Here is a 115,343-nt window from a genome sequence, read left to right on the forward strand (position 1 = left end):
CTTACAACTCAATCAACATCAAAACAAATAAGTCGTTATAATCCAGCCCAAAATCTGCTAAACATTATCTTCTGATGCTTAACCACTCATCCTTCTGGCGTAGTCTTTTCCGTTTAATTCATATTTATGCTGGTATTTTTATTGCACCATTAATATTGGTTGCTGCAATCACCGGCTTACTCTATGCAATTACGCCACAACTTGAACAAGCAATTTATAAAGATGTTCTATATGTTGAACCACTGAACCAAGCACAATATAAGCTCAGTCAACAAATTGAAATCGCAAAACAAGTGATGCCCAAGTCTGCTCAGGTCATTGAAGTTAGACCAGCCCCAAGCTCTGACCAGACAACACGTGTAATTTTTTCAGATCCTCTACATCATTTTACCAGCGAAGCCGTTTTTATTGATCCTTTTACGCTTCAAACCAAAGGCCACCTTGCTGTCTATGGTACTAGTGGGGTTCTGCCGTTTCGAACTATGCTCGATCAGTTACATAGCAATTTGTTACTCGGAAAATGGGGTCGCTTTTATAGTGAATTGGCAGCAAGTTGGTTAGCCATTTTGACGTTAACTGGACTGTATAATTGGTGGAAACGTCGTCAAAATATTAAAATTAGGCAAACACAAAAAAATAGATTATTGAAATGGCATAGCACGCTTGGTTTAACCTTATTTCCTATTTTACTGTTAATCGCCATTACGGGTCTTACATGGTCTGAGTGGGCTGGAGATAATATTCGGGTTGCTCGTCAATGGCTCAGTTGGCAAACTCCAACATTAGCCACTTCACTTCAAGAAGATAATTTACCTACAGTGATGCACCATGAACATCATGATATGCCGCACAGTGAAAATCTTAATTTAAATATTTTTCCAAGTGAATTTGATAGCGTTCTTTCAATAGCCAGAGCACATGGTATTGACGCAGCACAAATACAAATCAAACCACCTACCAGTGGTAATCAAGCTTGGGAAGTCGCAGAAATTCAGCGTAAATGGCCAACTCAAGCAGACAGTATCGCAATTGATATGGAACACCACAAAGTCATCGATCAACTTGCATTTAAAGACTACTCGCTGGTGGCAAAGCTAACTCGTTGGGGAGTAGATGCCCATATTGGGATTTTATTTGGCTGGATTAATCAATTAGTTCTCGTACTTTATGCGCTTGCGCTTTGTATGATGATTATTTATGCATATAAAGCTGCGTTTAAAAACTCGAACTTAAAGCTCATGACAACTCACTTTGTTGGTCAAAGCTTATTAGTTTGGAGTCGTGCAACTGGCCCACAAAAATTATCGTTAATATTGGTGAGCCTCGTGTTAGGGCTAAGCCTACCTGTTTTTGGATTTAGTATTTTATTTACGCTATTTATCTTTGCTATGCGTAAATACATACCTTCTAAATCGTAAATCCATAAACCTTAAAAAAGGGAGCTAGGCTCAAAATTTGCCAAACTCCTTTTTCATCAAAAGTTCCAATAGAAAAATTATCCGGTCTGCGCTAAAAAATAATCCAGCAGCCTTTCCCTGTCATCCACGCTATTTGAATCTAAAAGCTGAACCATCGCCCCATCAATCACAAACAAAAACATGTGGGCATCTCGTTGTGAAGCATTTACATGAGTTATTAAAAGTAAAGTGTAGATTTCTTTAAGTAAAAGTAGTTATAGAATATAGTTTTAGGTACTTTTGCAGATTCAATAATTTGATCAATATCAGCACTGTGAAAAACCATATTTATCAATTCAATTATTTAGATTACGCATGCGTTTTATATCTCTGAGCGGTGGTTCCCCAAACATTCGAGCATACTCTCTATTAAACTGAGTAACACTTTCATAACCAACACGTATAGCAGCATTACCCGCATCTATACCTTCATAAAGCATCCAATGCCGCGCATCTTGCAAACGCAAATTTTTTAAATATTGCAAAGGGCTTAACCCTGTAATGGTTCGGAAATGTTGCCGAAAAGTAGATGAACTCATGTGTGCTTTTTCTGCTAATTCATTAACTGAAATATTATTTGTATAGTTTAATTTAATCCAAGCAATGACTTTGGAAATTTGTTGGCTAGGTGATCCTTCAGCAGCAAGACTCTGGAGCATTGGTCCATGCTCTCCGTCCAGTAACCTGATAATAATTTCCCGTTGAATTAATGGTGCAATAAACGGAATTTTTGTTGGTTCATTTAATAATCTAACTAACCGTGTTAAAGCATCAAGTAATCCCTCATCTAATTCTATAATCGACATCGCTCTTGAAGGAGTGTATTTCCAAATCATTGAAGGATTCATTTCGGTAGCAATTTGCACGATTAAATTTGCATCCAGATCTAAACGTAACCCTAAATATGGCTCTGTTATTGTGGCCTGAGTTACGTAAGATACAACTGGTAAGTCAATTGTATTAATGAGTGCTTGCCCAGAGCCATACTCGAAAGCCTTTTCTCCAAGTGTTACGCACTTTCCGCCTTGGATTACTACTCCTAAACCTAGGCCAAAGATACAAGGCATTGGATCAGTCGGTATACTACGACGATAAATAGATAATACTGGAAGTTCTGTAGTGTAATCTCCATCGTTTTGAGCAATATCTTGAATTGAAGATAAGAGATGACTATATACAATGGACTTATTCATTTTTACTCCATGACCAAAAAATCAGGATTTCAATATACAATTTAAGATTAACAGATTAAAAATGAATTATTTATGTTTTTGCCACCTCTCATCATATTAGGCAAGAATTAAAGCAGATTTGGCAACCTAAATTAACGTTCTTCCGTGCAAACTAATACCTTAATTTATGCAGATAAAATTAGGCTAAGTCTGATGAAAAAAGTATTGATTATTAATACACATCAATTCTATGAAGGGATGTCTACTGGCACCTTAAATAATTCAGTAGTTGAAATCATGAAAGAAACGATGACCAATCTGGGTTGTGAAGTTCAGCTTACTCATATTGAAAAAGGCTATGATATCAACGAAGAAGTGAATAAACACTTATGGGCTGATTTGATTATTACTCAGTCTCCCGTGTATTGGTTTGGTTCTCCGTGGATCTATAAGAAATATGTTGATGAAGTCTTTACTGAAGGTTTAAAACAGGGAACCTTCTTAGCCGACGACGGACGTACTCGAAATGATCCATCTAAGCAATATGGTACAGGTGGAAAGCTTTTTGGTAAAAAGTACATGTTATCGCTAACTTGGAATGCTCCACGAGAGGCATTTAATAACTCTGAGCAAAAGTTATTTGACGGTAGATCTGTTGATGATGTCTTTATCCACAATACATCAAATTATAAATTTTGTGGTGTTGAAGTATTACCGACATTTTCTTTCTTTGATGTATTTAAAGAACCTCAAATTAGCAAAGATATCGAGAATCTAAAACAGAAACTCATCCAAATTTTTGATTGATTTTCCTCTGAGACTAATAACATGAAAACTAGCAAATCTAATGTCTTTAACAAAAGACGGGTAACAGATAAATTAAAGTTGAACAATTTAGTTAGAAAAGGATTTTTAATTTCAGCCCTAGCTTTTGGCACCGTTATTTTTACGGCTCAAGCCACTTTTGCAGTAGAAGTAAAAACCAAGATAAGCTCAGAAATGAATCAAAAAAGTATCCGTCACGTAACTTTCAAAAATGGCCAAATCATAATGGCTGGTGATTTGTATTTACCGGATAACTTTAATGAGAAAAAACAATATCCAACAATTATTGTGGCTCATCCCGGAGGCGGTGTAAAAGAGCAAACAGCTAGTTTATATGCACAAAAGCTGTCAAAAAAAGGGTTTATCACCCTAGCATTTGATGCCTCGCATCAAGGTGAAAGTGGCGGTGAACCCAGATTTTTAGAAAACCCAGCTGAACGTGTAGAAGATTTTCGAAGTAGTGTAGATTATCTCACCACATTAAATTTCGTTGATAAAGATCGTATTGCTGTACTTGGAATATGTGCAGGTGGTGGATATGGCATTAATGCAGCAATGACAGAACATCGCATTAAAGCTGTAGGTACTGTAAGTGCTTTTGATATTGGTTTAGGGTTCCGTAAAGGTTGGTATGGTGATGGGACTTTATCAGATCAATTAAAACTACTTGATGAAGTTGCTAAGCAACGTACTCTTGAAGCAAATGGTGCTAAGCCTTTATATATCAATTACGTTCCAGAAAAAATAGATGCAAATACACCTCGTGATTTAAGGCAAGCCTATGAATATTATAGAACCCCACGTGGACAACATAAAAATTCTGGAAATCAGTTATTATTTTCAAGTGTAGATAAAATTATTGCATTTGATGCTACAGATAATATTCAAGAATTACTTACACAGCCTCTACTGTTGATAGCAGGTAGTGATGCCGAATCATTATGGCACAGTAAACATTTCTACGATTTAGCCAAATCTAAAAAAGAGCTATTTCTAGTTGACCATGCAACCCATATGACAATGTATGATCAACCTGATCATGTTAATAAAGCAGTTGAGAAACTTGCTTCTTTTTACAATGTAAATCTTTAATTTTTACCTTAGTACGTTGAACTATGTAAAAGCTCTTTTACATAGTTTTATATATTTACCATCTTCTTATCAGTAAGTGAGCTGGCTTAAAACCGATACTTCACTTTACCCAACCCCCACCAAAAAATAATCTAGCAACCTTTCCCTGTCATCTACACTATTTGAATCTAAAAGCTGAACCATTGCGCCATCAATCACAAATAAAAACATGTGCGCATCTTGTTTTGAAGCATTCGTGTTGGTTGTTAAAAGCAGTTTATAAATTTCATTGATCAACCAGTTTCGATAATCAATTACGAGCTGATAAGCCTTTGGATGTGTTTTCGCAATTTCAAATATGGCTTTGAACGGCAAGTGGTAAAGCCCGTCTAAGTTTGCATGCAGAAAGTAAATCTTACGAAGCTTTTCAACGAGCGATAAGTCTTTCTGAACATAGATAATCGAGATGACTTCTTGTTTAAGGCCATCTTTCTGAAAAGCTAGACACATTTTAATAAGGCGTTCTTTTGAGTGAAAGTAGTTATAAAAAGTCGCTTTTGGGATTTTTGCCGACTCTATAATTCGGTCTACACCAACATTGTGGAAGCCGTATTTATTAAAAAGATAGCGGGAAGTGTGCAATACACTTAAAGCACGTAGTGAAAGATCTGAATATGGCATAGTTTTACCGTTATAAAATAAATTATTGTTGTATATAAATGAGATATAAAAGCCTTCCACTTTTTTTAAAGGTGAAAAAAGGCATAGCAAAGCCGTAAAGACTGTGCTTGGCACATCTCAAGTTTTATTGTTGATGCAAGTTTTTGAGCCATAATGACTTAAAGCCTGAAAACCCTAAAGGTAATCAAGCTGATAATATGATTTAAGTTGTATCGATATAGACTTTGGCAATGACTGCCAAGAAATAATGAATATGCATAGCCAACTCCTTCTATTGGGAGTTCTGCCAAAACATTAGAAATTATGGTGGCAGAACGGAAGTGGGTTGACAGACTGGTAGGACTCCAGCACACCCGAGGGTGTCCCACTCCCGTCCTACCGCTACGGGAGGGAACGAGGTGTGCACATGAGACTATCCCTCAGAAAGGAATAAGTCTGATGCGGTCCTATGTGGTCTGTCAAAACCACCTGGCAATGTAGGCCAGTCCGCAAATGGTAATCTTCAATATTTAAGGTGTCAATGTGATATTGGCTAGAAAATATTTAAATAATTATTGTTTTTCATTTAATTACATAATTAAGAAAAACCTTAAATATTGGCTTAATAATATTGTCTTGTTTAGAGAATTTTTTAAGCTGCGCACCCTAATGTTAGAATGCACAGCCCAGATAAAACCAGATTAATGATCAGATAAAGTTTGATGTAATATAAGGTTTCAATGTTGTTTACTAAGAAAATAAAGTTTGGTCTTAAGCAAAGCCCATTCTCCAGATACATCGTCTAGATAGACTTTTTACCTTAGAAATATAAAGACTATATAACCTTAATTTTTGGTACGATAGTCTGCTTTATTTTCACCCAATTGCTTGTGAATAAAAGCTTCGAGCGTTGCTTGTCCGTATCTTTCGATAACATTGCGAATAAGTGGTAACTGAGTTGCTTTTGAAGATATTTTTAAACTTCCAATAATTGGTTGAGCTAAGATTTTTGCCCACACGGATGAATTAACTTGGAGATCGTGAGCTAAATTTTTACCTGCAGGCAATGTATATTGAGGTGACAATAAGTATTTAACGATCGCTGCGTGTAAATCTCTGGACAGTAAGAAATGAGGAATTTCTGTAAGTCCATTAATCATAGCCTGTGTGAGTTCAACTGAGCTAGTATTAACAGTATATGAATATTCATGAATCAGTTTATCTAATGCTTGCTGCTCTTCATTAGTTTGGCCGAGTAATTCTGGAACTACACCCAGAACTCGCGTGATCCATCTCCACATTAAGTTATAACTATCGGCCTCGGCATCACTAACCCTGCCACCAAGCGCTTTAACAATATTGACCCGATATTGACCAAATACATAGACACCACCTGCGGTAGTGAGCTGATCAATCGGAGTTGTACAATCAGATTTCCACCTTCCACTCTTAAGAATCCCCATTCTCACCATCGTATGCATCAAACGAATACGCACCCAGACTTGCCAGCTTTTACCTAGAGGCTTCATTCCATCTACATCAAATGCACCTATAAATCCTGTTGCGGTTTCCCAAAAGCGTCTAGGAAAATCACCCTTTTTATCAAGTCGCCCAGTAGATGCCATGACCTTTGCAACATTTGGATAGGTATAGGTATATGGTAGTGCCCCATGTAATCCAAAAAACAACCCTATTGGATTCCGCAACCCCATTTTTGCACCCAAACGCATCTGTTCAAAATCAGCCCATTCAGGTACAAATTCAACGTCAGCGAAAAAGTTGTTAGCTGCTAGATTACCCTTTTCTTGTAATAATCGTGCAGCACCATAAATATCGCGACTCATCATATTATGAGCACGGAGTTCAAAAATTAAGGCCTCAGCTAAGGGGTCACCAATGTATTGCCATGCTTCCAAGTCAATGTCTTTTAGTGATGATTGAGCAACATGATTAGGCGCTGGTTTTGATGCTATCTCAAAAGCTTTTAAAACGCGCTGTTGTAGTAGCTCATTGTCTGGCATCACATATCCAAACTTATTATATTCGTCAAATTGCATCATTAGATCTCATACACACTTTTATTCACTTTCTTAAATTTAAGACAGTTTGTATGGTTGATTGCAGCCAAAGACCTATCATTTTCAGCCATTTTACAGCTATCATGATTGCTGTTTTCTGCCGCTTAAATCTGCCCCAGCATGATTAAAAGCCATAAAAACATCGATAATATAGGTTGATTTATGGAACCCGCGTCATTAAAGCCCTTAAAAGACTTACTTTTTCCAATGCAGTATTTGGAAATTTGTCAATCATTGGTCAACGCTGCTGATGGTGATTTTGAACCAATTATGGAAGCATGCGGATTAAAAGTTGAAAATCTAATGTCTCCCATGATGATGATAGATGGAGAGAAATTACTTCATGTTTATAAATCAACACTTAATTTTTGTCATGAAAAAAAACCTTATTGCTTACAAGTTCTAGATTACTTTCCAATAACTGCACATGGTTTAATGGGTATTTTAGCGATGACATCTCCAAAACTTGAGGATGCTTTGAATGCAGCTCTTGATTTTTTTCCATTGTTAATGCCTAGTTTTCATGTAGAACGAAAAGACATAAAAGATGAAGTTTATTTACTTTTTAGCCCAACATGTAGCTTTGGCGAATATGATAATTTTTTTGCTGAGTTAATCCCTTTAGCAATCTTTCAGATAGCACCTTTTTTATCAAAACGTCCGAAAAATATTCAATGTTTTTTTTCTCATGTCTCAGATTTTAATCCTAATATTTATAAAGAGCAGTTAGGAATAGATGTGCATTTCAATGCCAAGGGAAACTATCTAGTGTTCCCTAAATCAATTCTCAATACTTCATTAATTACTTCTAGTGCAGGTGTTTATAATCAATCTAAATCTTCACTACAAGCCATTAATGACTCATCAAAAAACAAAAATCCTGTTACGGTAAAAGTAAGAGAGGTGTTAACAAAACATCTAAAGCAGAATAAATTCATGAGTAATGATTCTGTAGCAAGATCAATAAATATGCCTGAACGGACTTTAGCCCGACAACTTGCTAGTGAGGGTTACACAATTTTGAAACTAAAGAATGAAATTAGAATTGAGCTGGCTAAAACTTTACTTATAAAAAATGATATAAATATCAATGAAATATCTAAAAAATTAGGTTATAGCAACGCAGATAATTTTTCCAAATTTTTTAAAAATGTTACAGGAGAGACACCGAAACAATTCAGAGATAAACACAAATATTAACTGTGCATCCTAATGGAAGAATGCACAGCAAAGATCCAAACAGATTAATGATCAGATAAAGTTTTCATATCAATCACAAAACGATATTTCACGTCGCTCTTTAGCATACGTTCAAAAGCTTCATTAATGTTTTGCATATCAATCATCTCGACCTCAGAAACGATATTATGCTCACCACAGAAATCGAGTAACTCTTGTGTTTCCTTAATTCCACCAATCACCGACCCTGCAATTGATTTTCTACCCAAAATCATAGGTACTGAATTTGCGCTAATTTCACCTAAATATCCGACCAGCACAATTGTTCCATTTAAAGCTAAAGTTGGAATATAGGGCTTCAAGTCATGGTTATAAGGCACAGTATCAATAATTAAATCAAATTGATTTGTGACTGACTGCATTTGAGCTTCATTGGTTGATAGCACAACATGATGCGCACCGAGTTGTTTTGCATCCTGTTCTTTGTTTGCTGAGCGGGTAAATAATGTCACTTCTGCGCCTAGAGCATTGGCAAGTTTAATAGCCATGTGTCCCAGACCACCTAAACCGACGACCGCGACTTTACTGCCCTTCCCAATATTCCAATGGCGAAGCGGCGACCATGTGGTAATGCCAGCACAAAGTAACGGCGGTACAGCTTGAGCATCCAGATTTTCAGGCACTTTTAATACAAAATCTTGGCTACAAGTAATTGTTTCAGAATATCCACCATACGTTGGTCGTTGATCATGGCGATCTACACTGCCATAAGTTTGAATGTTACCTTCTTCACAATATTGCTCGAGTCCTGAATGGCAGGCAGAACAAATACGACACGAATCGACCATACAGCCGATGCCGACTAAATCACCAACTTTATATTTTGTGACTTTGGGGCCAATGGACGTTACACGACCTACAATTTCATGACCCGGCACTATCGGATAAGCACTAAATCCCCAGTCGTTTTTGGCTTGATGTAGATCGGAATGGCAAACACCACAATATTCAATTTGAATGACAACATCATCTTCACGTGGGGTTCTACGTTCAAACTTAAACGGAACTAAAGGAGTTTCTGATGACAGCGCGGCATAACCTAAAACTTCAATTGTCATATTTTTTCTCTCATGTTTAATGTTTAAATAAAGACGATTTCTTCGCTGGATATTCATTGATGGCGATTAGTTTTGAAAGCACATGAATACGTTTTTGAAAACGATGACCCAGCAGACTTTAAGCAATCGACTTTTTGCCATGTTCATCAGTATAAAAATGAAAGTTGTAAGCTGTTGTTCTATTCCTCTCACAGATTTGCCCAATCCTCCGAATTGTTGCAATTCTCTCTATTTTTCTTATTTGAAATGCCTACAATAAAAACACAGATGGCAATAGGTGAAATCTGAATGGCGAATATGTCTCTAGGCAATAACGAAACACTGGCTCAACTTGTCGATCAATGGACCCGAGCAAAAGGTACATTTGAAACACCTATTACGGGACTGACTTTATTTCGTGCGGAAACATTGACCCAACCCAATAGCAGTATGATGGACGCCAGTCTATGTATGATTGCTCAAGGCAAAAAACAGGTTATTCTGAGCGAAGAAACTTATACTTACGACTCTAACCATTTCCTTTTTACGGCAATTGACCTACCTGTAATTGCTCAAATTCTTGAGGCTTCAGTTGAACAACCTTATCTTTCAATAGTGCTACGACTAGATCCCTATGTACTTGCCCAAATCATGCTTGAAGCCCATATTCCTTTTAAAGACGTAAATACTGAAAAAAAAGGAATGGCTGTCGGAGTAGTCAATTCAGAACTGAATGATGCTTTTATACGGTTAATAAAACTACTGGATACACCACAAGACATCCCCGTATTATCTCCTCTTATTATTAAGGAAATTTTTTATCGTTTATTGATGAGTCCACAAGGTGATCGACTTAAACGCATTGTGGCGGCAGGAACTACAGGTCATCGAATTGTTAAGGCGATTGAATGGTTGAAAACAAATTTTGCAAAATCCTTTAGCGTTGAAGAGCTGGCAAGCACAATGGGTATGAGTGCTTCTAGTTTTCATCAACATTTTAGGGATATAACCTCGATGAGCCCCTTACAATATCAAAAAAGAATGAGGCTGACTGAAGCACGCCGTTTATTAATGACCGAAGAATATGATATTTCAACGACTAGTATTCAGGTCGGTTACGAAAGTTTGTCGCAATTTTCCAGAGAATATAAACGCTTTTTTGGAGCGCCACCCTCAGTAGATATAAAAAGTATATAAATAAAAAAGCCCTGAATATTCAGGGCTTTTTTATTTATCACTTATTACTGTGGAATAATATTCACAGCACTTGGACCTTTTTGTCCTTGAGTGATATTAAACGTTACTTTTTGGCCTTCATGTAGAGTTTTGAAGCCAGAAGAAGCGATTTCTTTAAAATGAGCAAACACATCTGGACCAGATTCTTGTTGAATAAAACCGAAACCTTTAGTTTCGTTAAACCATTTTACTGTACCGGTATTTGTATTAGACATAATATATCCTTTAATCTTAATCATTTGAGTCATTTAAAAATGACAAATATAACTTGAAAAAATAGTAACGAATTGAGCTTAATATCTGAAAAAACGAAGGATTATGACTAAAACTACGATACTTAAAGAAGATTTACTACAAGTCTTTTTTCTAGTTAAGTTAAGCATACACGAAACCAATATTTTTATATACATTTTTTTATATTAAAGAGAAATATCATCGACTTAGCAAAGGTAAATGCCTATTTTTCTTAGAAATTTACCTTTTATAACTTATGAGACTCTTCAACTATATTTATATAAGCCCATGTAAGAAAACTACATGGGGCTCGCTCCAGCAGGTTGAGCATTCGGATGTAAGACATGAAATTTATAGGCTTCAACAACATTTTTTATTTGGTTCTGTATGGCTGCATTTTTATCTTTATAAAAATGATTATTACGATTGTCACGGGGTTCTATATTACTAAACGTAAGCTTAGCTTGATGATCTTTAACTTCTATTTTCAACATATAATTAAAGGAATCATCCGCGATCTTAATCATATTTCTGCTTAGACAATCCATACAATTATCAAATTTTAGCCCTGCATGTCCTTTAATCGTCAGTACTTTATTCTCGTCATCTGCTTGGATAATCTTTCGACTTGAAACATAATCCACAACATTATTTCGCCAGTTTTTAGAAGCATCATAAATTTGCGTTTGGTTCAAACCTTTGAACTTAACAATTTCTGAAAAATATTCATTTTTCTTTTTAGCAGGTTTTTCATCAACTTCATTAGGCAAAGAAAGACAACCTTGCATCCCTAGCACGGCAAAACTTAATGTAACACCTAAAATTACTCTTCTCACGTAAGGCTCACTTTTTAAAAAGACTAGAAGTACAACCTCTAAATTTACACCACCCCATCTAATAATTTGGTTTATATAAAGTTAAATTTAATTCTTAAAATGGTTAACTATATTTTCAAAGCGAATTTAAAAATCAACTCTGGCGATAATTTATATTTTTTAAAAATAATTCAACTGCATATTCCACCAAGAAGAGTATGTTTTGAACTTTTTTCTGAATGAGAATTTTAGAAAAAAATTGTCATCAAATAATATCATCCCGATATTTCTTTGGTGATTTACCAGTCCTAGATTTAAACCAAGTAATAAAAGCATTGCTGGTATAAAAACCCAAAGATTTCGAAATTAGAGATATTTTGAAATTATTATTTTCCAAATAACGTTTTGCGAGATCAAATCTAACTTCATCTAAAATATCACTATATTTACTATTTTCTTCAAGTAACTTTCTACTTAATGTACGTACACTTATTTCTAATTTCTCTGCAATATATTCACGTGAAAAATTACCACTTATATGCAACTGCTCATATAAAATAGAACGTACACTATTCGTAAAATCACTATTACCAACTGATTCTTTAATAATTAATTTCGCATAATTTTCAACATTTTCATACAACCTGCGATTTGCAGTTTTTAAAGGTAGTTTTAATGCATTTTTTGATAAAATAATTGCCGATTCTGGCTGATTAAAATACACAGGACATTTAAAAAAATTTCTATAGAAAATAACATCTTCATCTTTCAAAATATTATATTTAAAATGTATTGAATGTAAAACACTTTGTTCATTACTTTTTACAAGTTGAACAATACTAGCCCACCAAGCAATTTTATATTCCGTTGCATATTGTATAAATTTAGGACTACCTAATAAGCACACCCATTCTAAGAAAACATAATTATCTTTTTCAATCAAAAAAACCTTACCAATTCTACCATTCAGCTCCCAATATTTTTCAAAAGTTTCTATAGCTTCCTCTAAGGATGAGCTAATTTCAATTAAATAACCTAGCACCCCATTTGCTACAGAATTATTTTTCTCAATAAATTTTAATATACTTAATGGATCATCTGAATTAGAAAATAAAAAAAGTATTATTTTCTCTAAATATTCAAATAAAACAAAAGAATTGGGATCTATTAATAGATTTTCATTTAAATTAATTTTATCTATTAACTCTTCTCGGGTAATATTAAAAAAATCACAATTATCTAATATATGATTAATTACTCCAACTCGAACCTTCCCATTTGTATTAAACTTATCCTTCACTTTTACACCAGTAAAACCTATTCATATAAATAAATTTCTTAAGAAACTGTGAGAAATATTTTAAAAGTCTTAATCACAAACTCACTCATTAAAATATAGACGAATCCCTTTCCAAGCCTAAATTTATCATACACTAAACAATAACTTACATACAGGTTAGCTTTTTCAATGCTATTACAGCAACTCCCAATAACCTCATATTTGAATAATATCTCTTTAATAAACATCTATTTCTAATTTATGCCATTTCATTTCTCCTTTAGGTCTACTTTTTAAAAATAATATTTAATATCAAAAAGATATGTATTTCATAGAAATTTCTATCAATTGAAAGTTACTTATAAAAAATATAATTTACGTTAAATATTTTCCAAATCAGACTAAATTTTTACATTTGGGGAATTTCGAATAGATTAATTAAAGGAATAAATTATGTTCAATTTTGGATTGCCATCTATTTTTTTTAAAGTTGTTTACTTCTTAAAAAGTCATTTGAAGAAGAAAAATTATTGGTCAGGGCTCTGTGTTCTCTAAGAGAGTAATTCGTCAATTAATTTAGGCCATCTATTTTAATACAACGCTTTTCTATTACTCATTTTCTAATGATTAAGCTCAACATTACTGTAGCTAAAAATTAGATATATCACTTAATTATCAGGAACATATCATGCCCTTGACTACAAAACTACGCATGAGTACAGCTCTAATTTCTGCATTCGCCTTAACGGCATTAGCACAAAATATTAATGCTCAAACTACAGCGATGATGGATGATACTTTTTTAGCCCAAACTAAAGCCGAACACCCAAATCAAGAACCCTCCATTACTCGCGCTAAACAAGAGTCATCCGCCCAACAACGATTAAATGGACTTAAACAACGTTTTGGCCACGCCCCTAATATTATCGTTATTTTATTAGATGATGTTGGTTGGGGCGATCTTGGGGTATACGGTGGTGGGGTTGCTACCGGTGCTGCTACACCAAACATGGATCGTATGGCTAAAGATGGCCTACAGTTAATGAATACTTATTCACAACCCTCCTGCACCCCAACCAGAGCTTCAATATTAACTGGACAGTTACCTATCAGAACGGGACTATTACGTCCAATGTTACCGGGCGAAGGTGCCCATGAAAGAGGGATTAACCCCAACACAACCCTTCCCCAAAAACTCAAAGATGCGGGTTATGTAACGCAAGCAATTGGTAAATGGCACCTAGGCTCAGCCAAAGAAGCTCAACCCCAAAACGTTGGCTTCGATCATTATTATGGAATACTTACCTCATCTGATGATTATACAGCATGGCGAGAGCCTTGGCGTAATCCGGAGCTGATGTTAGATCCGGCCCGAAAAAAATGGGCTTCCGAAGGTGAAATCATGGCTATTGTTGAAGCGTCTAAAGGAGAAGATGCTAAAGCTGTTTTTCCCATTGATAATGATTCAATCCGTCTCGTAGATGAAAAATTAACAGATAAAGCAATTAGCTTTATTCATGATTCAAAAAATAGTAATAAGCCATTTTTCCTCTATATGGGCACACGTTGCTGTCACAATGATAACTACCCCCATCCTGATTTTGTAGGCAAATCACTTGCTAAATATCCTTATAAAGATGCTTTAGTGGAAATTGACTATCGAATAGGTCAGATTCGAAAAGCATTAGAAAAGTCAGGACAATCAGAGAATACGCTGATTATTTTAGCCAGCGATAATGGACCATTCTCAGAAGCATTCCCAGATATAGGGGTTACCCCATTTCGTGGAGCAAAAGCGACCAGCTTTGAAGGAGGCGTCCGCGTTCCCGGTATTGCCTTCTGGCCAGGAGTAATAAAACCCGGACGTATATCAGAAGGGTTATTTGATTTGACAGATATTTATGCAACTGCTCTAGGCTTAGCTGGGGCAACGAATAGTATGCCAAGTGATCGCTATATGGATACCATCGATCAGTCATCATTTCTCATCGCTGATGATGGGAAATCACGCCGTCGAGTCCAATATTATTGGGCAAATGATAGTTTCATGGGTGTTCGCATTGCCGAATATAAATTATTAGTTAAAGAACAAAGCTTTAATATCCCTGATACATGGCCACAAGCAAGTCCTTTCCAAGGTACAGCTCAACCTTTGCTTTACGGCGGTAAAATTTTCAATTTACTTATTGATCCGAAGGAAGAGCACGCAATGGCTCCTCTAAAGCAGCCTCAAATTCCAGTTTTAAAAGAAGCTGTTATGAGGCACTTAGAAACCATGAAGAGATATAAGACTCCTTTGCCATTTAAATAAATGACTATGACAGACCAACAACGAGCTATTAATAGATATTGATATGAATGATATGGTTTACCTAAATGGTGGTACTTTCTTAATGGGTTCAAATACCCATTACCCAGAAGAAGCTCCTGCGCATCATGTTCATGTTTCTCCTTTCTGGATTGATAAAACTCCTGTTACAAACTCGCAATTTAAACAGTTTGTTGAAGCTACGGGTTACATAACTTTTGCAGAACTCCCTCCTAACCCAAATGATTATCCGGGAGCTCCCGCTTATATGTTACAACCTGGTTCCTTACTATTTGTGTCCCCTTCAAATTCAACTGATTTAACAGATTGGTCTTGGTGGAAATTTGAATTTGGAACTACATGGCGTAATCCACAAGGCCCTAAATCAACTATTGATGGTTTAGACAATCATCCTGTAGTTCATATTGCTTACTGTGATGCTTTGGCTTATGCCTCATGGTGTGGGAAATCTCTGCCATCGGAAGCGGAATGGGAATATGCAGCTAGAGGAACTCTTGAAGGTCGTGAATTCGCTTGGGGCGATGAACTCACGCCTCTGGGCAAACATATGGCGAATACATGGCAAGGAGACTTCCCATATGAAAATACAATGGAAGATGGTTATTCACGAACGTCACCTGTAAAAGCATTTCCTTCAAATGATTATGGGCTATATGACATGATTGGAAATGTTTGGGAATGGACAGCAGATTATTGGTCGCCAACACACCAATTTAAATCGGTTTCACCTTGTTGTATACGACACAATCCACGTGGCGGCGCGAAAAATCACAGTTATGACCCCGCCATGCCTAATATCTCTATCCCTCGGCAAGTACTTAAAGGTGGTTCCCATCTGTGCGCCCCTAATTATTGTCGACGATACAGACCGGCAGCCCGACATCCTGAAGCTGTTGACACATCAAGTAGTCATATAGGTTTCCGATGTGTCATTCGTACATAATTGAAAGATAAAAGTAAAAATGAATAGCCCATCAGGAGAATATTAAAAAAACTAAATTATCCCATACGCTACCTAGCAGACTTACCCTGCTCGAAATCACTCTATAAATGACATTCATACAACGTTCTAATAAAAAAAAGAAATTAGAATGTTGTATGCCCCAAAAGGAATTTGAGGCTGCCATGTATTCAAACAATACTTATTACTCTTTACTTATTATCGTAACATTATCATTGCCAAATATAGCAACTGCTGCTGCTTTGGATAGATCAGGACAGTTAATTACTGATTTTTTTCAAGATGGAACATATGCTTCCGTTTCATATAACTATGTCATTCCGCAAATAAGTGGGCAAGATATGGGTCTAAGCTCTCATGGGAATCCACAAAACATTCCGAATATTACCAACAACTATTCATCCTTCAGAGGTGGATTAAAAACTGATTTAAATGAAAATATAAGTGTTGGCCTTCTTTATGACCAACCCTTTAGTATTGATCTTCAACATCATGGTAAAACTGATTTTGTCTCTCAGTCTGTAAATCACCTAGAACAAGGCACTAACGCTACGTTGAGTAGTCATAATTTGACAGGTTTAGTTGGCCTGAATATCAATGAATATTTAGGTATTTATGCAGGGCCTGCTGTTGAAGAAATACAGGGTAAAGTACAATTACGTGGGCACATATATAAAGGCATGGCAAATTACAATGCTAATCTAGAATCAGATTATGCTACTGGTTGGGTCATGGGATTTATGATAAAGAAACCTGAAATTGGTCTAAAAACAGCTTTAACTTATCGTTCTGAAATTAAGCATAAAACAGAAGCAACCGAACAATTCACTGCCCTCAGCGATAAAATTTATAAATCACCAGTGACTTTTACTTCTCCAGAATCGGTGAATTTTGATTTTCAAACGGGTTTAGATAAAAAAACATTATTAACTGCAAATGTCCGCTGGGTGCCATGGAAAGATTTTGAGTTAAAACCTGCCAAATTAGCAGAGCGAACTGCACCAACGAGTCCCGATCATTCAGGATTTCCATTAATTAGTTATGAAAAGAACCAATGGTCTGCCCAAATTGGATTGGCTCGAAAAATGACTGAAAAATTTATCCTATCCACCTCAATTAATTGGGATTCAGGCCTCGGAGACCCTGCAAATGCATTAGGTCCAATTAACGGTTACTGGGGAGTTGGACTTGGATTCCAATATCATTTTTTACCTGAATGGGCAGTTTCATTTGGCGGTAAATATTTATGGCTCGGAGATGCTGAAGCTAAACGTCAAAATGGCGACATAGTCGGAAGATTTACAGATAACGATAGTATTACTTTTGGATTAAAACTATCTTATCAAAATAAATCTCATTATTAAAAATTACGGAAAGGACGGTATTTACCCGTCCTTTCATATGTAAAGATGTTTTAAATTAGTCTAGATTTATGGCAACCGATCTGGTTGCTTTACGCTTTCGTGTGACAAACAACCCGCAACCAACTACCAATAAAGTTACACCTAAAGATAAAGTAGTTTCATAACTATAGGCTGGCGATAAGAACATATAACCTAAAACAGTCATAAGCACTAAAATCACAAACCACGTTAACCATGGGAATAACCACATTTTAAAAGATACGGCTGTACCCTCTTTTTCCCATTTATGTCTTAAACGCAATTGTGAAAATGCAATTACAAGGTAGACCAGTAAAGCAATTGAGCCTGTGGTGGATAACAAGAACCCAAACACTTGCCCTGGAAACATATAGTTCACCGCACAGCAAATAACACCAACCAAAGTTGATAAAAACACAGCCGAAGTCGGCACACCTGCTCTATTAATTTTTGTCACAACGCTCGGCGCTTCGTGACGCGTACCTAAGGCAAATAACATTCGAGACGAGGTATAAACTGCGGCATTCATACAGCTTGCAACTGCAATAAAAACGACGGCGTCCATAATCAGTTTAGTTTCAGGAACATTTAAACTCATTAATACAAACTGAAAAGTGCCAAATTTTTGTAAATCTGGTGAACGCCAATCGACCAAAGCAACTGCAAGAAAAATCGAAACAACAAAGAATAAAATAATTCGATAAAGCACTAAATTCGTTGCACGTTTAATTTTTTCTTCTGGATTTTTAGATTCTGCCGCAGCAATAGAAAGAATTTCTATTCCAAAAAATGAAAATGCCGAGATTAAAATTGCTGATAAAACACCACCCATTCCATGTGGCATAAAACCACCATTTGAAAATAGATTGCCAACACCACTGACATTTGTTGCTAAAGGCCACACTCCAAATACAGCCATTGCTCCAATGATAATAAACACTACAATCGCAATGACTTTAATGAGTGCAAACCAAAACTCAAATTCACCAAAGCTTTTGGTACTAAAGAAGTTAGCTAGACTGAGTAAAATAATAAAGGCAAATGCATAAACGGCACTAGAAATTTGCGGGAACCATGCGTGTAAAATTTCAGCTCCAGCAATGGCTTCAATGGGAATCACCAGTACCCAAAACCACCAATATAACCACCCAATGGTAAACCCTGCCCAAGGGCCAATTGCTTTACGGGCATATGTAGAAAATGAACCTGTGTCAGGTTGCGCGACCGCCATTTCACCCAGCATGCGCATGACCAGAAAAACTAAAATACTTGTAATTATATAAGCGAGTACGGCAGCAGGCCCTGCTTTTGCAATTGCCGCAGAAGAACCTACAAATAAACCTGCACCAATAACGCCACCGATACTAATCATGGTGACATGTCGATTAGAAAGTCCTTCACTTAATTTTATTGTTTTATCATTGTTCATATTCGATTCCTTCAAATTGACAAACTGATTTTAAAACCGTCTTAAAAATGTACTTCTCCAACTTGTACGAAACAAAAAAGGGAAAATCAGAGTTTTCCCTTTTTATTGATTAATTTAATGTAGGCATAGCAAATTGTTTGGCTTCACGAAGCTGAGTTGAAGGCCAACGTTGGGTAATAGTTTTACGGCGTGTATAAAAACGCACACCATCTGGACCATACGCATATAAATCACCGAACAATGAACGCTTCCAACCACCAAAGCTATGATATGCAACTGGTACAGGTAATGGCACATTGACCCCAACCATACCGACTTGAATATTGCTGGTAAAATAACGTGCAGCCTCACCATCACGAGTGTAAATACATGTTCCATTACCATATTCATGATCATTAATCAGTTGCATTGCATCTTGCATGGTTTGTACACGAATGACCTGTAAAACAGGGCCAAATATTTCTTGCTGATAACTTGTCATGTCTGGTGAAACTTGGTCAATTAAAGTCGGCCCAACAAAAAAACCGTTTTCATAACCTGCCGGTTTTGCATCACGACCATCTACAACAATTTTAGCACCTTGTTGCTCTGCACTTTGAATAAAAGCTTGTACTTTGTCTTTATGTGCTTGCGTAATGAGCGGTCCGAAGTCATTACGCTCATTTGCATAGTGCCCAAACTTCAATTGTTTCATTTCTTGTTTTAATTTTTCGATCACAATATCAGCAACTTCATCACCAATTGCAACTACGACTGATAACGCCATACAACGTTCGCCAGATGAGCCAAATGCAGCCCCTAATAAAGAAGTCACGACATTATCAATATCGGCATCAGGCATAATAATCGCATGATTTTTTGCTCCACCTAAAGCTTGGCAGCGCTTACCACTCGCCGTTGCCGTACGATATATGTACTCTGCAACAGGTGTTGACCCAACAAAACTAACCGCTTGAATTTTAGGATGATGTAGCAACGTATCAACTGTTTCTTTATCGCCATTTAAAACACTAAAAACACCATCAGGCAAGCCAGCTTGTTTTAAAAGCTCCGCTAAAAATAAAGCGGCAGAAGGCGCCTTTTCCGAAGGTTTTAAAATAAAACAGTTACCGCAAACAATTGCCATCGGGAACATCCACAAGGGAACCATTGCAGGAAAGTTAAAAGGCGTAATACCTGCAACCACACCTAGCGGTTGAAATTCACTCCATGAATCAATATCTGGCCCCACATTTTTTGAATATTCGCCTTTTAAAAACTCAGGCGCACCACATGCATACTCAACGTTTTCAATGCCACGTTGTAATTCACCTTTAGCATCATGGCAAATTTTTCCGTGTTCTTCACCAATTAGCTGGCAAAGCTTGTCAGCATTTTCTTCGAGTAATTGCTTAAATTTAAACATCACACGTGCGCGTTTAATCACTGGTGTATCACGCCATGCTGGAAAAGCCTGCTCTGCAATTTGAACCACTTTGTTGACCAACTCGGCATCTGCAAGTGCAACTTCTTTCGTACTTTCGCCAGTCGCTGGGTTATAAACAGATTGTTTATTGGCGGTTTTAGTGATGAGCCCACCATCAATAAAATGCCCTACCACTTTAACGGTTTGCTGACTTGAATCGGTGTCTGTGTTGCTATCAAAATTTTCTAAAGTGTTCATCTTTATTCCTTGTGTCTATTCATCTTTTCCAATTAAGTTCTAAGCCGATCAGTGTTATTTCACTTGATAAATTGCCTCACCGACGGCATTCATGAGTCGTTGCAGCTCTGCCTCTGTGCTATTAAACATTGGACCAAACTGAAGCGTATCTCCGCCAAAACGGACATAGAAACCCGCTTTCCAAAGTTGCATTCCAATTTCAAAACCACGAATCGTCGCATCGCCATCACGCGGTGCTAATTGCACAGCACCAATCAGCCCACAGTTGCGTATATCAAGAATGTTTGGGGCGCCTTTTAATTCATGTAAAAGTTTTTCAAAGCTTGGAGCCAAATCAGCCGATTGATGAATTAAATTTTTCTTCTCTAAAACATCGAGCGTCGCTAAAGCCGCAGCACAGGCAACCGGATGCGCCGAATAGGTATAGCCATGGGTAAACTCAACCGCATGTTCAGGTAAATCTTGCTGCATAAAGGCATCATAAATTTCATGGCTTGCCACTACGCCACCAAGGGGAATAGCACCGTTGGTAACTTGTTTGGCAAAATTTAAAATATCTGGTGTGACATCAAAATATTCTGAAGCGGTCCAAGCCCCCATTCGCCCAAAACCAGTAATGACTTCATCAAAAATAAGTAAGATATCGTGTTGATCGCAGATTTCTCTTAAGCGTTTTAAGTAACCCGTTGGTGGCACAATACATCCTGCCGAACCTGAAACTGGCTCTACAATGACCGCAGCAATATTAGATGCATCATGTAGCTCAATTAACTTAAGCATTTCATTGGCAAGCTCTACGCCACCTGTTTCAGCACAGCCTTTGGTAAAACTTAAATCGGGCTGCAAGGTATGCGGTAAGTGGTCTACATCCATAAGCTGACCAAACATTTTACGGTTACCACCGATACCACCAAGACTTGTCCCCGCAACATTTACACCATGGTAGCCACGTGCGCGTCCGATCAACTTAGTTTTACTTGGTTTGCCTTTAATTCGCCAATAGGCACGCGCCATTTTAATTGCGGTGTCGGCAGACTCTGAACCTGAGTCGGTAAAGAACACATGCTGCAATTTTTCAGGCATAAGCTGAATAATTCGTTCAGCCAATTGAAACGACAATGGATGACCAAACTGAAATGCCGGTGAGTAATCTAGCTTTGCCAACTGAGTACTTACGGCTTGCTGAATTTCAGGAAGCGTATGCCCAGCTCCACAAGTCCACAGACCTGATAATGAGTCATAGACTTCACGGCCTGCGCTATCAATTAAATATGATCCTTTAGCACCGACAATCATGCGCGGATCTTTATGGAAATTACGATTTGCAGAAAATGGCATCCAATGCGCTTGATAATTTAAGCTCATCTGAGCATTTGATTGAACGGTTTCCGATGCAGAATCACCATCAGTTAATTTGTCGATATCAAACATAATCACTCTTCTTGTTTTGAGGCTATTTTTTGAGTGTACATAGCGATATAGTTTTGATAAATTCAAATTATCTTGAGTTTAGATTTAAAAAAACAAAACTAAATGAAACCTAAAAAATTAAATCAAGTCACTGATTTTGATATTAAATTACTTAAAATATTTAAAACGGTTTGTGACTGTCACAGCTTTACGTCTGCCGAGAGTATTCTTGGTATTAGCCGCTCTGCGATTAGTTTGCATATGAGCGATTTAGAGAATCGTTTAGGCATTCGGCTATGCCAACGTGGCCGCGCAGGGTTTGCATTAACTGATGAAGGACGGGAAATTTTAGAATATATAGAAGTGCTCACTGCTTCTATCGAAGACTTTCGCTCCAAAGTCAATCAAATGCATAACCGTCTAAAAGGCGAATTTAATATAGGTATTATTAATAACCTCGTGACCATGCCAAGTGGCTACATTACCAATACGCTGGCTCAACTCGCCGAAGAACATTCTGAAGTGATCATTAACATTAGTATGAGCACACTTTCAGATATTGAATGCCGTGTACTCGACAACCGTTTACATGCGGGAGCAATTCCACTTGTGACTCCGCTGTCTGGCCTAGACTATTTTGATTTATATAGCGAAAGTTCATTTTTGTACTGTGGTAAAAACCACCCACTGTTCAACCAATGTAGCAACCTCAATTTAGATGAATTAAAAACCTGGCAAGCCGTACTTCCTAATTATGCAATTACACCTGAAGCAGCAAAGTTGCACCAACTTTTAGACTGTAAAGCGACAGCAAGTGACCGTGAAGGAATTGCATTTCTGATTTTAACTGGAAAATTCTTAGGTTTTTTACCCGATCACTACGCAAAGAAATGGGTTGAAGATGGTTTTATGCAAGCTATTTCAAAGGAAAAAATGCATTACAGCACGCCCATTTGCTTAATTACTCACAAAGGCAAAAACCACAACATTATCTTAAAAACCTTTATGGAAATGCTTGAGAAACGGATAGTTGGGCAATTAAAACTTTGAATAATTTACTGTAAATTGTTACTAAAATCCTTACTTGGGACTTCATCTTGTCTACAAATATTTTGGATAATAATAAAAGCCCATCTTTTTTCGGGCTTTCAAACATATTGATAGTAAAAGTTTTATCCTTAAAAACCTATTAGTTAGTATTCCTATCGATTCTATTACGATGAACATTTTCAGAATATCGATCTACATAACATAGTTTTTTCTGGTACTACAGCACACCATTTGAAAGTGTAAATGCTGAACTATCCCGATCATATTCAAATAATATTATCTAATAATGAAAATGGTTATTAAGAGCCTCTTCTACATGGGTAGAGTCAACGCCCAAGCCTATTAGAAAATGGCGGAGTAAAGGCGTTAATACCGATGGAACACTTCTTTCTTTAGAAAAAATGTCTCCAAATTCAAATAAGGAGTAACCATGGACAATTACCCACCATTCATTCGCAATATGAAATGCATTTTCTACTTGAATCATTTTCTCATCTATTAACCTTTGCATTGTCTCCACCACCAGATCAAGAGTGTATATACCTGATTTTAAATTCTCTTTCTCTGAAGAATTCAATTGACCCAAGCTCATTACCCCAAACATGCATTTGTATAAGACTGGCTGCTTCTTTGCAAAATTGAGATAGCCAGTTGTTATATGAAGGAAATCAATTAGCGGATCATTGGAAAAATGAACTAATTTAAATTCGTTCCAAAGTAAACTAAACCCATATGCTATCAATTCATTAGCTAAATTATTGATTGAACCAAAATGCGTATATACCGCCATCGTGCTTGTATTTGCAGCAGTTGCAATTTTGCGGGTTGTAAGACCATTTACGCCTTCTTTCATTAGTAGCAAAGCGGCTGCGTCTAAAAGTTTAGTCTTCATTTGTGATTCGGAAAGAGAAGTATTCATATATTTCCATTCTTGTATAACAATCGAAATAACGATTGTTATAACACGTGTTATATTAAAGCCATCATAAATCGGTTAAGGGTAAGTTAATGAGTCTAACATCTAAACAAACCATTTCAAAAATAGCATGGATATTGATAGCGACTTCTTGTGTAATTTATGCCCCAATGGCAATTGAATATTTTTTTCATTTCTTTAGTAGTGATACATTATATCTCTGGTTAAATTTTTTTACCAAAGTGGCGGGGATTCAACATACTTTTGGAGCAGGTTCAGTAGAGGGGGTACAGCATAAAATTTATGCACAAAATAGAGTTTCTATGCTCTTCCATACAATGATGGGGGGAACTGCTATTTTACTCGCCTCCATTCAGTTTTATGCACCATTTCGTAGAAAGCATCCAACCACGCATCAAAATATTGGTAAGTTATTTTCTATGATTGTCATTGTTTCGATGATTGGTAGTATTTTATTTTTAATAAATGCAGGGCCAAAGCATACATTCAATGGCCTACCTTTCTATTTGCAATTATGGTTACTCGCAATTGGTACATTAAGCTCCCTTATTTTAGGAATAATTGCGATTGTTAAAAAGCAAAGGAAAATGCATCAAGTCTTAATGATTTATTGCTTTGCACTACTTCTTTCTGCCCCAGTTTTAAGGGCAGAATGGTTAATTATTGGTGGGATGTTTGACGGAATAACTCAAAAAACTTCTAATTTCTTTAGTGCTACGATATTTGGGTATCTAGTTGTGCCCTGCGCTATTCTTGCTACACGTCTTACAGATCAAAGACAAACAATATTACAAAAAAAATTTAATCCACTAAGACTTCCAGACATAATAATTGTTTTATCAGGTGCAATAACTTTTATTCTGATTATTTTGAAGTACCAGTCAACTATTGAATCAATCACTAATTATGCTATTTGTGTACTTATTTTATTCTGTACCACCTTGTTTTTCTATTTGCAATTCTATAAGTCATCTCTTCGATCGAAAAATGAAATTGCAATAAAAGAATGGCGAATTCATTTCTTAGCTTATTGCATTTCTCCAATAGTATTTCTGATTTTTTGGGAAATTATTTGTAACTTTACAAATAGTTATGAGGCATTTATTGTGGTTAGTTTTACTGCCCCAGCTATTGTATTCTCATTTGGATATTTGCTAATGGCGATAACCCGAAAAAATAAAAAGTTAGAACATATTCTCTGATTTAATTTGATTTTTTCAAGTGATAGTACCAAAGTTATTTGATGATTTTAAAAATATACTTATCGATTAATTATTTTAATATTTACTCAAATTTAAACTAAAAAAGACTATTTAAAGTAGTCTTTTTTAGTTTAAATTCAAAAACTATTAAATATATTTCAAATTATTACCCTCCTTCTTAGCTCAGATCGGCCTATAAGTTTTAATAATTTGTTATACGAACTTGACCAGGCGCCGGCGCGTTGTAAGTTTGTATGCGGGCACAGTGGATTTTGCTATAAAAATATAGCTATGTTAATATAGATAATTCCATTTTAAGCTGCCAATTCATGTTATCAACCAGAGGCCATACATCGTGAATACTGCTCTGATCGCACTTGACTACATTTTAGATATTTCTCATGTCGAAGGAAAAATTGCACGCTCAGCACAGCAAGTGCTGGAACGTAATGTCATCGGTCACGCCAATCGGATATTGGCACTGGCGCAACAAAAAGACTGGTTACGCATTCTGGTCAAGGTGGGCTTTGCCACTGGCTACGTTGACCAACCCAAATCCTCCCGTATGTTTGGCCAAGTTGATAAATTCGGTGCCCTAGCACTAGATCAGCCTGGCACAGCTTTTCATCCCGATCTGGCGTCCGAGTTGGGAGAACTAGTAATCGTCAAACCACGTATTAGTGCCTTTTATGGTACCAACCTTGATGCGGTGCTACGGGCACGAGGTATCGAGCGGTTGATTATCTGTGGTGTCAGCAGTACTTGGGCCGTACAAAGCACGGTACGCGACGCGCATGATCGAGATTATCAGGTATTGGTGCTCGAAGAAGCTTGCGCCGCAGCTACACTGGAAGAGCATCAGATATCGATGGAGACACTTGCTCACATCGCCGAAATTGTCACTCTAGAAGATCTAAAGGGTCGTTGATGCCTCAGATGCTATCAGCATTAACATCAGAAATTGATTTGCAGTCGTTAAAACGTGCTGCTTGGTTGTTAGCACCTTTGCTAGCACTTACATTACTGACTGGTGACACCAACTGGCTGAAAGCTTCTATCCTAACCATTTCACTGTTCATCACTTATGAAAGAGCCGAGTTAGCGCCGCTCGGTGTAGCATGCCAAGCTCTAACCTTTTTGCTAATCTTTCTAGCGTTATTGTTCGCCATGGGCCAACCCGTCATTTTTGTACTGGTCTGTGCACTGGCCGCGGCTACGGCGGTGGGAGTATCTGCTTATGGTGGCAAACTGAGGTCTCTTGGAAACTTCACCTTTATTCCTGCGCTCTATCTGGCATGTGAGACTGCGGAAGGAATCACCCCAGCGCAATATTCCCAGCATGCTCTGGTGCTATTGCCCTTTCTAATGGTTGCTGTGCTGCCGGTGTCAGTGATCTCACTTGTTGAACATATACAAGCCAGCCACCGTTTGCGTCATATATTTAGGTTGCATCGTACTGGTGATATCGGCACGCGAGTTGTATGTGGCGAAGCTGTAGTGGCTGTGTGCCTCGCAGTAGCGTTGGCCGCAGCGCTAGTCGAGTGGCGCCAACTGGATTATGGTCAATGGGTGATCTGGTCAGCCGCCAGCGTAGTGACCGGTGACATGGCAACAGCACGCAAAAAGTTGTATCAGCGCGGAGCGGGAGCCCTAATTGGCTTACCGCTTGGCATGCTGCTGGGCTGGGCTATGCCACACAGCCTGCTGATGTATGAGCTTTTAACCGTTACCGCCATGCTCACATTGGTGTCTTTCTCACACTATATACTGGGCTTCGGTACTCGCTGTGCCTGCATCGCCAGTGCGATGATAGTAGTTGGCCAAACTCCGGATATCGCCGCAGAACGAGTGTTCAATGTGTTACTAGGAGGAGGCATCGGTCTGCTGTTCGTTTTTTTGCTGCATGTCGTCATTACTATCAGAACCCGCGCTCATATATAACGCTAAACTCTCTGTTTTACCAATTTAAGTTGACCGCATAATCCTGTGGTGCAAAAATATGAATAGATATAGCTATTTATAAATAAAGATGAAGCAGAATCCTGAAGAAATAACACAATTACGTACGCAGTTGATGTCTTTGGTCCGACGTATGCGGCGCGAGGCACGCAGTGACGAAAAATCTTGGGCCCAGCTGCTTCTGCTTGGTGCCATCGATCGTCATGGCGGGATGGCAACCCCTTCGGTGCTGGCTGAATCTGAAGGTATGCGTTCTTCAAATCTAGCCGCTGCGCTGCGTGCTCTAGAAAGCGATGGTCTGCTGAAACGTATACCTGATGCTGAGGATCGACGCAAGATCAGGGTAATACTAACTCAGGAAGGGTTGAGTCTGCTGCATGAAAGCCGTGCGCGGCGTGAAACATGGCTCTCTAATGCCATGGAACAATGTCTCACCTCCGAAGAGCAGACATTGTTAATCGCAGCAGGTAATTTGATGGCACGCATTGCCAACTCGCCTCACTGAAAGAGAATTGTTATTAATCCTATAAAATGTGCATTCTTTTAGCAGAATGCACATTAAAATCTCTTTTTAAATATCTACCCAATTTGCATGAAAACCTAAAGGCACTCGTACAGGTAAATCAATAGTAGCTTGGGGTTCTTTGCCAATTTTTTTGGAATCGAGTATTACTACTTTACTTGGCTTTATTCCGTCTAAAGCATGGATATACGAAATTAACCAACCATCGCCCTCTTCACTCTCAGATTGTTTTGGTAAAAAAATTACTTCACCAGTGAAATAGTCATCACCATATGAATGCTTATAGGATTCACCTTTGAGTAAATCATGGACCAATAAATTATTTGCTTTTAAATTAATATTATCTACTGGCTCACCTTCATCTCCAACAGAAATTGAATAAGCAAAGCGATAAGGTTTACCGACAAAACGTTCATCTAGACGAGGAAACTCTTGAGGAATTTTTGAAATTACTTCCCGTTTTAAAGTTTGAGTACCGAATTGCAAAGTCCATCTTTCAAATTGAATAAACTGTTTATCTACCGGCCCCTGAATAGAATCAGTAAAGGTCTTGGTGTGAACACATGCATCAAAAATAATATCCCCATTTTCAAGATCATATGCATTAAATGAGTGAAAAATAATACAAGGATCTACATCAAACCATTTGATATCCTGTGCATCACCAGTTTTTGGTAAGACACCTATTCGCGCAGGGTGCTTTTCATTCCATGCATAGGGTAATTGAACGCCTTTTAACATTCTCTCAAATGAAAAAGTTACAGGAAAATCCAGAACCAACATTTTAGTTTTTGTCATACCACAATCATGCATCATTGGCCCATGCTTAACAGGGATACTAACCCGCTTCTTAACTTGGCCTGATTGATCAATCACCTGATAATAAACTTGCATGGGTAGTAAAACATCATAGCAAATCGCATGTAATTCTTTTGTATCTGGGTCTACATGAGGATGAGCTGTAAAAGGATAATTATCTTTACTGTTGAATAATCCATATTTAAGGCTATTCAATTCATGATCTAAAGCGACTGGAAACGGCCCTGATTCTGTTATTGTCCAGATTTTTCCTGCATGACCAATAATATTCGTATTTGCGAAATCCACTAGTCCTCGAGGCTCACCTTTTATTTTCTCTCGGCCTAATTTTTTATGTACTTGATGAGTCCCCACATATCTATTTTTGTACCATAATGCTTGACCATCTTTTAACCTGAGACCATGTACCATCCCATCGCCCATAAACCAATTATAGTTTGCAGGGTTTTCAACTTCTAATGGATTTGGGCCCATTCTTAAAAAAATGCCATTTAATGAAGATGGTATTTCCCCATGTACAACCAAATCACTTGAAAAAACTTCTTCAGTAACGGGCGCAAAGGGACCTACAAGAAAGGGGTTATCTGGACTATAGGGAACTCGGCTTTGATTGAAATTCAGAAACTTCCCTACTAGGGAAGAAACCAGCTTATTGTTAACAATTTCATTACGGATATTTGTCCTGTTCATTCGATTACATCCTACCTGCTGATTAATTTTTTGTATAATTCCAGTATGTATCAACCAATGTATACATTGTATACTTAATTAAAATTACACGAGGATGTATATAGTGTCAACATCAAACATAGATCCAACTTCTAAATATCATCATGGTAATTTAAGAGAAGCTTTACTTATTAATGGCTTACAATTATTAGAATCTAGTCAGGGTATTGATTTTAGTATGCGAGAACTGACCCGCATGATTGGAGTCTCACCCAATGCGGTTTACAGACATTTTGCAAATAAGGAAGAACTACTGACCGCTTTAGCCATCTATGGATTTGAAGAATTGATAGAAGCTCAGGCGCATGCTATTCATAATGCAACCAACCCCAAAGCCGGTTTTTTAAATTCAGGAAAAGAATACATATATTTTGCTATTAAAAATCCATCTTTATTTAGACTCATGTATAGCCAGTTTGCTGTTGCTCAAGATGATGAAAAATTAAAATCTATGACAAATTTATTCTATACAGGAATGTTATATGCAGCGGCAACAGCATTTCAAACTTCTGTCGATACTGAACAAAGCCAAACGATGGCAAGATTAGCTTGGGGAATGGTTCATGGTCTAAGCTATTTAATTATTGATGGACAATTTAGTCATTTGAGTAAAGATGAACTCAATATCATGATCGATAATGCGCTAAAAACAGCAATAGCTGTATTAGGAAACTAGATGCCTTTAAGTTAAAAACTGTTGATATATGATGATAAAAGCCCTCGTTAAAGAGTTTTATAGTTATCAATTCATGGTCGATTTTACATTTAATAAATTAAAAATCTTTGTTTTTTAATTTATTAAGCTCAAACATGGCATTTTTATATTCAAGATATGCCTTTTCACTGATGAGAACCACAGAGTCTTTCTCTTTTCGCGTAATTTTTACGGCGTAACCTAACAGCACTCTTTCCATGACTTTTGAAAATTGTGATCTTGCATTTGCATAATTAATTTGTTCCACAATATTAGTCCTAATCAGATAAAAGAAAGCCACTTTGGATATTAAAGTGGCTGTGATTACATTAAAAATTGTATCGACCTAATAAGTTGATTCGAGATAACTTCCCTTCTAAATCTGAAAAAGTTTCTCTCTTACCATAGGTGTATTCCACACCAAGATCGACTTTTTCAACAGGCGTCCAAAATAAATTGACGCTTGCATTGATTAGCCTTTTATTTTGATCAGGGTTATTTTCTGAAAAATTTGAATCTTTATAAACAAGACTACCAGCAGACAAAGAAGAGCGTAAATTTTCATTCCATTTACGCATATAACCTAACTCAATAGAATCAAATTCACTTAAATACATTCGATTTTGATCAAAGTAGAACGCATCATTATCTTTTGAATACAGCATGTAACGGTTATCACCCGCTATGTGATAGTAATTAAACACAAGTGAGTCATTTTCAGAAAGCTTGTACTTTGTGCCTAATCCAGCACCCCAAGCAAGTTTAGTTTGCTCTTCATTCGTATCAGAAACTGCTCGATTTTCATGTACCATTCCGTGCAATTGAACCATAAAATCTGGATTCTTAAATTCATATCGCATGGTTAATGCAGGAAAACGACTTCCTCCTTCTACATTTTTATTTTCAACATCGCCGCCTTCCAAAGCGACTAATAATTTTTGTTTGGCATCAACAATGTGCTGATAACGGATCTGGATATTACGCTGAGTTCCTGTGCCCATCGCTCCTGTAAAGTCAACCAAACTTGGAGCAGTATCACTATTCACAAAAGGTGAAGTCGTTTGACCAATCAACCAATTTCCTAGTGAAATATAAGCATGTCTAACCCGAACCGAACCATTACCGTTATCTCCGCCACTTCCCATGAAATCGGCTTCTAACTTTCCAACTAAATCTCCTTTCGAGGTCGGCTTGACGATATCGACACCTACACGGGAAGTCGCAGCAGAAACATTTAATGATTTACTTGTTGAGTTTGAATTGTCTAATGGTATTGACCCTGTTTTATTCGCAATAGAATGTGTTGAACCTTCAAAATCATATGCGGCATCAACCCGTATATTTCCATAAAATTTAATTTTAGTTTGGTCAGCCGTAACGGGCGTTTCGGTATTTGATGTTTTGTTTTGAACTAAGACAGGTGCTGTGTTTAATCCATTATTTTTATTTAAATTTTGCTGCTCCATCAAATAATCTATTTGCTGTTGTAATTTACTTATTTTTTCATTTAACGCTGAGTTATCTTCGCTTTCAGCTTTAGCTTGCTGCAATGTAATACTCATTAATAACGATAAATAAATAATCCCTTTATGTTTCATGTCCTTTTCCTTTAGACGAAATTATCTAGACCAAATTGAAATTTCCTATTTTTCAATTAGCGACCTAATAATTATTGAGTTAACTTTTGAGAGGCTAACGAAGCTCAACCATTGACTTCGCTAGTTCCATTCCTACTCGAATATTTTTGAATGACCTTATTCGGGTAATTCACATCCTTTTTGTTTTAAGCTGTTGATCACCCAGCTACGGTCATTTTCACCTACGGCGATTTGCTCTAATTGCTTTTGTTCAGCAGCATGTTTGGCGCTTGCCTTCAGATAAACTTCTTCTACTTCCGCATATGGCACACTTAACAGCCCATCTTCATCACCTAAAATCAAATCGCCAGGTTCAATCACCATTCCATTGATTGCGATAGGGACATTAATTTCTCCCGGTCCGTCTTTATAAGGCCCTCGATGTGAAACTCCTGCCGCAAAAAGTGGAAAATCTCCTTCTCCAATGACAACCGAATCACGAATCGCACCATTAATAACAATGCCGGCTATACCTTTCTTAATGGCATAAGCAACCATCATCTCTCCAATTAATGCATTGGTTAGATCGCCACCCGCATCAACCACAATGACATCTCCCGCTTGGGCGATATCAATAGCGTAGTGCAACATCAAGTTATCACCCGGACGCGCCTTAACTGTAATGGCAGGTCCACAAAGATATCCCTTTTTATGCATTGGTCTTAATTGAGCCCCGCCTGAAGTCATTCGATTCATTGAGTCACTGACATTAGCGACTGGTAGATCTCGATATTGCTCAATCCATTTTTGCTCAACTTTTCTGTCGTTTTTTAGCACTCTAAAACCAATTGCCATAACTTTTCCCTTACATCAGTTTTCTTGTGCAAATTAATATGACAGTATTTTTTTGAAATGTCATTTCATTTTTAAATTTAATTTAACTAAAATTTACTCTATTTTTAAATTTAATTTTTACTATTGACTATTTTTTTGAAATGTCGTTTTAATAATATGAATTATTAAGGACGTATTTTGCTCAAAATACTTAAATGGAGTGCAAGTCAAAATGAAACGTAAAGTTCTTATCACAGGGCCAACATTAACTTCAGATGCATTAATGTATGCTACCGCCCATGATATTCAGTTGATTCCAACTGAACCCTACATGGCAAAAGATGAAATGGAAAAACTCATCCATGATGAACAACCTGATGCAATCATTGTTCGAACAGGCAAACTTTCTAGGGATATGATTTTTGCTTCTAATAATTTAAAAGTGATTGCAAAACATGGCGTTGGGTTTGACACAATCGACACCCAAGCTGCTGCTGAGCGACAAATTCCGGTCACTATTGCTGTTGGGGCAAATGCTCAATCTGTTGCCGAACATGCTTTTGCACTCATGTTTAATGTTGCTCGACAAGTTACGTGGCTAGACCAACGGATCAGAGATGGTCATTGGGACAAAGCAAGTGCAAATGGTGTGGAGTTATATGGAAAAACGCTGGGCTTAATTGGCCTAGGATCAATCGGTAGTCTACTCATGAAGTTAGTGGCTCCCTTAAACATGAAAGTCAAAGTATATGATCCGTTTCTACAAAATTTGCCAGAACTGGACTACGTAGAGCAGGAACACGACTTTGAAAAACTTCTAGAAACTAGTGACATTATTAGCCTACATTGTCCACTCACCGCAGAGAATAGACACTTATTTTCTCATGCTCAATTTGAAAAGATGAAAAGCTCAAGCATCTTAATCAATACAGCTCGTGGTGAATTAATTGATCAGGTTGCATTAGTTGAAGCACTGAAAAATAATAAAATTGCTGGTGCAGGTTTAGATACCTTTTCTTCAGAACCGCCTGAAAAAGATAATCCATTATGGGAATTACCTAATTTAGTTGTCACACCTCATATCGGCGCAAATACCAGTGACTCGCGTAATCGTGTCGGTCTTTTAGCACTCGAACAGATCGTTAGTATTTGGAATGGGCAATCACTAAACCCAAGAGCTATCGCTAACTGGAAGTTACTCAATAGCTAATCATGGAACTCAATTGTTTCTAAGCTTTTAGATGCGAGAACAATTAAAATATTGAATATAAAAAAGGATTTTTTTATGTCTACAGAATATTCTCAACCGAGTGCGATTGAACGTGAAACAATGCGCAAGGTGGCGTGGCGGTTACTACCTTTTTTAACGCTTTGTTATGTGATTGCTATTATTGACCGTGGCAATATTGGTATGGCTTCATTACAAATGAATGAAGACCTTGGATTAACAGCTACTGCCTTTGGTTTTGCCAGTAGCTTATTTTTCTTTGCATATTTTCTATTTGAAGTACCCAGCAACCTCGCCATGCAAAAATTTGGAGCAAAAGTATGGATTGCCCGAATTATGGTGACTTGGGGGGTAATTTCAGCTGCAACAGCATTCGTTGAAAGCTCCACATCGTTATATATTATGCGCTTTTTGTTAGGTGCTGCTGAAGCTGGTTTTTTCCCTGGCGTGATTTTATATCTAACCTATTGGTTGCCTGCCAACTATAGAGGCCGAATGATTGCAATATTTATGGTTGCAATTCCAGGTGCAAACTTTATAGGCTCACCATTATCTGGGCTTTTATTATCCCTAGATGGCTGGATGGGCATGCGTGGATGGCATTGGCTATTTATTTTAGAAGGTATTCCTGCGATTTTACTGGGTATCGCCTGCCTATTTGTACTCACAGATCGACCAGAACAAGCAAAATGGCTCAATAGCGAACAAAAAGCTTGGTTGGTTGAAAGACTACAATTTGAACGCCAACAAAAAACCCCAATTGGTCATATTTCACTATGGCAACTTCTAAAGAATAAATATATTTGGGCTATGATCATTATCTATTCTGGTGCTTCTGCTGCAGGCAGTACAATGAGTGTTTGGGCACCACAATTAATTAAATCATTCGGTTTAAGCAATTTAGAAATTGGTCTAGTAAATGCAATTCCTTACGGCTTAGCTTCTATTGCCATGATTTTTTGGGGCCGTAGCTCAGATCGTAAAAATGAACGCCGTTGGCATACAGCAATCACTCTATTGATGATCTCAATTGGTTTATTAATTGCTTTGTTCACGTCATCACTTATTGGCACAATCTTTTTACTCAGTATCGTTTTAATTGGTGCTTATTCTATGAAAGGTCCTTTCTGGGCTTTGGCATCATCATGGATGTCACCGAGTACAACTGCGGCAGGCCTAGCAGCAATTGGAGCATTTGCCAATCTGATTGGTGGTGGCGTGATGGTGAATATCTATGGCGCAATCCATGATGCAACAGGAAGCCATGCTATAGCCTTACTTCCACTTGCTGCATTAAATTTAGTGTCGGCTATCATGGTTTTCATTATGTCTAGAAAGAAAGCCGTTTTGTTTAACCAACCACAAAGTACTTCGTAAATATCATAAATAAGAAAGGGGCTAAATCATTAGCCCCTTCTTTATATTTAAAATATTAGAATTAATTACGAATACTCTTACCACCCAAACTTTTGGTCAAGTCATCTGCAATTTTGAAGAAGAAATCACCCATAGATTTTGCAATTTCCGAAGTAAAACGGCTTGATGGACCTGAAACAACCAATGCGCCAACCACATCATTTTGAGCATCAAACACAGGCAATGCCATTGAAGCTGCATGTGGTTCAGTTACACCAGTTGAATAAAAAGGATCAGTTCTTAATAAAACTTGTTCATGTGTTGATCGCAATGCTTGAGCACCCGCCGCACCATCCATTGGTCGAACTTCACCCGGCTGAATATGAACACGTAATCTATGGGTAGAGTTTATTCGATATTGGCAAAGACGATATGCTCCATGTTTAACGTAAAAAGAAGCTGTCTCACCAATTTCATCTACAAGTTGCTGTAAACAAGGCACAACATGTCGCTCTAGATCTAAAGCATCTTGATAAATTGTATTTAAACGCATGACTTCGCTGGCAAGCGTATATCTGCCATCTGAAAGACGGTTAACAAAACCAAAATCTTCTAGCGAAACGATTAAGCGCATGATGGTTGCTTTATTTAATTCTGTTCGTTCAGCGAGTTCTGCTAGGGTTAAAGATTTATCACCTATTCTAAAAGCAGTTAACAAAGTTAAAAGGCGATCAGCCGATGCATTTCCGCTTGTTGCTGGGTGAGGTTTAATTTTAACCATGTTTTTCCTACAATATCTTGATATCAATTTTAAATGTATTGAATTAGGTTTTTAACTTTACCATTATTGCAAATAAAAAGAGAGAAGCTATAAGGCCTTATTTAACTGTTTTAGTTTCGGTGAAAGCGACTAAAACTAAACCGTTGATAATATGACTTTACTTGACTCACAACGGCTTATATCAATCAATTACACAGAAATTATGGCTTAGCAAAAATGATTAGTTAATCGATATTTCATAATGAAAATTATCAGCTAAACCAAATGACTCTCGGTATTCAACCGCAGCACCTTCAAGATTTTTAGCAATACGGCACACTTTCACCAAAGGCTCTTCAGGCTTATTATCTAAATCGTTATCTTTAATATTTTTCTCAAAAGTTAAGCGTTCTGTTGCAGAAGAAACAAATTGACCGCAGTGCTGATAATAAAAAGGATAAAGTAGATTCCCAAACTCAGCGATTGGAATTTCTTCCAGATTTTTAAATAATTGTTCAGGTAACCAAATTCTTTCGCTTAACACAACAATATCTTCATGCTTACGGACACGCTCGATATAAAGCAACTTTTCGTTAAGCCCAAGTCCCAGCTCTGCATTGACTTCCGCTATTCCATCACAGATTTCTACTTTTTTAATTTGTCCTTGTGGCTGAATGAACTCTCCTTTTTTATTACGTAATCTAAAAAAACGAATGAGCGAGTTTTCAAAGTTAGGTTGCTTAAGAAAAGTACCTTTGCCCTGCTGTTTAACTAATAAACCGTCTTCGACCAATCCTTCTACAGCTTTTCTCACGGTTCCTACCGATACGCTATACATTTGAGCGAGCTCTTGTTCACTTGGAATAGGCTCTTCAACGGTCCATTTTGACTGGATCAGTAGCTTTTGAAGCTCCCAACGGACCTTTTCATATCGTGGCAATTTAAAATTTTTAAATGCAGTTTCATCAAGCATTTGCGTTAAACATTATGAAATCGATTTGACAATATTAGCATAGTTATATGTAATACAAAAAACCAAACATATATATGTTTATATGTTTATATATTTATCAAGGAAGATAATATGGCTGCATTGATGCTTATAGCTTTAGCCGTATCTATAGGTTTAGGTTATAAAACCAAAATCAATATTGGATTATTTGCGATAGCATTTGCCTACCTCATTGGTTGCTTTGGCATGGGTTTGAAGCCTTTAGAAGTTATTGAGTTATGGCCTGTCAAAATTTTCTTTATTATTTTATCTGTCACTCTTTTTTATAACTTTGCTCTAGCAAATGGCGCTTTAGAAAAGCTTGCCAGCCATCTTTTATATAAATGCCGTAATTTCCCCCAGTTTTTACCCTTAGCGATTTTCTTCGCTGCGACCATTATTGCAGCCTTAGGCGCTGGTTTTTATACCGTACTTGCTTTTATGGCACCCATTACACTGCTGCTTTGTAGAAAGACCAATATGAATATGATTATTGGTGGGATGGCTGCAAATTACGGTGCTTTAGCTGGCGCAAATTTTATGACCTCACAAAGCGGCATTATTTTCCGAAGCTTAATGGAAAATACAGGCATTAGCTCTCAAAGCGCTTTTTCATATAGCAGCGGAATTTTTGTTATCACTTTAATTATTCCAATTGCGATATTGGGGATTTACACCCTCTGGAATAGAAAAAGTAATTCAATTGTGATTGAAGATCAAAAGCCTGAACCATTCGACAAAAAACAGAAACAATCTATCTTCCTTATTATTTTAATGATGTCGATTGTTTTAGTTTTTCCAATCTTGCACCTTTTTTTTCCAGATGCAAAAACCATCAGCTTTTTAAACTCCAAAATTGATATTGCTTTCCTTGCGATTACTTTCTCGCTCATTAGTTTGCTTATGAAACTTGCGGATGAGAAAAAGGTCATTGCACTGGTGCCTTGGGGAACGCTCATTATGATTTGCGGTGTGGGTATGCTCATCGCATTAGGTGTGAAACTTGGCATTATTACGACACTTTCAGAATGGTTAGCACACAACGTTCCAGTCTGGGTTATTCCCGTGCTGTTATGCCTCATTAGCGCCATTATGTCTGTATTTTCAAGCACTCTAGGCGTGGTTGCTCCTACTTTATTCCCAATTGTTCCGGCACTAGCACTTAGCTCTGGTTTAAATCCACTTCTCCTCTTTATTTGTATTGTCGTGGGTGCGCAATCTACAGCGATTTCACCTTTCTCGTCTGGCGGTAGCCTCATCATGGCTTCAGCACCAGCAGATATCGACAAAACAAAATTCTTTAATCACCTGTTATTTAAAGCAATTCCTGTAGGAGTCCTTGCCGCTTTAATCGCTATTTTCGCTTTAAAAATTGTAATGTGAGATGAAAATGAACTGTATAGATACACATGCACATGTTTTTTCGGTACAGGACCACAGTATCGAAACGGCACGCTATACACCTAATTACGATGCAACTGTGCAAAGTTTTATCTCTCATCTTGATCGGCACAAATTCACGCATGGTGTTTTGGTCCAACCTAGCTTTTTGGGAACCAATAACCAAACAATACTAAATGCTATTCAGCAGTACCCTGACCGTTTAAAAGGGATTGCTGTTGTTCAACATACCACTGCTTTTGATGAGTTAGTGCAACTCAAAGAACAAGGTATAGTCGGCATTCGTTTAAATCTATTTGGTCTTAACCCTCCTGTGTTAAATACGCCGGAATGGCAAATGTTTTTACGAAATGTGGAAAGCCTCAACTGGCAAGTTGAAGTACATGCACCGCCAAAATATTTAATTCAGCTTCTACCTCAATTAAGTGAATACAACTTTAATGTGGTGATTGATCATTTTGGTCGCGTTGACCGTATTAAAGGGATTAATGACCCAGATTATCAGAATTTTTTAAGCTTGCTTAACGTCAAACAGCACTGGATTAAGGTGTCTGGTTTCTATCGTTTGGGTACTGCCCCAAATCATATAAATATTGCCCAACAAGCCTATAACATTTTTAAAGACAAAGGTTTTTTACACAAGCTCATTTGGGGAAGTGACTGGCCACATACCCAACATGAATCATATATGACTTATGAAGATGCAATTCATGCCTTTAAACAGATTGTGTTTCATAAACACGAGCAATGTTTAATTTTAAATCAGAACCCTACCGAGCTGTTTGGTTTCTCACGTACATAAGGAGTATGTATGAAAAATGATATCTCTATATCGGAAGTAGAAAAGTCAACGATCCGTAAACTTTCTTTTCGCATTCTTCCCTTCCTCATTCTTTGTTATTTCATATCTTATATTGATCGAGTTAACATTGGTTTTGCCGCGTTAACCATGAACCAAGAAATTGGCTTAACAGCAACTGCCTTTGGTTTCGGTGCCACCTTATTTTTTATTGCGTATGTCATATTTGAAATTCCAAGTAATATGGCAATGGAAAAGCTGGGGGCACGTATCTGGATTGCCAGAATCATGATTACTTGGGGAATTGTGGGTTGCTGTACTGCCTTCATTACCGGCCCCATTTCTTATTCGATTTCAAGATTTTTACTCGGCGCTGCCGAAGCTGGTTTTTTCCCGGGCGTACTACTGTATTTAACGCTCTGGTTCCCAAAACGATATATGGCTCGAATTGTTGCTGTATTTATGGTTGCCATTCCTTTATCTAACTTTATCGGTTCACCGTTATCTGCTTTATTATTAGGTTTACATGGTTTACTGGGTTTAAGTGGATGGCAAGTGCTTTTAATTTTAGAAGCCTTACCCGCGATTCTTCTTGGTTTATTTTGTCTTGTATGGCTACCTAACACTGCAAATAATGTTAAATGGTTAAATCAAGAAGAAAAGGAATGGCTCTCAAACACCTTAACTTTTGAAAAAAACCAATTATTAAATTCTGAAAAACAAGACAGTGCTGAGCAGAAAAAGAGTAAGTTTAAACTTCTTATTACCAATAAATATTTATGGTTCTTCGCAATTATCTATGCAGGAAGTTCAGCAACAAGCAATATTTTATCGTTATGGATGCCTCAAATACTAAAAGCTTTCCATCTGACTGCCATGGAAACGGGTCTCTTAAATATGATTCCTTTTGGTTTAGCTGCAGTTTTCATGATTGTTTGGGGCGTACATGCCGATAAAAGTGGCAATAAGAGCTTAAATACAGCGATTCCACTATTTGTGACAAGTCTTGGTTTGCTTCTTACTATTTTTACTTCGTCTTTAACCTTAAGCTTAGTTTTATTCTCTATCGTTTTGATGGGTAACTATGCAATCAAAGGTCCTTTCTGGGCATTGGTTTCTGAACGCTTACCATCGACTCTGGTAGCTGTGGGAATCGCAGCGGTCAATACCATTGCACATATTGGTACGGGTCTTATGAACTCTATTATGGGCATTGTGAAAGATTATTCTGGTAGCTTCCCTATTTCTCTTTTACCGTTATGTATGCTTACATTTACGGGTGCAATGATTGCGCTGTATTTGGGAAGAAAACCGACATTGCCAAAAGCGCAAAAGGTTCAAAAGTTGGTTTAAGTAATGATAAATAATTTATCTTTATAATTTAATCAAGCCCTGCAAATAATCAATATTTAGCAGGGCTTTCTATTCCCCAAAATACGTTAAAGTAAATCGTAAATTTTCATAAACGAAAGATTAATATTTAAATGAGGAAATTAAAAACGGTAACCCACACCTAGATATGTAATTAAGGGGTCAATATCAACTTTGGTTGAGGCATGAATTAACTGCTTACCTGTTTTGCTATCAATCACATCAATATTTGCACGGTTATTTAACTTTGCATAGGACACTGAACCAACAGCATACCAATTTGGCGTGATGTCATAAGTAGCTCCTAAACTCACAATTGGGGCAATTGCATCAGTCGTTTTAACCCGAACATAAGGGTTTGCACTTGAAGTCTTACCATCTAAAGCTGCACCAGCATTGTTATCTAGAACATTCTGAATCATATGCCCCGCAGCAATTAAATCCGAATTAATTTGGTCATTTAACTTAATGTTAGTGAAGCGTGAATACATAATTCCGGCACCAATATATGGACGAAATTTATTTACTCCTGCCTTTCCAAACTGATATTGAGCTTCTAATGCTGGAGTCCATGCACGTACCGTAGCAGCTTTCGATTTATTACCAAGATTAGTGATCGGAATATCTTGTAATAAATCAAGTTTATCCCCTATAACCAAAGCAGCTAATCCTTCAGGATTTGCAAAACCAGATAAAGGCGCGTTGATTTCTCCTTTCCCCTTAATATCAACTTTTGGAGGAATCCCACCGATTAACTGTAAAGACACATTCTCATTCACATAGTAATTAAACATTAAACCCAGAGTGTCTACGTCTTCTGCTTCAAGCCCTGTGCCTTTACCTTCCCATTGCTCTAGTCCTTTAATTGTTGCTGTACCCGTGATATCTGGCGAAACCATGTCATTTTCATCAGCAAGCCCTAATAGCTGACCAACCGATTGTTGCTGATTGCCGTTTTCATCGACTGGATGGCTAAATACCATATCGAGAACTTCTTTGACATTTTCACCCGTTGATAATGTTGCATTAGGGTCTATTGATTTCATAAATGCTGAGGTAGAAATGGTTCCGACTTTGGCAGTGGTTCCATTTGCTACAGCAGTATTTATATTGAATGGATTTGCTTTCCCTTGAGGCATGACATGCAACCATCCAGCAGATACAGAAAACCGTTTAAAATCTGCATGTGCTGTTTGAGTTCCCGTTACAAAAGCTATGGCGAGCAGATTTCCGCCTATTAATTTTAAAACATCCATTTTATTTCCTTTATTTTATTTAAGAGGCTTCCATTAACCTCTTCATTTAAAATAAAGATTTTTTTAACTTTTGGTAAAATTTTCCGACAAAAAGAATTATAAAACAATATATTAATTTTACTTAATTTATTTTAATTGATTGAAAAATATACAATATAAGTGAATTTTCTATGTAAATTTATAAATTAAAAAAAAGCCCACCTTCCGATGAGCTTTTTATTTAATTAAAATTAACGGTATGTATTAAGCTTTAAATTCTGCTAATACTAGGCTTATAAGATCTATGATTTAAATACAACGACTACTTATTAAAAATAAAGAGCACCTAGGTGCTCTCTTGTTCTTATTGATTTTTGGATAAGGCAAAATTTATTGCCCTGTCATATGCGTGTTCTTGTAACTCTGTATATACATAAAAATGCTGTTCTGCCTTGGTAACAGGATTAATGAGTTTCATTGCTTCATAACTATGAGTATTTAAATCATTAGGATCAACATCAAATGCTTCTAAGTGCTGCTCTCTCCACTCACCACTTAGAACACCACCAACACAAAGCCATTTTGTTGAATTGTCTGACATATCATGTTCACTCTATATAATAGCTGTTGCCATCGGAACTGTTGAAAACCAAATTTAAAGTAGGGTAAATACATTCACCTTTTAACAAAATATATTCAACTTTGGGTCTCTGAACTCTAGATGAATGACAGATTTTATTAGTATCTACTTCCGTATAGTTTGCCTGCGCTCTTTTTTCTTTACCTTGGAAATCAATAATTGTAATTTCTTTTAGCATTAATATGCTCCAATTTAATCATACATATTATGCCCAACGATATTTTTATACTATCAATATTTTGTAGGCAACTACATTGAATTAATTTTTAAAAAACTATCAATCCAAAACGTGGAAAAAATTTATATATGTGTACTTTATGTACCCCTACTTGAAAGTTGGATAAGGTAATTTCAAAATTTAAAGGATAAGACTCAATAGGTTATATATAATTGATTTTATTTATGAAATAAGTACTCGAGATAAAGATCTTTTCTTGGACAAATCAACACACATGAGTCTTAAAACTACCGCAATGTAAAGGCCTTTAAAGTGTACTATCAACTCTCCCTAATGAAGATAAGAAGATAAGAAGATAAAAATGTCAGGTTTTAAAAGTTTTTCTCAAAATACAACTAACCACGCGAATATCATCAAATCTCAAATGAATAAGTATCCTGCAACACCACCTACTGAAACTCAACCTTCAGAAGTTCCAGGCACAGTAAAAGATCTGCCTGAGAATAATGAACAACCTGATCCTAATAACAAATAATTTCTTATTAATAGTGCTTTGGAAGTTGTTTTGAGGCTCTGTTACTATAAAGAATAAATTAGTGCACTGATTTATTATACTATTAACTACTTTTATCAATTTGATTTGTTTAGTTATTTAAGAAATTACAGCCATTCATTCCAGAAAATTGATATGACTAGTCTCTCAGATATGAGGGGCTTTTTTAATTGTTTTTACTTAACCAGTATTTAGCCGACTCCGCCTAAATAGATTCAGCCCACCACAATTGGCGGGCTTATTTTTTAATATGTGAATTATAAAGATCAGCTTAACATATATAGGAAAAAGCCCCCCAGAATAAAGATACTTTGCGGAGCTTTATTTACTGTAAACAGTCAGGAATTTTTAGTCGTATTGGTTAGAGTAGATAAGCTTTATTAATCGAATATCAACTCTTGATTGGACTTTCTATTTGAATTTTATACTTAATATTTTTCTCCTCATCAATATAGGATAGTAAATGTTCATCCCTTCTTTTCCTTAATTTTCCAATTTCTGAATCAATTTTTGCAGTAATCAAAGATTCCTCTTCTTGCTCCTCATTAGGAATGTACTCACTTATTGATTTCATACTTTAACACTCCTGTTTTGCTGCATTGTTAGTTTAGAACAACTAAACAAACAAGTGCATTAGAGTGTTTTTTCTTATTAAAAGAAAACCTGAAATCTATAAAACAAAAAAGCCCACCTTCCGATGAGCTTTTTATTTAATTAAAATTAACCGTATGTATTAGGCGTTAAATTCTGCTAATACAAAGTTTTTTACTATTTCATCAAAAGTTGGTTTCAGAAGAGCTTGCTCGCTATTTTTTATAGTTTTATAACAATAACTCGCTGCAACTCCCATACTGAACAAAGCTAACAATTTCATTGCTCACCTCACTTATTGGAAAGAGTGAAACTTAAAGTATCATTCGCGTTTGTAGCGTTCCAACTCGTTTTAGCGAGGTTTCTGTGTATTTTTTAAGCAATGTGTAATAAAAAAGCTCACCTATCGATAAGCTTTCTTTTAGAACAATAGTGAAATTTACTTACACTTCTTCCCGTATAACTTATACTTAATATTTGTCCTGTATAGGGTCAATTTTTCAAAAAAAGATAAAAAAATAATCTTCTACAATGAAGAAATATTTGATTTTTCTTGTCTATAAAAACGCATAAAAAACTTATTTTAAATATTAGGGGATTACTTTTATTTTCTACTAGGCTTATGAGCCCCACTATGGGTAGTATAAAAGATTATTGGAGGAGCTTCCCTATTTGTCTTTTACCTTTATGTATTCTTACCTGTATGGGTACCATGATTGCGTTATATTTAGGAAGAAAATCAACTTTACAAATATTAAAAAAGTGTTTTAAGTTTTAGAACTAAAAAGTTTAATACAAAAGAGAGACCTTAAACAGATCTCTCTTTTTATAAATAACTTATTTTAAAAGAAATAAAGATTAATAATCAATAAATTCATGTAATGAATTTATAAAATGTACAAAGTTATCAGCTAAGTAAAGAACTTTTCTTTTACCTTCATTTCTTCCAAAGTCATAAAAGTCATCATGTAAAACAAGTACTATCTTTGGTTGATCTTTAATCCAAGGGAATCTGTAATCGAAACAAATAAAATTTCCACCAGGTGTAGATCCAAATCCTATTAATTTTCCCTCATAGTCATCATCACCTTCGGGAAATTGCATTCCTTCTATTCGAGGTTCATGCAAGTATCCTCCTAACTCTACTGTACTGATATTTAGCTCACCATCAGTATCAACATAGTCAAAGCAAGAAATTTCAGGATAAATTCCATCATGTTGAGAAATAAGTTCAACATATTCAGGTGGAAAAGTAACACCTAAAGTTGTTGCAAAATTCTCAATAATCTCTTTACTTATTTTACCATTTGGATACTGATCACCAATATCTTGCATCATTTAATAATTACCCCTTTTTTTAAAGAATCTTCGCCAATATGCTTAACTGCATTATGTACAACTTCTGGTAATAACTGCATATTATTTGGTCCTGACTGAGCATTATGGTGCCAAGTATAACCTTTTATTTTACTGGCTCCAGCTTGTATCTGCTTTAACTGTTCACTTGTGAATTGGCTTGAATTAACCTGACCTTTCTGAATAGCTTCCCATAGTGATAAGCTTGCATACTTAAATTGTGTAGATTCAACCTTATGTGCTGAAATTGTCGTAGTAAATTTTGCAATATCGTCAAAAATAGGTAAACCTCTACTATCATAAGGAATATTGGCTATTTTTGTAGTTTTCACACCTGCAGGACTAACATCTACATAAGTTACTTGAGCGGCTTTATTCATTTTAGTACCGTCACCAATTAAATTAACAGACCAATTGTTTCCTGATTTATCTAGGCCTTTAATATTATTAATTGTTTGTCGCGCACCCGGTTTAAAAGTTGTAGATGTTACTGTTTTTCCTTTAGCCATTTGTTCAACAATATCTTTACCTACTTGTGGTACATAAATACTGTATCCTGTACCAGCCCTTGAAATAATAGCTTCAACTTCACTACCATCTTTTAAGATTAAAGTAATTGCTTTTTTGCCCGAATTTACCCATTTAGCTATAGGAAAAACAGTTATGCCAGCAACAAAATAATCAGTTTTCGTTTCAGCATCTCTAAATGCTTTTATATTGCCCCAAATGGGAGTTACATCTTCAAGTGTTTCAAAAATAAATTCAGAAACTTTACTTTGTACTAAAGCATTTCGTAATGCTGGTTGCATTTCATATTTTTTACTTAAAAACTCTTTACAACCAGTAGAACCATAAGCAAATCCAACTTCTGTACAACTTCTTTTAGCACCTTCAAGTTTAACTTTTGCACTAACGAATGCGTTATTTTCAATGACTGTTTCTGCGGAATTTGCAGCAATATTAACATCATATCCAGCATATGCAGAAATTATTCCCGATAAAAGCTTTCCATAATTTTTAATTTCTAATTCATTAATAGTAGTTTGATTATTTAAACTATCATTAACTATAGTCTCTGCAAGAATTTCTCCAACACCAGCTCCTATTGCACCTGCCTCACATTGCTTTTGAATACTACCTATAGCGCAACCAGCTGCAATATGAATAATCTTATGAAGTACTTTATCAAAAATATCAGGATTATCTTTTAATAATGGGGAAAAATTTTCCCCAATTCCTTGTGCTATCTCAGCATGCAAAGCACTTGTTAAACCAGATAAAATAATTGAGTCTAAATTATCTGATAGGTTTTCACCTTGTATACTGCTACTAATAATATTAGAACCAACTCCTTGTACAAAATTATTAGCAAGCTTCTCTAATCGAGGCATATCATTTAAATTAATATTCAGCGCAGAGCTAACCTGACTCATTAACCCAGCTGTTACAACAGAAGCAGCCAAGTTCTTAGCTGAGTCTTTACTACCTAAATCTTTAAGCGTTTTACCGATATCACCGCCATTATTAATTAAACTTACACTTGCTTGAGTCGCTAAACTTGTAACAGCTGCATTTGCCATAGCACCTAGAGCAGATGGAACGATTGCTCCTGCTGCTGTCGTAGTCACACCAGCAGCACCAATCATACTCGCACCAAGCCCAACAGTAGTACCACTTGCAGCCGCACCTCCTGCTGCACCAGCCGCTGCGGCTGTACCTGAACCCATCGTAACAATCGTTACAATGATGATGATAATCGCAGCCCCTGCTCCAGTTAACCCTTGTGACTTATAGTCCCAGTCTTTTTGAGTAAGAAGTACTTGCTGCCAATCTACATCTTTACGATTAACTAACTCTTTTAAGTAAGCATTGCCGGGCTGATTTGCCAGTTTTAAAATTTCATCTCGTAATTCAGCTTTATTCGCATCTTTTTCACTAATAGGAACTTGAACTACTAAACCACCTGCAGCATTAATGGTTGGTAAAACAGGTCCATTAAATCTTGGCAATTGAGCAGTTTCAGTAATTGATCCTTTATCTTGCATCGATTGCCAAACCACGGAATTCTTTTCTTTTTTTACAAGTTCTGTAATAGATGTTTTAGCAGCAATTAACTCTAACTTACCACCAGCTTCAATTGATGCACCTTTTAAATACTCAAACTCCGTTCCAACAAGTCTGGTATCAAACCCAGATTTAGTGCCAATGTAGTCAGCTTTTAAGGTTGCAGGTAGCTCACTCACTTGGGTACGTGTTGCATTGGTTTTAGAGGTATTGTATTTAATACCAGCAAATGATGATTTTTTGGTAATATCTACATTACTGCTAGAACTCTCTTCTACTGTGTAGAAATTAAGATTACCACCAGAGTTAATCTTAATTTGTCCACCCTCTGCGGTGAATCGACCTGAATAAATATCAATATTATTATCTGGACTATTAATAGATGGATCTAATTTTTTCGTCTCAATAAAAATATTTTTACCAGAAATATCAACTGAAGCTGCATTAGTATTATTACTTTCGGCTACCGTAGTAATATACTTTTTCTTTAGTCCACCCCATGATTTCTTCTTTTCTGTAGTTAATGAACGATCATAACTTTGTTCAACTGCAGCATCAAACAAAATACTTTTGTTTGATTCTATTTTTACATCACCATTTTTTGAAGCAATACCTGTAGCTTGTAACACCAAATTATCATCTTTGGATTTACCTACAGTTCTTATATTAACTCCTTTATCACCAGTGATAATAGTGGGGCTAACTAATGTTCTCATACTATAGTTTTGATCGCTTTCATTACCTTTATCATAAAAGTCTGTATGGCCATCAATAATAATACTTGCATTTAATATTGTAGGTTGTGAATTTTCACCTGTAGTAGTTGCAGTTTTATACTGCTCAGATAGAGCACCACTTGCTTCCAAATTAACCTGGCCTAATTTCGAAGAAATATTACCCCCACTAATAGATAAACCTTTAGCAGAAGTAATATTAATATTTCCAAGGTTTGAATTCAGCTTTGTCTCTGCATGCTCTGAGCCATTTAATTCAGTATTATAGAAGTCAACATCTGCCTGTAAGGATCTTATATAATTTTCATCGTACTTTGGCTCAAATGAATATAATGCATCAAAGCGGGTACTTCTTTGCGGAACAGAAATAATACTATGAAATAGTGGTACATCACCTCCGAATATAAGAAGTCTTGGATTTGGCCTAACTGGATATTTAGAAATAAAATCTTTATAAAGATTATAATGTTTTATATATAAACTATAATCATAATTACTAGAAGTATAGTCTTCATATGCACTAACCATCTTGTCATAATCACTAAAAAATTGCTGTGATTTTAGTAAAGCTAGACTATCCGATATATTTTTTTTAAAATTATTAGCTTCGGTAAGTTTTTCCTGCTTTTTTCTATTTATAAAACTGTTCTTCACCCCATCAATCAGCACATCATCTTTATTCGAAACGATTTTAATATCTTTCTGTGCTGTTAACTGTGAACCTTGAATATCGACTTTGGCACCTTCTAAATTAATACCGCCATTGGCTGTATCCAACTTAACAACTTGTTCAGATCCATTACCCGCAGTTCCTTCATAGCCTTTTAAAGTTAAAGTACCATTCTTGGAAACAAGTTCAATATCACCTGCTGCTTTTAAGTTGTGAACTTTAGGGTCAATCGTCAAGTTTGAATTTGTTTGAATACTTAAATCGCCATTAAGGTTATTTAATTTAGCATCATTTTTAAGTAAATCACTTCCTGTAGCATTTAGGTCAACTGATTTTGCTGTATTTAAGGCATCACCTTCAATTAAGATTGCTCCACCTGTAAGTTTGGAATTTTGAAGATTTAAACCTTTATCACTGACTAATGACAGTACTCCTGTTGAATTCAGCTCACTGTTTTTAGTGGAGCTAAAGTTTGTTGAATCATCAACATTAGCCTGACTATTGATATAAATATTCTTTTTAGAGTTTAATGCGGTATGCTGTTGCGATGTAGATTTAATACCATCGATTAAAAGGTTATCTGTAGCAAATATTTCAATATTATTTTTAGCAGTTAACGTGCTATCTGTTAACGTATTTTTGGCTCCACTCGTCGCAACAATATTACCATTTTGGGTTTCTAAAATTGTATTTTGTACTGTTAAGTCACCTATACCAGTAGTGCCAATCGTAACACCCTGACCACCTTTTAATACTGTATTGGCTGTTCCTGCATTAGTTAAAAGAGTATCTTTTGCTCCTAATATTGAGAGTTTGCCTTGTGCAGATGTTGCATTTAACCCTATTGCAGTAATTTTTCCATCTAAAGAAGTAACATCAATATTATTTTGTGCACTAAGTGTTTTATTTAAAGTTAGATCACTTTGAGTGGCATTAAGGCTTAAGTTTTTACCAGCGTTTAGATCTGTTCCTATATTTAAAGCTTTAGCTTGTAGTTTTAAATCTCCAGTACTTGACAGACCAGAGCCTTGCAAATCAATTAAGTTACCGGCTTCAACTTTTATATCACCATTAATTTGTGGTAATGCTCTAGCTGTACTGTCCCAAACTAAATTACGGCCACTATAAGCATTAAAATTCTTAGAGCGAGTAACAGAGTTATCAAGTACAAATCCTAGATTCTTTAAAGTGAGATCGCCTGAACTATATATATTAATATCTTTCCAAACATTAAAACCATTCCAATCTAATAAAAGATTTGAGTTAGCATTTGAAGTATTAAAGTTTAGATTTCCAAAATTAGCCCAAAGATAAGTATTATTAAATGATAATAAGTTTCCAGCATATAAATTCAAATCATACATACTAGAAATATTTCTAACACGATCACCTTGTAAGTTTTGCTTAGCTTGTAAAGAAATTGAGCCATTTACACCTAAGTTTACATCGTTACCAAGATTAATATTATTTGCATCTAAGTAAAGGTCGCCACCTTCACCAAAGTTTTGTATATTGGTACTATTTTGAATATTAATATCATTTTTTGCGCTTAAAGAAACAATATTTTTATTATCAGCACCGTGTTTTTCTATTCTAGCTCGATCTACTATAATATCTTTTCCGGAATCTAATATTAAATTTCCATTTGTGATCATTACTCCTGTATGAACAATATCACTCCCTTCACCTGAACTTAGACTTAATAAGCTATTTTGAGGATTTTTGTTGTAGAGCGCTCCTGTGTTTTCAATTTTACCTGCACTCGTTACAACAAGACTGTTTAATGCTTCAAGAGTTCCGGCATTACTAACTCCCAAACCCTTTTCAGTGCCAACTAAATAAATGTTATTGGCATACATTCCACCCAGCGCTTTAACATCTACTGCTAACGTTGGTGCAGCTCCTGTACCAGTCTTAGCTGTTGTATCCTGTAAATCTGCACTGACATCATTTGCACCAGTAATCACTTGAATATCATTTTTTGCACGAAGCTCTGCGCTAAGTTCTAATGCACGTGCATAGATGTCTACATAATTTGCATCGTTATTATTCCCGCCCAGACCAAATTTAGAATTGGAATTGGCTGAAACAGTAATTTTTCCTTGGTCTACAGTAAACTGCTTGATACTACCATCGGCGTTTAACTGAGGTTTACCTGTAGTGAAAATTGCTTTATTGGCATTAATGAAGCCACCACCTTGAATATTAATACCAGATGGATTGGCAATAATCACATCCGCCATTTGACCTGCAACTTCCAAGTTTCCTTCAAAGCGTGAAGCCGCTGCCGAATTGACTTCATTTAAAATAATCCGTGCTTCACCAGTGGCTAAAAATGGGTTGGCAGCAACATTGCCTGCTGTTTGAGTAGCAGCACCTTGACGGCTGTTGTTCAATACAGCACCTTCAGCTAACACGTCAAATTGTTGATAAATATTATGAGACACACCATTTTTTGGTGTTTGAATATTAACTACAGGAACAACTGCCCCCTGAGCATTTCTTCCGGCAGCAATTACTGCTCTATTTTCAGCATTTGCAGCACCATCTGCTACAATATCAGCATATACAGGTGCTAAAGGCATCCAAAAACTCATACTGGCAACCAGTGCTTTCACTTGCCAGAGCTGATGGAATGCCTGTGATTCATTATTAATAGGGTTTTGAGAGCTTGCTTCACTTTGGCCAGATGCCTTGGTCTGACTTCGTACATTTTCAGCCACGGCCACAAACATTTGACGTGCTTTGCTATAAATAATGCGATAACTATTCTTGTTCATAAGTTAAGTCTTTTCTAAAGTAAATTAATAAGAAAGATTGATACTAAAACCGGTAATCCAGTCTTTTTTTATGCTGTCAGGTGCAATAAGCCCCCGACCTGTAAAGGCATCTAAATAAAAACTATTTTGATAAGTACGTAGGCCTAAAACGCTTCCGAGTAAATAACGTTGGCCCGGTATACTATTTCGGCCATTTACCCAGCCCTGATCGACCGCCATATAAAACTGAGTATTAGGCACAGGAGTATTTAGACTAATTTCTTGCTGTAAATACTGTCCGTTGTCTCCGGAAAGCATGAGCTCACCATTAAAACCACGCACGCTATAGCGTCCACCGATATAAAAGCGGTCATTGGGTACTAAAATTTTAGGAGCGTATTGACCACGCCAGTTAAGGCGGTATTGCGCGGGAGTCTCTAGCAAAAGAAAAGGCATGGTAAAACGGAGGTCAGCACTCCAAAGTGGAGCACGGGAGTAACCTTCTACTGCAAGGTGATTACCATTAATATCGGTAATATTTTCTTCTGGTGCAGTTAGCGCATTGATTCCCATGCCATGACGGTAATCAATGCTGCCATCTAATACGGCATTTCCTAAATATTGACGGTGCTGAAACCCTAAATTCCAACCTGAAGTTTTGCGGTGTAATACATTAATCTCAATATCATCAATAAAACTTTGACTTTCTTTATGATAAAGTTTGCCATATACGCTGGTTTTATGTTGTCCACTACGGCTAATGACACGAGAGAGGTTTAGGTTGGCTTGTTGACTATTACCGTGATACAGCAATGGACCATTCGCCCCTATAACTGTTTGCTTATATTGATAATCGTTATAGCTAACACCTAAATCGTAATAAGCTAAAGGCACTTGATAACTAATGAAATAACTTCGGTTTAAGTTTTCATGGAAGTCATCTAATGAATGACTCACGTTTAACGATAAAATATCATTTAAATGAAATGGGTTATTAACACCTACACCTATATTGCCCATATAGGTTCCAGTTTCCTGATTACCTGAGTTATCTACACTTAAATTAAAATTAACCTTTTGTAGGGGTTGTAGTTTAAGTATTAAGTCAGTAAAGCCTGTTAATTCTTTATCCTTAGAAACTGCTGGAGTAAGTTGCATATCTACAGCATAAACACGCTTTAAATTTTCCAGTCCCTGATCTAATTTTTTTAGATTCATAATATCGCCAGCTTTAAACGGTAATCCTGTTTTAAGCTGTAATGATGATATTTTTCCTTCTTGTATAACGACTTTATTCAAACGGCCAATTTGTATACTCAGATTTAAATTACCCTGATTTAAATCTTGTGGGTTCACGACAATTTGGCTGGTAATAAAACCCTTCTTTAAAAGCTCATTTTGGGCATAGTTCACGATGTTATGTAGGCTTTGAGTGCCAATACATTTTCCTAAAACAGCCTGTGGGTGTTTTTGAATGGCTTTTACTACAAAGTCAAATTGCTGTAAGTCAGCAACGGACTGATCTTTTAACGGTACAAAACTAATTTTTTTAACCGCTACACAGGGACTCTCCTCAACAACCAGATGTTTAAAGTCCTGCGAAGGTTTGGTGTTTTGATAAGGAGTTTGCTGAGTAAGTTGGTCTTGTAATTGCTGACTCAGTTCTTTGAGTCGTTGCTCTTGTAGTACTTGCCCTGGTAAAGAGACATCTTCGATGGCATAAACATATTGGTTAAAACCCACAAAAAAAATAATGGAAGAAGTTATAAAGTTTTTAGTTAACATCTAATATACAGAACGGTACATATAAAAATTTTATTTTACATAAAAGAACAAATTATTCAATTTTTCCTATACTTACATATGATGAACTTTTGAACAAACAGTCAATTTTTTATTTGATTGAATAGATATATATAATAATTACTCAAGATTAATTAGTATGAAAACATAATGAAATAAAATTTCCCCACTTAATCTCTCATGTAATTAAAAAGGAACTTACGAGTTCTATAGTTTAAAATGAATCATTACTTCTCCCCAAAAAACCTCTCCACCACCACATCCCTCTCTTCCAAACTATTTGAGCTTAAAATCTGGAACATCAAACCATCGATTAAGTTTAAAACCATATTGGCATCGGGTTTTAGTGTTCTGTTCTCTAAACTAAAAACCAGATCAAAAAGTTCTCGAAGTAACCATTTTCTATACTCTATTGCCATACGGTAAGCCTGAGCGTAAACGAGTTTAAATTCGAAGAAGGCTTTAAGTAAAAGGTAGTACAGGCTATTAAAATTGGCATGTAAAACAATAATCTCTTTGAGTTTGTCTCTTGAGGTTCGGTAACGGCTTGAGTAAATAATGGCAAGCACTTCTTCTTTGAGTCGACTTTTTTGAAAAGCGATGCACATTTCAATAAGGTGCTCTTTTGAGTGAAAGTAGTTGTAAAGTGTAGCTTTAGGAATTTTGGCTTCTTTGGCAATCAGGTCTACGCCCGCTGTGCAAAATCCGCAAGTTGTAAATAGGTGTATGGCTGTGTGCATCACCTGTAATTTTTTCGAAGACATTTCTAAAGTTGGCATAGTTTCACCGTTATAAATTCTTGTTGTTTCTAAAAGAGAAAAAAGCCTGTGCCTTTTCTGGGAGAAAAAAAGGCACAGCAAAACCGTAAAGACTGTGCTTGGCACATCTCAAGTTTTATTGTTGCTAAGTTTTTAGTCGTGACGAATTAAAGCCTGAAAAACCTATAGGCATTCAAGCTGTTTTAATTGATTTAAGTGGTGTCGATATAGATTTTGACAGTGACTGCCAATAATTTATGAATGTGCATAGCCAACTCCTTCTTTTGGGAGTTCTGCCAAAACATTATAAATTATGGTGGCAGAACGGAAGCGGGTTGACGGACTGGTTTCAACTCCAGCACACTCGAAAGTGTCCCACTCCCGTCCTACCGCTACGGGAGGGAACGAGGTGCGCACACAAAACTATTCCTCAGAAGAAATAGTCCTGATGTGGTTGAAATATCGGTCCGTCAAAACCGACTGGCAATGTAGGCCAGCCCGCAAATGGTAATCTTCAATATTTGAAGTGTCAATGTAAAATTGGCTAGAAATTATTTAATTAATTATTGTTTTTCATTTAATTACATATTTAAGGAAAAACTTAAGTAAAAATAAACAGAAGTAGAAATGGTAGAAGAAGCCGTAACAGCAATTCAATCAAAGTTACGCTATACATCAGGAAAAAATCTGATCGGGTCAACTTACTTTGCACATTAATGATGGAAAACCTATTTATTAAAATATACAAAAGGCCTAAATCTGAACAATTTAAGCCTTTTTGCTTTTAGATAAGAACTATAGCGTTAACTTAAGATAAGAATTCTTTAATCGTCTCTTGCATAGTTGTAGTGGCACGACCAATTAACTGGTGCAGATCTTTGCTATCACTATATAAGCCGCCTTTAGATACACCTTCATCTGAATCTGCCAAGATGCCAGCAAATCCGTCTGGTATACCCAATTGTATTAAGAGCGCTTTATATTCCTCTTCTGGTAGGTCTTGGTAAATGACTTCTTTTTTGCTAATTTCACTTGCCCATTTTGCAACATCGTCAAGGGTATAACTCGCATCGCCTGCTAGTTCATAAATTTTATTTTCATGTCCGTCTTGCGTTAATACCACAGCGGCAGCAGTCGCATAGTCTAAGCGTGAAGCAGAAGCAATTTTGCCGTGATGCGTTGCCCCAAAAATTTTGCCATGCTCAACTGCTTGTGCAAGTCCCATCGCATAATTTTCGTTGTACCAGTTATTACGCAATAGTGTATGGGGGATATTCGATTTTTTTAAATATTGTTCACTTTCAACATGTTCTTGTGCTAATAGAAGCGGTGTTGTATCTGCTTTTAATAAACTCGTATAAGCAATAAATTTTACGTTTGCAAGTTTTGCCGCATTAATCACGTTTACGTGTTGTACTGTACGTTGGCCAATTTCATTCGATGAAATTAATAAAAGTTTATCAATACCAGCCAATTGAACCGAAAGTTTATCTGCGTCATCGACATAATCAAAAGCACGCACTTCGATTCCTTTTGAGCTTAAATCTGATGCTTTTTCTGGATTACGGACTAGCGCGACAATATTTTTTGCTTCAGTCCGTTCGAGTAATTGAGAAATAACCAATTGGCCAAGTTGACCTGATGCACCAGTAATTGCAATACGCATGATGATCTCCATCTGATGTAGTTGATATATTTCAATCATCGTAGTACCTTAACTTACTAAAAGTAAGTACTTACCTAAAAGTAAGTTTAGAAACAAATGTAAAGTTTTGTAATGAAGGTGGTACGCGATGAAAGGATATGTTTTTGCAGCAGATTGCCCCTCTCGAAAAATTTTATTAACTCTCACGAGCCGTTGGAGTGTCTTGATTTTAGTTGCACTTCGAGATCAACGTCTGCGTTTTAATGAGTTAAAGAAACTAATTGATGGCATTAGTGAAAAGATGTTGGCACAAACCCTAAAAACGCTTGAGCACGATGGTTTTATCGTACGTCAGGATTATGCAGAAATACCGCCTCGCGTAGATTATCAATTAACTGACTTTGGACGCGAGGCTTCCGAACGACTTTTTGATTTAACTACTTGGCTTGAAAATAATTTATCCAAGTTATTAGAAAGTCAGCCTAGTACCGATATAGTTCAAAATTGACTCGAGACATAGATTTATTATTGTATATTTAGCATTCAAACTCGCTTAATTCGCTACTTTGTGTTACTATTCTTTTAGTAGTCACCATTAAGTTGATTAGTGTTATATGAGTAAAAATATCGATCTAGAAGTCTGCCCAATCGCCAGAAGCCTTTCTGTACTAGGTGATGCGTGGAGCATGTTGATATTACGAGATGCTCATGCGGGTTTCACTCGTTTTGATCAGTTTCGTAAAAGTTTAGGTATTGCGCCTACAATGCTAACAAAACGTTTGTCTGTGTTGGTAGATGAAGGCTTACTTGAAAAAAGACAATATTCTGAACACCCACCACGCGAAGAGTATGTATTAACTCAAGCAGGTAAAGACTTTTTACCTGTTCTATTTGTGATTGGCGCATGGGGTCGAAAATACAAACCTTATGAACAGCCTGAAAAAATGGTGACTTTCCTTGATGCAGAACAAGGTACTGAAATCAAACCTATTGTGTTAGACCAAATGACGGGAGCTGAAATTGGCACTCGCCCTATTCGCCTGAAAAGCGAATAATATAAATATAAAAAGCACTCAATTAGAGTGCTTTTAATAGAACAGAGCTTGTTATAAATATTTATTCATTGTTCGTTTACTCAAACATGCCAAGATAAACTGGCGTTTCTGCTGTCAGTCCAGCATGCACGTTTTGGGTAATCTCATCAGCTAAGAGTTCAGATTGTCCCCTCTCTAAAGCAGCTATCGTCATTTGTGCAATAACATTAGGTGAAGCTTTATTTCCAACTAATCCACGAGCCATGTCTGTGTCCATGAAAGCAACATGTAGCGACAAAACCTCTGTTCCCTGTGCTTTTAACTCTTGTCGCATAGCATTGCTCAAAGCCCAAGCTGCTGCTTTTGAAGCACTATAGCTACCTGTAACTCCTGGCAAAGTAGCCCAGCTTAAAGCTGAGATTACATTGATTACAGCACTACTATTGTGAGTAGCCAGAATTGGTGCAAACGCCTGAGTTACACGCAGTGGCCCGACTGCATTTGTTTCGAACTGATCCCGAAGTAAATCGATTGATGATGGAGAAAGAATAGACCCAGATCCACCAATACCAGCGTTATTTATCAATAAATTTACGTCACCCAGTTTTCGTGCTAACTCTTCAGCTTCATCTGGACTTGTTACATCCAGACAAACAGGTACTACACCTGACTCAATTGTTATGCTCAATGGATTGCGCGCTGCCGCATAGACCTTGCTGGCACCGGCAGCGAGTAATGCGCGTACAAAAGCTGCACCCAGCCCTCTATTTGCACCTGTAACAAGTGCGACTGAACCTTTAATATTCATAATGATATCTACTATAAATTTAAGAAATTAGAGGTGTGAAGCCAAATGAAGCATGATGTAGTGCTCATAATGACCGACACCATTTTTTACGATAGGGTCTTGTGACGTGAAGCTAGCGACATCCTCTTCATCTGCAATCTGGTAAAGCGAAAGGCCGTACCCATTCCCATCATTAATAACGGGACCATGGGCGACAATAACGCCTAGATCGAGAAGTTTATTTAAAAAATCGCCATGCTGTCCCATCCATATCTTCTCATCGTCAGACATCGTTTCGAGAAAATCCGCACGTGGTGGGATCCATTTACATAAGTAATTTTTCATTTCATGCCCTTAAAAATAATTAGAAAATTGCGTAAATATTTAAGTATCTATTTGGCGGTTTTGACACTTTTAAGGATCGAACTTTCGAACATGCAGGGAGCATAGCTCTGTAAGAAAAGAATCAAGCCCGTCATCTTCCCAACCGGATTACTGAATTTCGGCTCTTTAGTTTGGATAAGCCTAGTGATGGTTGATACTACGGCATCCGGTTCTTCGGCCTCGTTCATCCCTTTTTGCGTAGCGGCTTGTGCCAGTTGGCGATAAGAATCATAGTCTGAGATATTATGTTTAGTTGTTGAAACTGAGTGGTTACCAAGATTCGTTTTGAACCACACTGGTTCAACCATACTGACCTTGATGTTAAAATGATCTAGCTCAAAGCGTAGGGACTTGAAGTAGCCTTCAATCGCGTGTTTTGAGGCAGTGTAATAAGACAGGTTAGGTGGTCCAATCAAACCGACAATTGAACTGACTGTGATAATTTGGCCGTTCTTCTGTTTGCGAAAGTACGGTAGTAAAGCATTTGTAACTTTGATAGTACCCCAGAAATTAGTTTCGAACTGCGCGCGCCCAACCTCAATCGGAGTTTCCTCGGCAATGCCAGTGACCATATAGCCTGCGTTGTTGACGAGCACATCAAGTTGCTCAGTAAGAGAAAACAGCTCTTTTGTAAACGCCTGAATGGAACTATCATCATCAATATCGAGCTTTAACAGTTTGAAAGGTACTTTAGTTTCATATTTCTCGGGCTGGCGGCTAGTACCAATGACATTGAAGCCAGCCTTGTGTAGCTTGTTAGCTAGCATCAGTCCAAACCCCGATGAAGCACCTGTAATCAAAATTGTCTTTTTCATTTTTACCGACCTTAAGATTTCTAAATAATTAATCTCAAGGTGTATTTTGTCGATAAATATTATGACCATCACTAGCGGAGCACGCCAATATAATCGCCAAATACGCCAATATAAGTACAGGCTAATTGGCGCGTTTCGCTATTGAGATGGCGTAATCTCCCATATAGAATGTACGGATGACTATCAAAAAAAATATGCATCGAAACAACAGCATGCAAGACTATTCAATCTGGCCAGGTTGGCGCTTGTTAATGCAAGATGCAGGTATTGAAGCCTCACCTGTTTTGCGTCGCGCGCAACTTCCTGGTGACCTGTTTGCTCGCCAAAACGTTCGTTTAGATCCGGAAAGTTTTTTCAAACTTTGGGTTGCTATTGAAGACGAGGCGATGTCTGTTAATGCCGATATTCCTGCTGCTTTGCAAATAGCAAAGGTGATGTCATCAGACTGGTTCGATCCCGAGCTTTTTGCTGCTCTTTGTAGCTCCAATATGAGTTGTGCTCTTGATCGGATGGCAAAGTACGTCAGACTCATTGCTCCTATGATCTTTAAGATAGACCGCACAGCAGTGCACACTACAGTCTCAATTGGTTTTATGGACAACACCAGACAGCCACCAGATGTATTTCTTATATTTAAGCTCGTTTTTTTTGTACAGCTTGTACGTTTGGCAACACGTGCTCCTGTGAAACCATTACGAGTCAGTTGGCCATTGGCATCAGATTTAAGAAATGATTTTGCGATCGCCTATGAGACTTTTTTTGGCACATCCGTAACAAATAGCCCATTAACGACTTTGGTATTCTTAACTGAGGATATGGAAAGGCCCTTTCTGACAGAAAATCACAAAATGTGGTTTTTCTTTGAGCCATCTTTACGCCAGAGATTGGCTGATTTAGATAAAATGTCAGGTATGTCAGAAAGAGTACATAGCACGCTACTAGAGACTTTGCCAGCCGGAGAAGTATCGATGCAGGTAGTGAGTCGAAAACTTGCAGTGAGCACACGTACACTCCAACGTAAACTTCAAAATGAAGGTACATCATTCCAGCAAGTTCTCAATAATGTACGTGAATCTCTCGCATATCACTATTTACGCAATACTGATATGTCGAGTGCTGAAATATCTTTTCTACTAGGCTTTGAGGACTCAAATTCTTTTGCCCGAGCATTTCAGGCTTGGACTGGAAAAACTCCGCAAGCACATCGCAGCAACTTATCCTAATCAAAAAAATGGGTTATTTTGCTCGGCTACGTTGAGTTGCATAGGTTCCCCAACCACTGAGTAAAACTGATTTAATAAATGCCCATAACCCACTTTCTTTAGGTTTCGGCTCTTTACCTTTACCAATCCGTTTGAGTTGTTGGGTATACCAAAGTACTTCCATAATCCCCAGACTATCAATTTTTTTGATGCCAGTTTTGATGGGTTGCACTGACTGAAGACCATTTTTTCCTGCCAGCAAATATTTCGGGACATCAGGTTCAATGGCCATAATTCTTGCAATCCCAATAACATCACATGCTTGAGACTGCAAAGCTTGATTCATACCTTCTACAGTTCGGAATCCACCTGTTACCATCAACGGCGTTTTTACGAGTGTTCTCACTTTTTCTGCGAAATCAATAAAGAAAGCTTCGCGTGCGATTGTCGATGCTTTTTGTGGAGCTTTGGCTACACCAGACTCGTAAGTACCACCCGATATTTCAATCAGGTCAATGCCTGCATTCGCTAATGCCTGAATTGTTTCTAACGAGTCTTGCTCGGTAAACCCACCTTTTTGAAAGTCTGCCGAGTTAAGCTTAATTGCGATAGAAAACTCTTTACCGACTTGTTTTCGGATCTCTGCATAAACTTCCATCAAGAAACGGCGACGTTTTTCTGGTGTACCACCCCACTCATCATTTCTTAAATTGTGCAAAGGTGACAAAAACTGGTTAATCAGATAACCATGCGCAGCGTGAATCTCAACTCCACTAAATCCAGCCTTTTTACATATCGCAGCGCTACGACCAAAACGCTGAATAATTTCTAAAATCTCTTCGTGTGTTGCTTCATCAGGTGTTGCAAATAAAGACTGCATTTCTGCACCAAATGGCACTGCCGATGCAGAAATGTTACGTAAATTTAATCCTTTCGGTGATTGTTTTCCCGGATGATTTAACTGTGCCCACAATTGAGAACCTTGTTCGGTCACGGTTTTTGCCCATTTCTGTAAAATTGCAAAATCACGCTCATCCTCAACCACCACATTGCCAGCCTCACCTAAGGCTTTGCGGTCAATCATAATGTTGCCAGTTATGATCATCCCAATCCCTGATGCAGCCCAACGCTGATATAGCCGAACATGTTTTTCGTTTGGATTATTTGAATAGCTGGCTAAAGTTTCACTGGTTGCAGCCTTTGCTAAGCGGTTTGGAATGATGACACCATTCGGTAAAGTTAAAGGCTGATTCAAAAGATTCGTTTTTAATTGCAGATGAGTCATGGCTTATCTCACACAGTTAAAGAGGGTTTTGAATGGGGTTGAATAAAGTCCACTAAACTTTGAAACCACATCACATCCACAAAATTTCCCGTAATAACAAGGTCTTGTGTTTTAAGGGCGGTTAAAAAAGTGTTTACACTATCTTTCGCTGACAACACGGCAAACCCTTTGCTACCCGTTTTAAATGTAAAGGTAAAACTTGGTGACTTGGTTAGCCCTGAGTAAGAGTTAATCTTGCCATTTTTCACTTCGAAATAACGGCCTTCACCACTTGCTGTTTGAATCTGAAAGATGACATTTTTATCTTTCACATAAGCTGCACATTTCGGGTTCTTTTTTACAGCACGCTGCATGAGCTTGGTCAGCATCCACAGCAATAATTTAAATTTCATCATTTTTATCTTCTTGATTCATCAAATTGAATGGACCGAACTCATAGGTATTATTCATATAAAAACTGTATTGCATGTTTTACGAAGCGTTCAGGGTACTGAAATTGGGCACCATGTCCTGCATCGGGATAAATAAATAGCTGAGCGTTTGGAATGTTAAGTGCCATGTGATATGCATTGATGGTTGGAATCATCACATCATCGACACCATTTAAAATGAAAGTAGGTTGTTTAATCTCACGTAAATGTGCAAAAGGATCTTGTTCATCAAGTTTAGGTAAAAAATGCATATTGGCTTCTATCTGTGCCTGCATAACTTCAACTGAGCTTGCTGGGTCTTGGTTTTTACGCTCATGGCGACGTTGCCAAAATTCATGACCCGCCTGAATAGCAACTTCAGATCGGCCAAAAAATAAAAAGAGGAAGTTTTCTTCAGAAGGCACAGCAGTTGTTGCATGCTTTAATACCAAAGCGGCAACTTCTGGATCATCTCCACGTGGTTTACCCCCTCTTGGTCCAGTACCTAAAAGCATCAGTTTTCTGACGAGTTCAGGATGGCGACGTACTAAATCTTGTGCCTGAAACCCTCCAAGTGAAAAGCCTAATAGGTCAACCTGCTTTAAGCCTAATGCACGAATGACTGCTGCCGCGTCGTCTGCCATATCTTCAATGCGAGTACGGGGCTGGCCTGTAGATGAAGCAATGCCGCGACCGTTAAACAAAATGACTTCACGTCCTTGTGCCAAACCATCAGTAATCAGTGGATCCCAATTGTCTAAACCACCTCGGAAATGCTGAAGAAAAAATAGCGGTGGTTGCTCTGTATTTGCATTACCCCATCGACGATAGGCAAAATTTGCTCCATCTACTTCAATGAATTGGGTCTCGGCTGTTTGGTGTGTAATTGTTGTCATGGTCATAGTCCTAAATTTAAGTTCTTATTTAGCTAAGAATGTAAGCGATTGTTTTACAAAATCTTCATTAAACTGAAATATTCCCCCATGACCTGCATCTGGATAGATTACAAGTGAACTATTCGGTAAACGCTTTGCTAAATCATAAGTATTTACTGTTGGCACCATTCGGTCATGATCGCCGTTGGCAACAAGAACAGGTTGTTGAATCACAGAAAGGTCAGCAGGTTTTTTACTTCCCCATTTTTTTAATGCTTTAAGCTGGGCACGATAGGCAGAAATAGTGATTTCTTTATCACGGTTTTCAGTACGTTCATTAATACGTTGAATAAAGGCTTTTGCAGAAGCTTTACCATTTTCTGTACGAGTGAAGAAAAGATAAACCTTAGGGTCTTGACCAGTCACCATTCCACGAACTAAATCCCAATTAGAAACTCGCCCGACTGTACTAATTCCAGTACCGCCCGCAGGGCCAGTTCCCGATAAAATCATTTTTCGAACCAAATTCGGCTGTTTTAGCACAATCTCTTGTGAAATCATGCCGCCCATCGAGAAGCCGAATAAATCAACCTGCTTAAAGCCTTTTGCTTGAATGAAAGTAATCGCATCATCTGCCATTTGTTCAATTGACTTTGCTGGTTCACCAGTCGAAGCACCGACGCCGCGATTATCAAACACAACAACATGATGTTTAGCCGCAATTCCATCAATAATTCGTGGATCCCAGTTATCTAGTACAGCAGCCAAATGGTTTAAGAAAATGACAGGTGTTCCACCATTTTGTTGACCATATTCTCGATAAGCGAAGTTAACGCCACCTGCACTAATAAATTGAGTTGGGACATTTGTCCAATTTGTATTGAGTTGGGGATTTTGACCGGCTTGCTGATTGATAACACTGTTTTTTGTCACTTCATTCGCCTTAGTTAAGGGGGTGCTAAAAGAGAGTGATTCCACAGTCTCGGCCTGAGTTAAGGGTGCACTAAAAATAGATATCGCCGTCAAACTCATAGCAACTGTATTTAATAAAAAATTCATTTCTCTGATCCTCAAATTTAATTCATTGATCTGATTCATCTGTTTTTATGAGTGATCTTTCAAAGTGAGAAAAGATAAAAAACAGAGTTAATATTGATTTAGTACTAACTATACATAGACAAAAATGTATTGTCACTATCTTTTTAGTAGTAACTATTTTATTTTTAGATTATGATTAAAAAATCAAGTCGAAATTCATTCGTGAATTGACTACAAAATTTAAGTGAGGAACATGATATGGCTGGCAAAGTAGTTCTCATTACAGGTGCATCATCGGGTATTGGTTTGGCAACAGCAGAGCTTTTACATGAAGCAGGATTTACGGTTTATGGCACAAGCCGACGAGCAAAAGATTCATCAAAATACAAATTCCATCTTATTGAGTTAGACGTAAATCAAGATAATTCAGTTGCCCAAGCCGTTGAGAAAGTAATAGCAACCGAAGGAAAAATTGATGTCTTAATTAATAACGCAGGATTTGCAATCGCACCTGCTGGTGCCGAAGAAAGTTCAATGCAGCAAGCACAGGCTATTTTTGATACCAACTTTTTTGGTGCGGTTCGAATGACTCGCGCAGTTATTCCACACATGCGCCAGAAAAACTCAGGACTTATTTTAAATATCAGTTCAATTCTTGGACTTGTGCCTATGCCTTTTGGCGCGCTTTACTCTGCGTCAAAACATGCACTTGAAGGCTACTCTGAATCTTTAGATCACGAATTAAGATCTCAAGGCATTCGTGTGTCATTGATTGAACCTGCTTACACTAATACTTCTTTGGGAGTAAACTTACTCGAAGCAGATAATAAAATTTCTTTTTACGATCAAACTCGTGAAAAGCTACATAAACAAATGATTAATTCAATTAATAAATCAGATGACCCGAGTGTGGTTGCCAATACAATTTTAGCGGTCATTCAAAGTCAACATGTTGTGCAACGCTACACAGCAGGAAAAACTGCAAAAAGCTTAAAAGCGTTAAGACGATTTGCACCTGCAAAGATCTTTGACAAATTAATTCACCGCAGCTTGAAAGTTTAGAACAAACCCAAGCCTATAAAACTTTAAAATAATTTTGAGAAATAGAGGTTTCAAATGAAAGCAGCCTACATTAGCCGTTATGGCAATATTGATGATGTACAATTCGATGAACAACCCAAGCCTTCTGTAACCGAAGATACCGTGCTTGTTAAAGTTCATGCAGCTAGCATTAACCCTCTCGACTTAAGAGTTTTAGAGGGTGAATTTAAAGCAATTCTTCCAGTGAAATTTCCGTTCATATTAGGGAATGATTTTGCAGGTACAGTCGTAGAAGTTGGGTCAAATGTAAGCCAGTTTAAAGCTGGAGATGAAGTCTATGCCAAGACCGACTTGCATGGTGCTTTTGCAGAATATACAGTGGTTCAGCAATCTTCACTGGCTGTTAAACCGCAAAATATTTCGATGGAACAGGCAGCAGCCCTGCCTTTAGTTGCCTTAACTTCATGGCAAGCACTCGTTGAGATTGCAAAAGTTCAAGCAGGTCAAAAAGTACTTATTCATGCAGGTTCTGGCGGTGTTGGCTCAATCGCAATTCAACTTGCAAAATCATTAGGTGCAATCGTGGCAACCACAACCAGTGCCAAAAACAGTGGTTGGGTAAAAGAGCTAGGTGCTGACATTATCATTGACTATAAAACAACAGATTTTGAGCAAGAGCTTAAAGACTACGACGTAGTTTTAGATACACAAGGCGGAAAAACCTTAGAAAAATCACTAAACGTTCTTAAACGTGGTGGACGTCTTATTAGTATTTCAGGGCCGCCTGACCATGCTTTTGCAGAGGTAATTAATCCGAACTGGTTCCTAAAATGTGTTATTCCGATGTTAAGCTGGTCAATTCGACATAAAGCAAAAAAACGCGGCATTACCTATTCATTTCTATTTATGCAGCCAAATGGTCAACAGCTCTCAAAAATTACCGAACTGGTAGAAACAGGAAAAATTAAACCTGTGGTTGACCAAACCTATGGCTTTGTTCAAATCAAAGAAGCGCTTCAATATGTAAATACTGGCCGATCAAAAGGTAAAGTGGTTTTGCAATTTGATGAATAAGGTACATAGCTCAAATATTATCTAGATTACGCAAGGGTTCGAAGATTATATAGCCGCTCATATGGCGGCTATAGACCATGAATAAGATGAATTAAAAGGTCTTATTCATTATTTTTGAGCCTGAAAGAAGCAATATTCGTACAAGCTTTTATTTAGTTAAGTTCTTTTATTGTAGATAAAAAAGTTAAGGCTTGCTCAGTTGATCCCTCATTTAAAGGATTATGATTGGGATTAAAGTATCGCAAGCAGGCACGTATTATATCGTCAACTTTAGGCACACGGTCTTGTCGAGCTGCTCGGAAATAATCTTTGAAACGAAAACGATGTGGTAATTGCGCATCTTGCTCTACTAGATTTTCGACAGCAACATAAGCCAAAACAATAAATAGCGGGAATGTGAAAGCAGCCGCCCCAACCCGAAGTACATTGCTATTGCTAAAATATCTAAACATTGCATCGGCTACTTCACGGTGCTCAACCTCTTCAGCTCCGTGCCATTGCAATAAACGTAACATTTCTACATCGACAGGTGCGTGTTGTAACCCCTCTGCATTGAGAACCCAATGTCCTAACACTCCAGTCAGATGTTCGGCAGCAGCCACCATTGCTAATCGGGTCGTTAGCCACATCGACTTTAAGCGCGGATGCTTCAATTCATAACCTAATGGTTTCGGGCCAATCATGTCATTAAATATCCAATTCGTCATCTTGGTATAACGACCTAAATCAATCCCTAAGGCCTCTATGTGCCGTGTTCCGAGAGTGTGCCCATAACTATGAGCACCCTCTTGTTTAATAAAAGCAATTGCAGCCTCTTTAAGTTTTTCATCTTTAATGTAAGGCAATGCATCTCTAAACGTCTGACAAAACCAACGTTCTGGTGCAGGTGTAATCGGGTTAATTGAATTTAATATTTGTGAAACTATGGGATCATCATAAATCCAATGACATGGGGTTTCAGTAAAATTAAATACTGGACGCCGCGGCACAATGACATGGTTTTGTCTGATTAAACTATTCATGATAATAAATCCTTATATATCAAAAGCGCTTACCATTAATCCTGAGTCAAAATGTTAAAGCCCATACGTGGACCAAAAGCAATCAATGTTCGCACTAAGCCCTTTATCACTTTCGGCTTTTGTCCACTGCTAATACGGCGAAATTGCGAAGCATGCCAAGCGAGTTGCAAATAGGCATCAACTGGTTTGTATCCAATGGCTGGAATTTTTGCTGGTTTTAATACCGATTTTCCGGCTAACAGTTGTTTTGCTAAATCTGGCTGTACTGCAAAAGGCCGAGCCAATCCAACCAAATCGACCGTACCATTAGCAACAATATGATTCATAAAATCTACATCTCGCAGCCCACCTGTTAACATCAGTGGTAATTTGCTTTGTTTACGAAGTGCAGTGGCATATTCAATAAAATATGCATCACGCTGAGCAGAACGATCTGGTGCATAGCCTAACTGTGCAGGAGATTCATAATTCCCGCCTGAAATCTCTAATAGGTCGATCCCTTCTGCTTCTAAAGCTAATGCAATTTGTAGAGACTCTTCCTGACTTAAGCCGCCCTTTTGGAAATCGGCAGAGTTGAGTTTTACGCTTAATATTTTGTCTTTGCCTATTGCAGCTCGTACAGCTCGAACCGTTTCGATCAACATACGGCGTCGATTTTCAGGACTTCCTCCCCACCCATCTGTCCGAACGTTAGCCAAAGGTGATAAAAATTGCGAGAGTAAATAACCATGTGCTGCATGTACCTGTACGCCATCAAACCCTGCTTTAACAGCAAGCTCTGCGGTTGTAGCAAAGCGTTTAATTTGCTCTAAAATATCTGCTTCAGTCATTGCTCGTGGAATACGAATAATATTCATAGCAGGTAAATCAAGCCCGACTGCTGAGGGCGCGATCGGCTTTTTCAAAAGTGGCAAAACCGCAACACGGCCCGGATGGTTAATCTGCATAATAATTTTGCTGCCATTGGCCTTAGCAGCCTGAGCCCATAACTTATTTGCTTGTAAAAATTGCTCATCTTGCAAAACGACATTTCGTGGCTCAACAAAGGCACGATGGTCAATCATCACATTGCCAGTAATTAACAACCCAGCTCCACCCCTTGCCCATGCTGCATAGAGTTGCTGTAAGTCTGTGGTGGGTGAGCCGTGTCGATCAGCCAATTGTTCACTCATGGCCGATTTTGCAATACGGTTGGGTATGGTTATGCCACATGCCAATTTTAATGGTTGCTGTAATGGAGAATTTGTAGATGTAGACTGTGCCATGATAATTATTCCTAAAATTGTTTGTTCTGTGAGTACTGCACAAGCATCAACTTTTGATTATTTCAGCAGCTCTTCATTGAAATATTGTTTTTTTAATAAGTTCATCATGTCCCGATTGTCATGCTGCCAAGGGTGAAAATCTGCGGAGAAAAAGTCGAGATAATGTCTGCCAATCCGTCTGACTAAACCTTGTTTTCCAAACAAATAACGGAAACCTTGATAAAGTTCTTTTAAATCTCTTTGTTTGCCAGAAGCTCGTAACAGTTCGGTTGTTCCTCTGGTGGTAATGATAAGAAAAGAAAGTGTGGTTTCTAACATCACCAGCCGTAAGAAATAAGGTCTATTGACCAAAGACTGATATACATCAAAAGCTACAGCTTTATGCTCTGTTTCCTCAATCGCATGCCATGCCCAGATTTTCCTTACATGGGTATTAAACAACTCTAAATCTTGAGGCGCGGTACTAATGAAATAGTCAGCTAGAATTGCTGTGAGGTGTTCCATACATACGGTGCATGCAAGCTGATGAGCTGTAGAGAATTGCTCTTGCATCAAGCGATTCATCTTTTTAAAGCGCTTATAAATTCGGTCTACGGGATAACCCTTTTTAAGCATGACAGCATTGAGCACGTCGTGTTCTTTACCATGATGGGCTTCTTGACCAATAAAAGCACGGACTTGTTTAAGCAGAACAGGATCACTAATTTTTGCCTGATAATTACGTACACTATGAATAAATTGACGTTCACCATCTGGAAATGCGCTCGATAATGCAGTCAACAACATCGTAAGTAAGGCATTGTTATCAAACCAAAACTCAGGAATTTCATCCGGAAAAGTAAAATCCATTGTTCTTACAGGAATATCAATTGAAGCCGAGATTTTAGAAAAATCTTGTGCTTGTTTTGACTTAAAGAACGCATTCATCTTTATTCTCCAGTTATAAAACGCGAGGATTAAATTGGCGCAATAAAAATAACGGCGTGCGTAGACGAGGTATTTGAATTGGAGGAATTAATCCACTCGATAAATCAACTCGATGTAATCTAGCCTCAACAACTTCGCCCAATCCCATATCATGTAAAGGATCGTTTGCTGTGCCTGTAAAACGTAAGTTCATTTCAACCTGACGCACTTCAACTGGATGCTCTTTCGGGGTAAATCGAACTTCACGTGGTAAACCAATTCCTAACCCACCCGTAATATTCCGATGCGGCAATCCTAAAATTGGAGGTGCATCATGAATGACTTCACCCAGCTTGGCTTTCATTTCAATGAGTGTTGTGCCTCGGCGTGAGGCTTTGCTTAAAATGCGTTTGCCATCATTTTCCCAGCTAATTTCTCCCATCTTTTTAGGGTAGCCGAGCAATTCACGGCCAATAATCATGGCTCGGTCATCGTCCAAAATCATCCAAGGACAAAAGATTCCTGTTTTATTGCCAACTTTAATGTGAACAAATAGACCCGCTTCATGGTAAGCGCCCGTATAGACATTTTCTGGGAAATACGCACAAAACAGATCGGCTCTGGCAGGTTTAACCAGTGTCATTCCAGATGGTAACCAGCGCGCCATTGCTTTTTCATCAACTTCAACAACAGCAGTCAAATAGTGGGCATTGTGATAAAGCTTATTGCCAAGATTGGCTAAACCCACAGGCACACGTAAGTCATTAATCAACTGTTTCATGGGCTTAATCTCGAAAATACTTGTTTCAGAATTGGGAGCAAGATGATGCGCGGGGTATAACGTCCCCCAAAAGTTTGGGCCTGTGCCACGAAACCCGGAATCACAATTCGACAATTCCGATCCATTCCCTGAATGGCTTCTTTGGCGACGCGTTCTGCGGTTACCCAAACAAGACCACCACCAACACCATCAATTTTTGTAATGCCTGCAACTTCATTAAAACCAGTTTTGGTTGGCCCCGGAGCCAGTAGCGTACAGCTAACCCCTGTCCCTTTAAGTTCGCTATGTAATGACTCGGCAAAAGAATTGGCAAATGCCTTGGTTGCTGCATAAGTTGCATTTGCTGGAGTCGGCTGATGACCAGAGGTAGACCCCACAATGAGTATCGCTCCAGTTTTTCTTTTAATCATTTGTGGCAACACAGCTAAAGTCAGGTCATGAATCGCCACTGAATTAACTTCAACTTCTTCTCGCTCTCGGTCTGCATCTAAGTCTTGTAGGCAACCAAAAGTCGCAAATCCAGCGTTATTACAAAGAATAGCTACTTCAATATTTTCTAAATAATCACGAAATTTAGCTCGCGCCGCCCGATCACCCAAATCACATGGATATAAATCTACGGATATTTGATATTCGGCTTTTAATTTTTCAGCAAGTGCCTCTAATTTTTCTACACGACGAGCCACTAAAACTAAAGAATAGCCCCGTACAGCAAACTGTTTTGCTAGCTGTTCACCAATGCCCGATGAAGCGCCAGTAATCACAACTCGAGAGGAAGCTTGTGGAATAGGTAAGCTCATAATTGATGCTCAAAATATAGTAAATTGATTATTCCGAACTTTTAACTTGAGCGTGAGATGTGGATCAGACATACTGATAATCATTTTCGGCCATAATAAAAAACAATATGAAAGATCCTTATGGGCTTTCCAAAGCCAGCATTCCTATTTCTTATGCGCATTTGTTACTAGAAATCATGGTCGACAAAGGATTTTCTGCGCTTGAAATTTTGAAGAAAAGTAAAATTCCCTTAAACCTTTTAGATCAACTAGATGCGCGAATTACTCCTGTGCAGTGGTCTAAACTGGCATGGGAAAGCTTGTTATTGTCGAAAGATTCTGGCTTGGGATATGAATATGGGCTAAAACTGCGTTTAACTGCTCATGGCCCGATGGGATATGCCTTAATGAGTAGCCCAAACTTACATCAGGCTCTCGATGTTTCAATGCAATTCTTTAACATGCGATTAAAAGATTACCGTATTGCTCTGCTAGACGATCATGAATTTTCTATTATTGAAATTAAAGAAACTCATCCTGTTGTCAGCAATCAGCCCGCACAAGTGGAAAAGCTTAGACGATTTTTTTATGAATGTTTGATGATTGGCGTGATTCAAGCTGGTCAATTTTTGATAGAGCATGACTTTACTGAAATTGAGTTATGGGTGGATTGGCCAGAACCTACCTATCACAAAGCCTATCAGCATTTATTGCCACCTATTCGATTTAATCAAGCAACTAATCAAATTCGATATAAAAAACAGCTTCTAGATTTACCCATTAAAATGGCAGATCCGATTGCCTTTAAACAAGCTCTGGCACAGTGTGAAGCTGAACAAATCCGTTTTTCAGAGCAAATTAAAGATATATGCCTGACCGTAAAAGCCGAACTAAACTTAAAACCACAAGTGGGTTATCCCTCATTTGATGAAATTGCGACTCGCTTAAATATGTCTAGTCGAACATTACGGCGCCATTTGAACCAAGTCGGTTCTTCGTATCTGCAGCTGCTTGAAGAAGCTCAACAAAAAGAAGCTGAGCATTTGTTAATTCATAGTGATATGGATATACAAGAAATTGCGCTTTATTTGGGCTATATACAACCTACAAATTTCACACGAGCTTTTAAAAAATGGACAGGTCAAACACCCATTACATTTAGAACGAATCAATAATGTGGATCTAACAAAATATATCTTGCTGTCTTTCTATTTTTAGGTATGATTGAGTAATCACTCAATTAATGTGTTTGTATATGGCTCGTCCACGCAGTGAAGATAAACGTAATGCAATTTTAAGTGCTGCTATTGAAACACTGGCAGAGCTTGGCGAGCGAGCATCTACCTCGAAAATTGCAAAAGTCGCTGGTGTAGCGGAAGGTACTTTATTTACCTATTTTAGCAATAAAGAAGAACTGCTGAACCAGTTATATCTTTCACTAAAGGCTGAGTTACGACAAGTGATGATGCTTGGTTACCCGACTAATGCTGATTTGCAAACACAAATGTCGCATATTTGGCAAAGCTATTTGGACTGGAGTTTAGAAGCTCCACTCAAACGTAAAGTCATGGCACAACTTTCGACTTCGGAACAAATTACTGAGCAAAGCAAACAAATTGGCATGCAAACCTTTTGTGACCTCACCCAAAACATTCAAGAATGTATTAACGATGGCAAATTAAGAGATTATCCACCGTTATTTATTGCTTCAATTTTAGGTGCGCTTGCAGAAGTTACACTTAATTTTATTGCCCAAGACCCTTCTCAAACCGAGCGTTATCGTAAATCTGGTTTTGAAGCGTTTTGGCATGCAGCTTCAATTTAGATAAAAGTTAAGGATGCGCGGCGTCCTTATTTTTAAACCAATTAATGAGTGAGCAAATACTCATTTAAATAAATCAAAATAAGCACTTAGCCCAAGTTCTTATTTGCACATATAGGTTTGTTCCAATAAGGAAAAACAAGATGACTATTTCAAACACAACAGACTTGCCTTCTCCCTTAATGCCGTCACAGCAACACGACGGCAAATTTAGAAATACACGTCCGAACCAGCACAAGCCTTCTTTTGGAAAATCGCTTCAGTTGATGTGGAAGTTTCTATTTAACAAACCGAAAGACACAGTTCCAAACAAACAAATTCCAGTTTTAAGTTTGTCGAAAGAACAACTTCTTAGTGCGCCTGACCGCTCTCTCTTTCGTCTGGGCCACTCAACCATTTTGTTAAAACTGCAAAATGAATTTTGGTTAACCGACCCAGTTTTTTCAGAGCGTGCTTCGCCTTTTCAGTGGATTGGACCAAAACGTTTCCACCAACCGCCAATCAGTATTGCCGAACTACCGCCAATTAAAGGCGTGATTTTGTCGCATAACCACTACGACCACCTCGACTACCATGCAGTCATGCAACTGAACGATAAAGTTGAGCATTTCTTAACACCGCTTGGTGTCGGTGACACACTCATTAAATGGGGAATTCCAGCAGAAAAAGTTCAACAACTCGACTGGTGGGATACTACCCATGTAGATGGACTAAAATTGGTGGCTACCCCTGCTCATCATTTTTCAGGCCGTGGTATGGGCGATAGTAATGCGACCCTTTGGGCTTCGTGGGTAATTATTGATAATGATCTACGGGTATTTTTCAGCGGTGACACGGGCTATTTCGATGGGTTTAAAGAAATTGGACACCGTTACGGCCCTTTCGATCTGACTATGTTAGAAACCGGCGCTTATGACCCTGAATGGCCTGATGTTCACATGCAGCCAGAGCAAACTTTACAAGCACATATCGATTTAAAAGGTCGTCATTTGTTGCCTGTACACAATGGTACTTTTGATTTAGCACTTCATGCTTGGGATGACCCGTTTGAACGTATTGTCGGTTTAGCTAAAGAAAATGCGTTAGCGATTAGCACACCGCAAATGGGTGAACTCTTGAATCTTAATGAACCAAATGTCGAAAATTATTGGTGGCGTTCGTAAGTTTGAAGAAATTATTTGGAGAGGAAAAGAATGCTTTTGCTCTCCAATCTTTAAATTTTAACTTTTCTTATGTGCCTTCCAAGGAAACTTAATTGTGCACAAAACAAAAACTAGAAATAAAAATTGGGAAATATACATATAGTTGAGTAAGTCTCGGCCTACTTTTAATGTAATCCAAGTGTTGTGAATGACATCACTAAATATAATGAGAAAAGTTAGAATTAAGCCGATACGAAGTCTATAAAATAGAAGAATTGCTGCAAGTGGATCAATAAACGTTAAAGATGTCCAATAAATACAAGTAAATAGTGGTGCATTGTTATAGTCCCAAAACAAACCGTGCATTAGAACTGTTTGTAAATGATTGAACCCTGCACCGATAAGACAAAGTGCATAAATACATCTAATAATAAATTCAGTTTTCAAAACAACTCTCTTATTCATTCATCATGCTATGTCATAAATATTTTTATTTAAGTAGGATGTTTTAAATACATCCAAATAAAACAATATATTAAAATTAATTATAATCTTTTAAGTAGTACCTTTATGCCCTGTTTTTAATTTATTTTAAACTGAATAAAGAAAATGTAGTGGATTTAACCACCACATTTTCAAATATAGGAAGTTAAACATTTAAAGCTTCTATAATCGCTAAAGCAGTCTTTTTCGCTGAAAACGGGTTTTGCCCCGTAATTAAGTTACCGTCTTGAACCACATACGATGCAAAAGGAATAAAAGCTTTTTCATAGTGAGCGCCATATTCTTTAGCTAACTCTTCGGCATTGTACGGCACTTTTTTTGCCACTCCGGCCAAGACCTCTTCACTCCAAGCAAAGCCCGTTAACTTCTTATCTTTTATCAGTCGCTCGCCATTTGAAAGTCGTACATTGAGCAAGCCACAATAGCCATGACAAACACTCGAAACAATGCCGCCTTTTTCATAAATATTTTTGGTGATCTCTTGAAGTTCAGGATTATCTAAGAAATCCCACATCACACCATGACCACCTGTGTAGTAGATCACGTCATAATCTTGCCAATGAATATCTGACGGTTTATGGGTGTTAGCGAGCAAAGTCATAAATGCCTGATCATCTTCTCTCGCTTTTACTGATTTATCAGCCACTAAAACTCCCAGTGATTTGGGTTCAATCGGTGTTTTACCACCATTTGGACTGACAATATCTTGTATGTAACCTTGCTTTTCAAATTCGTCATAGGCATGGGTGAGTTCGCCTAACCACAGCCCTGTTGGTTCATCAACATCCTTATAGCGTGAAATATTGGTCACGACATGTAATATGCGTTTAGACATTTTCTCACCTCATTTTTCATATTTATAATTCTATTCTTTCGTCTATCAAAGCATAGAAAGCTGTTACTGAAAGTGTATGCTTGGTAAAGTTATGAACCTTGCTTTTAAGCAACTATAAGTCTAAAGTTAACTTGAATGTCAATAGAGTCTGTGGCCATGAATATTAGCGAGTTATCAAAATTAAGTGGTTTAAGTACCCCTACAATTCGTTATTACGAGCAAATCAAACTCTTACCTAAAGCAAAAAGAAAATCGAATGGCTATCGTGAATATACCGATAACGATTTGAAGCAACTTTCTCTCATCCAACAAGCTCAGCAAGTCGGATTTTCTTTAGCAGAAATTAAAGCATTTTTACCGTCGAAAGTTGCCACTTGGAACCATGATGCCCTTATTCAAACAATTGAATTAAAAATTCAAGAAATAGAGCTTTTAGAACAAAAACTCAAGGTGAGTAAGCAAAACTTACGTACCATGATTGATGCGATCAACAACAAACCCGATGAAATTACCTGCGAGCAAAATGCAGAACGTCTCATGAATCTCTATTTCGACAAAGCAAAAACACCATAATTTTTTAATAACTCTATTGACCTTAAAGCGTGCTTTAAACATACGATTGGCTACAGGTGATGAATGAGGACCTGTCATGTTTAAAGTTTGGAATTTTCAGCGTTGGTTAACCATTATTTTTGCCATTTTTTTGACTATGCATGTGGTACACGCCGCAGAGTCAGATAAAGCTCAAAGCTTTACCAAAACAAATGGGAAAATTTTAGTCGTGATGACCAATCACTCGGCTTATCCTTCTCGTTCGGATAAAACAGGACTTTGGCTAACCGAACTCACTCATTTTTATGATGTGGCTTTGGCTGCTGGCTATGAAATAGACTTTGTAAGTCCTTTAGGTGGTGAAGTACCACTAGATGAACGTAGTTTAAAGTCCATTTACCTAGATAAATCTGCCCGTCAGCATTTAGCCGACCCAGCCTTTATGCAGCGGTTAAAAACAACGTTGGCTCCGAGCGCCATTAATCCTACCCTGTACAAAGCCATTTACTATACTGGTGGGCACGGCACCATGTGGGATTTTCCAAACAATAAAGCTTTGCAGAACATTAGCGAACAGATCTATCGCCAAGGTGGAGTCGTTTCAGCGGTCTGTCACGGCGTAGGCGGTTTATTACCTTTGCAGGATGAAAATGGCAAACCCTTAATTGCTGGTAGAACCGTTACTGGTTTTGCAAATATTGAAGAAAGACTTTCAGGTATTAAGTCTCAAGTTCCTTTTTCTTTACAAAATGGACTTATTGAACGTGGAGCAAAATACAAGGAAGCGTTTATTCCGTTTACTTCGTATGTGGTTTCAGACGACAGAATTATTACTGGACAAAACCCTCAGTCGAGTAAAGAAATTGCTGAAGCAGTTGTTAAGCGTTTAAGTACAATTCAATAAATCTAAAAAAGACGAATTACAGACCAGCACTGTAATTCGTCTTTTCCATACAAATATTATAGAAAAAAATCAGCTTATCTTTTGATAATGAAGACCGATGGCGCCAGAAGCAAAAGTTTTATTTTCAATGAGTTTAAGATTGGTCTTTTGCTGAATGCCTTGGAATAGTGGCAAACCACTACCAATCAGTACCGGCGAAACGGTAATTTTATATTCATCGATTAAACCAAGTTGCATCAAATAGTGCGCGAACCGCGGACTGCCCAGAATCACCATATCCTTACCCGCTTGCTGTTTGAGCTTATTAATTTCTTCTTCAACATGGTCTTTTACCAGTCTGGAATTATTCCATTCAACTGTATCTAAAGTAGTTGAAAAAACGATTTTCTCTGTTTTTTCAATCCACCCAGCATGATTGCGTTCATGCTCTGAAGCTTCTGGATTTGAAAGCATGGTTGGCCAGTAATTATGCATCATTTGGTAAGTCGCACGTCCCCAAATCACAGTATCGGCAGTGCTCAAAATTTCTTTGGCATGATTTGCTAAATCTGCATCGTAAGCAATCCAACCTATGTCCATTGCCCCATTTGGACCTTCGACAAAACTGTCAAGCGATGCATGTAGAAACAGTATGAGTTTTCTCATTATTCTCATTCCTTTGTTATGAAAAAAATTTATCGCTTTTTAGTATATTCAATTTGAATTATTTCTTATGGTGTGTTTTGTTTTCTGCTTTTCTTTTACCTATATAAAGCTGTATTTATTTGAAATATTTATAAATTACCCGAACAAGAATGACTCCTTATTCGGGACTATCTTTAAACGTACTTTTTTAATAAAGGTTTTTAATTAATGACTAGCGGACCAGAACCCGGCAGCTCGGTTACTAGCTTATAACCCATCAGTTTTGCTGGTGTATATGTACCGCCTTTAACCGTATTTTTGAGTAAATAATTCACCACAGTCAGTGAGCCATTTACGGTAAGGCTATAAGCGTTTTCGGTTTGAATGCGGGCAGTTTTAATTTCCCCACGCGTATTTCTTACTTCGCCCCAAACATAGGTAGGTACTTTCGCGCGGAGTTCCTCATTTGGTCCCACAACCGTTTTTTCAATACGCGACTTAATAAACTTCTGCACAGCATTGATTTTTAATATTGGGCGTAAATAGTTCATCATTTTCGCACCAAAAATCATTTTGGGAAATGCGGGTACAAATACTTCAATGTTTGGAATATCCGTTGTATAGAACGCTGTAGATACGTCTCCCCACGGAACACTCATGGCACTTTTTTTACCGTCACCAAAATCAATGGTCCGAACATAATGTGCTAATGGAACGGTGGTAATTTTTCCGTTTTTACGAATTTTTCCGCCTTCGGCCATGCCTTCTGTACTTGTTTTAGCAGTACCCGGTGAGAACCCTGTTCTAGAGTCAAAACCAAGTGCTAAATGGGTCGCATCTGGCAATGCTTCTTTGAGCGCAGCAGCGACACAATCTGTCGGAATTACATCGAAACCAACACCCGGACAAAGCACAATATCGGCTTTTTCAGCTTGGCTGTTCAGTGACTGTGCCAATTCAAATACAGCGATTTCACCCGTAATATCTAAATAGTGAGCACCTGCTTTTATACAAGCTTCCATCATGGGTTTTGATGTTGCTGAAAATGGCCCTGCACAGTGCATGACCAGTTTAAAACCTTGCAGTTGCTCACTGACTGCATCTACGTTATCAAGCCCAAAAGCTTTATAGTTGAGTCCTAACTCTTGAGCTAATGTTTCAACCTTAGCTTTGTTACGACCAGCCAAAGTTGGTTTTAGACCTTGGCGTACAGCTTCACGAGCGATTAACTCGCCCGTGTAGCCATTTGCTCCATAAATTATCCAGTTTGAATCGTTAGGATTTGTCATAACACAACTCACTTATTAAGAAGCAAATGTATAGTCACGCATGCCTTTTTTGTATTGGCGGGTACGGCATGACATCGCTGATTGTTGCAAAATTAAAGCCCAAGCTGGTGAAACATTTGGTTTTGTTTTTTTACCAGCGCTAACATTACGTAATTGGAATTTGACCACAGCCATATTGGCAAGTGAAGCCAATGTTTTATTTTCCCACGTAATTGGCTTGAGTTCAGGTGAAATATGTTGGCCTTGTTTCCAAGCATTTGGCAAATTGGGTTCAATCGCTAAAGCTGTGGCAATACCGACCATATCTACACCACTTTCAATTACTTTTTCTGCCACTTGTTTACGGCGTATGCCACCTGTCACCATAACAGGCATTTTGGCAACTTTACGAATTTCTTGTGCAAATTCTAAAAAGTAAGCTTCACGAGCAAGTGTACGGCCATCACGTGCTTGACCTTGCATTGCAGGCGCTTCATAGCTACCACCTGAAAGTTCAACTAAATCGACTGCATGCTCATTTAGCATTTTAACCACTTGTTGAGCATCTTCAGCGCTAAACCCACCACGTTGGAAATCGGCTGAATTTAGTTTTACTGCAACAGTAAACTGAGGTGAAACCACTTTACGAACTGCTTCCACAATTTCAATTAAAATGCGAGCGCGATTTTCTAAAGAACCACCCCATTGATCTTGGCGTTTATTGCTAAGTGGAGAAAGAAACTGGCTCAATAAATAACCATGCGCTGCATGAATTTCTACACCAGTAAATCCTGCTTTTTCACCTAAACGCGCCGTGTTTGCAAAACGCTGAATCACCTCTGCAATCATAGATTCAGTCATTTCGATTGGCGTATTAAAGCGATTTGATATTTTGCCAAGATCAAGTGAAATAGCCGATGGCGCCCAAGTCTGCTGACCGAGGTTCGCTTGCATTTGACGCCCTGGATGGTTAATTTGAAGCCAAATCTGAGCGCCTTTTGAACGACCAATTTGTGCCCATTTTTTAAAAGTATCCAGATGCTTTTCATCTTCAAGCACTACGCCGCCCGGTCCAGTCATTGCTCGGCGGTCTACCATCACATTTCCGGTAATGATTAGACCTACGCCTCCATTTGCCCAAGCTTGATATAAACGCATTAATTCTTCTGATGGTGCATGGTTTAAATTAGCCATGTTTTCTTCCATTGCTGCTTTAGCAATACGGTTCGGAACATATGAGCCATTTGGGAATACTAATTTTTCGAACACTTTCATTGGAATGACCTCATTCAGTATGGCTTTACTTTAAGATTAAAGCTAACTTTAATGTCAACACTTTTTCGCACTTCTATATTTAATTAATTGAATTTATTATTTTTATATAAAAAAGAGGCACTCAATGTGCCCCTTTTTAAAGTTTTAAAACTTTTAATTATTCGCGAATAAATGCCAATAAGTCAGCGTTAATCACTTCATGATTTACAGTTAACATGCCATGTGAAAAACCCGGGTAGATTTTAAGTTGGCTATTTGGAAGTAACTCAGCAGATTTCACACCAGAAGTTTTATAAGGTACGATCTGGTCGTCATCGCCATGCAACACCAAAACAGGAATGGTGATTTTCTTTAAATCTTCGGTGAAGTCAGTTTGTGAGAACGCCACAATACCATCGTAATGTGCTTTTGCACTGCCCGTCATACCCTGACGCCACCAGTTAGCAATGATACCTTCTGATGGTTTCGCATCTGGTCGGTTAAAACCATAGAACGGGCCAGATGGAAGGTCTCGGAAAAATTGCGCACGGTTGGTGAGAACTTGATTTTGCAGGTCATCAAAGACTTCTTTTGGTAAACCTTCAGGATTATTTTCAGTTTTAACCATCAGTGGTGGAACAGCACTAACAAGTACAGCTTTTGCAACGTTTTCTTGACCGTGACGAGCAATATAGTGAGCTACTTCACCGCCACCTGTTGAATGACCAATATGAATTGCATTTTTAATGTTTAGATGTTTGACCACTTCTGCAACGTCATCTGCGTAATGGTCCATATCATGACCATCCCACACCTGACTCGAACGCCCATGGCCACGGCGGTCATGAGCAACTACACGAAAACCTTCTTTAAGGAAAAAAAGCAACTGTGTGTCCCAATCATCTGAACTTAAAGGCCAACCGTGATGAAAAAATAAAACTTGGGCATCGCGTGGCCCCCAGTCTTTATAAAAAATTTCTACGCCATCTTTTGTGGTTACATATCCCATCTTTGTTCTCCTACTCAAAAACTGTTTATAGATTCGTTATAAAGGTTTGAATATTTATACTAAGCTTAAAGTTAACTTTAAGGCTAATCATCTTAAATCATATTTCAAAAATAAAATTTATATGAAGACTCTAGTCAACTTTGTAGCTTTTTAATCTTTAATTGTTTTTATTTTATTTCTTTTAAATGTCAAAGATTTGACATGTCGAAATTAAAACCCTGACTTTAAAATTAGCTTTAAACTTATAGTGCCCACATTGGCTATTAATTAATACGTCTTGATAAAGACAACGGTAGCTACTCGGTCAATTAATGTAAAGGTGAACTCCAATGAATATAAAACAACAATTTACTGAGGTTGAATTTGGGCAACAAAAAGTCAAAGTACCCAAAGATGGTTATTATGACCGCTTTAGAATGAATCCTGACCTAGACAAAGTGGCTCAAGATCCAGCTGCTGGCAATATCGACTTTTTCCGCCATATTCCTAAAAAAATCGTGGAATCGAGAGTAGGTCCTGTCTGGGCACCCAACTTTTATTATCGTAGTGCAAATGTACAACTACTCATGCTTGCACCCATTAAGCAGATTAAAGCAAAACTGCCTGCTGCCTTAACACCGTTACAACCATTTCCGGGTTACGGGTTGGTCTCCGTTACGTTTTTTACCTATTCTGTTTGTGACAATGACCCTTATAACGAAGTATCAATTGCAATTGTTGTACGCAAACCTAGTGCTCGTGGGCCACACATCGCAGAGTTAATGAAATCGATGCGTCAACGTCATTTTTATGCACATGTTTTAGCTTTGCCAGTTGATACTGAAATCGCCAGAGTGCGCGGTGTATATGGTTACCAACTACCAAAATGGTTAACTAAAATTGACGTCGACATTAACTCAAAAGAAGCTCAAGCCAATATTTTTGATCTTAATGGAAAACTAGATTTAAGTTTAAAAACTGCTGTTCCTACTTTAAAACATGTCGATTCTGAAACACATATTAATAAAGCCACCATGTTACATGTAGTTGATGGGAAGTGGCACCAGACAGAGGTTCAATCTAATATTCTTTCTTTTGCGCAAAAGCTTTTTCCAAAGAAAGTACAACTAGTGAAAAATGAAGGCCCTTTAACTAAGTTGCTAAATGAACTTGGCGCTTCAAAAATTCTACGCTTAGATGTTATTGAGGATGCTCAGGTGGTATTAAATCTACCCGTTAAAATTTAGTAATCCGTTATTTATAACGTTAGAGTGGTTAAGCTAGATATGGCTGTAAAAAAAGCTTGAAGATTCAGATGAATTTTTATTATTATCACTACACAATTTAAAATAAAATGGGACAAACAATGTCAAATCAATTTGATTTTGTTTCTATAAAGAAAAAAGCGAATGTCCACTATGACGGGCGGTCAATTAGTCATGTAATTGAACTTGAAGATGGGACAAAAAAGACTCTAGGAGTAATCCTTCCAACAGATAAGATTTTGACATTCAAAACCCATGTTCCCGAGCGTATAGAAATAATTTCAGGAAAATGTAGTGTTCAAATTGGTGATGATCCTGAAACTAAAATTTATTCAAGCGGCGAATCTTTTAATGTGCCTGAAAATAGTAAATTTAAAATTATGACAGATGAAGTGATTGATTATGTCTGCCATTTAGAGTGAGTTAGAATTAAAGAAGTTTTTTTTATCATAGTAAATGATATTTAGTGAAGTTTAAATTGTCATCAACCTAGACCTTTTATCATTATTCGCTATAAGCTTCCACCACCATCAACATTTAGAACTTGGCCTGTAATAAAGCCTGAATGATCTGACAGTAAAAAAGAGACAGCATGCGCAACATCTTTTGGTGTTCCGATCCGTCCTAACGGAATACTATCTAAAATGGCTTTCTCAGCTAAACTACCAACAGGTCTGTTTTTTCTAAAAAGTTCTGTTTCAATTGGTCCAGGCGCTATACAGTTTACTGTTATCCCAAATTCAGCTAACTCAAGTGCCCAAGTTTTAGTACAACCAACCAATGCACTTTTTGCTGCTGAGTATGCTGTCCGTTCTTTTGCCCCATAAATAGCCCTGCTTGCAATATTAATAATTCGACCAAATCGTTGTTCTTTCAGTTGATCAACGAAATGCTGAGTCACTTGGATGGCAGCTCTTACATTTAGGTTCCAAACATCCTCTAAAGCCGAAAACGTAATCTGGCCTAAAGGTTGAGGTAAACTAATGCCAGAATTATTAACTATTCCATGTATAACGTGAGATTCAGAGATCAAGGCTAACGCTTCTTTAGTTTGTTCTATATTCGATAGATCACAACTAAATAGCTGCCCGTGAAAGTCTATATTATTAATATTTCTAGCAATTCCAATAACTTGATGTCCTTGCAAAAAGAGTTCATCACTAATTGCTTTTCCAATACCTTTTGTAGCGCCTGTAACTAAATAAGTGTTTTTCATAGCGGATCCTCAATAGTGGTAAAATAATTTGTGTTCAGTTTTCCTCTTTAAATGTAAAAATAATAAAAATGGTATCTATAATTTTTATGATGAAATCTGGATTTACATTGATTAAAGAGCACTCTAATTAATATCTGAACGATGGTACTACACTCATAAAATAATAATTATTTCCCCTATAAGTATTCATCTAGAGTATAGAAACAGATAAGGGTTGTCCTTATCTGTTTTTATATAGGTTAAGCAACCTTTTGATTCGCTTTTATCTCTTCTAATACTTTTACCAATTTAGTTAGGTTTTGATCAGGATCTAACCACCAATCCACCGCCCAAACAGATAAAACCTCCCAGCCTAATCCATTTAAAACAGTCGGTCTAAGTTGATCTCGATCTCGTGCAGTAGCTGCTTTAGCATAGTTTTCACCATCTACAAGAATACCTGCAATATAACTACCCGAGTTCAAATCATCCTTAATGGCTAAATCTACACAGCTATCACCCTGACCTATTCCAAGATCCACACTCCAGCCTTGTTCATTCAGCTTATTTTGTAGGTACTGTACGAATTCTTTTTTAGTCTGCTGTTTAGTTTGATCAGTATAATTTAAATGCAATTGACCACTGCGGGCAAAAACGAGGAAGTCTTTTAAATCTCTTACGCCCTCACTATTGGTGCGTGTCAAATTAATTTCTTCTGGGCTCAAGGCCGAGAACACATGTAAACCCTGACGAGCACGAGTAATTGCTACATTTAGACGGCGCTGACCACCTTGACGATTAAGCGCACCAAAATTCATTGATAAGCGACCATCCTGATCTTTTGCATAGGTAATTGAGAAAATGATGATATCGCGCTCATCTCCTTGCACATTTTCTAAATTCTTAACGAACAAAGGTTCAATGCCTGATTTACTGAGTGTCTCTAACTCAGGATAATTCGCCAATTCATTATCTAGCAAATCTTCAATCAACTTCTGTTGAGTCATATTGAAAGTGACCACACCTAGGGTCAAAGGAGTCTCTTGTCCTAACTGTGACTGTAAATGCTGAATAATAAATTCAACAATTGCTTTAGCTTCATTTGTATTGGTCCGCGTATCGCCTTTGTCGTAAACACCCTCAACCACATGCAGTTTTACAGCGGTATCTTTGGCAACAGGTGCAGGGAAAGTAAATAAACCACCTTTGTAATATTTCTGATTACTAAACTGAATGAGACTTTCATAACGACTGCGGTAATGCCAGTTCAAAGCTAATTCTGGTAACTGGGCAGCAAGGCATTCATCCAAAATACTTTCTAAGTCTTCCGTTACTTCCTCATCAACCTCTTCTTCAGAATCTCCTTTACCAAAGAAACTTGTTGGTGGCATTTGTTTATTATCACCCACCACAATTGACTGTTTACCTCTCGCTAATGCTCCAATCGCATCCCAAACTGGAATCTGCGATGCTTCATCGAAAATCACCACATCAAATTTTGCTTCTGTATCTAGATATTGAGCAACTGATAACGGACTCATTAGTAAGCATGGCTTTAACCCAACTAATACGTCAGGAATCTGGCGCATTAATTCACGTACAGGAATATGACGACGTTTCTTACCTAATTCTTTATTTAAGACAGTCCACTGCGCCTTATATTTATCTTGTTCACTAAAAATAGCATTCCAACGATGAATAATCTCATGACTCGCAGCAAGCTGGTGTTCTCGATCTTGCTGTGAAAAAGCCTGGATTTTCTGTTCATGTTGTTGACTATTGAACTGATTTAATTCTGGATGTTGACTAAATTGATGAGTAATCCAGTGTCTCGCTAAATTAATATTCAAGCGTTTTAAAGCAGATTCCAGTTCCAATGGAGTATGAAAAAGTTCAAAGGCCAATGGTTTTAAACCCTGTTTAATTAACTGGCTCTTTATAGCCTGCCAATTTAACCAATGTCTCCAAGATGAACTATTTTGCTGCAATTGCTGCTGTCTTTCGATAATTTCATTAAAATTAATCTCTAGATATGGAGTAAGTGGGGCATCATTTTTCAGTGCATGGTCATTCAGCAATTGACCGAATGTATTTTCCACCTGAGCTAGGTTTTGTTTGATTTCATCCAAACTATTATTTTTACTAAATTCCACAGCTTTTAATAACGTTGCCTGATCTGTAATTGTCGATGCAACGATTTGCTTAATTTCTTGCCACTGATTGTGAATAGTTTCAAAACTTTGCCACGCATTCTCTTCACCTTGCCAGTAAGGACCAAGTTTACTTGCCAACTGATTTTCACATTCAGTGAATTGTCGTTGTTGACTTTGAATATGTTGTAAAATAGGCAAGTCATGAGCAACAGCCAAAGCTGTAGGGCGTTGAGCCGAAGCTTGATAAGTTTTGACTAAATTTCTCAGCTGGAATTTAGCGAACCATGAGAATGGGAAAATTTTTGATTCTGCTTCACGCCATTTAAAGGCAATTTGATTTAAATCTGCTTGATAAATTTGAGACTGATATTGTCCCACTAACGAAGAACGCTGCTGTCTTAAATCTTGGGTTATTTGTTTTGCTTGCGTAATCGTACTTAAATCTAAATCTTTAATAATACTTAATAATTTTAAATCGGTTTGCTGAACAAGGTCGGATAATGCCGTAAAAATAGAGACATCATGTTTAACCTGACTCAGATTCTGCTTTTCACTAAAATCAAAAACTTCTTGCCAAGTAGAAATTGAATTTTGCAAACGCTGTATCTGCTCTACAAGTTGATCTTGTAATATTTGATACTGTTCTTGCCATGCCAAACTCCAAATTGGCTCAGCTAAACCTTCGGCAAAACCATTCAATACATCTTTCGCATTTTCGTTGACGAGCTGACGTAAACTTACAGCTTGTGTCACCGTTTCATTCAGTAATTCACGTTTTTCTGCTGTCAGCGTCGCAATATTGATATCAGGAAAACGCAAATGCGGTGTATCCCGAAAACGAAGCTCATCACTCATTGCAGCATACAAACTCCAACCAATTGGGTGTGAGGTATGGAGATTTTTTACATGTCGATTTAGATCATCACGTGTTTGAACCAGTCTGTCTGAGAGTTTCTGCCATTCTGTTGTTTTAGGTTGAGTACTTAAAAAGTAAGGATCATTGTTTTTTTGCGCTCTTTCTCTTAGTTGATCTAGCACTTCCATTTTTTGGGATTTTGATGAGTGTAGCTGCAAGCACAACTCACTTAAGCCAATTTGTGTCAAACGGCGATAAACAACCTCTAAGGCAGCCATTTTTTCAGAGACGAATAATACCGATTTACCATCTGCCAAACATTGAGAAATCATATTTGTAATGGTCTGCGACTTACCTGTACCAGGGGGACCAGACAATACAAAAGTACGCCCTAATGCTGCGGACATGACTGCTGCTAACTGTGAAGAGTCAGACGACAATGGAGTAAATAATTGCTGTGGCTTATATTGTTGGTCTAATTGAACAGGTTGCGGGAATTCATCTTGTTTAATAAAAGGTTCCCGTGGGGATTCAATCAGATGATTCACCACCGCTTGATTTTTTAGCTGATCCATTCGCGAAGACAAATCAAGCCACATTAAATATTTTGAGAATGAAAATTGCCCAATAGCAGCCTCAGCTTTTACTTCCCATCCCGCTATATTTACAATCGCCTTACGTACAATATGTAAAACCTGATTAACATCTACGCCAGATTCATCTGCTGGTAAAGGATTCAAGCCCGCAATATCAAGTTCAAAATCCTGCCTTAATAATTGTAATAGTGTGGAGTTAAAACGTGGCTCATCATCATACATAAATAGACGATAGCCAGTTTTAGCTGTCTCACGGGTAATCTGTACAGGAATGAGGAGTAGCGGTGCCTTAAATGTACGTTTTGAACGTTCTGATTCTCTCCACTCAAGAAAACCAACCGCAAGAAATAATGTATTAGCTCCGCCTTCTTCTAATGCAGTACGTGAAGCACGATAAACCTCAATCAGGCGCTTTTCTAATAAGGGGGTATCTAAAGGGCTAAATAATAATTTTCTAGAAAGGCTTTCATCAACGTACTGATCAATATGTTGGCTTTCATTGTCGCGCTGCACATCTTTTAGCGAAATACTATCAACACTTTTAAATAAGAAACCTTCCTGATTTGCCAATGCATCTTCAAGTTTGCTTAACGTTAACTCAGAGCACTGTAAAGGAATACTGTAACGATTATCCTTAAAATTTAAGAGTTTGTTACGAAGACTTAAATCCAACAGACGACGTAACCATCGATCAACCCTAGTGGTTTTGCTTTCAACAGGACGGTCGATATCGTAATTAGGAATAGATGCAGATGCCCATTCAATTTCTGTTTCATCAAGGTGATTCTTCTTTTCCTGATAGGCAGAAATGGGCTTAATACCGCGTAATCGAGACTGACGAACATCAATTGCAAGATAAAATTTATTCTGGCGAGATTCATCCTTAATATACTGTTTTGCAGTTTCAAGAGCAGAAGAAAATTTTGCTTGATGTGTGAGTAGAGTCGTTTCTATAAAAACGATTTCACCCAAATCGTAACGTTTTCTTAATGCCTGAATATCATCAATAATTAAATCAACATTAGGGGTTTCATTTAACCAAACACCCAGATAGGAATGCCCCTCTTCAATAATGATTAATGTATCGAGTCCAATTTGTTCAGCCAAGGCACTTAACAACATTGTGGTATCTAAACAACATGCCAGTTTTTCTTCAAAAATCTGTTTTGCTAAACGTACACGTTGTCCCGATTTAACAAAACTTGCTGGACTCACAATGTAATGAATATCTTGTGGCAATAAAGAGTCCCATAGTGCATTTAACTGAGATAAAACAGAATCTCTATCTCGGTCTTGATAACCACTTAATGACCCTAGTTGTTTTGTTTTTAGAATTTCACTCGCTTTAACAAGAATTGGACTAAGTGCTGAAGCATTAGGTTGTGAAAAACTAGCCAATAATTCAATGGGCTGACGTTCCCCACCCCAAGTGTCAATCGTTAATACATCGATTTCTATCTGTTGTTCTGCCAGTCGTTCTTCATTTTTACTTAACCAAACTACTTCGATACTTCCTTTAATATTCTCAGGTAATTCTTGCAACATTTGAATATCAAAAGCTATTTTGGGTTTATCGAGAGCCAAAACTTGGTGGCCTTCTAGGCTTGCGATATGAATGGTATGTTCTTTGAAATACTCAGGATTAGAACGAATAACAATTCGAGAGTCAGAAATAGTTTCAGTCGAAGAGATGAGAACTTGTCGAATGAGGGGTACTGAATTTTGTTGTAAAACAAAACTCAAAGCTAAAGCACAATCAACTTGTAATGAATATTCAGAATTCGTTTTTTGTTTATTGTCAACTTCTGACATTATTTACCCCTTATCACTTTTATTAAAGATGTGCTTAAAAACTAAAGTTACAATATTAAATGATTTATGTCTTAGTTTAAAATTAAACAAATAGCGATATTAAACATTTCTTGGCTGAGAAAAGTAAATTCCTAGCCTTACGACTAAGCGTGTTAGTACACTTATTCGTTGATACAGTGTGGTTAAACGGAATCGTTTTTTAACTACGTTTGGAAATTTAAACTTACAGATGACTTTCAAGCGTAGTTAATCAGACAATATTAATAAATTTAACTTAGAACACCTTTTTTACAGACACTGTAAAAGTCGAATCAATCGGATTTGAAACAGGCGCACCCGTTTCACCATTACTATACCTTTTATAGTAACTATTTTTATCCCATGCTTTTGTATACGCGAGTCCTGTAGTCCAACCATCACCTAAATTTTTAATGAGCTCAGCTTTAACATCCTGAAAGTTCGACTCTGAAAAGTTTTTGATTCTTTCATAGCCATAGTGGGCACCAAAAGTCCAAGTGTCATTAATCGGCTGGGTAAAGTTCAGATCTAAATAACTTGATCCTCTTGATCGTTTACCAGCAGGTCCACCCATGGTTTTAGAGTTATAACCAGCATAATCTGGTGTGTAAGTCACAAAGTATTTAAGGCTTAAAGGACCATAACCAATTTGAGGTACGATTTCACCATAGTTATAACTACTACTCCCCGTTTCTGGTGTACTTTTCGCGCCTGGGTAGTAGTAATAAAAAACCGACATTCCAATTGAAAATTTATCGATTGTTTTTAAATAGCCTGTATAAACATCCCATTCAACTAAAGCATCCCGCAGATAGTTGGAACTTACACTTGATGCCCAAGTCCCAACAAAAAAACCATTAGGATTGGCATAATCCAGTCCACCTTGTAAGGCTGGTTTACCCCATGTTTGTTGGAAACCACGTGATATATATTGGCTAGCAAAGGTAACATTCGCGCTATATGGAGAGGTTTTTTCTTGTTCGTTTAATTGTTCTGCATGTACAACACAGGTAGACATAATGAGAGAAGCTGCGCCTAAAATTTTTCTCATCTATTAATTCCTTTTAAATATTACCTATAGGTTTAAAGTTTTAAAATAACATGAAAAATCTAGTTTAAGAACCTTAAAAGTTTATAAATTCAAGTTTCTAGACACATCTTCTTCGCTATAAATCTCTTCAATACAATCTAAAATTTTTGGAATATAAGAACTTTGATCCATGTTGCGCATGGATAGAGAGATTGGACTATAGGCTTCTAAGTCTAAGATATTTAAGTAAGTTAAATTCTTCATGCCGATATCACAGGCGCTTTCTGGAATAATACAAATACCCTCGCCCGATGCCACCAAACCAAGCGCCATATGAATTTCTCGTACTTCGGTCAGCTTGGCTGGGATTAAACCTAACTTGGTAAATAAAGCTTGAATAGTGGTCGAAAAATTAGGCTTAGGTGTCGTTGGATAAGAAAAAATCGTCTCATTGATAATTTGAGATAAGTAAATTCCTGAATCTTGAAATTCACTTAATGGATGCTTTTTATGAATCGCGAGTTTTAATTTTTCTTTGCGAAGTAAAAGCCTTTTAATCGCTGGATCACTAATAGGCAACCGACCAAAACCTAAATCGATTTTACCTAACTTTAAAGCCTCGACCTGATCTCGTGTGCCACATTCAATAAGCTCGACATGAATGTCAGGATTCTTTTGTCTAAATAGATAAATGACCTGTGGTAAACGCCCGTAAAGAAGTGAGCTGACGTAACCAACTTTGACAATGTTCTCTACCAGCTTCATTTTTTTAGCCATGGAAGCAGCTTGAGCGGTATGCGTTAAAATTTGAACAGCATGTTGGTAAAAAAACAGCCCTGCTTCTGTGGCTTTTAATGGACGCGACCCTTTCACGAATAAATCAATGCCTAATTCTTCTTCTAGTTTTTTGATTTGACGCGTGAGTGGTGGCTGAGCAATAAAAAGCTTTTCTGCGGCTTTAGTCAGACTTTGTTCTTCAACAACGGTAACAAAATAACGTAGATGTCTTAATTCCATTAATATACCTTTTTAGTATCTTAAAATACCGTTCTATATCTATTTTAGGCTATTACATTCTTCTATGGTATGTAAACAAGTTTGAAATAGTTGAAACTTCATGTATAGAACCATAGAAACCATACTTGTGGATATTCCAACTATCCGTCCTCACCAATTGTCTGTAACAACAATGCGTACTCAGACTTTGGTGCTCGTTAAAATTACGACCACGGATGGTATTGTAGGTTGGGGTGAAGCGACCACCATTGGTGGACTGAACTATGGTGAAGAAAGTCCTGAAAGTGTCAAAGCCAATATTGATACTTACTTTGCACCATTACTCGCATCAGTTAAAGATTTAAACGTTGCTCAAACACTAAAACTAATTCGTAAGAATATTAATGGTAACCGTTTTGCGAAATGTGCCATTCAGACCGCTCTACTTGATATTCAGGCAAAACGTTTAGGCGTGCCGTTAAGTGAAGTTTTAGGTGGCCGTCTGCGTAATAGTTTACCTGTACTTTGGACGCTCGCGTCTGGCGACACAGAAAAAGATATTGCTGAAGCTCGAAAAATGATTGAGCTGAAACGTCATAACACGTTCAAACTCAAAATCGGTGCACGTCCTTTGCAACACGATGTTGATCATGTGATTGCAATTAAAAAAGCACTGGGTTCAGATATTAGTGTACGTGTCGATGTAAATCGTGCATGGTCAGAGCTGGAATGTATTCAAGGTATTCAACAGCTACAAGATGGCGGGATTGATTTAATTGAACAGCCTTGTGCTATTCAGAATACTGAAGCACTTGCCCGTTTAACACATCGTTTCGATGTGGCAATCATGGCGGATGAAGCTTTAACTGGGCCAGATAGCGCATACCGTATTGCAAAAAGCCATGGGGCTGACGTATTTGCGGTAAAAATTGAACAATCTGGTGGTCTGATCGAAGCATGTGAAGTGGCCAAGGTTGCAGGTTTGGCTGGAATTGATCTTTATGGCGGCACTATGCTTGAAGGCCCTGTAGGTAGCATCGCTTCTGCTCATGCATTTGCAACCTTTGAAACATTAGCTTTTGGTACTGAATTATTTGGTCCGTTATTGCTTACCGAAGAAATTTTGAAAGAACCGCTACGTTACGAAAACTTTGAATTGCACTTGCCAACTGCTCCGGGCTTAGGCATTGAAATTGATGAAGATAAAGTCGAGAAGTTGCGTCGTTAAGGCAACAGGATAAGGAGTTTCCCATGTTATTTCATGTACGTATGGATGTGCATATTCCACTTGATATGCCAGCCGACAAAGCAAATGAAATTAAGGCCGTTGAAAAAGCCTATTCGCAAGATTTACAACGTCAAGGTAAATGGCGACATATCTGGCGAGTTACAGGCCAGTATTCAAACATCAGTATTTTTGATGTCGAGAGCAATGAGGAATTGCACAATATTTTACAGGGATTACCTCTCTATCCTTACATGAACATCGAAGTCATGGCGCTTAATCGTCACCCTTCTTCTGTTCGTGATGATGATTCGTAATCTAAGAAAATAGTTTGAGTGTGTGGTCTGAAGCACATTCAAAAACTAAATATATTGATTCAGAAGGTAACAAGGAACGTGGCAGCAATATTCGCTAGCAAAACAAAATGCCCGCAATACTGCCACCCAAAACCGTATTGCATACTTAAGGAGTTTTAGTATGAACCGTCAACAAATTGATGCGCTTGTAAAACAAATGAATGTCGACACAGCTAAAGGCGAAGTCGATGCACGTGTTCAGCAAATTGTAGTGCGCCTTCTCGGGGATTTATTTCAAGCCATCGAAGATTTAGACATCCAACCTTCAGAAGTATGGAAAGGTCTGGAATATTTCACAGATGCAGGCCAAGCAAACGAACTTGGACTTTTAGCAGCTGGCTTAGGTTTAGAGCACTATCTTGACTTACGTGCAGATGAAGCCGATGCAAAAGCTGGCGTTAGTGGTGGCACACCTCGTACCATTGAAGGCCCACTTTATGTAGCTGGCGCGCCTGAAACTATTGGTTTTGCTCGTATGGATGACGGTACTGAGTCTGGCAAAATTGATACCTTAATTATTGAAGGTACCGTAACCGATACTGATGGCAATATCCTTGAAAATGCTAAAGTTGAAGTATGGCATGCCAACAGTTTAGGTAACTATTCATTCTTTGATAAGTCTCAATCTGACTTTAACTTACGCCGTAGTATTTTGACTGATGCTGATGGTAAATATGTTGCATTAACCACGATGCCTGTTGGGTATGGTTGCCCGCCAGAAGGTACAACTCAAGCCCTTCTTAACAAGTTAGGCCGCCATGGTAATCGCCCATCTCATGTTCATTACTTCGTTTCAGCACCTGGCTTCCGTAAGCTTACAACTCAATTCAACATTGAGGGTGATGAGTACTTATGGGATGACTTTGCTTTTGCAACACGTGATGGATTAGTAGCAACAGCAGTTGATGTAACTGATCCAGCTGAAATCCAACGCCGTGGTTTAGATCATGCTTTCAAACACATTACGTTCAATATCGAACTTGTAAAAGATGCTGAAGCTGCACCTTCAACAGAAGTTGAACGCCGTCGCGCTAGCGCTTAATTGAAAGTGTATGTGAGTTAAAAGTTCGCTTTTGACTCACAAAATTTATTCCATTTATTACTACCATTAAGAATTTAAATAAATTTTTAGCGGTAGTAATACATCACGTTACCTCATGCTCTAAGGTTTCTCACATGATTGACAAAAGTAAGTCCTCTCTTAGCGAGGTACTATCGCAGATTAAAGATGGTGCGACCATTCTGATTGGTGGTTTTGGTACCGCAGGACAACCCGCTGAACTCATTGACGGACTAATTGAACTGGGTATTAAAGACCTGACTATTGTCAGTAATAACGCCGGTAATGGCGATTATGGTCTGGCTAAACTGCTTAAAGCTGGTTCGGTTAAAAAAGTGATTTGCTCTTTCCCACGTCAGTCAGACTCTTATGTGTTTGATGAACTTTACCGTGCTGGAAAGGTAGAGCTGGAAGTGGTTCCGCAAGGTAATCTGGCTTGCCGTATTCAGGCAGCTGGTATGGGACTAGGCGCTGTATTTACCCCAACAGGCTTTGGAACACTTTTAGCTGAAGGCAAAGAAACCCGCCAGATCGATGGTAAAGACTACGTACTTGAATATCCAATTAAGGCTGACTTTGCCTTGATTAAAGCTTACAAGGGCGATCGCTGGGGTAATCTGGTTTACCGTAAATCTGCACGTAACTTTGGCCCGATCATGGCCATGGCCGCTGATGTCACGATTGTTCAAGTGTCTGAGGTCGTTGAGCTAGGTGGACTAGATCCAGAGCACATCATCACCCCGGGTATCTTTGTACAGCATGTTGTCCAAGTACAGCCCTCACAGTAAGCAATAAGGAGAAATAACATGAGCTACCAGAAACTCAGCCGTGACCAGATTGCAAAACGTGTGGCACAAGACATTCCAGATGGTGCCTATGTGAACTTGGGCATTGGTTTACCAACCAAGATCGCCAGCTACTTACCTAACGATAAAGATATTTTCCTTCATTCTGAAAATGGCCTGTTGGCTTTTGGTCCACCACCAGCGGAAGGTGAAGAAGACCCTGAACTGATTAATGCGGGTAAAGAATTTGTGACCATGCTCGAAGGCGGTAGCTTTTTCCACCATGGCGATTCATTTGCGATGATGCGTGGTGGTCACCTTGACATTGCAGTACTTGGAGCCTTTCAGGTTGCAGCGAATGGTGACTTGGCGAACTGGCACACGGGTGCACCCGATGCCATTCCTGCGGTGGGTGGTGCGATGGATTTAGCTGTAGGTGCTAAAAAAGTATTCATCACCACAGACCATGTGACTAAGCAAGGTGAACCGAAGATTGTGGCTGAGCTGAGCTATCCTGTTACAGGTAAACACTGTGTTGATCGTATTTACACAGACCTTTGTGTGATTGATGTGACTAAAGATGGTTTAAAGGTACTTGAGAAAGTAGAAGGTCTTAGCTTTGATGAGTTACAGGCTTTAACAGGTGCAACTTTGATTGATGCGACACAAGGGTAAGGAAGTAGGAAATGACATTAAAAAACGCTTATATCATCGATGCCATCCGTACTCCATTCGGCCGTTATGCCGGTGGCCTTGCACCTGTCCGTGCCGATGACCTTGGCGCTGTGCCGATTAAGGCTCTCATGCAGCGTAACCCGAATGTAGATTGGGAACAGGTCGATGATGTGATCTATGGCTGTGCTAATCAAGCCGGTGAAGACAACCGCAATGTCGGTCGTATGTCGGCTTTACTTGCTGGTCTACCATATCAGGTTCCAGCAACCACCATTAACCGTTTGTGTGGTTCTTCGCTTGATGCGATTGCTATTGCTGCCCGTGCTATTAAAGCTGGTGAAGCTAACTTGGTGATTGCAGGTGGTGTAGAAAGCATGAGCCGTGCACCTTATGTAATGGGTAAGTCTGAAAGTGCTTTTGGCCGTAGCCAGAAGATTGAAGACACCACCATGGGCTGGCGTTTCATTAATCCTAAACTTAAAGAATTGTATGGTGTAGACACCATGCCCCAGACTGCCGAAAACGTGGCTGAACAGTTCAACGTTAATCGTGCAGATCAGGACCAGTTTGCCTTGGTGAGCCAACAACGCACCGCAAGCGCGCAAGCCAAAGGCTTTTTTTCTAAAGAAATCGTGGCAGTTGAAATCCCTCAGCGTAAGGGTGATGCTGTGGTGATTGATACCGATGAACATCCACGTGCCTCAACTACTCTTGAAGCTTTAAGTAAACTTAAACCAGTTGTTAAAGCAGATGGTTCTGTGACTGCGGGTAATGCTTCAGGCATTAACGATGGTGCAGCCGCATTGCTTATTGCTTCTGATGAGGCAGTTCAAACCTACAACTTAAAACCGCGTGCCAAGATCATTGCTTCAACAGCGGTGGGTGTAGAACCACGTATTATGGGTTTTGCTCCGGCGCCAGCCATTAAAAAACTACTTAAACAAGCCAACCTCACTTTAGAGCAGATGGATGTGATTGAGTTGAATGAAGCCTTTGCTGCACAGGCTTTGGCCGTGACCCGTGATTTAGGTTTGCCAGATGATTCTGACAAGGTAAATCCAAACGGTGGTGCAATTGCATTGGGTCATCCACTTGGTGCATCAGGTGCACGCCTCGTGACCACAGCCCTAAACCAGCTTGAACAGACAGGTGGTCGTTATGCCTTATGTTCAATGTGTATTGGTGTAGGTCAAGGCATCGCTTTGATTATTGAACGTGTTGAAGCACTTTAAGGAGAAACAAATGACATCTTTTCAATCTGCCGATGCACAAATTAACTATCAAACTTTTGGTGAGCCATCTTCCCCTGCTCTAGTGTTTTCCAATTCTTTGGGCACCAATTATGGTATGTGGCAAAAACAGTTTAATGAGTTAAAAGATCAATTTTTTGTGATCTGCTATGACACTCGTGGTCACGGTTCATCATCTACACCTAACGGCCCATATACTGTAGAGCAACTAGGTGAAGATGTTGTTCATTTACTAGATCATTTGAATATTAGCAAAGCTGCTTTTTGTGGAATTTCCATGGGTGGTTTAACAGGTCAATGGCTTGCGATTCACTACCCTGACCGTTTTAGTCATGTGGTTGTGGCAAATACTGCCGCTAAAATTGGACAAGAACAGGCATGGCTTGACCGCGCAAAATTAGTACGTGAGCAAGGTTTACAACCAATCGCAGCTACAGCAGCTTCGCGATGGTTTACAGATCCCTTTATCCAAAGTCATCCTTCAATCGTCAACAACCTGTGTAACGACTTAAGTGCTGGCAGCGCAATGGGTTATGCCAATTGTTGTGAGGCTTTGGCTAAAGCGGATGTCCGTGAGCAGTTAAAAGACATTAAAATTTCTGTATTGGTAATTGCTGGAACTCAAGACCCCGTAACGACTGTTGCAGATGGTGAATTTATGCAGCAACGTATTCCACAATCAAAACTTACAGAAATAGATGCCTCTCATATTTCTAATGTCGAGCAGCCAGAAGCTTTTAATAAAATCCTAAAGGATTTTTTATTAGGTTAGTTTTAATGATTCAAAAAAATGGCCTATAACGGCCATTTTTTTGAATATGCATTTAGTTTTTAAAATTAATACCGAATCATTACCGATTTTAATTCGGTGTAATCTTCAATAAATGCCTCCGAAAACTCTCTACCAATGCCTGAAGCTTTTACCCCGCCAAATGGAACAGATGGATCTAAGAACGTATGCATATTGACCCACACGGTCCCTGCTTCAATCTTAGGAATTAAACGCAAAGCTTTAGATAAGTCATTTGTCCAGATACTTGCGGTTAAACCAAAGCGAGACTGATTCATAAGCTGAATAAGTTCTTCATCAGTTTCGAATGGCATTACCCCGACCACTGGACCAAAAGTTTCCTCTGAAAATAAAGGATCATCCGTATTTTTGAAGGAAATCAAAGTCGGCTGTACAAAATATCCTGTCTGATCTAGAGTCTCACCACCAGCAATAATCTGGTTGTTAGCTTTGGCCATATCTAAATAATGTTTCACTTTATTAAAATGTGGCTGATTAGAGAGCGGACCAAACATACTTCCTTCATCCATAGCCGATCCAATTTTGAACTGCGAGAGTGCTTTCGAGAGTTTCTCGACAAGTTCATCATGTTTTGTACGGTGTACAAAAAAACGCTCTGGAGATGCGCAAACTTGACCTTGATGTACAAAAGTTGCTTGCAACAAAGTCGGTAAAATCTCATCAATATTTGCATCGGCCAGAACGGCTATTGCATTTTTACCACCCAGCTCCAGACTTACACGGGTTAAATCGCTGCTCATCGCGAGTTTACCAATGGCAATGCCTGTTGGTACTGAACCTGTAAACGAGACTTTCTTAACGAGTGGCGACTCAATTAAATATTGCCCTGTATCGCCCTTACCTGTCACTACATTAATTACACCAGCCGGAATACCTGCCTCAATGGCAAGTTCAGCTAAACGTAATAAAGATAAGCTGGCAAATTCACTTGGTTTAAGCACAATGGTACAGCCAGTTGTTAAAGCTGAACCGATTTTCCAAACGCCAATCATCAGTGAAAAATTCCAAGGCACAATCCCTGCAACCACACCAATCGGTTGTCTTAAAGTAAAGGCCGTATATTTTTCACCTTGCATAGAAGGAATAGAGGGCTGCATGGTTTGACCATTAATTTTGGTTGCCCAACCAGCAAAATATCTCAAGAAAATAACGGATTGTGCGACCTCAAGATGACGGGAAATATTGATAAGTTTTCCAGTAGACAACGATTCGAGCTGTGCAAGTTCTTCACCATATTGCTCAATTAAATCGGCTAGCTTGTTCAGTTTAACGCCACGTTCATACGGCGTAGTTTCAGCCCAAGCATTTTGAAAAGCATGTTCAGCACTTTTTACCGAACTATCTACATCTTGTTGACTACCAATACTAATTTGAGCAACAACTTGTTCAGTCGATGGATTTACAATATCAACTTTATCTAAAAGCTCGGCAGCAACTAATTTTCCATCAATAAAGTGTCCATGTTGACGTGCCATAAATTGCTGTACGCTTTCTAAAATCTGAACTTCACTCATTTTTATTTCTCTCAATTCATTAAAAAGGATCTATTAATAGATGTATTGCAGAATCAACTGCGCATATACATTGTTCTTGTCATCGTAGTTTTGAGTACCGCCACTCTGGATATCCTGTTTAGGCTTATAGAGTCCAACCAACGGAATAACGTTAAGTTTTTTATTGACGGACCAAACCGAGAACACATCCAGTTCATGTCCGTCTACATTAGTTAAAGACTTATTTACTGTTTTGAACTTATACGCCAAAGCGCCCAACATAAAATTTTCTTTCAAGTTCATCATGTAAGAGATTTTATGAATATCTGCATTTTTATTGAATGGACCAGCATAGTTTCCGGCAACTTCGCCCTGAAACCATGTACCAAAGCCGACTGTATTTCCATAAAACATAGGGTCATATTGGTCTGAAAAATGGCTAAAACGGTAGCCTAATGAGGGGGTATATTTTGAAGATAAAAAATTATAGTTCAGCGCTAAATAGCCGGCATTTTCTTGGCTATCTTTTTTATCTTGAACTACAAACTCAGTTTTAACTTGTAGCTCTGCTAAAGGTTGATAATTGAAACGTAAAGCATAATTTTTAAGATCTTCGCGCCCTGAAACCTGTTCAGCATCTTCAAGATCTAATACATTTAAATAGGTAAACCCAACACCCTTATCTTTAAGCTGATACATCAGATCAGTCACAAAAAGTTCAGGTGAAAATTGTGCTTTATTGTTTGACTTTAAATAAGCCAGCTTTAACGTTGTATTCTCTTGCGGTCTGTATTGAAGCAAAGTCGTAAAATCAAAACTTCGACGAGCTGCCAGATAATATGCTCCGCCCCGATCTAGTGTGCCATCCGCAGGTGCTTTACCGAGATTTAACGCATCACCCGCAATGAAAAACCCATCACCAATCATGATATTTTGTCGACCGATACTTAAATCATAGGTCGTTAATTCATCTTTATTGGTGCCGTCTTTAAAACCAATGATCCATTCATTCACATCTGTTTTACGTTCTTTACCATTACTATTTTGGCCTGCGTCACCATCACCAAATGTTGCCGAGCTAATACCGCTCAAACTTGAATAGAGCTGATTGTTTTTGAAGGTGTATTGTCCTTTAGCACCATATTTAAGATGGCCTTCTTGCCAATTGATTCTTTCATCATCTAGGTTTTCGCCGTTATAACTTTTACCGCCACTAAAAGCCCCAAAAGTTGCTTCAAAAGTCGGTTTAATTTCAAGCTCACCAGCATGCACAGTTGAAAAAAATGAGACAAAGAGAGTCCCTCTCACAACCTGAGAAAATAAATTTTTCATTGAGAAATTCCTTTTTGCGAACGGCCTACCAGCGCTCAGGAATGGGTAACTTATTCTTTACCCATTCTGGCTCATGCACATTTTTAGTGATGGTCGTGCTGCGTGTTTTGCTCTTCTTCACCCAAGTTTAAAGTCGGGGTGTTGTCAAAGAAGTTCCAAGGTTTGATGAGCGTATTGACCCACTCTGTCGGCATGATTGGCCATTCTTCAGCACGTGCCACATGCGTTGTCCCTGTTGTCATCCAGACCACAAGATCTTTATTTTCAATATTTTCATTGTTGCTAATAAACTGTCCTAACCCCGTATCGTGAGTCGAACGGTTAGAATATTTACCTTCAGGATAGCGCTCGTCTGGATTGTACTGAGTCACCCAAATTTGCTTATCCATGAAGTTTAAACGTTTAAATAACCATTCATCTTTAGAAAAATTAGCACCTTTTGCTACAGGGTGTGTTCCACCTGCAAACGGAATGAGTTGGTAAGAAACCGGATTGCCTAATTTATTTTCCTTGTTGAAATTCGTGAGTAAGCGAATAGTGGATGGATCAAATTTTTCAGCCGCATTTTGCTCATTCGTAATGACTTTACTATCAATTTGCATTGAGCTTGTACGAACACCACCTTTGTCATTGGCTTTCACTACAGGGTCCATATGCATAAAGCTGTTGTTTTCCCCATCTACATCCATGTCTAAGCGGAAGTTATAGATATGTTGATGCGTTGTACCGACAATATTATGGTCAATTAAAGTTCCATATTTAGTGTCTTCTTTGGCAGTACTGTCATGCATAGTGCGAGATTTAACACCTTTAACAGCTTCAATACCTGTTGCACCCGCATTAATCCCAATTACACCATTTTGGGCAAATACCCAGTCAAACATGTAATCGTAGTTTCCAACCGTACTAATCCAGCGCACGACAAGTTCACGGCGGGCTTCACTGGCATCTTGGTTACCAAAAATTTCGTGATGTTTATATTCAGGCCCAGCATAACGTTCAAATACAGCAATGGCATTTGGAATTACTTGTGGTTGGCCTTTGTAGTCTGCAATCACAGCATCAAGTAAAACAGCGTTGTCGGGTGCATCAGTTCCAGGAAGAATAGATGAGGTAAGTGTTCCCATACCATATTCGCCAGAGTCTAAATAAGATTTGAAGTACCATCCAATATCAGGGTCACCATATGGAACTACCATTCCACCCAAGTTGCCTTCATACATGACTTTCCGCTTTACGCCTTTGTCTTTATAAGTCACTGTAGAAAGTTGTAAGCCAACACGAGAGTCTAAGGCTACATGCAAACACCAGTTCCCCCAGTGTACGGTTTGGCCTGTAATGGAAAAGTTCTTACCCTCTGGTTCAGTAATATTGAGCGGTTTTAGCTTGCTTGCTACTGGCTTATTCGACATATAAGGTCGATTTGCCATTGGCACAGGAATGATCGCGCCTTCTTCAATCTTAATAATTTTTTCTTTATCTAAATCGACTACAGCAACTAGATTTTCAATTGGATGCGCCCAATAGTTACCATCCCCTACATCTAGGTAAGCGACAACTTTTAATATATTGAGTTGTTTATCAAGTCCATCTTTACCGCCAAAATATCCAACGGTCAGTGGTGTAGCAATCACTTTCTTCACATCGGTAATGCCACGTTTGCGTAAAGCTTCCTGATATTCTTTACTTGTCTCAATTACACGCTGTACAGCTTCAAAATTATCGAGCAACACCATTCCATGGGTATCTTTAAGTACATTCCATTTGGTGACTTGTTGAGTATTAAGGTTAACTTCACCTTCAATCGCTTGACTCCCCTTTAATAAAATAAATGAGGCAATACGATCTTCTTTAAATTCTTTGTTATTAATAAAGTAATCCCAGACTTTGGCTTTTGCCGGTTCTTTTAGCTTTAACTCGGCAAAACGCATATTTTTATAGGCGTATTTCGAGCGGTTAATCACATCAAATGTCTTTTTAATTTCGTCAGAATTTAAGCTATTGAGCGGGTGAAACGTATTTTCAATTTTGAAAGTTTGATCTAACCCAGACTGGAATACTTCATTAAAAAAATCTTTTCCAATAACAGGTTTACCATCTTTAATTAATAAAGGCACGCTGAGTTTGAAAGGCTTTCCATTCACCAAAACCTGATCTGAATTGGGTTTGGCCCGAACCACCATCGAGCCTTTGGTGATCAAATAAGTATTGGTAAAATCATCTTTAACAACTTTAGCGCCTTGCTCACTCATGTTTTGATAAAGTGAGACCATTTCGGACTTTCCACCATGAGCAAACGCTTGAGTATTGAGTCCCCAAAAGCTTGCAGCGATTGATAAGTTAAGTGCCAGTATTTTTTGTATGTCATTCAATAATCGTTGTTTACGCATTGGTTTCATCCTTTTCATCTATCCCTGAACTATCTGAATCAGACAGTTAAAATGCACTTTCCTGTGAGTAAAATTCATTAGACCAACTTAATAGTTTTATGGTTATTAAGCTTATCTAACCTGCTCTAATGAATTTAATTTCAACACAGTTACATAGGGCTAGCTTGTTCAAGAATGACGTCGAATTTGTCTAAAAATGACATTGAGAGACGAAAGTTTCAAGCCGACATACCCTCTCTAAATTCTTTAGGAGAGATACCATAAGTCTTCTTAAATATTTTTGAAAAATGTGCGCCATCCCAAAAGCCCCATTTCAAAGCAATTTGTGTAATCGAGCTTTGTTTATTTCTTTTATCGAGTAAATCTGCTTTGACTTTTTCTAAGCGTTTGAGCTGTATATATTTGTTAATAGATAGATTTTCTTGAAGAAACAGACGATAGAGATGACGTAACGATACCCCAATATGTTCTGCAATTAACTTGGGTGTTAAATCCGGTTTTGCTAAGTTTTCTATAATATAGCGCTCGGCTTTTTCCATCAGATTATTGGAGCTATTAATATTTTTATAATTAATTGTCGGTTTAATTAAGGCAATCAGCGCATCTTCAAAAGCATTACCATCTTCGGTTGCATACCAAAGTTTAATATTTTCAGCAGACATGTTTTTCAAAATATTTTTTAGCAAAAAACCGCTCATATTTTGAGTAATGAGTTTTCCAAAATATTCGGTACTAATATTTTCTTTAAGTAATTTTTCACGCGACAAGTGCACTGAAATCTGGCTAACCAAACCTTGCGGATACATCGAAATGGTTTCGACTGGATCGACCAACACAATATCGCCTTCATTCAGGCTTAGCGTTTCATTTTTATACTCGAGCAGCATTTTTCCCGAATACTGCAAAATCAAAAAACAAAAACGATTATTCACTCGATCGATTTCATCGGCTTTCCGGACAATCTTATTTGCATTATTTCTGATAAAAGCAATTTCGGTATCACCCAACAAGAAACATTGAACTTCTCCAATGAATAAATTACGGGTGCCGTCAAAATCTGTTTCAAAATTTCCGCAAACATTCTTGATATGGTGTGTCCAATTCAACAATGCATCACTTACATATTGGTTCATCCCTTACCTCTCTATACACGTGCCACTGCTAAAGACTTTTCTTTTGCTGTGGTTCACTGTCTTGGCTTATTTGCAATCATGTTTTATTGATAAACAAATTGTGTGCCAAAAATTCCTTATCCTTGGAATTCTTTTGATTATAGTCAGCTAGATGTAAAGAAGCTGATAAATCAATTCAATTTATCAGCTTAATGAGGCTTATGCTACTCCTGCAAAGTCTCGCAGCATGGTAATAAAAATATCCTTTTGTTCCTCAGAATACTTTTTAAATACCTCGTTTTGGTGGCTATCGGCAATATCAAACAAATACTGCGCCGTTTGTTTACCTTTCTCAGTCAGTGCGTACAAATTATCGTGATCAACCAATAACCCTTCAAATTTTAAAATCTCAGCCGATCTTTCAACTTCTTGCATTGGCATAGCAATATCTCGCGGTAAATCTTCTTTACTTGAAGCAGTACCACTTGCCAAAACAAGTAAGAGCCGTGATTCACTGGTACGGAAACCAGAAGCCATTTGCTTAGGAATATAGTCAGTTTGATAAGCTTTAAAAGCACGACTCATCAAGTAGCAGACATTATTATATAAGTGCCCATAATGTGTTTGGTCTATGCCATTCTCTTCAGTTTGTTTCACTTGAAGGCTTGGATGCGGCATCACACAAGAATATGCACCTTGATGGTAGACCAGCGGGCTTCGGCCTTGGTCATGGAAACGAACCACTTTACCAACAATAATCCAGTGGTCACCACCTTCAATAACTTGATAACGTTCGCACTCAAACACCGCTGAACAATTTTCTAAAATGGGTGCGCGTCCAGCACCAAGTTGAAAGTTCGTGTCTGCAAATTTATCAATATTACGTCTCGAAAACTTATTAGACAGCTCAATTTGCGTGCCCGATAAAATATTGACTGCAAAATGTGTTGCTTCTTCAAATACTGAAAAACTTGAAGATTTTTTATCAATACTCCACAAAATAAGTGGTGGATCGAGTGACACCGAGTTAAAACTATTTGCGGTTACACCGACTTTCTCACCTTGTGCATTTTGTGCAGTAACAATGGTAACGCCTGTTGCAAAATTTCCTAATGCTCGTCGGAACTGTAGTGGATCGACCGTAAACTCATCTATTTGTTGTAATACATTCATCATCTTTCTCCTAAACCTTCTCTTACATCCATATAAATCGCGAGAGCATTAGATATCTAAAACTAGTCTCGGTGTTTTAGAGCGTGAACAGCACACCAATATTTGTTCATTGCTGGCTTTTTCTTCATCAGTAAAATAAACATCTCGATGATCAGGTTCACCTTCAATCACATCGCACATGCAGGTTCCGCATACGCCTTGCTCGCAAGACATTTCAATGTCGATGCCTTCTTTAGCCAAAGCCTGCAAAATGGTTTCGCCAGCTTCAACCATAATGATTTTTCCACTACGCTCAGCCACCACCTCAAATGAATCTCCAGAAGTGTCAGTTTCGACTTGGAAATATTCTTTGTGGATTTGCTGTTCAGGAAAATCGTGAATCGTGGCAAGGTTAATCACCCAGTCCATAAAACCGACTGGACCACACGTGTAAATATGGCTTTCCGAGTCAATATCTTTAATAGCAGATTCAAAAAACGCTCTGTGGCTTGCACCTTCGGATTTAAAATGGAAGGTTGTATATTTTGCTAACTCACCATTTTTAATTTCATCAACAAAAGCACAATTCTCAGCGCTAGCACCACAGTAGTGAAGCTCAAACGATTCGCCTTCGTGTGCAAGTTGATAGGCCATCGTGATTAACGGCGTAATCCCGATTCCACCGCCAATTAATACACTGTGTTTGGCTTTTAAAAGTGGAAATAAATTTTTTGGTTCACTGACCTGAATTTGCATGCCATCTTTAATTTCATCAAAAGCCGAGACTGAGCCACCACGTGATTCAGGGTCACGTAAAATTCCAAGGCGGAACTTACCTTCGTCATTTGGATTTTGACAAAGTGAATATTGACGCACCATCCCATTTGGTAAGTGCACATCAATATGCGCACCCGCTTCAACTTTTGGCAATGTTGCAGAAGTTGCAGATTCAAATTCCATGACTGCAATATTTCCACCTTCAACATGGCGATTTTTAACGACAACATCATAAAGTGTAGTCATGATTCAACTCCCTTTTCATGCTTAAGCTACGTGCTTAGCGCATGAATAAACCACCGTTAATATCCCATGTTGCACCAGTCACAAACCCCGCATTTTGACTCGCAAGCAGCCCACAAGTTTCAGCAATAAATTGCATGCTACCTAAGGCTTTAACTGGAATATTCTGGATGAACTGTTCTATTTTTTCGTCTGACACCACGCTATGAACGATTGGTGATTCCATCGGTCCCGGTGCAACCGCATTGACCGTCACCCCTTTTGCCGCAAACTCTTTGGCAAAAATTTTGGTTAACGTCACAATCGCACCTTTGGTTGCCGCATAGTGTGCACCCGTTGCAGTACCGCCATTTTGTCCTGCTAACGAGGCCATATTAATGATGCGTCCATAGCCTTTTTTAGCCATATATTGACCAATAATTTGACAAGCTTGAAAGGTGCCGCGTTGGTTAACTTGGGTCACCCAATCAAAATCGGCTGCAGTAATTTCTAATACGGGCGTTGCTTTGGTAACGGTGGCATTGTTAATTAATACATCAAGTTTAGAAAATTTCTCTTCAATCCATTGCACGGCAGCATGAAAATCTGCTTCGACAGAAATATCTAATTTCAAGGGAAACATATTTTGTGCATATTGACTTTGTGCCTTGGCATTTTCGGCTTTTTCAAGCGTACTCGCTGACAAAATCACTTGATGGCCTTGGCTCGCAAAATATTCAGCAATCACATTACCGAGTCCAGAAGCAGCACCTGTCACTAAAACAACTTGTTTCATGTTACTGCTCCTAAAGAATGTAGCTAATACCAGCTAAGGTATCGGTTGAGTTAACCAAGTTAATGATTTTACGGTTAATCTTAAAGCCTGTAGCCGCATCACGCGTTAAATGGTAAGTAATATCTGCGGTGTAATGCTTGAGGTTTTCTTTACGAAACTCACGTAAGTTTTGAGCACAGCGTAAAACGATTTGATTATCTTGGTCTTGAATAACACGTACACGAGAAACACTACGTACCGTATTTGCTTTAGGCGCTGTAGAAATCGCTTCACCATTTTCAAGACGCTCTACACGTAAAGTACGCATATGGTTATCGTCATAGGCATAATTTAAGTTGTTTTCGTAGTCAGTGAGGTTTGGGTCAATCGGAATAATATAGACACCTTTTTCATTCCATAAATTAAGCCATTCACGATACTCACTGTGGTCTAACATATCTGCTTCAGCCCAGATGAAAGCAGTGACTTCATTTAATAATTGCAGATTCATATTCATTGCTTTCTCCTTAAGCCTTCATCATCTTTTTCCACTGCTGATATGCTGCACGCATACCTGTTTCAGCACTGACATCACTTTTTAAGCCATCTTCGGTTTTGACTTCGCCCGGTAAGCCACGGTTGAGCATGATCCATAAATCATTACCCGCATTGGCGCCGTGTTGTACGCGTTCCCAAGCTTCAGAGTCATCTGGTGTACCAAAACCAAATGGGCCTTGGAAATGTTCATGCAAACGTAAGCGATATTGGTTAGCAACTTGCGGACCACCATCCATCGTAATCACCGAGTGATGAATTTCTGTTTCAGCAACTGAAATTGGCTGTAAGACGCGGAAGAACGCCATTGAACATGCAATATTCGGGAATAAATTTAAGTTAAAGCCTGAACCACCGACTGCACGAACAATACGGCGTACTTCTAATTCTTCATGTCCTTCGTCGCGCAAAGCTTGAGCCAAATCTTCAAAACGCTCTTGAATTGGTCGCTCCATTAAGTCTTCTTCTAAATCAACTAGATCAGGAATCATGACCATCACACTGTGACCATTACCTAAATCTTCAACAAAACCCGGCTGGTTTTCAAAGTTAAAGAGTTCTTCTGTTTTTTCATCGACAGAACTTAAGAATGACTTGTGTACCAACGGAAAGTGATAGGCATCGGTTGTATTTTCAAGCTGGATTTTCCAGTTACCTGGGAAACGGAAACGGTGTTCACCTAACACTTTAATTGGATAACCTGCACCTTGTTTCATAAACAGGTCAATCCATTTTTTTGCAGGTCCAAGGAACTCTTCAAGCGGTTGAATATCTTCTTTAAATGAAGCGAAGATCATGCCGTTATATTCTTCTACACGTAGACTCACCAGCGGTAATTCAGACTTATCTAAGCAATCACCGTAACTTTCCGGAGATGGCACACCACGTAAACTGCCATCAAGTGCATAACTCCAACCGTGGTAAGGACATACAAAACTATTGGTTTTTCCTTTTTTATGTTCGCATACGGTTGCGGCACGGTGACGGCAACGGTTTAAAAGTACATGGACTTTCTTTTTACGGTCACGCACTGCAACAACAGGCTGTTTACCGATATTAATGGTTTTATAGCTTCCACCTTCTGGAATTTCACTCGCATGTGCAACCCACACCCAAGTGCTATAAAAGATTTTTTCCATTTCTTGATCAAAAATGCGTTCATCTTTATAAAGAGAAGTATGGGCACGGTCACTTTGAACCAAAGTATCGTAATCAGTGCCAATGTTATGCGTCGGGATAATACTGTTCATATCAATAGTCCTTTTAAATATGTCCTGGGTCATTCCTGGGAAGGTACCGGCAATTCGGCTTCACTGTGCCAATGCGATACGGGACGACTGAAAATATTCTGTGTCTGGAAATGTTTAATCTTCCATGTTCCATCTGCTTGCTTTTGAAACTTCACGTTGAGCTTTGCTGCATTTAAATGACTACGGCCATCTTTAAACGTTGAAGTTTGCAACATAAGCCATAAAGCATTTGCATCATTTTGATTTACATCAATTTGTTCTGAATTTACAAAGTGCGCATTCATGACAAAGTGAGACTCTTTTTGGGTATAGCTTTTAAACATGTCGTAAATCGACTGCCAAGAATCATAACGGCCAAAGGATTTGGCATATTTCTCGCCAATGCCTTCCCAAATACAGTCCTGATCAAAAAGATTCATCAACTCGTCAAGATCTGTATTTGCATTGAGCTCGTCGCAGATCTCCATATAACGGTTCAGGCAGTTACGAATAGCGTTGTGCGCTTCTAACTGTTCTAGTCGCTCTATGATTTCTGCAAAATTCACTTTGTCATTCATTGCCATCGCCTTAACGTTGGATAATTAATTCACGCCCAACACGAGCTTCAACTTTGCAATATTTCCAAAGCTTGTATGGGCCTTCACCCACCACGATTGTTCTAAACAAATTACAAGCTGCATGTACTGTTTCAATATCTGGAACATCTGCAAGCAAGTAAGTTGTCCAAGGCCAGCCCGCACTTGGGCCAACCATGCTTTGGTCATCATCAAGATTTCCAAAAACATGTACGCTCGGTAAGTCATGAATGCCATTCCACATTTCACCAAAGGCTGCCCAAACTGCTTTTGCTTCAGCAGGTTCTGCATCAAAAAAATTCTGATTAATACCCATGCAGAACAACACACGTAATGATTTTTTAGCTTCCATTTCAATATCCTTTTAAAAAATTAAACTTATAAATAACCTGGGGTTGGCTTTAACCCGAAACTGATTGAGCCTGCATTTTGTAAAGTCGCATCGCCCATAAAGGCATGTTGGGTCACCACGTTGGTATCATTTACAAAACGGCTAAATGGATTGTTGGTATAGATCGCTGTCATGCCTGCGAGCATTTGCATTTTTCGGCTCACTTTGGCGCAAACTCGCGCTGCATGGGTACATGCCAAACGCATATCGCTAATTTGTTCAGCAGTTGCTTCACGTCCAGCAATAATTTCATTCCAGACAATATCCATGGTTTGATAAAACCAAGACTTTGCAGCCTGAAACTCTGCATCAGCTTGAGCAAACTCATATTGAGTCACTGGGCGGTTGGCAATTTCTGACCCACCTGTAATGGATGCTTTACCGGGTGCCAATTTTTCAAATTCCTCTAAAGCAGCAGCTGCAACACCAATACCCACCACAGTTAAGACTTGGGTCGCTAAAGAGAGTGACGGATATTTAAAAAATGGCTCACTCAGTTTTGAAGGTTCGCCACGTACAAAGGTCCATTTCTTTTCGACCAATACATCTTCGACTACCAAATCATGGCTTCCAGTACCTTTGAGGCCAACGGTGTCCCATGTCATTTCGATTTTGGCTTTTTTTGCAGGCATCACTGCCATGCGTGGCAAGCCTTGCATTTCATTATTTTTAAGCGGCGAAATCCCCACGCCAACAATGTCTGCTCCCATACAGCCGCTTGAAAATTTCCAACGTCCACGAACTACGACACCGTCGTCAGTAATTTCGGCAGGTTGAGGTGGAAAAATACCTCCGGCAAACACCACATCTGGTCCGTTTTGATACAACTCTTTAAGTGTTTCTTCTGGCAAACTTCCTAAGTACGCTGGGCTCATACCAAAACTTGCCACCCAACCCACTGAACCATCAGCTTTAGATAAAGTTTCGATCAACTCGCAAAACTGCCGTGGCGACCGTTCTTCACCACCAAAACGTTTAGGAACTAATGCCCGGTAAACACCAATCTGTTTAAGTTTTTCGATAATGTCTTGGCTCACATACGCCTGATTATCGAATTCGCCTGTACAGGCACGCTCACGAATTTCTTGACACAAAGCATCTAAGTCAATTGCTTTGTCTTGAGAAGCAAACTCCATTTTAGATAACTTATTCATCATCTAACTCCTTGTAATTTATTGCATTGCATCAACACAAAATTTAGCTATAGCGCATAATTGCTCATCTTTTTGATGCTTCGATACGATCTGTAAACCCACAGGTAAACCTTCACTGGTTTCAAGTGGCACTGAAATGGCGGGATGTCCTGATAAATTAAATGGACGAACTAAAGCCGTCAGATTCAGAAAAGCGACTGTATTTTCAGCTTCAGCAACTTTTGGTGGAATTTGCGGAAGTGTCGGTAAGATCAATGCATCATATTTTTCTAATAAAGCATCAAGTTCTTGAGTTAGCTGCTGCTTCACAACTTCGGCTTGTTTTACTTGCTCTAAGGTAGTTTCAGCAGCTTTTAACAGGCGATTATTTACATCAGGACCAATTAAACCCGTTTTGGTTAACTCACCAAAAGCTTGCCAGTTTTCATAATTAATAATCTGCATGCCTGCGTCATAAGCCGCTTCAAAATGTTCAACTTTTTCTGAAGTGGTCTGTAAATTCGCTTTTTGAAGCGCTTGATGAATGCAATTCCAAATAACCTCATCTGCTTTTACATCTAAAACAGTAAGTTTTGGTGCTTGAGTACATTCGGCAGGCTTAAAACTTGGGTCAATAATTTGCATGGCTTTTTCAATCATCTCGACTGAATTTGCAAAAGGGCCCACGCAGTCTAAAGAACTTGATGGCGGATATACGCCTTTTCTGCTCACGCGACCGAAAGTTGGCTTTAAACCAAAAACTCCGCAGCACGCAGCAGGCATACGGATAGAGCCGCCCGTGTCGGTGCCTAGAGTAAAGTCAGCTTGTTTAGCAGCAACTGCCGCAGCCGAACCACTCGAAGAGCCGCCTGGAATAAATTCAGGATATTTTGGATTAACAGGTGTACCAAAAGCATGGTTAATGCCTGTAATTCCAAAAGCCAATTCGTGCAAATTTGTTTTCGCAATAATTTCACAGTCAGCTTTTAAAATGTTTTTAACCACTTCAGCATCATCTTGAGCCGGTTCAACATTTAATAAAGCTCGACTACCAGCAATGGTTTTCAGACCTTGAATATCAATTGTGTCCTTCACCATGACCTTAAGCTTGCCACTTCCTTTGCGCACGCTTTGGCTAATAATATTCATTCACTTTTCCATGTATTTTTATCTATTCATTAAAATATCGGAAAATTTAATGGAATTGTCAAGTATTTTTTATAATTTGTTCTCAAGGAAATGTGCAAAATTTTGTTTATAATAGGATTACCCTTTTTTCCTAAGTTATTGCTTAGCTATGCTTGATCATTTAGAACAATTTCTTCCTAATAAAGAACCATCGAGTATTCAAAATTTTCCTTTTTTTTGGATTTCCCAAGTCAATGGGAAATACTCACAACTCATTGAAAAATCAATAAAAAAACTAGGTATTGATAATACTCGCCGTAAAATCATTTTAAGTACTAATGCACTGGGTGAAGCCAGTATTACCGATATCGCTAATCTTTCTACTTTAAAGTTAACGACAGCAACCAAAGCTGTATATCGATTGGTAGAAGATGGAATTGTTGAGGTCTACTCCTCTACCACCGATGAACGAATTTCGATGGTGAAATTAACTCCCAAAGGTGTCGAGCTGGTTGAACAGATTAATCAAATTAGTGTAGTTACCTTGGCAGGCATCCTAAATGCCTTTTCAGAAGATGAGCTCCATAATTTAAATCATCAGTTAAAAAAATTATTTGATCTCATGCCATTAAGTTAATTATTTGACTTGATATCGGGTTAGATACGCTCAAGAGCAGCATGTAAGAGTTCTTCTTTTCCCGCTGCTCTTTATCAAAAGAAGTTTCAATCTTAAAAAATAAATAAAAATCAGTTTCTTAATCCAATAAATTATTACTATCTGTTTACTTAACATACTTTTTAGGTATTCTAACATACTCAATAAGTAATGGAATTTTACATATAAAAAGAAAATAATAATTCCATGATATTTAGAATCCCATTAACTCCTAATCGGGTTTAGACACACTCTTCCGGTCTGTACGAGACCAAATTACTCATTTCTAGCCTATTTATTATTCTTATCTAAAAGGGGAAATATCGAAAACTTCAGAGGAATAATAAAAGTTAGATATCAATTTCTTTAAGCGTTTTATACATAAGGATTAAGTGTATGAACCAAAGTAATATCGCTGTTGAAAGGACACAAAAGAAAAGCAATGCTTATGCATGGTATGTCGTCACACTTTGTATGTTGGCATATATATTTTCATTTATTGACCGCCAAATTCTGGCGTTGATGATTGAACCCATCAAAGCAGATCTCCAACTTTCAGATACACAATTTAGCTTGTTACATGGCCTTGCCTTCTCACTGTTTTATGCAGTTATGGGTTTACCCTTAGCCTATATTGCCGATCGTTTTTCACGACCAAAACTGATTTCAATCGGGATTATTGTTTGGAGTTTAGCAACCGCAACTTGTGGTTTAAGTAAAAACTTTATTCAACTGTTCTTGAGCCGTATGTCCGTAGGTGTTGGTGAAGCTGCGTTATCTCCAGCCGCTTATTCAATGTTTAGTGACATGTTTAGTAAAGACAAACTGGGACGTGCGGTCGGGATTTATTCAATTGGTGCTTTTTTAGGTGGTGGTATTGCCTTTTTAGTTGGCGGTTATGTGATTAACTTGCTTAAAGGCGTAACGCTCATTGAAGTTCCACTCTTAGGTGCACTTAAAGCATGGCAAATTGCTTTTTTTGTAGTAGGTTTACCGGGCATTATTATTGGTCTGCTATTTATTCTGACCGTTAAAGACCCTGCACGTAAAGGTCAACAGCTCAACCAAAATGGACAAGTTGACCAAGTCAAATTTTCACAATGCCTTCAGTTTATTAAAAAACATGCAAAAACATTTGCTTGTCATTATTTAGGTTTTACCTTTTATGCCATGGCACTCTACAGCCTTACCAGTTGGACACCTGCATTTTATATTCGAAAGTTTCAACTTGCGCCGACTGAGACAGGTTATATGCTCGGTACGATTCTGTTAATTGCAAACACATTAGGCGTGTTTTGTGCAGGTTGGTTAAACGATTGGTTTATCAAAAAAGGCCGTCAAGATGCACCGATGATTACGGGTGTCATTGGTATTGTTGGCTTGATTATTCCAATTTCATTTTTTACTCAAACAGATCAGCTTTGGTTGTCGGTTAGCTTATTAATTCCTGCGATGTTCTTTGCGTCTTTCCCTCTGGTAATTTCGGCAACTGCCTTACAAATGTTAGCGCCAAATCAATTTAGAGCACGGCTTTCAGCTCTTTTCCTTTTAGTTAGTAACTTAATTGGATTAGGTATTGGTACAACCTTAGTAGCAATTATCACAGATAAAGTTTTTGGTAGTCCTTTAATGGTGGGTTCTTCTTTATCTATTGTCGGTGGATTCTCTTGTGTGCTGGCTTTAATTCTGCTTTTTAAAGGCTGCAAATTTTTTAGTGAAAGTATGAAGCTTGAAAAATTAAATTAATAGGTCTCACCAATTGCAAAAATGTACTCTCTAACTAAACGCTTAGAGAGTGCCGAAATATTCAAAATTACGTAGTGCCGAGGACTGGCATATATCTGGGAAATGGATTATGGAATTATTTCACCGCTTTAAACCACACACTTTAGCCGTTGCCACTTTATTACTTATGTGCAGCAACTCATGGGCCGCAAATCCAAATCAGCAAACTGAAGATGAATGGAAATTCACTTTAAAAAATGCTTATATCAACCGCGATTTTGATAACGATGCCTTAAAAGATACTGGCAGTTGGTCTCAGGCAGCATCGCTATTTTATAAATCGAAAATGCATGACACCCCATTAGTAATAGCAGACAAGCCTATTACGATTGGAGCCGATGCATCTGTTCAATACGCCGTTCGCTTAAGTTCAGACAAACATGTCGCCGACACCATTTTGCCTTTTAATAAAGAAACGCAATCTCAAGCATCCGACTATCTAAAATACGGCGCGACATTAAAGTTAGGTTATGACAAAACTTTATTAAGTGTCGGTGAACTTTGGTTAGATTTACCTGTAACGGCTGTAGATGCTAGTCGTCAGTTACTTACTTCGTATTGGGGAACTAATCTTAAGTCACAACTTTCAGATCAGCTGTATGCCGAAATTGGTCGGGTTGAAAAAGTATCACCACGTAATGAAGAAGACTTTAAAAAGTTTTCTTTCACTGCAAATGGAATCACTAAAGAATCTGATGGTTTGAACTACATTGACTTGCGCTATCAATTTACGCCGTCACTCAAAGGTGAATATTACTTTGGTAATTTAGAAAACCTCTACAACAAACACTATATTGGGCTTGAGCATAATTGGAAACAGCCTAACTTTGCCCTCACCTCTAAGTTTAAATACTTCAATGCAAAAGATGATGGCAATACTTTTGATATTGATGCGCAGAACATTGGATTACTTGAAACACTTAAAGTAAAAAATCATACCTTCGGCTTGGGTTACCAACAAATTATTGGTGAATCGGCTTACCCGCTACCAGATGGCTTCTTACCAGAAACTTATTTTATTAACTGGAATGCTACGGGCTTCTTTAAAGAAGATGAAAAGTCTTACCACGTCATGTATGGCTACGACTTTAAAGATTATGTACCCGGCTTAAATGCGATGGTGAAATATGTTTATGGCCATGACTTTAAAGCAGCCAATGGTGAAAAGAACCATGAAACTGAGTCGAATGTGATTTTAAATTATGCGTTTCAGCAGCCATTCTTAAAAGGTGTTGCCCTGCAATATATTCGTATTGATTACAACGTAAAACATGGCAATGACTTTGGTGAAGATCGTTTATTCGTCAATTACACCAAAAAGTTTTAATTAAAAAATACCCCCTAAATTTAGGGGGTATTTTTTTATCCTAATTTATTGACCAATCTCAAAGGTAAAACCTTCATGGCAATACTCATTGGTAACCATGGCCACTGCGGCACATAAGCCTTTACAGGTTGTTTTTCGATAGCTTTGACTAAAGCCTTACATCCTGTTTTGGCATCTACCTCAAAAGGTAAATGTTTAGCACCCTCATTCATTTCGGTACGGATGTACCCTGGGAAAATGGTTGAGACTTTAATTGGCGTATCCAGTAACTCAGCACGAATACCTTCAGCCAAGTGAGCAACCCCAGCTTTACTGGCTGCATAGGTCGATAAATGTTTTGGTAATCCGCGCATCGCACTCATGGATGACATTACCACCAAATGACCTGCGTTTTGTGCTCTAAAAATTTCAACTGCTACTTCACACTGTGCTAAAGCAGAAATAAAGTTGGTTTCAGCGGTGGCTTTGTTAATTTCAAAATTACCTTTACCAATACGACGACCATTTCCGACTCCCGCATTTACAATAATTCGGTCTAAATAGCCAAACTCTTGTTTAAAGGCGCGAAATACTTCAAAAACCTGATCGTAATGAGTAACATCCAAACTTTTTGCAATAACTTTAATACCGTACTGATTTTCAAGTTCAGTTTTTAAAGTTTCTAATCTGTCTAAACGGCGTGCACAAATCGCTAAGTTATAGCCTTTGGCTGCAAATTCATGCGCCATACCTGCGCCCAATCCAGAACTTGCACCTGTAATTAAAATTGTCTTTGCCATGCTTTTATCCTTATTTTAAATCCATGTCAGTAAATCTGGACGCTCAGCTTTTATAAAATGATGTTCATTTAAACTTAAAACCTGAGCTTCATTTCCAACCAAACGCAAAGTCGTGAGGCTTGTATTAGTAATTGCCCAATTCAACGCAAAAGTTCGATTAGGACTGAGTTCAAGCAATTTTCCAATTGCTACAGAAATCACACCACCAGAGGTAAAAATAATTGCATAGCGAGGTTTGGTTTTTGCTAACTCATCACAAAGTTGCTGCAATGCTGTTTCTACTCTTTCTTTAAAGTGTGGCCAAGACTCATCATATTCATGATGAAAATCGCCATCGGTCCATCG

General features: G+C 38.0%; 105 protein-coding genes and 1 pseudogene (1 of these 106 running past the window's edge). 41 read left to right on the plus strand and 65 right to left on the minus strand.

All coding sequences use genetic code 11. From position 1 onward, the window contains the following. Positions 1 to 74: 74 nt before the first annotated feature. Positions 75 to 1,418 carry a PepSY-associated TM helix domain-containing protein gene (locus WA249_RS09075; RefSeq protein ID WP_336168062.1) on the plus strand — a complete coding sequence of 448 codons (1,344 nt, stop codon included), beginning with the start codon at positions 75 to 77 and terminating at the stop codon, positions 1,416 to 1,418. A 77-nt stretch (positions 1,419 to 1,495) separates the two neighbouring features. Here the strand turns inward: WA249_RS09075 and WA249_RS09080 are convergent. Further along, positions 1,496 to 1,666: pseudogene (locus WA249_RS09080) on the minus strand (TetR/AcrR family transcriptional regulator); the annotation flags it as partial. Positions 1,667 to 1,753: 87 nt separating this feature from the next. Then, positions 1,754 to 2,650, minus strand: coding sequence for an AraC family transcriptional regulator (locus WA249_RS09085; RefSeq protein ID WP_336168063.1), 897 nt, complete (start codon positions 2,648 to 2,650; stop codon positions 1,754 to 1,756). Positions 2,651 to 2,842: 192 nt separating this feature from the next. Between WA249_RS09085 and WA249_RS09090 the strand changes: the two genes are divergently transcribed. Both WA249_RS09090 and WA249_RS09095 read left to right on the plus strand, forming a co-directional pair. Next, positions 2,843 to 3,436, plus strand: a complete 594-nt coding sequence (locus WA249_RS09090; RefSeq protein ID WP_336168065.1) for an NAD(P)H-dependent oxidoreductase — start codon at positions 2,843 to 2,845, stop codon at positions 3,434 to 3,436. A gap of 21 nt (positions 3,437 to 3,457) precedes the next feature. Continuing rightward, positions 3,458 to 4,546 carry an alpha/beta hydrolase gene (locus tag WA249_RS09095; protein ID WP_336168067.1) on the plus strand — a complete coding sequence of 363 codons (1,089 nt, stop codon included), beginning with the start codon at positions 3,458 to 3,460 and terminating at the stop codon, positions 4,544 to 4,546. A 105-nt stretch (positions 4,547 to 4,651) separates the two neighbouring features. Here the strand turns inward: WA249_RS09095 and WA249_RS09100 are convergent, their stop codons facing one another. Both WA249_RS09100 and WA249_RS09105 read right to left on the minus strand, forming a co-directional pair. Further along, a complete protein-coding gene (locus WA249_RS09100; protein ID WP_336168069.1) occupies positions 4,652 to 5,206 on the minus strand; it encodes a TetR/AcrR family transcriptional regulator in 555 nt (184 codons plus the stop codon). A gap of 824 nt (positions 5,207 to 6,030) precedes the next feature. Continuing rightward, positions 6,031 to 7,245 (minus strand): oxygenase MpaB family protein, encoded by a 1,215-nt coding sequence (locus WA249_RS09105; RefSeq protein WP_336168071.1) that lies wholly within the window; start codon positions 7,243 to 7,245, stop codon positions 6,031 to 6,033. Positions 7,246 to 7,425: 180 nt separating this feature from the next. Here WA249_RS09105 and WA249_RS09110 point away from each other — a divergent pair, with 180 nt between their 5' ends. Continuing rightward, on the plus strand, positions 7,426 to 8,463 hold the full coding sequence (locus tag WA249_RS09110) for an AraC family transcriptional regulator (protein WP_336168073.1): 1,038 nt from the start codon (positions 7,426 to 7,428) through the stop codon (positions 8,461 to 8,463). Between the two features lie 44 nt (positions 8,464 to 8,507). Here the strand turns inward: WA249_RS09110 and WA249_RS09115 are convergent, their stop codons facing one another. Beyond that, complete coding sequence (locus tag WA249_RS09115) at positions 8,508 to 9,560, minus strand: NAD(P)-dependent alcohol dehydrogenase (RefSeq protein ID WP_336168075.1); 1,053 nt, start codon at positions 9,558 to 9,560, stop codon at positions 8,508 to 8,510. Positions 9,561 to 9,848: 288 nt separating this feature from the next. On the opposite strand from WA249_RS09115, the gene WA249_RS09120 reads away from it, so the two are divergent. Beyond that, complete coding sequence (locus WA249_RS09120; protein ID WP_336168077.1) at positions 9,849 to 10,736, plus strand: AraC family transcriptional regulator; 888 nt, start codon at positions 9,849 to 9,851, stop codon at positions 10,734 to 10,736. 44 nt (positions 10,737 to 10,780) lie between these two features. Here WA249_RS09120 and WA249_RS09125 read toward each other — a convergent pair whose 3' ends face one another. The 3 genes from WA249_RS09125 to WA249_RS09135 all read right to left on the minus strand — a co-directional run bounded on the left by WA249_RS09125 (position 10,781) and on the right by WA249_RS09135 (position 13,124). After that, positions 10,781 to 10,990: a cold-shock protein gene (locus WA249_RS09125; RefSeq protein ID WP_252613113.1), complete on the minus strand. Its 210-nt coding sequence runs from the start codon at positions 10,988 to 10,990 to the stop codon at positions 10,781 to 10,783. A 318-nt stretch (positions 10,991 to 11,308) separates the two neighbouring features. After that, complete coding sequence (locus WA249_RS09130; protein WP_336168082.1) at positions 11,309 to 11,845, minus strand: DUF4468 domain-containing protein; 537 nt, start codon at positions 11,843 to 11,845, stop codon at positions 11,309 to 11,311. A 244-nt stretch (positions 11,846 to 12,089) separates the two neighbouring features. After that, positions 12,090 to 13,124, minus strand: coding sequence for an AraC family transcriptional regulator (locus WA249_RS09135; protein ID WP_336168084.1), 1,035 nt, complete (start codon positions 13,122 to 13,124; stop codon positions 12,090 to 12,092). Positions 13,125 to 13,791: 667 nt separating this feature from the next. On the opposite strand from WA249_RS09135, the gene WA249_RS09140 reads away from it, so the two are divergent. The 3 genes from WA249_RS09140 (at position 13,792) to WA249_RS09150 (ending at position 17,757) form a co-directional block, all read left to right on the plus strand. Further along, the gene (locus WA249_RS09140) at positions 13,792 to 15,414 is read left to right on the plus strand and encodes an arylsulfatase (RefSeq protein WP_336168086.1); all 1,623 of its coding nucleotides are present in this window, start codon (positions 13,792 to 13,794) and stop codon (positions 15,412 to 15,414) included. Between the two features lie 43 nt (positions 15,415 to 15,457). Next, positions 15,458 to 16,375, plus strand: a complete 918-nt coding sequence (locus WA249_RS09145; protein ID WP_336168088.1) for a formylglycine-generating enzyme family protein — start codon at positions 15,458 to 15,460, stop codon at positions 16,373 to 16,375. A gap of 182 nt (positions 16,376 to 16,557) precedes the next feature. Further along, positions 16,558 to 17,757 (plus strand): OmpP1/FadL family transporter, encoded by a 1,200-nt coding sequence (locus WA249_RS09150; RefSeq protein ID WP_336168397.1) that lies wholly within the window; start codon positions 16,558 to 16,560, stop codon positions 17,755 to 17,757. A gap of 55 nt (positions 17,758 to 17,812) precedes the next feature. Here the strand turns inward: WA249_RS09150 and WA249_RS09155 are convergent, their stop codons facing one another. From WA249_RS09155 to WA249_RS09165, 3 genes are all read right to left on the minus strand, one after another. Continuing rightward, entirely contained in the window at positions 17,813 to 19,204 is a 1,392-nt protein-coding gene (locus tag WA249_RS09155) for an amino acid permease (protein ID WP_336168090.1), read from the minus strand. A 109-nt stretch (positions 19,205 to 19,313) separates the two neighbouring features. Continuing rightward, complete coding sequence (locus WA249_RS09160; RefSeq protein ID WP_336168092.1) at positions 19,314 to 20,867, minus strand: CoA-acylating methylmalonate-semialdehyde dehydrogenase; 1,554 nt, start codon at positions 20,865 to 20,867, stop codon at positions 19,314 to 19,316. Positions 20,868 to 20,921: 54 nt separating this feature from the next. After that, positions 20,922 to 22,304 (minus strand): aspartate aminotransferase family protein, encoded by a 1,383-nt coding sequence (locus WA249_RS09165; RefSeq protein WP_336168094.1) that lies wholly within the window; start codon positions 22,302 to 22,304, stop codon positions 20,922 to 20,924. 96 nt (positions 22,305 to 22,400) lie between these two features. Here WA249_RS09165 and WA249_RS09170 point away from each other — a divergent pair, with 96 nt between their 5' ends. Then, the gene (locus WA249_RS09170; protein WP_336168096.1) at positions 22,401 to 23,327 is read left to right on the plus strand and encodes a LysR family transcriptional regulator; all 927 of its coding nucleotides are present in this window, start codon (positions 22,401 to 22,403) and stop codon (positions 23,325 to 23,327) included. Between the two features lie 280 nt (positions 23,328 to 23,607). Here WA249_RS09170 and WA249_RS09175 read toward each other — a convergent pair whose 3' ends face one another. Continuing rightward, entirely contained in the window at positions 23,608 to 24,246 is a 639-nt protein-coding gene (locus tag WA249_RS09175; RefSeq protein WP_336168098.1) for a TetR/AcrR family transcriptional regulator, read from the minus strand. An 89-nt stretch (positions 24,247 to 24,335) separates the two neighbouring features. Between WA249_RS09175 and WA249_RS09180 the strand changes: the two genes are divergently transcribed. The 4 genes from WA249_RS09180 (at position 24,336) to WA249_RS09195 (ending at position 27,930) form a co-directional block, all read left to right on the plus strand. Beyond that, the gene (locus tag WA249_RS09180; protein WP_336168100.1) at positions 24,336 to 25,466 is read left to right on the plus strand and encodes a DUF2306 domain-containing protein; all 1,131 of its coding nucleotides are present in this window, start codon (positions 24,336 to 24,338) and stop codon (positions 25,464 to 25,466) included. A 355-nt stretch (positions 25,467 to 25,821) separates the two neighbouring features. Beyond that, positions 25,822 to 26,394 (plus strand): isochorismatase family cysteine hydrolase, encoded by a 573-nt coding sequence (locus WA249_RS09185; protein ID WP_336168102.1) that lies wholly within the window; start codon positions 25,822 to 25,824, stop codon positions 26,392 to 26,394. Next, complete coding sequence (locus tag WA249_RS09190) at positions 26,394 to 27,407, plus strand: FUSC family protein (protein ID WP_336168104.1); 1,014 nt, start codon at positions 26,394 to 26,396, stop codon at positions 27,405 to 27,407. Before WA249_RS09185 ends, WA249_RS09190 begins: the two co-directional genes overlap by 1 nt. Positions 27,408 to 27,495: 88 nt before the next feature. Next, positions 27,496 to 27,930: a MarR family winged helix-turn-helix transcriptional regulator gene (locus WA249_RS09195; protein ID WP_336168106.1), complete on the plus strand. Its 435-nt coding sequence runs from the start codon at positions 27,496 to 27,498 to the stop codon at positions 27,928 to 27,930. Positions 27,931 to 27,996: 66 nt separating this feature from the next. Here the strand turns inward: WA249_RS09195 and WA249_RS09200 are convergent, their stop codons facing one another. After that, positions 27,997 to 29,457 (minus strand): carotenoid oxygenase family protein, encoded by a 1,461-nt coding sequence (locus tag WA249_RS09200; protein WP_336168108.1) that lies wholly within the window; start codon positions 29,455 to 29,457, stop codon positions 27,997 to 27,999. A 103-nt stretch (positions 29,458 to 29,560) separates the two neighbouring features. Here WA249_RS09200 and WA249_RS09205 point away from each other — a divergent pair, with 103 nt between their 5' ends. Beyond that, the gene (locus tag WA249_RS09205) at positions 29,561 to 30,172 is read left to right on the plus strand and encodes a TetR/AcrR family transcriptional regulator (protein WP_442891957.1); all 612 of its coding nucleotides are present in this window, start codon (positions 29,561 to 29,563) and stop codon (positions 30,170 to 30,172) included. A 97-nt stretch (positions 30,173 to 30,269) separates the two neighbouring features. Here WA249_RS09205 and WA249_RS09210 read toward each other — a convergent pair whose 3' ends face one another. The 3 genes from WA249_RS09210 to WA249_RS09220 all read right to left on the minus strand — a co-directional run bounded on the left by WA249_RS09210 (position 30,270) and on the right by WA249_RS09220 (position 32,622). After that, a complete protein-coding gene (locus tag WA249_RS09210) occupies positions 30,270 to 30,458 on the minus strand; it encodes a type II toxin-antitoxin system Phd/YefM family antitoxin (RefSeq protein ID WP_016138054.1) in 189 nt (62 codons plus the stop codon). 61 nt (positions 30,459 to 30,519) lie between these two features. Then, positions 30,520 to 31,788 (minus strand): DcaP family trimeric outer membrane transporter, encoded by a 1,269-nt coding sequence (locus WA249_RS09215; protein WP_336168112.1) that lies wholly within the window; start codon positions 31,786 to 31,788, stop codon positions 30,520 to 30,522. Between the two features lie 156 nt (positions 31,789 to 31,944). After that, on the minus strand, positions 31,945 to 32,622 hold the full coding sequence (locus tag WA249_RS09220) for an RraA family protein (protein WP_151283108.1): 678 nt from the start codon (positions 32,620 to 32,622) through the stop codon (positions 31,945 to 31,947). A gap of 199 nt (positions 32,623 to 32,821) precedes the next feature. Here WA249_RS09220 and WA249_RS09225 point away from each other — a divergent pair, with 199 nt between their 5' ends. Further along, entirely contained in the window at positions 32,822 to 33,811 is a 990-nt protein-coding gene (locus tag WA249_RS09225; protein ID WP_080645541.1) for a hydroxyacid dehydrogenase, read from the plus strand. A gap of 75 nt (positions 33,812 to 33,886) precedes the next feature. Further along, positions 33,887 to 35,206 carry an MFS transporter gene (locus tag WA249_RS09230; RefSeq protein ID WP_336168118.1) on the plus strand — a complete coding sequence of 440 codons (1,320 nt, stop codon included), beginning with the start codon at positions 33,887 to 33,889 and terminating at the stop codon, positions 35,204 to 35,206. A gap of 61 nt (positions 35,207 to 35,267) precedes the next feature. Here WA249_RS09230 and WA249_RS09235 read toward each other — a convergent pair whose 3' ends face one another. Then, positions 35,268 to 35,966: an IclR family transcriptional regulator gene (locus WA249_RS09235; RefSeq protein ID WP_336168120.1), complete on the minus strand. Its 699-nt coding sequence runs from the start codon at positions 35,964 to 35,966 to the stop codon at positions 35,268 to 35,270. Positions 35,967 to 36,186: 220 nt separating this feature from the next. Beyond that, complete coding sequence (locus WA249_RS09240; RefSeq protein ID WP_336168121.1) at positions 36,187 to 36,918, minus strand: GntR family transcriptional regulator; 732 nt, start codon at positions 36,916 to 36,918, stop codon at positions 36,187 to 36,189. A gap of 111 nt (positions 36,919 to 37,029) precedes the next feature. Here WA249_RS09240 and WA249_RS09245 point away from each other — a divergent pair, with 111 nt between their 5' ends. From WA249_RS09245 to WA249_RS09255, 3 genes are read left to right on the plus strand one after another with little or no spacing between them, the layout of a single operon-like run. Continuing rightward, positions 37,030 to 38,319, plus strand: a complete 1,290-nt coding sequence (locus WA249_RS09245) for an SLC13 family permease (protein ID WP_336168123.1) — start codon at positions 37,030 to 37,032, stop codon at positions 38,317 to 38,319. A gap of 7 nt (positions 38,320 to 38,326) precedes the next feature. Continuing rightward, positions 38,327 to 39,139 carry an amidohydrolase family protein gene (locus tag WA249_RS09250; protein ID WP_336168125.1) on the plus strand — a complete coding sequence of 271 codons (813 nt, stop codon included), beginning with the start codon at positions 38,327 to 38,329 and terminating at the stop codon, positions 39,137 to 39,139. 9 nt (positions 39,140 to 39,148) lie between these two features. After that, positions 39,149 to 40,489: an MFS transporter gene (locus WA249_RS09255; protein ID WP_336168126.1), complete on the plus strand. Its 1,341-nt coding sequence runs from the start codon at positions 39,149 to 39,151 to the stop codon at positions 40,487 to 40,489. Positions 40,490 to 40,629: 140 nt separating this feature from the next. On the opposite strand, the gene WA249_RS09260 is transcribed toward WA249_RS09255, so the two are convergent. From WA249_RS09260 to WA249_RS09310, 10 genes are all read right to left on the minus strand, one after another. Next, a complete protein-coding gene (locus tag WA249_RS09260; protein WP_336168129.1) occupies positions 40,630 to 41,763 on the minus strand; it encodes an OmpW/AlkL family protein in 1,134 nt (377 codons plus the stop codon). 343 nt (positions 41,764 to 42,106) lie between these two features. Then, entirely contained in the window at positions 42,107 to 42,343 is a 237-nt protein-coding gene (locus WA249_RS09265) for a hypothetical protein (protein ID WP_336168131.1), read from the minus strand. Positions 42,344 to 42,350: 7 nt separating this feature from the next. Continuing rightward, positions 42,351 to 42,560 carry a hypothetical protein gene (locus WA249_RS09270; RefSeq protein ID WP_336168132.1) on the minus strand — a complete coding sequence of 70 codons (210 nt, stop codon included), beginning with the start codon at positions 42,558 to 42,560 and terminating at the stop codon, positions 42,351 to 42,353. 944 nt (positions 42,561 to 43,504) lie between these two features. Further along, positions 43,505 to 43,687 (minus strand): hypothetical protein, encoded by a 183-nt coding sequence (locus WA249_RS09275; protein ID WP_336168135.1) that lies wholly within the window; start codon positions 43,685 to 43,687, stop codon positions 43,505 to 43,507. A gap of 159 nt (positions 43,688 to 43,846) precedes the next feature. Next, a complete protein-coding gene (locus WA249_RS09280; protein ID WP_005305650.1) occupies positions 43,847 to 43,987 on the minus strand; it encodes a hypothetical protein in 141 nt (46 codons plus the stop codon). Positions 43,988 to 44,562: 575 nt separating this feature from the next. After that, positions 44,563 to 45,042, minus strand: a complete 480-nt coding sequence (locus WA249_RS09290) for an SMI1/KNR4 family protein (protein WP_016805489.1) — start codon at positions 45,040 to 45,042, stop codon at positions 44,563 to 44,565. Continuing rightward, a complete protein-coding gene (locus WA249_RS09295; RefSeq protein WP_336168140.1) occupies positions 45,039 to 51,308 on the minus strand; it encodes a two-partner secretion domain-containing protein in 6,270 nt (2,089 codons plus the stop codon). Before WA249_RS09295 ends, WA249_RS09290 begins: the two co-directional genes overlap by 4 nt. Positions 51,309 to 51,332: 24 nt before the next feature. After that, positions 51,333 to 53,072: a ShlB/FhaC/HecB family hemolysin secretion/activation protein gene (locus tag WA249_RS09300; RefSeq protein WP_336168142.1), complete on the minus strand. Its 1,740-nt coding sequence runs from the start codon at positions 53,070 to 53,072 to the stop codon at positions 51,333 to 51,335. A 245-nt stretch (positions 53,073 to 53,317) separates the two neighbouring features. Beyond that, positions 53,318 to 53,869, minus strand: coding sequence for a TetR/AcrR family transcriptional regulator (locus WA249_RS09305; RefSeq protein WP_336168144.1), 552 nt, complete (start codon positions 53,867 to 53,869; stop codon positions 53,318 to 53,320). 787 nt (positions 53,870 to 54,656) lie between these two features. After that, positions 54,657 to 55,514: an SDR family oxidoreductase gene (locus WA249_RS09310; protein WP_336168399.1), complete on the minus strand. Its 858-nt coding sequence runs from the start codon at positions 55,512 to 55,514 to the stop codon at positions 54,657 to 54,659. A 127-nt stretch (positions 55,515 to 55,641) separates the two neighbouring features. On the opposite strand from WA249_RS09310, the gene WA249_RS09315 reads away from it, so the two are divergent. Together WA249_RS09315 and WA249_RS09320 are read left to right on the plus strand one after the other, a co-directional pair. Continuing rightward, positions 55,642 to 56,001, plus strand: a complete 360-nt coding sequence (locus WA249_RS09315) for a winged helix-turn-helix transcriptional regulator (protein WP_151761224.1) — start codon at positions 55,642 to 55,644, stop codon at positions 55,999 to 56,001. Positions 56,002 to 56,107: 106 nt separating this feature from the next. Further along, on the plus strand, positions 56,108 to 56,548 hold the full coding sequence (locus WA249_RS09320) for a winged helix-turn-helix transcriptional regulator (RefSeq protein ID WP_056480362.1): 441 nt from the start codon (positions 56,108 to 56,110) through the stop codon (positions 56,546 to 56,548). 76 nt (positions 56,549 to 56,624) lie between these two features. Here WA249_RS09320 and WA249_RS09325 read toward each other — a convergent pair whose 3' ends face one another. From WA249_RS09325 to WA249_RS09335, 3 genes are read right to left on the minus strand one after another with little or no spacing between them, the layout of a single operon-like run. Beyond that, positions 56,625 to 57,335 (minus strand): SDR family oxidoreductase, encoded by a 711-nt coding sequence (locus WA249_RS09325; protein ID WP_336168148.1) that lies wholly within the window; start codon positions 57,333 to 57,335, stop codon positions 56,625 to 56,627. 27 nt (positions 57,336 to 57,362) lie between these two features. After that, positions 57,363 to 57,659, minus strand: coding sequence for a YciI family protein (locus tag WA249_RS09330; RefSeq protein WP_336168150.1), 297 nt, complete (start codon positions 57,657 to 57,659; stop codon positions 57,363 to 57,365). A gap of 47 nt (positions 57,660 to 57,706) precedes the next feature. After that, on the minus strand, positions 57,707 to 58,513 hold the full coding sequence (locus WA249_RS09335) for an SDR family NAD(P)-dependent oxidoreductase (protein WP_336168152.1): 807 nt from the start codon (positions 58,511 to 58,513) through the stop codon (positions 57,707 to 57,709). Between the two features lie 176 nt (positions 58,514 to 58,689). On the opposite strand from WA249_RS09335, the gene WA249_RS09340 reads away from it, so the two are divergent. Next, a complete protein-coding gene (locus WA249_RS09340; protein ID WP_322904498.1) occupies positions 58,690 to 59,736 on the plus strand; it encodes a helix-turn-helix domain-containing protein in 1,047 nt (348 codons plus the stop codon). 13 nt (positions 59,737 to 59,749) lie between these two features. Here the strand turns inward: WA249_RS09340 and WA249_RS09345 are convergent, their stop codons facing one another. From WA249_RS09345 to WA249_RS09360, 4 genes are read right to left on the minus strand one after another with little or no spacing between them, the layout of a single operon-like run. Then, the gene (locus WA249_RS09345) at positions 59,750 to 61,000 is read right to left on the minus strand and encodes an NADH:flavin oxidoreductase/NADH oxidase family protein (RefSeq protein WP_336168157.1); all 1,251 of its coding nucleotides are present in this window, start codon (positions 60,998 to 61,000) and stop codon (positions 59,750 to 59,752) included. A gap of 8 nt (positions 61,001 to 61,008) precedes the next feature. Then, positions 61,009 to 61,395 (minus strand): hypothetical protein, encoded by a 387-nt coding sequence (locus WA249_RS09350; protein ID WP_004642957.1) that lies wholly within the window; start codon positions 61,393 to 61,395, stop codon positions 61,009 to 61,011. Positions 61,396 to 61,442: 47 nt separating this feature from the next. Beyond that, positions 61,443 to 62,306 carry an alpha/beta fold hydrolase gene (locus WA249_RS09355; protein WP_336168159.1) on the minus strand — a complete coding sequence of 288 codons (864 nt, stop codon included), beginning with the start codon at positions 62,304 to 62,306 and terminating at the stop codon, positions 61,443 to 61,445. Positions 62,307 to 62,330: 24 nt separating this feature from the next. Beyond that, on the minus strand, positions 62,331 to 63,344 hold the full coding sequence (locus WA249_RS09360; protein WP_336168161.1) for an alpha/beta fold hydrolase: 1,014 nt from the start codon (positions 63,342 to 63,344) through the stop codon (positions 62,331 to 62,333). Positions 63,345 to 63,581: 237 nt separating this feature from the next. Between WA249_RS09360 and WA249_RS09365 the strand changes: the two genes are divergently transcribed. Together WA249_RS09365 and WA249_RS09370 are read left to right on the plus strand one after the other, a co-directional pair. After that, entirely contained in the window at positions 63,582 to 64,385 is an 804-nt protein-coding gene (locus WA249_RS09365; RefSeq protein WP_336168164.1) for an oxidoreductase, read from the plus strand. A gap of 54 nt (positions 64,386 to 64,439) precedes the next feature. Further along, positions 64,440 to 65,438 carry an NADP-dependent oxidoreductase gene (locus WA249_RS09370; RefSeq protein WP_336168166.1) on the plus strand — a complete coding sequence of 333 codons (999 nt, stop codon included), beginning with the start codon at positions 64,440 to 64,442 and terminating at the stop codon, positions 65,436 to 65,438. A gap of 152 nt (positions 65,439 to 65,590) precedes the next feature. Here WA249_RS09370 and WA249_RS09375 read toward each other — a convergent pair whose 3' ends face one another. The 5 genes from WA249_RS09375 to WA249_RS09395 are packed head-to-tail and all read right to left on the minus strand — an operon-like array spanning position 65,591 to position 70,212. After that, a complete protein-coding gene (locus tag WA249_RS09375) occupies positions 65,591 to 66,460 on the minus strand; it encodes a metal-dependent hydrolase (RefSeq protein WP_336168168.1) in 870 nt (289 codons plus the stop codon). A 35-nt stretch (positions 66,461 to 66,495) separates the two neighbouring features. Next, positions 66,496 to 67,725, minus strand: coding sequence for an NADH:flavin oxidoreductase/NADH oxidase family protein (locus WA249_RS09380; RefSeq protein WP_336168169.1), 1,230 nt, complete (start codon positions 67,723 to 67,725; stop codon positions 66,496 to 66,498). 57 nt (positions 67,726 to 67,782) lie between these two features. Beyond that, positions 67,783 to 68,652, minus strand: coding sequence for a metal-dependent hydrolase (locus tag WA249_RS09385; protein ID WP_336168172.1), 870 nt, complete (start codon positions 68,650 to 68,652; stop codon positions 67,783 to 67,785). A gap of 13 nt (positions 68,653 to 68,665) precedes the next feature. Further along, positions 68,666 to 69,412, minus strand: coding sequence for an acetoacetate decarboxylase family protein (locus tag WA249_RS09390; RefSeq protein WP_336168174.1), 747 nt, complete (start codon positions 69,410 to 69,412; stop codon positions 68,666 to 68,668). Beyond that, on the minus strand, positions 69,409 to 70,212 hold the full coding sequence (locus WA249_RS09395) for an SDR family NAD(P)-dependent oxidoreductase (RefSeq protein WP_202724160.1): 804 nt from the start codon (positions 70,210 to 70,212) through the stop codon (positions 69,409 to 69,411). The genes WA249_RS09390 and WA249_RS09395 overlap by 4 nt, the downstream gene beginning before the upstream one ends. Positions 70,213 to 70,319: 107 nt before the next feature. Here WA249_RS09395 and WA249_RS09400 point away from each other — a divergent pair, with 107 nt between their 5' ends. The 3 genes from WA249_RS09400 to WA249_RS09410 all read left to right on the plus strand — a co-directional run bounded on the left by WA249_RS09400 (position 70,320) and on the right by WA249_RS09410 (position 73,176). Then, complete coding sequence (locus tag WA249_RS09400; RefSeq protein ID WP_336168177.1) at positions 70,320 to 71,366, plus strand: AraC family transcriptional regulator; 1,047 nt, start codon at positions 70,320 to 70,322, stop codon at positions 71,364 to 71,366. An 80-nt stretch (positions 71,367 to 71,446) separates the two neighbouring features. Continuing rightward, on the plus strand, positions 71,447 to 72,016 hold the full coding sequence (locus WA249_RS09405) for a TetR/AcrR family transcriptional regulator (RefSeq protein ID WP_336168178.1): 570 nt from the start codon (positions 71,447 to 71,449) through the stop codon (positions 72,014 to 72,016). Positions 72,017 to 72,156: 140 nt separating this feature from the next. After that, a complete protein-coding gene (locus WA249_RS09410) occupies positions 72,157 to 73,176 on the plus strand; it encodes an MBL fold metallo-hydrolase (RefSeq protein ID WP_336168180.1) in 1,020 nt (339 codons plus the stop codon). Positions 73,177 to 73,233: 57 nt separating this feature from the next. On the opposite strand, the gene WA249_RS09415 is transcribed toward WA249_RS09410, so the two are convergent. After that, on the minus strand, positions 73,234 to 73,602 hold the full coding sequence (locus WA249_RS09415; RefSeq protein WP_336168400.1) for a hypothetical protein: 369 nt from the start codon (positions 73,600 to 73,602) through the stop codon (positions 73,234 to 73,236). Positions 73,603 to 73,804: 202 nt separating this feature from the next. Beyond that, positions 73,805 to 74,494 (minus strand): type 1 glutamine amidotransferase domain-containing protein, encoded by a 690-nt coding sequence (locus tag WA249_RS09420; RefSeq protein WP_336168182.1) that lies wholly within the window; start codon positions 74,492 to 74,494, stop codon positions 73,805 to 73,807. 156 nt (positions 74,495 to 74,650) lie between these two features. Between WA249_RS09420 and WA249_RS09425 the strand changes: the two genes are divergently transcribed. Together WA249_RS09425 and WA249_RS09430 are read left to right on the plus strand one after the other, a co-directional pair. Then, positions 74,651 to 75,067 (plus strand): MerR family transcriptional regulator, encoded by a 417-nt coding sequence (locus tag WA249_RS09425; protein WP_004701448.1) that lies wholly within the window; start codon positions 74,651 to 74,653, stop codon positions 75,065 to 75,067. A gap of 76 nt (positions 75,068 to 75,143) precedes the next feature. Continuing rightward, complete coding sequence (locus WA249_RS09430) at positions 75,144 to 75,950, plus strand: type 1 glutamine amidotransferase domain-containing protein (RefSeq protein WP_336168184.1); 807 nt, start codon at positions 75,144 to 75,146, stop codon at positions 75,948 to 75,950. A gap of 69 nt (positions 75,951 to 76,019) precedes the next feature. Here WA249_RS09430 and WA249_RS09435 read toward each other — a convergent pair whose 3' ends face one another. From WA249_RS09435 to WA249_RS09450, 4 genes are all read right to left on the minus strand, one after another. Then, on the minus strand, positions 76,020 to 76,595 hold the full coding sequence (locus WA249_RS09435) for a dihydrofolate reductase family protein (protein ID WP_336168187.1): 576 nt from the start codon (positions 76,593 to 76,595) through the stop codon (positions 76,020 to 76,022). A gap of 200 nt (positions 76,596 to 76,795) precedes the next feature. Then, on the minus strand, positions 76,796 to 77,863 hold the full coding sequence (locus tag WA249_RS09440; protein WP_336168189.1) for a saccharopine dehydrogenase family protein: 1,068 nt from the start codon (positions 77,861 to 77,863) through the stop codon (positions 76,796 to 76,798). 15 nt (positions 77,864 to 77,878) lie between these two features. Then, positions 77,879 to 79,117, minus strand: a complete 1,239-nt coding sequence (locus tag WA249_RS09445) for an NADH:flavin oxidoreductase/NADH oxidase family protein (protein WP_336168190.1) — start codon at positions 79,115 to 79,117, stop codon at positions 77,879 to 77,881. A gap of 157 nt (positions 79,118 to 79,274) precedes the next feature. Further along, positions 79,275 to 80,105 carry an alpha/beta fold hydrolase gene (locus WA249_RS09450; RefSeq protein ID WP_191900911.1) on the minus strand — a complete coding sequence of 277 codons (831 nt, stop codon included), beginning with the start codon at positions 80,103 to 80,105 and terminating at the stop codon, positions 79,275 to 79,277. Positions 80,106 to 80,434: 329 nt separating this feature from the next. On the opposite strand from WA249_RS09450, the gene WA249_RS09455 reads away from it, so the two are divergent. Beyond that, positions 80,435 to 81,331, plus strand: a complete 897-nt coding sequence (locus WA249_RS09455; RefSeq protein WP_336168191.1) for an acetoacetate decarboxylase — start codon at positions 80,435 to 80,437, stop codon at positions 81,329 to 81,331. A 119-nt stretch (positions 81,332 to 81,450) separates the two neighbouring features. Further along, positions 81,451 to 81,771 carry a pyrimidine/purine nucleoside phosphorylase gene (locus tag WA249_RS09460; protein ID WP_336168192.1) on the plus strand — a complete coding sequence of 107 codons (321 nt, stop codon included), beginning with the start codon at positions 81,451 to 81,453 and terminating at the stop codon, positions 81,769 to 81,771. An 89-nt stretch (positions 81,772 to 81,860) separates the two neighbouring features. Here WA249_RS09460 and WA249_RS09465 read toward each other — a convergent pair whose 3' ends face one another. The 4 genes from WA249_RS09465 to WA249_RS09480 all read right to left on the minus strand — a co-directional run bounded on the left by WA249_RS09465 (position 81,861) and on the right by WA249_RS09480 (position 90,026). Then, the gene (locus tag WA249_RS09465; protein ID WP_336168193.1) at positions 81,861 to 82,565 is read right to left on the minus strand and encodes an SDR family oxidoreductase; all 705 of its coding nucleotides are present in this window, start codon (positions 82,563 to 82,565) and stop codon (positions 81,861 to 81,863) included. Between the two features lie 239 nt (positions 82,566 to 82,804). Beyond that, complete coding sequence (locus tag WA249_RS09470; RefSeq protein ID WP_336168194.1) at positions 82,805 to 87,961, minus strand: DUF4011 domain-containing protein; 5,157 nt, start codon at positions 87,959 to 87,961, stop codon at positions 82,805 to 82,807. Between the two features lie 274 nt (positions 87,962 to 88,235). Beyond that, the gene (locus tag WA249_RS09475) at positions 88,236 to 89,030 is read right to left on the minus strand and encodes a TorF family putative porin (protein WP_336168195.1); all 795 of its coding nucleotides are present in this window, start codon (positions 89,028 to 89,030) and stop codon (positions 88,236 to 88,238) included. Positions 89,031 to 89,111: 81 nt separating this feature from the next. Continuing rightward, positions 89,112 to 90,026 (minus strand): LysR family transcriptional regulator, encoded by a 915-nt coding sequence (locus WA249_RS09480; RefSeq protein ID WP_336168196.1) that lies wholly within the window; start codon positions 90,024 to 90,026, stop codon positions 89,112 to 89,114. A 100-nt stretch (positions 90,027 to 90,126) separates the two neighbouring features. Here WA249_RS09480 and WA249_RS09485 point away from each other — a divergent pair, with 100 nt between their 5' ends. From WA249_RS09485 to pcaD, 7 genes are all read left to right on the plus strand, one after another. After that, entirely contained in the window at positions 90,127 to 91,233 is a 1,107-nt protein-coding gene (locus WA249_RS09485; protein ID WP_336168198.1) for a muconate/chloromuconate family cycloisomerase, read from the plus strand. Between the two features lie 23 nt (positions 91,234 to 91,256). Further along, positions 91,257 to 91,547 carry a muconolactone Delta-isomerase gene (gene catC, locus WA249_RS09490; protein ID WP_003651954.1) on the plus strand — a complete coding sequence of 97 codons (291 nt, stop codon included), beginning with the start codon at positions 91,257 to 91,259 and terminating at the stop codon, positions 91,545 to 91,547. A gap of 160 nt (positions 91,548 to 91,707) precedes the next feature. Further along, entirely contained in the window at positions 91,708 to 92,628 is a 921-nt protein-coding gene (catA, locus tag WA249_RS09495) for a catechol 1,2-dioxygenase (RefSeq protein WP_336168200.1), read from the plus strand. Positions 92,629 to 92,762: 134 nt separating this feature from the next. Further along, the gene (locus tag WA249_RS09500) at positions 92,763 to 93,434 is read left to right on the plus strand and encodes a 3-oxoacid CoA-transferase subunit A (RefSeq protein WP_336168202.1); all 672 of its coding nucleotides are present in this window, start codon (positions 92,763 to 92,765) and stop codon (positions 93,432 to 93,434) included. Positions 93,435 to 93,452: 18 nt separating this feature from the next. Further along, entirely contained in the window at positions 93,453 to 94,106 is a 654-nt protein-coding gene (locus WA249_RS09505) for a 3-oxoacid CoA-transferase subunit B (RefSeq protein ID WP_151962951.1), read from the plus strand. Positions 94,107 to 94,117: 11 nt separating this feature from the next. Further along, positions 94,118 to 95,338 carry a 3-oxoadipyl-CoA thiolase gene (gene pcaF / locus WA249_RS09510; RefSeq protein WP_336168206.1) on the plus strand — a complete coding sequence of 407 codons (1,221 nt, stop codon included), beginning with the start codon at positions 94,118 to 94,120 and terminating at the stop codon, positions 95,336 to 95,338. Positions 95,339 to 95,348: 10 nt separating this feature from the next. Next, the gene (pcaD, locus tag WA249_RS09515) at positions 95,349 to 96,128 is read left to right on the plus strand and encodes a 3-oxoadipate enol-lactonase (protein WP_336168208.1); all 780 of its coding nucleotides are present in this window, start codon (positions 95,349 to 95,351) and stop codon (positions 96,126 to 96,128) included. 65 nt (positions 96,129 to 96,193) lie between these two features. Here the strand turns inward: pcaD and WA249_RS09520 are convergent, their stop codons facing one another. The 13 genes from WA249_RS09520 to WA249_RS09580 form a co-directional block, all read right to left on the minus strand. Continuing rightward, positions 96,194 to 97,681 carry an NAD-dependent phenylacetaldehyde dehydrogenase gene (locus WA249_RS09520; protein WP_336168210.1) on the minus strand — a complete coding sequence of 496 codons (1,488 nt, stop codon included), beginning with the start codon at positions 97,679 to 97,681 and terminating at the stop codon, positions 96,194 to 96,196. A gap of 33 nt (positions 97,682 to 97,714) precedes the next feature. After that, on the minus strand, positions 97,715 to 98,932 hold the full coding sequence (locus tag WA249_RS09525) for a hypothetical protein (RefSeq protein ID WP_336168402.1): 1,218 nt from the start codon (positions 98,930 to 98,932) through the stop codon (positions 97,715 to 97,717). A 143-nt stretch (positions 98,933 to 99,075) separates the two neighbouring features. Then, positions 99,076 to 101,391 (minus strand): primary-amine oxidase, encoded by a 2,316-nt coding sequence (tynA, locus tag WA249_RS09530; protein WP_336168212.1) that lies wholly within the window; start codon positions 101,389 to 101,391, stop codon positions 99,076 to 99,078. 209 nt (positions 101,392 to 101,600) lie between these two features. Continuing rightward, on the minus strand, positions 101,601 to 102,515 hold the full coding sequence (gene feaR / locus WA249_RS09535; protein WP_005040201.1) for a transcriptional regulator FeaR: 915 nt from the start codon (positions 102,513 to 102,515) through the stop codon (positions 101,601 to 101,603). Positions 102,516 to 102,713: 198 nt separating this feature from the next. Then, entirely contained in the window at positions 102,714 to 103,670 is a 957-nt protein-coding gene (locus tag WA249_RS09540) for a p-hydroxyphenylacetate 3-hydroxylase reductase component (RefSeq protein WP_322004504.1), read from the minus strand. Positions 103,671 to 103,715: 45 nt separating this feature from the next. After that, entirely contained in the window at positions 103,716 to 104,669 is a 954-nt protein-coding gene (locus WA249_RS09545; protein ID WP_336168215.1) for a PDR/VanB family oxidoreductase, read from the minus strand. 34 nt (positions 104,670 to 104,703) lie between these two features. Further along, positions 104,704 to 105,441: an SDR family NAD(P)-dependent oxidoreductase gene (locus WA249_RS09550; RefSeq protein ID WP_336168217.1), complete on the minus strand. Its 738-nt coding sequence runs from the start codon at positions 105,439 to 105,441 to the stop codon at positions 104,704 to 104,706. A gap of 10 nt (positions 105,442 to 105,451) precedes the next feature. Then, the gene (locus tag WA249_RS09555) at positions 105,452 to 105,937 is read right to left on the minus strand and encodes an aromatic-ring-hydroxylating dioxygenase subunit beta (protein WP_322905216.1); all 486 of its coding nucleotides are present in this window, start codon (positions 105,935 to 105,937) and stop codon (positions 105,452 to 105,454) included. 10 nt (positions 105,938 to 105,947) lie between these two features. Then, positions 105,948 to 107,225: an aromatic ring-hydroxylating oxygenase subunit alpha gene (locus WA249_RS09560; protein ID WP_336168222.1), complete on the minus strand. Its 1,278-nt coding sequence runs from the start codon at positions 107,223 to 107,225 to the stop codon at positions 105,948 to 105,950. Positions 107,226 to 107,254: 29 nt separating this feature from the next. Beyond that, positions 107,255 to 107,788: a nuclear transport factor 2 family protein gene (locus WA249_RS09565; RefSeq protein ID WP_336168224.1), complete on the minus strand. Its 534-nt coding sequence runs from the start codon at positions 107,786 to 107,788 to the stop codon at positions 107,255 to 107,257. A gap of 4 nt (positions 107,789 to 107,792) precedes the next feature. Further along, positions 107,793 to 108,152 carry an IacB protein gene (locus tag WA249_RS09570; RefSeq protein WP_336168226.1) on the minus strand — a complete coding sequence of 120 codons (360 nt, stop codon included), beginning with the start codon at positions 108,150 to 108,152 and terminating at the stop codon, positions 107,793 to 107,795. 26 nt (positions 108,153 to 108,178) lie between these two features. Beyond that, positions 108,179 to 109,327, minus strand: coding sequence for an acyl-CoA dehydrogenase family protein (locus tag WA249_RS09575; RefSeq protein ID WP_336168404.1), 1,149 nt, complete (start codon positions 109,325 to 109,327; stop codon positions 108,179 to 108,181). A gap of 36 nt (positions 109,328 to 109,363) precedes the next feature. Next, entirely contained in the window at positions 109,364 to 110,473 is a 1,110-nt protein-coding gene (locus tag WA249_RS09580; protein ID WP_336168228.1) for an amidase, read from the minus strand. A 148-nt stretch (positions 110,474 to 110,621) separates the two neighbouring features. Here WA249_RS09580 and WA249_RS09585 point away from each other — a divergent pair, with 148 nt between their 5' ends. The 3 genes from WA249_RS09585 (at position 110,622) to WA249_RS09595 (ending at position 114,219) form a co-directional block, all read left to right on the plus strand. Beyond that, complete coding sequence (locus WA249_RS09585) at positions 110,622 to 111,089, plus strand: MarR family winged helix-turn-helix transcriptional regulator (protein ID WP_336168230.1); 468 nt, start codon at positions 110,622 to 110,624, stop codon at positions 111,087 to 111,089. Positions 111,090 to 111,503: 414 nt separating this feature from the next. Beyond that, a complete protein-coding gene (locus tag WA249_RS09590; RefSeq protein WP_336168233.1) occupies positions 111,504 to 112,853 on the plus strand; it encodes a spinster family MFS transporter in 1,350 nt (449 codons plus the stop codon). Positions 112,854 to 112,962: 109 nt separating this feature from the next. After that, the gene (locus WA249_RS09595; RefSeq protein WP_336168235.1) at positions 112,963 to 114,219 is read left to right on the plus strand and encodes an OprD family outer membrane porin; all 1,257 of its coding nucleotides are present in this window, start codon (positions 112,963 to 112,965) and stop codon (positions 114,217 to 114,219) included. 35 nt (positions 114,220 to 114,254) lie between these two features. Here WA249_RS09595 and WA249_RS09600 read toward each other — a convergent pair whose 3' ends face one another. Further along, a complete protein-coding gene (locus WA249_RS09600) occupies positions 114,255 to 114,998 on the minus strand; it encodes an SDR family oxidoreductase (protein ID WP_336168236.1) in 744 nt (247 codons plus the stop codon). A 15-nt stretch (positions 114,999 to 115,013) separates the two neighbouring features. Beyond that, positions 115,014 to 115,343 carry the end of a histidine phosphatase family protein gene (locus WA249_RS09605; protein WP_336168238.1) on the minus strand. 369 nt of this gene lie beyond the right edge of the window, so 330 of the gene's 699 nt are visible here — the last part of the coding sequence; its start codon lies beyond the right edge, outside the window — the gene reads right to left on this strand; the stop codon is at positions 115,014 to 115,016.

The organism is Acinetobacter sp. 161(2023) (assembly GCF_037027805.1).
Taxonomy (GTDB): Bacteria; Pseudomonadota; Gammaproteobacteria; order Pseudomonadales; family Moraxellaceae; genus Acinetobacter.

What these genes read in the sequence shown, in the direction of transcription:
- WA249_RS09075 (WP_336168062.1), top strand. Translation starts at nt 75, where the DNA reads ATGCTTAACCACTCATCCTTCTGGCGTAGTCTTTTCCGTTTAATTCAT.
- WA249_RS09085 (WP_336168063.1), bottom strand. Translation starts at nt 2,650, where the DNA reads ATGAATAAGTCCATTGTATATAGTCATCTCTTATCTTCAATTCAAGAT.
- WA249_RS09090 (WP_336168065.1), top strand. Translation starts at nt 2,843, where the DNA reads ATGAAAAAAGTATTGATTATTAATACACATCAATTCTATGAAGGGATG.
- WA249_RS09095 (WP_336168067.1), top strand. Translation starts at nt 3,458, where the DNA reads ATGAAAACTAGCAAATCTAATGTCTTTAACAAAAGACGGGTAACAGAT.
- WA249_RS09100 (WP_336168069.1), bottom strand. Translation starts at nt 5,206, where the DNA reads ATGCCATATTCAGATCTTTCACTACGTGCTTTAAGTGTATTGCACACT.
- WA249_RS09105 (WP_336168071.1), bottom strand. Translation starts at nt 7,245, where the DNA reads ATGATGCAATTTGACGAATATAATAAGTTTGGATATGTGATGCCAGAC.
- WA249_RS09110 (WP_336168073.1), top strand. Translation starts at nt 7,426, where the DNA reads ATGGAACCCGCGTCATTAAAGCCCTTAAAAGACTTACTTTTTCCAATG.
- WA249_RS09115 (WP_336168075.1), bottom strand. Translation starts at nt 9,560, where the DNA reads ATGACAATTGAAGTTTTAGGTTATGCCGCGCTGTCATCAGAAACTCCT.
- WA249_RS09120 (WP_336168077.1), top strand. Translation starts at nt 9,849, where the DNA reads ATGGCGAATATGTCTCTAGGCAATAACGAAACACTGGCTCAACTTGTC.
- WA249_RS09125 (WP_252613113.1), bottom strand. Translation starts at nt 10,990, where the DNA reads ATGTCTAATACAAATACCGGTACAGTAAAATGGTTTAACGAAACTAAA.
- WA249_RS09140 (WP_336168086.1), top strand. Translation starts at nt 13,792, where the DNA reads ATGCCCTTGACTACAAAACTACGCATGAGTACAGCTCTAATTTCTGCA.
- WA249_RS09145 (WP_336168088.1), top strand. Translation starts at nt 15,458, where the DNA reads ATGAATGATATGGTTTACCTAAATGGTGGTACTTTCTTAATGGGTTCA.
- WA249_RS09150 (WP_336168397.1), top strand. Translation starts at nt 16,558, where the DNA reads ATGTATTCAAACAATACTTATTACTCTTTACTTATTATCGTAACATTA.
- WA249_RS09155 (WP_336168090.1), bottom strand. Translation starts at nt 19,204, where the DNA reads ATGAACAATGATAAAACAATAAAATTAAGTGAAGGACTTTCTAATCGA.
- WA249_RS09160 (WP_336168092.1), bottom strand. Translation starts at nt 20,867, where the DNA reads ATGAACACTTTAGAAAATTTTGATAGCAACACAGACACCGATTCAAGT.
- WA249_RS09170 (WP_336168096.1), top strand. Translation starts at nt 22,401, where the DNA reads ATGAAACCTAAAAAATTAAATCAAGTCACTGATTTTGATATTAAATTA.
- WA249_RS09175 (WP_336168098.1), bottom strand. Translation starts at nt 24,246, where the DNA reads ATGAATACTTCTCTTTCCGAATCACAAATGAAGACTAAACTTTTAGAC.
- WA249_RS09180 (WP_336168100.1), top strand. Translation starts at nt 24,336, where the DNA reads ATGAGTCTAACATCTAAACAAACCATTTCAAAAATAGCATGGATATTG.
- WA249_RS09190 (WP_336168104.1), top strand. Translation starts at nt 26,394, where the DNA reads ATGCCTCAGATGCTATCAGCATTAACATCAGAAATTGATTTGCAGTCG.
- WA249_RS09195 (WP_336168106.1), top strand. Translation starts at nt 27,496, where the DNA reads ATGAAGCAGAATCCTGAAGAAATAACACAATTACGTACGCAGTTGATG.
- WA249_RS09200 (WP_336168108.1), bottom strand. Translation starts at nt 29,457, where the DNA reads ATGAACAGGACAAATATCCGTAATGAAATTGTTAACAATAAGCTGGTT.
- WA249_RS09215 (WP_336168112.1), bottom strand. Translation starts at nt 31,788, where the DNA reads ATGAAACATAAAGGGATTATTTATTTATCGTTATTAATGAGTATTACA.
- WA249_RS09220 (WP_151283108.1), bottom strand. Translation starts at nt 32,622, where the DNA reads ATGGCAATTGGTTTTAGAGTGCTAAAAAACGACAGAAAAGTTGAGCAA.
- WA249_RS09230 (WP_336168118.1), top strand. Translation starts at nt 33,887, where the DNA reads ATGTCTACAGAATATTCTCAACCGAGTGCGATTGAACGTGAAACAATG.
- WA249_RS09235 (WP_336168120.1), bottom strand. Translation starts at nt 35,966, where the DNA reads ATGGTTAAAATTAAACCTCACCCAGCAACAAGCGGAAATGCATCGGCT.
- WA249_RS09240 (WP_336168121.1), bottom strand. Translation starts at nt 36,918, where the DNA reads ATGCTTGATGAAACTGCATTTAAAAATTTTAAATTGCCACGATATGAA.
- WA249_RS09245 (WP_336168123.1), top strand. Translation starts at nt 37,030, where the DNA reads ATGGCTGCATTGATGCTTATAGCTTTAGCCGTATCTATAGGTTTAGGT.
- WA249_RS09250 (WP_336168125.1), top strand. Translation starts at nt 38,327, where the DNA reads ATGAACTGTATAGATACACATGCACATGTTTTTTCGGTACAGGACCAC.
- WA249_RS09255 (WP_336168126.1), top strand. Translation starts at nt 39,149, where the DNA reads ATGAAAAATGATATCTCTATATCGGAAGTAGAAAAGTCAACGATCCGT.
- WA249_RS09260 (WP_336168129.1), bottom strand. Translation starts at nt 41,763, where the DNA reads ATGGATGTTTTAAAATTAATAGGCGGAAATCTGCTCGCCATAGCTTTT.
- WA249_RS09265 (WP_336168131.1), bottom strand. Translation starts at nt 42,343, where the DNA reads ATGTCAGACAATTCAACAAAATGGCTTTGTGTTGGTGGTGTTCTAAGT.
- WA249_RS09270 (WP_336168132.1), bottom strand. Translation starts at nt 42,560, where the DNA reads ATGCTAAAAGAAATTACAATTATTGATTTCCAAGGTAAAGAAAAAAGA.
- WA249_RS09275 (WP_336168135.1), bottom strand. Translation starts at nt 43,687, where the DNA reads ATGAAATCAATAAGTGAGTACATTCCTAATGAGGAGCAAGAAGAGGAA.
- WA249_RS09280 (WP_005305650.1), bottom strand. Translation starts at nt 43,987, where the DNA reads ATGAAATTGTTAGCTTTGTTCAGTATGGGAGTTGCAGCGAGTTATTGT.
- WA249_RS09290 (WP_016805489.1), bottom strand. Translation starts at nt 45,042, where the DNA reads ATGATGCAAGATATTGGTGATCAGTATCCAAATGGTAAAATAAGTAAA.
- WA249_RS09295 (WP_336168140.1), bottom strand. Translation starts at nt 51,308, where the DNA reads ATGAACAAGAATAGTTATCGCATTATTTATAGCAAAGCACGTCAAATG.
- WA249_RS09300 (WP_336168142.1), bottom strand. Translation starts at nt 53,072, where the DNA reads ATGTTAACTAAAAACTTTATAACTTCTTCCATTATTTTTTTTGTGGGT.
- WA249_RS09305 (WP_336168144.1), bottom strand. Translation starts at nt 53,869, where the DNA reads ATGCCAACTTTAGAAATGTCTTCGAAAAAATTACAGGTGATGCACACA.
- WA249_RS09310 (WP_336168399.1), bottom strand. Translation starts at nt 55,514, where the DNA reads ATGCGTATTGCAATTACTGGTGCATCAGGTCAACTTGGCCAATTGGTT.
- WA249_RS09315 (WP_151761224.1), top strand. Translation starts at nt 55,642, where the DNA reads ATGAAAGGATATGTTTTTGCAGCAGATTGCCCCTCTCGAAAAATTTTA.
- WA249_RS09320 (WP_056480362.1), top strand. Translation starts at nt 56,108, where the DNA reads ATGAGTAAAAATATCGATCTAGAAGTCTGCCCAATCGCCAGAAGCCTT.
- WA249_RS09325 (WP_336168148.1), bottom strand. Translation starts at nt 57,335, where the DNA reads ATGAATATTAAAGGTTCAGTCGCACTTGTTACAGGTGCAAATAGAGGG.
- WA249_RS09330 (WP_336168150.1), bottom strand. Translation starts at nt 57,659, where the DNA reads ATGAAAAATTACTTATGTAAATGGATCCCACCACGTGCGGATTTTCTC.
- WA249_RS09335 (WP_336168152.1), bottom strand. Translation starts at nt 58,513, where the DNA reads ATGAAAAAGACAATTTTGATTACAGGTGCTTCATCGGGGTTTGGACTG.
- WA249_RS09340 (WP_322904498.1), top strand. Translation starts at nt 58,690, where the DNA reads ATGACTATCAAAAAAAATATGCATCGAAACAACAGCATGCAAGACTAT.
- WA249_RS09345 (WP_336168157.1), bottom strand. Translation starts at nt 61,000, where the DNA reads ATGACTCATCTGCAATTAAAAACGAATCTTTTGAATCAGCCTTTAACT.
- WA249_RS09350 (WP_004642957.1), bottom strand. Translation starts at nt 61,395, where the DNA reads ATGATGAAATTTAAATTATTGCTGTGGATGCTGACCAAGCTCATGCAG.
- WA249_RS09355 (WP_336168159.1), bottom strand. Translation starts at nt 62,306, where the DNA reads ATGACAACAATTACACACCAAACAGCCGAGACCCAATTCATTGAAGTA.
- WA249_RS09360 (WP_336168161.1), bottom strand. Translation starts at nt 63,344, where the DNA reads ATGAATTTTTTATTAAATACAGTTGCTATGAGTTTGACGGCGATATCT.
- WA249_RS09365 (WP_336168164.1), top strand. Translation starts at nt 63,582, where the DNA reads ATGGCTGGCAAAGTAGTTCTCATTACAGGTGCATCATCGGGTATTGGT.
- WA249_RS09370 (WP_336168166.1), top strand. Translation starts at nt 64,440, where the DNA reads ATGAAAGCAGCCTACATTAGCCGTTATGGCAATATTGATGATGTACAA.
- WA249_RS09375 (WP_336168168.1), bottom strand. Translation starts at nt 66,460, where the DNA reads ATGAATAGTTTAATCAGACAAAACCATGTCATTGTGCCGCGGCGTCCA.
- WA249_RS09380 (WP_336168169.1), bottom strand. Translation starts at nt 67,725, where the DNA reads ATGGCACAGTCTACATCTACAAATTCTCCATTACAGCAACCATTAAAA.
- WA249_RS09385 (WP_336168172.1), bottom strand. Translation starts at nt 68,652, where the DNA reads ATGAATGCGTTCTTTAAGTCAAAACAAGCACAAGATTTTTCTAAAATC.
- WA249_RS09390 (WP_336168174.1), bottom strand. Translation starts at nt 69,412, where the DNA reads ATGAAACAGTTGATTAATGACTTACGTGTGCCTGTGGGTTTAGCCAAT.
- WA249_RS09395 (WP_202724160.1), bottom strand. Translation starts at nt 70,212, where the DNA reads ATGAGCTTACCTATTCCACAAGCTTCCTCTCGAGTTGTGATTACTGGC.
- WA249_RS09400 (WP_336168177.1), top strand. Translation starts at nt 70,320, where the DNA reads ATGAAAGATCCTTATGGGCTTTCCAAAGCCAGCATTCCTATTTCTTAT.
- WA249_RS09405 (WP_336168178.1), top strand. Translation starts at nt 71,447, where the DNA reads ATGGCTCGTCCACGCAGTGAAGATAAACGTAATGCAATTTTAAGTGCT.
- WA249_RS09410 (WP_336168180.1), top strand. Translation starts at nt 72,157, where the DNA reads ATGACTATTTCAAACACAACAGACTTGCCTTCTCCCTTAATGCCGTCA.
- WA249_RS09420 (WP_336168182.1), bottom strand. Translation starts at nt 74,494, where the DNA reads ATGTCTAAACGCATATTACATGTCGTGACCAATATTTCACGCTATAAG.
- WA249_RS09425 (WP_004701448.1), top strand. Translation starts at nt 74,651, where the DNA reads ATGAATATTAGCGAGTTATCAAAATTAAGTGGTTTAAGTACCCCTACA.
- WA249_RS09430 (WP_336168184.1), top strand. Translation starts at nt 75,144, where the DNA reads ATGTTTAAAGTTTGGAATTTTCAGCGTTGGTTAACCATTATTTTTGCC.
- WA249_RS09435 (WP_336168187.1), bottom strand. Translation starts at nt 76,595, where the DNA reads ATGAGAAAACTCATACTGTTTCTACATGCATCGCTTGACAGTTTTGTC.
- WA249_RS09440 (WP_336168189.1), bottom strand. Translation starts at nt 77,863, where the DNA reads ATGACAAATCCTAACGATTCAAACTGGATAATTTATGGAGCAAATGGC.
- WA249_RS09445 (WP_336168190.1), bottom strand. Translation starts at nt 79,117, where the DNA reads ATGAAAGTGTTCGAAAAATTAGTATTCCCAAATGGCTCATATGTTCCG.
- WA249_RS09450 (WP_191900911.1), bottom strand. Translation starts at nt 80,105, where the DNA reads ATGGGATATGTAACCACAAAAGATGGCGTAGAAATTTTTTATAAAGAC.
- WA249_RS09455 (WP_336168191.1), top strand. Translation starts at nt 80,435, where the DNA reads ATGAATATAAAACAACAATTTACTGAGGTTGAATTTGGGCAACAAAAA.
- WA249_RS09460 (WP_336168192.1), top strand. Translation starts at nt 81,451, where the DNA reads ATGTCAAATCAATTTGATTTTGTTTCTATAAAGAAAAAAGCGAATGTC.
- WA249_RS09465 (WP_336168193.1), bottom strand. Translation starts at nt 82,565, where the DNA reads ATGAAAAACACTTATTTAGTTACAGGCGCTACAAAAGGTATTGGAAAA.
- WA249_RS09470 (WP_336168194.1), bottom strand. Translation starts at nt 87,961, where the DNA reads ATGTCAGAAGTTGACAATAAACAAAAAACGAATTCTGAATATTCATTA.
- WA249_RS09475 (WP_336168195.1), bottom strand. Translation starts at nt 89,030, where the DNA reads ATGAGAAAAATTTTAGGCGCAGCTTCTCTCATTATGTCTACCTGTGTT.
- WA249_RS09480 (WP_336168196.1), bottom strand. Translation starts at nt 90,026, where the DNA reads ATGGAATTAAGACATCTACGTTATTTTGTTACCGTTGTTGAAGAACAA.
- WA249_RS09485 (WP_336168198.1), top strand. Translation starts at nt 90,127, where the DNA reads ATGTATAGAACCATAGAAACCATACTTGTGGATATTCCAACTATCCGT.
- catC (WP_003651954.1), top strand. Translation starts at nt 91,257, where the DNA reads ATGTTATTTCATGTACGTATGGATGTGCATATTCCACTTGATATGCCA.
- catA (WP_336168200.1), top strand. Translation starts at nt 91,708, where the DNA reads ATGAACCGTCAACAAATTGATGCGCTTGTAAAACAAATGAATGTCGAC.
- WA249_RS09500 (WP_336168202.1), top strand. Translation starts at nt 92,763, where the DNA reads ATGATTGACAAAAGTAAGTCCTCTCTTAGCGAGGTACTATCGCAGATT.
- WA249_RS09505 (WP_151962951.1), top strand. Translation starts at nt 93,453, where the DNA reads ATGAGCTACCAGAAACTCAGCCGTGACCAGATTGCAAAACGTGTGGCA.
- pcaF (WP_336168206.1), top strand. Translation starts at nt 94,118, where the DNA reads ATGACATTAAAAAACGCTTATATCATCGATGCCATCCGTACTCCATTC.
- pcaD (WP_336168208.1), top strand. Translation starts at nt 95,349, where the DNA reads ATGACATCTTTTCAATCTGCCGATGCACAAATTAACTATCAAACTTTT.
- WA249_RS09520 (WP_336168210.1), bottom strand. Translation starts at nt 97,681, where the DNA reads ATGAGTGAAGTTCAGATTTTAGAAAGCGTACAGCAATTTATGGCACGT.
- tynA (WP_336168212.1), bottom strand. Translation starts at nt 101,391, where the DNA reads ATGAAACCAATGCGTAAACAACGATTATTGAATGACATACAAAAAATA.
- feaR (WP_005040201.1), bottom strand. Translation starts at nt 102,515, where the DNA reads ATGAACCAATATGTAAGTGATGCATTGTTGAATTGGACACACCATATC.
- WA249_RS09540 (WP_322004504.1), bottom strand. Translation starts at nt 103,670, where the DNA reads ATGATGAATGTATTACAACAAATAGATGAGTTTACGGTCGATCCACTA.
- WA249_RS09545 (WP_336168215.1), bottom strand. Translation starts at nt 104,669, where the DNA reads ATGACTACACTTTATGATGTTGTCGTTAAAAATCGCCATGTTGAAGGT.
- WA249_RS09550 (WP_336168217.1), bottom strand. Translation starts at nt 105,441, where the DNA reads ATGAAACAAGTTGTTTTAGTGACAGGTGCTGCTTCTGGACTCGGTAAT.
- WA249_RS09555 (WP_322905216.1), bottom strand. Translation starts at nt 105,937, where the DNA reads ATGAATATGAATCTGCAATTATTAAATGAAGTCACTGCTTTCATCTGG.
- WA249_RS09560 (WP_336168222.1), bottom strand. Translation starts at nt 107,225, where the DNA reads ATGAACAGTATTATCCCGACGCATAACATTGGCACTGATTACGATACT.
- WA249_RS09565 (WP_336168224.1), bottom strand. Translation starts at nt 107,788, where the DNA reads ATGGCAATGAATGACAAAGTGAATTTTGCAGAAATCATAGAGCGACTA.
- WA249_RS09570 (WP_336168226.1), bottom strand. Translation starts at nt 108,152, where the DNA reads ATGGAAGCTAAAAAATCATTACGTGTGTTGTTCTGCATGGGTATTAAT.
- WA249_RS09575 (WP_336168404.1), bottom strand. Translation starts at nt 109,327, where the DNA reads ATGGAGTTTGCTTCTCAAGACAAAGCAATTGACTTAGATGCTTTGTGT.
- WA249_RS09580 (WP_336168228.1), bottom strand. Translation starts at nt 110,473, where the DNA reads ATGAATATTATTAGCCAAAGCGTGCGCAAAGGAAGTGGCAAGCTTAAG.
- WA249_RS09585 (WP_336168230.1), top strand. Translation starts at nt 110,622, where the DNA reads ATGCTTGATCATTTAGAACAATTTCTTCCTAATAAAGAACCATCGAGT.
- WA249_RS09590 (WP_336168233.1), top strand. Translation starts at nt 111,504, where the DNA reads ATGAACCAAAGTAATATCGCTGTTGAAAGGACACAAAAGAAAAGCAAT.
- WA249_RS09595 (WP_336168235.1), top strand. Translation starts at nt 112,963, where the DNA reads ATGGAATTATTTCACCGCTTTAAACCACACACTTTAGCCGTTGCCACT.
- WA249_RS09600 (WP_336168236.1), bottom strand. Translation starts at nt 114,998, where the DNA reads ATGGCAAAGACAATTTTAATTACAGGTGCAAGTTCTGGATTGGGCGCA.